At 60.9% G+C, this 115343-nt stretch carries 81 protein-coding genes and 9 tRNA genes (2 of these 90 cut by a window edge); 23 read left to right on the top strand and 67 right to left on the bottom strand.

Going from position 1 to position 115343, the window contains the following annotated elements:
- The 3 genes from HV782_RS10845 to HV782_RS10835 form a co-directional block, all read left to right on the top strand.
- Window positions 1–125 carry the final stretch of an asparaginase gene (locus HV782_RS10845; protein ID WP_123463374.1) on the top strand. 964 nt of this gene lie to the left of the window's left edge, so only the last 125 of its 1089 coding nucleotides appear in the window; its start codon lies off the left edge, out of view; its stop codon occupies window positions 123–125.
- A 200-nt stretch (window positions 126–325) separates the two neighbouring features.
- Entirely contained in the window at window positions 326–595 is a 270-nt protein-coding gene (locus HV782_RS10840; protein WP_186747754.1) for a DUF1654 domain-containing protein, read from the top strand.
- A gap of 4 nt (window positions 596–599) precedes the next feature.
- Window positions 600–1289 carry an endonuclease gene (locus HV782_RS10835; protein WP_186747752.1) on the top strand — a complete coding sequence of 230 codons (690 nt, stop codon included), beginning with the start codon at window positions 600–602 and terminating at the stop codon, window positions 1287–1289.
- Between the two features lie 59 nt (window positions 1290–1348).
- On the opposite strand, the gene HV782_RS10830 is transcribed toward HV782_RS10835, so the two are convergent.
- Window positions 1349–1717 carry an SPOR domain-containing protein gene (locus HV782_RS10830; RefSeq protein WP_186747749.1) on the bottom strand — a complete coding sequence of 123 codons (369 nt, stop codon included), beginning with the start codon at window positions 1715–1717 and terminating at the stop codon, window positions 1349–1351.
- Window positions 1718–1967: 250 nt separating this feature from the next.
- Here HV782_RS10830 and csrA point away from each other — a divergent pair, with 250 nt between their 5' ends.
- Complete coding sequence (csrA, locus tag HV782_RS10825) at window positions 1968–2162, top strand: carbon storage regulator CsrA (RefSeq protein ID WP_003179932.1); 195 nt, start codon at window positions 1968–1970, stop codon at window positions 2160–2162.
- 236 nt (window positions 2163–2398) lie between these two features.
- Here the strand turns inward: csrA and HV782_RS10820 are convergent, their stop codons facing one another.
- Both HV782_RS10820 and HV782_RS10815 read right to left on the bottom strand, forming a co-directional pair.
- Window positions 2399–2854 (bottom strand): DUF2214 family protein, encoded by a 456-nt coding sequence (locus tag HV782_RS10820; RefSeq protein WP_128615695.1) that lies wholly within the window; start codon window positions 2852–2854, stop codon window positions 2399–2401.
- A 437-nt stretch (window positions 2855–3291) separates the two neighbouring features.
- A tRNA-Val gene (locus HV782_RS10815) sits at window positions 3292–3368 on the bottom strand.
- 184 nt (window positions 3369–3552) lie between these two features.
- On the opposite strand from HV782_RS10815, the gene HV782_RS10810 reads away from it, so the two are divergent.
- Window positions 3553–4836, top strand: a complete 1284-nt coding sequence (locus tag HV782_RS10810; protein WP_123463391.1) for an NAD(P)/FAD-dependent oxidoreductase — start codon at window positions 3553–3555, stop codon at window positions 4834–4836.
- 149 nt (window positions 4837–4985) lie between these two features.
- Here the strand turns inward: HV782_RS10810 and HV782_RS10805 are convergent, their stop codons facing one another.
- The 23 genes from HV782_RS10805 to leuC all read right to left on the bottom strand — a co-directional run bounded on the left by HV782_RS10805 (window position 4986) and on the right by leuC (window position 30069).
- Window positions 4986–5957 (bottom strand): XdhC family protein, encoded by a 972-nt coding sequence (locus tag HV782_RS10805; protein ID WP_186744674.1) that lies wholly within the window; start codon window positions 5955–5957, stop codon window positions 4986–4988.
- A gap of 1 nt (window position 5958) precedes the next feature.
- Window positions 5959–7194 (bottom strand): c-type cytochrome, encoded by a 1236-nt coding sequence (locus HV782_RS10800; RefSeq protein ID WP_186744676.1) that lies wholly within the window; start codon window positions 7192–7194, stop codon window positions 5959–5961.
- A 2-nt stretch (window positions 7195–7196) separates the two neighbouring features.
- Entirely contained in the window at window positions 7197–7736 is a 540-nt protein-coding gene (locus tag HV782_RS10795; protein ID WP_025111196.1) for a (2Fe-2S)-binding protein, read from the bottom strand.
- Window positions 7729–10560, bottom strand: a complete 2832-nt coding sequence (locus tag HV782_RS10790) for a xanthine dehydrogenase family protein molybdopterin-binding subunit (RefSeq protein WP_186744678.1) — start codon at window positions 10558–10560, stop codon at window positions 7729–7731. The genes HV782_RS10795 and HV782_RS10790 overlap by 8 nt, the downstream gene beginning before the upstream one ends.
- 416 nt (window positions 10561–10976) lie before the next feature.
- Window positions 10977–11053, bottom strand: a tRNA-Asp gene (locus HV782_RS10785).
- 94 nt (window positions 11054–11147) lie between these two features.
- A tRNA-Asp gene (locus tag HV782_RS10780) sits at window positions 11148–11224 on the bottom strand.
- Window positions 11225–11279: 55 nt separating this feature from the next.
- A tRNA-Val gene (locus HV782_RS10775) sits at window positions 11280–11355 on the bottom strand.
- Window positions 11356–11523: 168 nt separating this feature from the next.
- Window positions 11524–12300 (bottom strand): SDR family oxidoreductase, encoded by a 777-nt coding sequence (locus HV782_RS10770; RefSeq protein WP_123463399.1) that lies wholly within the window; start codon window positions 12298–12300, stop codon window positions 11524–11526.
- Window positions 12297–13508, bottom strand: a complete 1212-nt coding sequence (locus tag HV782_RS10765; RefSeq protein ID WP_123463401.1) for an O-succinylhomoserine sulfhydrylase — start codon at window positions 13506–13508, stop codon at window positions 12297–12299. Before HV782_RS10765 ends, HV782_RS10770 begins: the two co-directional genes overlap by 4 nt.
- 73 nt (window positions 13509–13581) lie before the next feature.
- A complete protein-coding gene (purF, locus tag HV782_RS10760) occupies window positions 13582–15087 on the bottom strand; it encodes an amidophosphoribosyltransferase (RefSeq protein ID WP_016773943.1) in 1506 nt (501 codons plus the stop codon).
- Window positions 15088–15128: 41 nt separating this feature from the next.
- Window positions 15129–15689, bottom strand: coding sequence for a CvpA family protein (locus HV782_RS10755; protein ID WP_007913461.1), 561 nt, complete (start codon window positions 15687–15689; stop codon window positions 15129–15131).
- Window positions 15690–15787: 98 nt separating this feature from the next.
- Window positions 15788–16447 carry an SPOR domain-containing protein gene (locus HV782_RS10750; protein WP_186744680.1) on the bottom strand — a complete coding sequence of 220 codons (660 nt, stop codon included), beginning with the start codon at window positions 16445–16447 and terminating at the stop codon, window positions 15788–15790.
- The gene (gene folC, locus HV782_RS10745) at window positions 16431–17738 is read right to left on the bottom strand and encodes a bifunctional tetrahydrofolate synthase/dihydrofolate synthase (RefSeq protein WP_186744682.1); all 1308 of its coding nucleotides are present in this window, start codon (window positions 17736–17738) and stop codon (window positions 16431–16433) included. The genes HV782_RS10750 and folC overlap by 17 nt, the downstream gene beginning before the upstream one ends.
- On the bottom strand, window positions 17735–18655 hold the full coding sequence (gene accD / locus HV782_RS10740; protein WP_123463406.1) for an acetyl-CoA carboxylase, carboxyltransferase subunit beta: 921 nt from the start codon (window positions 18653–18655) through the stop codon (window positions 17735–17737). Before accD ends, folC begins: the two co-directional genes overlap by 4 nt.
- A gap of 204 nt (window positions 18656–18859) precedes the next feature.
- Entirely contained in the window at window positions 18860–19486 is a 627-nt protein-coding gene (locus HV782_RS10735; protein WP_128614842.1) for a phosphoribosylanthranilate isomerase, read from the bottom strand.
- Window positions 19487–19551: 65 nt separating this feature from the next.
- Window positions 19552–20376: a tRNA pseudouridine(38-40) synthase TruA gene (gene truA, locus HV782_RS10730; protein ID WP_186744823.1), complete on the bottom strand. Its 825-nt coding sequence runs from the start codon at window positions 20374–20376 to the stop codon at window positions 19552–19554.
- Between the two features lie 277 nt (window positions 20377–20653).
- The gene (locus HV782_RS10725) at window positions 20654–23296 is read right to left on the bottom strand and encodes a motility hub landmark protein FimV (protein WP_186744684.1); all 2643 of its coding nucleotides are present in this window, start codon (window positions 23294–23296) and stop codon (window positions 20654–20656) included.
- Window positions 23297–23505: 209 nt separating this feature from the next.
- Window positions 23506–24516: an aspartate-semialdehyde dehydrogenase gene (locus HV782_RS10720; protein WP_123463414.1), complete on the bottom strand. Its 1011-nt coding sequence runs from the start codon at window positions 24514–24516 to the stop codon at window positions 23506–23508.
- Between the two features lie 246 nt (window positions 24517–24762).
- A complete protein-coding gene (asd, locus tag HV782_RS10715) occupies window positions 24763–25875 on the bottom strand; it encodes an aspartate-semialdehyde dehydrogenase (RefSeq protein WP_064363920.1) in 1113 nt (370 codons plus the stop codon).
- A 66-nt stretch (window positions 25876–25941) separates the two neighbouring features.
- The gene (leuB, locus tag HV782_RS10710; protein ID WP_123463416.1) at window positions 25942–27024 is read right to left on the bottom strand and encodes a 3-isopropylmalate dehydrogenase; all 1083 of its coding nucleotides are present in this window, start codon (window positions 27022–27024) and stop codon (window positions 25942–25944) included.
- 55 nt (window positions 27025–27079) lie between these two features.
- The gene (locus HV782_RS10705) at window positions 27080–27847 is read right to left on the bottom strand and encodes a class I SAM-dependent methyltransferase (protein WP_186744687.1); all 768 of its coding nucleotides are present in this window, start codon (window positions 27845–27847) and stop codon (window positions 27080–27082) included.
- A 145-nt stretch (window positions 27848–27992) separates the two neighbouring features.
- A complete protein-coding gene (gene leuD, locus HV782_RS10700) occupies window positions 27993–28637 on the bottom strand; it encodes a 3-isopropylmalate dehydratase small subunit (RefSeq protein WP_123463419.1) in 645 nt (214 codons plus the stop codon).
- A 13-nt stretch (window positions 28638–28650) separates the two neighbouring features.
- On the bottom strand, window positions 28651–30069 hold the full coding sequence (gene leuC / locus HV782_RS10695) for a 3-isopropylmalate dehydratase large subunit (protein ID WP_123463421.1): 1419 nt from the start codon (window positions 30067–30069) through the stop codon (window positions 28651–28653).
- 141 nt (window positions 30070–30210) lie between these two features.
- On the opposite strand from leuC, the gene HV782_RS10690 reads away from it, so the two are divergent.
- The 3 genes from HV782_RS10690 to HV782_RS10680 all read left to right on the top strand — a co-directional run bounded on the left by HV782_RS10690 (window position 30211) and on the right by HV782_RS10680 (window position 36235).
- Window positions 30211–31095 (top strand): LysR family transcriptional regulator, encoded by an 885-nt coding sequence (locus HV782_RS10690; protein ID WP_123463423.1) that lies wholly within the window; start codon window positions 30211–30213, stop codon window positions 31093–31095.
- Window positions 31096–31169: 74 nt separating this feature from the next.
- Window positions 31170–34448 carry a sensor domain-containing protein gene (locus tag HV782_RS10685; RefSeq protein ID WP_186744689.1) on the top strand — a complete coding sequence of 1093 codons (3279 nt, stop codon included), beginning with the start codon at window positions 31170–31172 and terminating at the stop codon, window positions 34446–34448.
- 95 nt (window positions 34449–34543) lie between these two features.
- Window positions 34544–36235 carry a molecular chaperone HscC gene (locus HV782_RS10680; RefSeq protein WP_186744691.1) on the top strand — a complete coding sequence of 564 codons (1692 nt, stop codon included), beginning with the start codon at window positions 34544–34546 and terminating at the stop codon, window positions 36233–36235.
- Here the strand turns inward: HV782_RS10680 and HV782_RS10675 are convergent.
- The 12 genes from HV782_RS10675 to gltX form a co-directional block, all read right to left on the bottom strand.
- The gene (locus tag HV782_RS10675) at window positions 36232–38925 is read right to left on the bottom strand and encodes a DUF805 domain-containing protein (protein ID WP_186744693.1); all 2694 of its coding nucleotides are present in this window, start codon (window positions 38923–38925) and stop codon (window positions 36232–36234) included. The genes HV782_RS10680 and HV782_RS10675 overlap by 4 nt on opposite strands.
- Entirely contained in the window at window positions 38922–39617 is a 696-nt protein-coding gene (locus tag HV782_RS10670; protein ID WP_186744696.1) for a DUF1266 domain-containing protein, read from the bottom strand. The genes HV782_RS10675 and HV782_RS10670 overlap by 4 nt, the downstream gene beginning before the upstream one ends.
- Before the next feature lie 185 nt (window positions 39618–39802).
- Window positions 39803–40249 carry an Hsp20 family protein gene (locus HV782_RS10665; protein ID WP_123463433.1) on the bottom strand — a complete coding sequence of 149 codons (447 nt, stop codon included), beginning with the start codon at window positions 40247–40249 and terminating at the stop codon, window positions 39803–39805.
- 120 nt (window positions 40250–40369) lie between these two features.
- The gene (locus HV782_RS10660; RefSeq protein WP_128613521.1) at window positions 40370–41329 is read right to left on the bottom strand and encodes a tRNA dihydrouridine synthase; all 960 of its coding nucleotides are present in this window, start codon (window positions 41327–41329) and stop codon (window positions 40370–40372) included.
- Between the two features lie 158 nt (window positions 41330–41487).
- Complete coding sequence (locus HV782_RS10655) at window positions 41488–41937, bottom strand: acyl-CoA thioesterase (RefSeq protein WP_016985250.1); 450 nt, start codon at window positions 41935–41937, stop codon at window positions 41488–41490.
- Window positions 41938–41983: 46 nt separating this feature from the next.
- A complete protein-coding gene (locus tag HV782_RS10650) occupies window positions 41984–42817 on the bottom strand; it encodes an alpha/beta fold hydrolase (RefSeq protein WP_128613519.1) in 834 nt (277 codons plus the stop codon).
- 30 nt (window positions 42818–42847) lie between these two features.
- Window positions 42848–43387: a TetR/AcrR family transcriptional regulator gene (locus HV782_RS10645; RefSeq protein ID WP_123463439.1), complete on the bottom strand. Its 540-nt coding sequence runs from the start codon at window positions 43385–43387 to the stop codon at window positions 42848–42850.
- 181 nt (window positions 43388–43568) lie between these two features.
- Window positions 43569–43644 (bottom strand) — tRNA-Glu (locus tag HV782_RS10640).
- A 78-nt stretch (window positions 43645–43722) separates the two neighbouring features.
- A tRNA-Ala gene (locus tag HV782_RS10635) sits at window positions 43723–43798 on the bottom strand.
- A 53-nt stretch (window positions 43799–43851) separates the two neighbouring features.
- Window positions 43852–43927: transfer RNA gene (locus HV782_RS10630), tRNA-Glu, on the bottom strand.
- Window positions 43928–44006: 79 nt separating this feature from the next.
- Window positions 44007–44082 (bottom strand) — tRNA-Ala (locus tag HV782_RS10625).
- Between the two features lie 203 nt (window positions 44083–44285).
- Entirely contained in the window at window positions 44286–45767 is a 1482-nt protein-coding gene (gltX, locus tag HV782_RS10620; protein ID WP_123463440.1) for a glutamate--tRNA ligase, read from the bottom strand.
- Between the two features lie 228 nt (window positions 45768–45995).
- Between gltX and HV782_RS10615 the strand changes: the two genes are divergently transcribed.
- Entirely contained in the window at window positions 45996–47045 is a 1050-nt protein-coding gene (locus tag HV782_RS10615; RefSeq protein WP_123588460.1) for an HlyD family secretion protein, read from the top strand.
- Complete coding sequence (locus HV782_RS10610) at window positions 47035–48585, top strand: MDR family MFS transporter (RefSeq protein WP_189655765.1); 1551 nt, start codon at window positions 47035–47037, stop codon at window positions 48583–48585. The genes HV782_RS10615 and HV782_RS10610 overlap by 11 nt, the downstream gene beginning before the upstream one ends.
- 113 nt (window positions 48586–48698) lie before the next feature.
- Here the strand turns inward: HV782_RS10610 and uvrB are convergent, their stop codons facing one another.
- Window positions 48699–50714, bottom strand: a complete 2016-nt coding sequence (uvrB, locus tag HV782_RS10605) for an excinuclease ABC subunit UvrB (RefSeq protein WP_123463446.1) — start codon at window positions 50712–50714, stop codon at window positions 48699–48701.
- A gap of 337 nt (window positions 50715–51051) precedes the next feature.
- Between uvrB and HV782_RS10600 the strand changes: the two genes are divergently transcribed.
- Window positions 51052–52248 carry an amino acid aminotransferase gene (locus HV782_RS10600; RefSeq protein WP_186744698.1) on the top strand — a complete coding sequence of 399 codons (1197 nt, stop codon included), beginning with the start codon at window positions 51052–51054 and terminating at the stop codon, window positions 52246–52248.
- A gap of 224 nt (window positions 52249–52472) precedes the next feature.
- Window positions 52473–52673: a hypothetical protein gene (locus tag HV782_RS10595; RefSeq protein ID WP_093432044.1), complete on the top strand. Its 201-nt coding sequence runs from the start codon at window positions 52473–52475 to the stop codon at window positions 52671–52673.
- Here HV782_RS10595 and HV782_RS10590 read toward each other — a convergent pair.
- Window positions 52670–52900, bottom strand: coding sequence for a hypothetical protein (locus HV782_RS10590; RefSeq protein WP_123463450.1), 231 nt, complete (start codon window positions 52898–52900; stop codon window positions 52670–52672). The two genes, HV782_RS10595 and HV782_RS10590, sit on opposite strands and share 4 nt — an antisense overlap.
- Before the next feature lie 220 nt (window positions 52901–53120).
- Between HV782_RS10590 and HV782_RS10585 the strand changes: the two genes are divergently transcribed.
- Window positions 53121–53196, top strand: a tRNA-Asn gene (locus HV782_RS10585).
- 119 nt (window positions 53197–53315) lie between these two features.
- Here HV782_RS10585 and HV782_RS10580 read toward each other — a convergent pair.
- From HV782_RS10580 to xth, 3 genes are all read right to left on the bottom strand, one after another.
- The gene (locus HV782_RS10580) at window positions 53316–54839 is read right to left on the bottom strand and encodes a nucleobase:cation symporter-2 family protein (protein WP_123463452.1); all 1524 of its coding nucleotides are present in this window, start codon (window positions 54837–54839) and stop codon (window positions 53316–53318) included.
- A gap of 210 nt (window positions 54840–55049) precedes the next feature.
- Window positions 55050–55877 (bottom strand): arylamine N-acetyltransferase family protein, encoded by an 828-nt coding sequence (locus HV782_RS10575; protein WP_186744700.1) that lies wholly within the window; start codon window positions 55875–55877, stop codon window positions 55050–55052.
- A 100-nt stretch (window positions 55878–55977) separates the two neighbouring features.
- Window positions 55978–56772 (bottom strand): exodeoxyribonuclease III, encoded by a 795-nt coding sequence (gene xth / locus HV782_RS10570; protein WP_123463455.1) that lies wholly within the window; start codon window positions 56770–56772, stop codon window positions 55978–55980.
- 128 nt (window positions 56773–56900) lie between these two features.
- Between xth and HV782_RS10565 the strand changes: the two genes are divergently transcribed.
- Complete coding sequence (locus tag HV782_RS10565) at window positions 56901–57482, top strand: GNAT family N-acetyltransferase (protein ID WP_128614575.1); 582 nt, start codon at window positions 56901–56903, stop codon at window positions 57480–57482.
- 10 nt (window positions 57483–57492) lie between these two features.
- Here the strand turns inward: HV782_RS10565 and HV782_RS10560 are convergent, their stop codons facing one another.
- Window positions 57493–58935: a mechanosensitive ion channel domain-containing protein gene (locus tag HV782_RS10560; RefSeq protein WP_186744702.1), complete on the bottom strand. Its 1443-nt coding sequence runs from the start codon at window positions 58933–58935 to the stop codon at window positions 57493–57495.
- Window positions 58936–59069: 134 nt separating this feature from the next.
- Window positions 59070–59936 carry a pirin family protein gene (locus HV782_RS10555; RefSeq protein ID WP_186744704.1) on the bottom strand — a complete coding sequence of 289 codons (867 nt, stop codon included), beginning with the start codon at window positions 59934–59936 and terminating at the stop codon, window positions 59070–59072.
- A gap of 263 nt (window positions 59937–60199) precedes the next feature.
- Here HV782_RS10555 and dkgB point away from each other — a divergent pair, with 263 nt between their 5' ends.
- On the top strand, window positions 60200–61003 hold the full coding sequence (gene dkgB / locus HV782_RS10550) for a 2,5-didehydrogluconate reductase DkgB (RefSeq protein ID WP_128614573.1): 804 nt from the start codon (window positions 60200–60202) through the stop codon (window positions 61001–61003).
- A gap of 4 nt (window positions 61004–61007) precedes the next feature.
- Here dkgB and HV782_RS10545 read toward each other — a convergent pair whose 3' ends face one another.
- The 19 genes from HV782_RS10545 to HV782_RS10455 all read right to left on the bottom strand — a co-directional run bounded on the left by HV782_RS10545 (window position 61008) and on the right by HV782_RS10455 (window position 88199).
- A complete protein-coding gene (locus HV782_RS10545) occupies window positions 61008–64226 on the bottom strand; it encodes an ATP-binding protein (RefSeq protein ID WP_186744707.1) in 3219 nt (1072 codons plus the stop codon).
- A 9-nt stretch (window positions 64227–64235) separates the two neighbouring features.
- Window positions 64236–64862: a response regulator transcription factor gene (locus HV782_RS10540; protein WP_128614571.1), complete on the bottom strand. Its 627-nt coding sequence runs from the start codon at window positions 64860–64862 to the stop codon at window positions 64236–64238.
- A gap of 135 nt (window positions 64863–64997) precedes the next feature.
- Complete coding sequence (locus HV782_RS10535) at window positions 64998–65441, bottom strand: chemotaxis protein CheY (RefSeq protein ID WP_128614570.1); 444 nt, start codon at window positions 65439–65441, stop codon at window positions 64998–65000.
- 90 nt (window positions 65442–65531) lie between these two features.
- Complete coding sequence (locus tag HV782_RS10530) at window positions 65532–66752, bottom strand: EAL domain-containing response regulator (protein ID WP_186744709.1); 1221 nt, start codon at window positions 66750–66752, stop codon at window positions 65532–65534.
- Window positions 66745–67134, bottom strand: a complete 390-nt coding sequence (locus tag HV782_RS10525) for a hypothetical protein (protein WP_123463473.1) — start codon at window positions 67132–67134, stop codon at window positions 66745–66747. The genes HV782_RS10530 and HV782_RS10525 overlap by 8 nt, the downstream gene beginning before the upstream one ends.
- A gap of 171 nt (window positions 67135–67305) precedes the next feature.
- Complete coding sequence (locus HV782_RS10520) at window positions 67306–69483, bottom strand: autotransporter outer membrane beta-barrel domain-containing protein (protein ID WP_186744711.1); 2178 nt, start codon at window positions 69481–69483, stop codon at window positions 67306–67308.
- Between the two features lie 229 nt (window positions 69484–69712).
- Window positions 69713–70486: an OmpA family protein gene (locus HV782_RS10515; protein WP_123463477.1), complete on the bottom strand. Its 774-nt coding sequence runs from the start codon at window positions 70484–70486 to the stop codon at window positions 69713–69715.
- A gap of 10 nt (window positions 70487–70496) precedes the next feature.
- The gene (locus tag HV782_RS10510; protein WP_186744713.1) at window positions 70497–70910 is read right to left on the bottom strand and encodes a DUF4398 domain-containing protein; all 414 of its coding nucleotides are present in this window, start codon (window positions 70908–70910) and stop codon (window positions 70497–70499) included.
- 129 nt (window positions 70911–71039) lie between these two features.
- Window positions 71040–74675, bottom strand: a complete 3636-nt coding sequence (locus HV782_RS10505) for a transporter substrate-binding domain-containing protein (protein WP_186744716.1) — start codon at window positions 74673–74675, stop codon at window positions 71040–71042.
- Entirely contained in the window at window positions 74676–75302 is a 627-nt protein-coding gene (locus HV782_RS10500) for a response regulator transcription factor (RefSeq protein WP_128614968.1), read from the bottom strand. It lies immediately after the preceding gene.
- A gap of 154 nt (window positions 75303–75456) precedes the next feature.
- Window positions 75457–76644 carry an EAL domain-containing response regulator gene (locus HV782_RS10495; RefSeq protein ID WP_225931067.1) on the bottom strand — a complete coding sequence of 396 codons (1188 nt, stop codon included), beginning with the start codon at window positions 76642–76644 and terminating at the stop codon, window positions 75457–75459.
- Between the two features lie 114 nt (window positions 76645–76758).
- Window positions 76759–77781 carry a fimbrial protein gene (locus tag HV782_RS10490; protein ID WP_225931066.1) on the bottom strand — a complete coding sequence of 341 codons (1023 nt, stop codon included), beginning with the start codon at window positions 77779–77781 and terminating at the stop codon, window positions 76759–76761.
- A complete protein-coding gene (locus HV782_RS10485; RefSeq protein ID WP_186744720.1) occupies window positions 77778–78524 on the bottom strand; it encodes a fimbrial biogenesis chaperone in 747 nt (248 codons plus the stop codon). The genes HV782_RS10490 and HV782_RS10485 overlap by 4 nt, the downstream gene beginning before the upstream one ends.
- 29 nt (window positions 78525–78553) lie before the next feature.
- Window positions 78554–80935, bottom strand: a complete 2382-nt coding sequence (locus HV782_RS10480; protein ID WP_225931086.1) for a fimbria/pilus outer membrane usher protein — start codon at window positions 80933–80935, stop codon at window positions 78554–78556.
- A 147-nt stretch (window positions 80936–81082) separates the two neighbouring features.
- Complete coding sequence (locus HV782_RS10475) at window positions 81083–81616, bottom strand: fimbrial protein (RefSeq protein WP_095047684.1); 534 nt, start codon at window positions 81614–81616, stop codon at window positions 81083–81085.
- Window positions 81617–81929: 313 nt separating this feature from the next.
- A complete protein-coding gene (locus HV782_RS10470; RefSeq protein ID WP_008084043.1) occupies window positions 81930–82646 on the bottom strand; it encodes an MgtC/SapB family protein in 717 nt (238 codons plus the stop codon).
- A gap of 138 nt (window positions 82647–82784) precedes the next feature.
- The gene (mgtA, locus tag HV782_RS10465; RefSeq protein WP_186744722.1) at window positions 82785–85484 is read right to left on the bottom strand and encodes a magnesium-translocating P-type ATPase; all 2700 of its coding nucleotides are present in this window, start codon (window positions 85482–85484) and stop codon (window positions 82785–82787) included.
- 766 nt (window positions 85485–86250) lie between these two features.
- Window positions 86251–87585: a lysine N(6)-hydroxylase/L-ornithine N(5)-oxygenase family protein gene (locus HV782_RS10460; protein ID WP_186744724.1), complete on the bottom strand. Its 1335-nt coding sequence runs from the start codon at window positions 87583–87585 to the stop codon at window positions 86251–86253.
- Between the two features lie 131 nt (window positions 87586–87716).
- Window positions 87717–88199: a sigma-70 family RNA polymerase sigma factor gene (locus HV782_RS10455; protein ID WP_123463494.1), complete on the bottom strand. Its 483-nt coding sequence runs from the start codon at window positions 88197–88199 to the stop codon at window positions 87717–87719.
- Window positions 88200–88522: 323 nt separating this feature from the next.
- Here HV782_RS10455 and HV782_RS10450 point away from each other — a divergent pair, with 323 nt between their 5' ends.
- From HV782_RS10450 to HV782_RS10440, 3 genes are read left to right on the top strand one after another with little or no spacing between them, the layout of a single operon-like run.
- Entirely contained in the window at window positions 88523–89686 is a 1164-nt protein-coding gene (locus HV782_RS10450; RefSeq protein ID WP_123463496.1) for an efflux RND transporter periplasmic adaptor subunit, read from the top strand.
- Window positions 89687–91660: a MacB family efflux pump subunit gene (locus HV782_RS10445; protein ID WP_186744726.1), complete on the top strand. Its 1974-nt coding sequence runs from the start codon at window positions 89687–89689 to the stop codon at window positions 91658–91660. It abuts the gene before it with no gap.
- Window positions 91661–91667: 7 nt separating this feature from the next.
- Window positions 91668–93062 carry an efflux transporter outer membrane subunit gene (locus tag HV782_RS10440; RefSeq protein WP_186744728.1) on the top strand — a complete coding sequence of 465 codons (1395 nt, stop codon included), beginning with the start codon at window positions 91668–91670 and terminating at the stop codon, window positions 93060–93062.
- Between the two features lie 175 nt (window positions 93063–93237).
- Here the strand turns inward: HV782_RS10440 and pvdP are convergent, their stop codons facing one another.
- Window positions 93238–94863 carry a pyoverdine maturation tyrosinase PvdP gene (gene pvdP / locus HV782_RS10435; RefSeq protein ID WP_186744730.1) on the bottom strand — a complete coding sequence of 542 codons (1626 nt, stop codon included), beginning with the start codon at window positions 94861–94863 and terminating at the stop codon, window positions 93238–93240.
- A gap of 207 nt (window positions 94864–95070) precedes the next feature.
- Between pvdP and pvdM the strand changes: the two genes are divergently transcribed.
- The 5 genes from pvdM (at window position 95071) to HV782_RS10410 (ending at window position 102996) form a co-directional block, all read left to right on the top strand.
- Window positions 95071–96441, top strand: a complete 1371-nt coding sequence (pvdM, locus tag HV782_RS10430; RefSeq protein WP_123463504.1) for a pyoverdine-tailoring dipeptidase-like protein PvdM — start codon at window positions 95071–95073, stop codon at window positions 96439–96441.
- Window positions 96438–97718 carry a pyoverdine-tailoring periplasmic protein PvdN gene (pvdN, locus tag HV782_RS10425; RefSeq protein WP_186744733.1) on the top strand — a complete coding sequence of 427 codons (1281 nt, stop codon included), beginning with the start codon at window positions 96438–96440 and terminating at the stop codon, window positions 97716–97718. The genes pvdM and pvdN overlap by 4 nt, the downstream gene beginning before the upstream one ends.
- Before the next feature lie 37 nt (window positions 97719–97755).
- The gene (gene pvdO / locus HV782_RS10420) at window positions 97756–98643 is read left to right on the top strand and encodes a dihydropyoverdine dehydrogenase (RefSeq protein ID WP_186744738.1); all 888 of its coding nucleotides are present in this window, start codon (window positions 97756–97758) and stop codon (window positions 98641–98643) included.
- A gap of 108 nt (window positions 98644–98751) precedes the next feature.
- Window positions 98752–100401 carry a cyclic peptide export ABC transporter gene (locus HV782_RS10415; protein WP_123463510.1) on the top strand — a complete coding sequence of 550 codons (1650 nt, stop codon included), beginning with the start codon at window positions 98752–98754 and terminating at the stop codon, window positions 100399–100401.
- A gap of 114 nt (window positions 100402–100515) precedes the next feature.
- Window positions 100516–102996, top strand: coding sequence for a TonB-dependent siderophore receptor (locus HV782_RS10410; protein ID WP_186744740.1), 2481 nt, complete (start codon window positions 100516–100518; stop codon window positions 102994–102996).
- 958 nt (window positions 102997–103954) lie between these two features.
- On the opposite strand, the gene HV782_RS10405 is transcribed toward HV782_RS10410, so the two are convergent.
- The gene (locus HV782_RS10405; protein ID WP_186744742.1) at window positions 103955–104911 is read right to left on the bottom strand and encodes an alpha/beta hydrolase; all 957 of its coding nucleotides are present in this window, start codon (window positions 104909–104911) and stop codon (window positions 103955–103957) included.
- Between the two features lie 75 nt (window positions 104912–104986).
- Window positions 104987–115343: the 3' portion of a non-ribosomal peptide synthase/polyketide synthase gene (locus HV782_RS10400; RefSeq protein WP_186744744.1), read on the bottom strand. The gene runs 1964 nt beyond the window's last position; only the last 10357 of its 12321 coding nucleotides appear in the window; the start codon falls outside the window, past its right edge; the stop codon is at window positions 104987–104989.

The following is a 115343-nucleotide window of genomic DNA, read 5'->3' as shown; positions in this document are numbered from 1 at the left end:
ACGACAAGTACGACTGGGTGGTTGCGCATGACTTGAACCCACAGAAAGCGCGCATCCTGGCAATGGTCGCCCTGACCAAAACCAACGACAGCAAAGAGCTGCAACGGATGTTCTGGGAATACTGATTGACCTTCGCCCGATCCGTTCGTGATCGGGCTCTTTGCTCACCCTTCACCGACCAGGTGGAGGGGGGGCATGCGCGGCAGCTCTCCTGCATTTTCCACACAAATATTTCGGCACACCTCACACCAAAATCGGAAAACGGCTGTCAGAGGATTTTCTTGAATTTTAAGCAGTTGCGAAATTGCCTACAGTTAAATACTGTATGCACGTACAGCCTAATAAGGATAACCTCGTGGCCACCTCTCCTGATGCTCCTGACGCCTACGAACGCATGGGTATGCGCGTTCAGAAAATCATCAATTCTCCGACTGCACAAAAAGCCAAAGCCGCACTGATCTTCCGCCTGCCGGATGAGCCAACGGATGAGTGGGAGCGCCTGCTCGAGGAAATCGACGAGAACGATAACGTCACCCTTGCCTATCGCGATGATGGCGGCGTGCAGATTTTTTGGGTTGTACCGAAGGAAGATTGATTCAATGAGTGTCCGCTGTTTTGCTTTGCTGTTGTTGTTCATCACCATGGGCGCGCAGGCTGGCGCCCCTCGCACATTCACCGAAGCCAAGAAGGTCGCCTGGAAGCTCTATGCGCCGCAATCCACCGAGTTTTATTGCGGGTGTAAATACACCGGCAACAAAGTCGATCTGAAGGCTTGCGGCTACGTACCGCGCAAAAACGCCAAGCGCGCTTCACGTATCGAGTGGGAACACATTGTCCCGGCCTGGGAGTTCGGCCATCAACGCCAATGCTGGCAGGAAGGCGGACGCAAGAACTGTACGCGTTACGACCCTGGCTATCAGAAGGCTGAAGCGGACCTGCACAACCTGGTGCCGAGCATCGGCGAGGTCAATGGCGATCGCAGCAATTTCAGCTACGGCTGGCTGCCAGTGCAGTCTGGCCAGTACGGCTCCTGCCTGACCCAGGTCGACTTCAAGGCGAAGAAGGTCATGCCCCGCCCTTCGATTCGCGGCATGATCGCCCGGACCTACTTCTACATGAGCAAGCAGTACGGCTTGCGCCTGTCGAAACAGGACCGGCAATTGTATGAAGCATGGGACAAGACATATCCGGTGCAAGACTGGGAGCGTCAACGCAACCAGAGCGTGGCCTGCGTGATGGGACGCGGCAACGAATTCGTCGGCCCGGTGAATCTGAAAGCCTGTGGCTGACGGGATGCGCAAATTAAAAAAGGCCGTGAGCATAACGCTCACGGCCTTTTTATTTACGCCTACGGCGCGATCGGGTGCTCGATCACCACCGATTCAATGTTCTGTTTTTTCGCCTTCACCAATGCCGCGTCCACTTGCACCTTACGAGCTTCAGCATCGGCCTGGGAGTTGAACGGACCGATCAGAATTCGCGTTTTACCACTGCCGTCCTTGATCACCGTCGGAACGAATGCGTGCTCGATCAACCAGCCACTCAGATCACTGACAGCCTGAGGCGTTTCGCCGCGCACCTCCAGATCCCACTGCGGTGCAGAAGCCGCCGCAGGTGACGCCGCCACTGCCGCTTTCGGCTTCTGTACGTCTACACTCTTGCCTTCACCACATCCTGCCAATGCCAGTGCCGCGATGACCCAGACCAATTTGCGCACAACACTTTCCTCGGAATTCTCAAAGCGGCGATCTTATCATTCAAAAATACTTCGCGAGCCCCGCAAAATGGGCACAAAACAACGAGATTGATGATTGCAGCCTCTGTATAGTTACGCCCTGGGAATTAATGCCGCATCTGCGCGTCAGAAAGAGGCACCCAAACCGTGAGACTTCGCACTAATCTATACGTACCACCGACCTCTGCACTGTCTGAATCAGGTGCCCTACAAAGCAATCAAGGAGAAGACCATGCTGATACTCACCCGCAAAGTCGGTGAAAGCATAAATATTGGTGATGACATTACGATCACCATCCTCGGTGTTAGCGGCCAACAGGTTCGCATTGGCATCAACGCCCCGAAAAACGTTGCCGTACACCGCGAAGAGATTTATCAGCGCATTCAGGCAGGCCTGACCGCCCCGGACAAGCCACAAACGCCCTGAGCCGCATCGCAAACCCTAGCCAGTTCGTTTACCCGCGCGTAATGACTGGCTAAAGATTCACGCGCCGTATTGCCACCCGCTTCCCACTCCGCTGGGCACGGCGCCTGAAACACAGCACAGCTTCGCCCCGCATCGCCTCGATCTCCCCGCCCTTCTTTCTTTCCGGTCGATACTACCTGTCATTACCAGAACTGACTGTCGGACATTTCCGATAGAGAGCAGGGAATTGCGCCGTCCTAAGCAAATGTCACACCGCGAGCCATGCCAGTGGCCGCAATCACCATCAGCACCATCAGCAGTGCTTCGACGTGACTGATTCGCGCAAACAACTTCGCCCGGCCGGTATCGAGCTCTGCGCCTCGCCCCAAGGCAATACGCCATTTGATCAGGGTGATCATTGGTGCGAGCTCTATCAGCAGAATCAGCACAAACAGCGTCATCTTCAAATGAAACAGCGGCTGATGAAGATAATAGTCAGCGCCCTTTTCGAACCCGCCGAATGCACGCATCCCGCCCGTGATCAGCAAAACCAGCGCAGAAATCCCCCAGAGGCTGTCAGCCAGCAAAACCCGCTTGACCTCCCCCGCGCCCGAACCCAGGCGCATGAACGCCGTGCCGCGCGTCAGCACCGCCCAGAAGCCCAGAGCAAACGCCAATAGATGAACAGCGGCAAGCAACCAGTGAATCAGCATCGAAACACTCCCGTGACAAGAGTCGGAAATCGGCCAGTCAGTAGTAGTCGAAAAAGCAGGGACCTGCTTGTCGAAGATCGCTACGGGTTGAATAGAGAGGAACAGGAGGAGCGGACGCCAAATCGCAGGCAAAAAAAATCCCAAGCAGCTGATGGAAGCTTGGGATTTAAAAATGCATAAACCGTGGTGGTGAACGCGGGGCGAATATTACTGAATTCAAAGAGGGGCAACAACGTTTTTTTGATAACCGGTTGGTTAAATAAAATCGTAACCCCTTCAATATCCACACAATTTTCAAGGATGACGGCGACCGACGGTGAGCTATCAGCCGAACACCAGACCCAAACCTTTTCCGTGCCCCTGCAAATCGCAGACAACAAAAAAGGGCCCACCTTTCGGTGAGCCCTTCTAGACCGCCCAGCAGAGCGGATTTTGTTTGGTAGGCGCGATTGGACTCGAACCAACGACCCCCACCATGTCAAGGTGGTGCTCTAACCAACTGAGCTACGTGCCTGCTGTGAGGCGGCATTCTACGGAATTCCGGAGGGGTGTCAACACCTTTTTTTCACCTAACCCTATGAATATGCAAAATATTTAATTTCAGGCCGGTGAAGAAGATTATTCCGGTGGCTGGCGGAGGTTTTTCAACTCGGGTAGGATCGGCACACTCGTAAAATATATTAAACAGAGGCTGCAGGATGGCGAACACCCCTTACCCAGAGTCTTATTACGCTGCGTCGGCCAATGCCGTACCGCCCCGCCCGTCTCTGCAAGCTGATGTGGAGACGGACGTCTGTGTGATCGGCGCCGGGTACACCGGATTGTCTTCAGCCCTGTTCCTGCTGGAAAACGGTTTTCGCGTGACCGTGCTGGAAGCCGCCAAGGTCGGTTTCGGTGCGTCGGGTCGTAATGGCGGGCAGATCGTCAACAGCTATAGCCGCGACATCGACGTGATCGAACGCAGTGTCGGCCCCAAACAAGCACAACTGCTCGGGCAGATGGCCTTCGAAGGCGGCCGGATCATTCGCGAACGGGTCGCCAGGTACAACATCCAGTGCGACTTGAAGGACGGCGGCGTGTTCGCAGCCCTCTCCGCCAAGCAGATGGGCCACCTGGAATCGCAGAAGCGCCTGTGGGAGCGCTTCGGCCATACCCAGCTTGAGCTGCTCGATGAGCGTCGCATTCGCGAAGTGGTGGCGTGCGATCAGTACGTCGGCGGCATGCTCGACATGAGCGGTGGGCACATCCATCCGCTGAACCTGGCGCTGGGTGAGGCCGCAGCAGTGGAATCCCTCGGCGGGACCATTTACGAACAATCCCCCGCCGTACGCATCGAGCGCGGTGCCAACCCGGTGGTGCACACGCCACAGGGCAAGGTCAGGGCCAAGTTCATCATCGTTGCCGGCAACGCCTACCTCGGTAATCTGGTACCGGAACTGGCAGCCAAGTCCATGCCCTGCGGCACACAGGTGATTACCACCGAACCGCTGGGCGAAGAACTGGCGAAATCCCTGCTGCCCCAGGATTACTGCGTCGAAGACTGCAATTACCTGCTCGACTATTACCGCCTGACCGGTGACAAGCGCCTGATCTTCGGCGGTGGCGTGGTGTATGGCGCGCGGGACCCCGCAAACATCGAAGCGATCATTCGCCCGAAAATGCTCAAGGCGTTTCCTCAGCTCAAAGACGTGAAGATCGACTACGCCTGGACGGGCAACTTCCTGCTGACCCTGTCGCGTTTGCCACAGGTCGGGCGCCTTGGCGACAACATCTATTACTCGCAGGGCTGCAGCGGCCACGGAGTGACCTACACACACCTGGCCGGCAAGGTGCTGGCCGAAGCATTGCGCGGGCAAGCTGAACGGTTCGATGCGTTTGCGGACTTGCCGCACTATCCGTTCCCGGGCGGGCAGTTGCTGCGTACGCCGTTTGCGGCATTGGGCGCCTGGTATTACGGCTTGCGCGACAAACTGGGTTTCTGATCAGTTTTCTTGACTGGCAAAAAACTGTGGCGAGGGAGCTTGCTCCCGCCTGGCCTGCGCAGCAGCCCCTCTTTTTGGATAAAAGAGGGGCAGCTTCGCGACCCGGCGGGAGCAAGCTCCCTCGCCACAATTCGATGGACAAGCTCGTATCAGAGTTGGTCTCGGGCAATCCCGCTACGAATGCGCAAAATATCCGCCAGCACCGCCAAGGCAATCTCCGCCGGGGTCTTGCTGCCCAGGTTCAAGCCGATCGGCGCATGAATCCGCGCCAATTCAACCTCCCCCAATCCGCCAATCCTGCGCAGGCGCTCGAAGCGCTTCTGTGAGGTCTGCTGCGAGCCCATGACGCCGATGTAAAACGCCTCGGTACGCACCGCCTCCATCATCGCCAGATCGTCGATACGCGGATCGTGAGTCAACGCCACCACTGCGGTATCGCGATGACAGCCGCCGTCGGCAATGAACACCGACGGCAACTGCCGACGAATCTCCACGCCATCCAGTATCACGCCGTCGAGCACTTCATCACGCGGATCACAGAGAATCACTTCGAAACCGAGACCCACCGCAAACTCGGCGCATGCCTGCGCAACACTGGAATAGCCGGCGAGCAACAAACGCTGCGCGGCGCCGACTCGAATGCGCACCCGATCAATCTCACGTTCGATGCGCGCCCCCTGTTCGCGATCTGCAAACAACGCGCGCGCACCGCTGGCCAGATCGACCTCACGAATCAAGCGGCGCTGACCGAGCAGCGCCGATTCGAGCTCTCGCAGATGCGCCTGCACCTCGCAGTCGGCGTCAAATTTCTCTACCAGTACGTCGAGAATGCCGCCACAGGGCAGGCTGACCCGCGAGCGCGGATCATCGCCTTCGCCGTAGCGCACCACGTTGATCGCATCGAGAAACGCACCTTCCGCCACGCGCTCGAGAAAGTCTTCCTCGACGCAGCCACCGGACAGCGAGCCGATCCACTGCCCGTCGTCGTTCACTGCCAGCAACGACCCCGGAGCACGCGGTGCCGAACCATAGGTGGTCAACACGGTGCACAGCCAGATGCGCTGCCCCGCCACCGACCACGCCAGCGCCCGGCGTACCACTTGTAGATCGAGATGCTGCATGTCAGTGCGCCTTGTGTTCGACGGCCGGGACTTGCGCTTGTAGCTTCTGCACGTCACTGACCGCCAGTTCAGCCGATTGACCGCCCCAGCCTTGACGCAGGTAGTTCAGCAGATCGGTCAGTTGCGCAGCGCTGAGCTTGTCGGCAAACCCAGGCATGGGCTGCATATGCTCGAACCCGGCAAATTTCTGCTCGCCGATGCCGTCTTCGATCACCCGCACCAGGTTGCGCGGATCTTCCAGCCGCAGCGTGGTATTGCCGCGCATGGCCACGGCGATGTGCGGCTTGCCCTCACCCCCGGCAGCGTGACAACCGGCGCAGACGTTCAAATATTCCTGACGGCCGCGCTGCGCGCTCGGGCCGAGCTTGTCCACGGGTACTTCAACGAGCGCTGCGGCTGCAGGCGGCTTGTCGCCGAGCAGGAACGTCGCCATCGCTTTCAGATCCTGATCGCTCAGGCCCTGGGTGCTGTTGTGGAACACCGGGAACATCTCGTTGAACATCGTGCCCTGGGCGCTCATGCCGTGCTTGAGGAACGCGCTCAGGTCTTGCTGATTCCAACCGCGCGCCGCCAGATCGGTGGCCAGCAGGCCAGGCGCCAGATAACCGTTGAGGACGCCGCCAGTCAGACGCTTGTCCATCTGCATCGCACCCGGCAAGCCGCGCGGGGTATGGCACTCGCCGCAGTGACCAAGCACCTCGACCATGTACTGGCCGCGCTTCCAGTCCTCGCTCTTGCCTTCGGCCGGCTCTAGCTTCAAGGCCTTGCCGTACAACATGTTCCAGCCCATCAGGCCCAGGCGCACATTGAACGGAAAGCTCAGGCTGGTGACCGGCGCGGCGCGCTCGATCGGCTCGATGGTTTTCAGGTATGCGTGGATCGCGTCGGAATCTTCCCGCGGCATCAGGTGGTACGAGGTGTACGGCATCGCCGGGTACAGATTCGCCCCGTCGCGGCGCTTGCCTTCGGTCAGCGCAGCGAAGAACTCGTCATCGCTGTACAGGCCGATGCCGTGCTCTTTGCTCGGGGTAATGTTGGTGCCGTAGATCGTGCCGAACGGCGACACGATCGGTAGCCCGCCAGCAAACGGCGCGCCGCCCGGTGCGGTGTGGCACGCCATGCAGTCGGCAGCGCGGGCGAGGTATTCGCCGCGCTTGACCTGGTCGTCGGCGTGGGCAAACAGCACCGGCGCAGCCAGTCCGACCGCCAGGGTCAGACGGGTCAATAGATGCTTCATGCTCAACCCTCCTTGACCAGGCCGAGATCGGTCAGCACGTTGCGGGTCGCGTTGTAGTAACGCACGTACCCGGTGCAACGGCAGACGTGATGGCCGAGACTGTCTTCGATGACCTGCTCCAGCTTGCTCTTGGCGATCGGTTGGCGCTGCAGCTTCTCCACCAGCACGGTCGCAGCATTGACGAAGCCCGGCGCGCAGTAGCTGCACTGGAAGGCAAATTCGTCGACGAAGCGTTGCTGAATCGGGTTCAGCTCAGTGACCTGACCCTGCTCGTCACGCTTGGCGTGAGCTTCGATGGTGCGCACTTTCTTGCCTTCGAAGTAATGCGCACCGGTGATGCAGGTGCGCACTTCTTCGCTGGTGCCGTCCGGGTTATCGACAATCACCACGCAGGCGTGGCAGATGCCCTGGCCGCAGCCCAGGCGCGAACCGGTGAGGTTCTTGTATTCGTGCAGGTAGTCGATCATCGGCAGGTCATCAGGGATGTCCACCGGGCCGACGGATTGACCGTTGAGGGTCAGTTGAAGCGGACGGTTAGCCATTGATGGCCTCCTTGATGCGCGCAGCAGTGATTGGCAGATCGCGAACACGTTTACCGATGGCGTGCGCCACGGCGTTACCGATGGCACCCACCACCGGGATCATCACCACCTCGGCGATGCCTTTGGACGGATCGCTTGGCGACAGCGGCGGCAGAATCTCCGCGGTCTGCTTCCACACCGCCACGTGGCGGGCCATCGGCAGGCGATAACGGTTGAAGTTCCAGTCACCCTCCCCCGGCCCGCCTTCATACAGCGGCATCTCTTCCATCAGCGCGTGACCGATGCCCATGGCGATGCCGCCTTCGAGCTGGCCCTTGACCAGTTCTTCGACCAGCACCCGACCGCACTCGACCCACGAATGGTGGTTGAGCACTTCGACTTCCGCCGAACCTTTGTTGACCTTCAGCTCCACCAGCGTGGCCACCGGGCTGTAGTAAGTCACCGCAGCGTTGTTCAACTGAACCACCGGGTAGTTGATGTTCTGGCGATCCAGCAGGTGGAAACCGGCGCTGTTCATCTGCGCTTTCTTCGCTTGCGGCGCACCATCGCCGTACTTCACCGCCAGACCATCGAGCGGCAGACGCTCGCGCACGCCGTCGATGCTGTACTCGGCCTCGGCCCAGCTCCAGCGATTGAATCCGTGGACGGTGGCAGCGGTGACCAGACCCCGCTCGTGAGCGCGCTTGGCCAGCTCTTCAAAGCTCAGCGGCTGCATGCCGTTAGCTGTGAGTTTGCCATCGACCCAATGCGCATCTTCGCGACGCACCACATAGGGGTTGGCCTGCCCGCCATACGGGCCCTGACGCCAGATCTCCAGCGCCGCCGGCCACAAACCGTGGTTGAACAGCACGCGCGCCGCTTCACGGGTGGCGTGGCTGAAGTAGTAAGCCGAGTTGGTCGCCGACGACGCCGAGGCCAGCTTGCCGACCCAGCGCGGGTTGCGCAGCAGGTTGTCCTGCTCGGCCTGACTCATGATGTAAGGATTGCCGCTGGTGATCAGCTGCATTTCCTTCCATTCGGTCTCACCGGTCTTCACCTCATGCGCCGGGCTGCCGAGGAAGTCGGCCACCACCAGCGCTTGCGAAGTGGACATGCCGGTGCCGATTTCGATACCGATGTGACGCAGGCTGATGCGACCTTCAGCGGTGAATTCGATGCTGGCCATCGGCGCTTCCGAGCCGGTGCCGAAGTCTTTCTGGCAAATGGCAAAACCCACGCCATACCAGTTGTCCGGGTCGGCGGCTTCACGCTGCTGCTTGATCGCGTCGCGGTTTTTCCAGACTTCGTGCACCGACGCCTTGTCGAGAATCTCGTGCAGGCGCAAGGCACCGGCCGGGATCGCGCCCTGAGTGTTTTTCATGCCGGACCGCAGGGCGTTCTTGCGACGCAGGTCGATCGCGTCGACACCGAGGCGATTGGCGATTTCGTCGACCATCATTTCGGTCGAGGCCATGCTTTGCAGGGTGCCGTAGCCACGCATCGAACCGGCTTCAACACCACGCGAGTGGTAAGCGGTGACCTGCAGATCGTTCTGCGGCATGTAGTAGATCGACTGCGCCGCCGTGGCGCCCACTGCTGCTACCGACGGGCTGTAGTTGATCCGACCGCCGCCGTCGACGCTCATTTCGGCGCGGAAAATCTTGAAGCTGTAGTCGTTCTTGTCCACCGCCAGTTGGTAGCGGATGTCGAACGGGTGACGCTTGATCCCGCTCTGGAACTGCTCGTAGCGGTCGTTGGCCAGACGAATCGGCACACCGGCGCCGTACAGCGCAGCGAGGGCGGCGTAGTAGACGAAGATATTGTGGTCTTTGGAACCGTAACCCACGGTGTAACCCGGGTGCATGTTCAGGTTGGCCAGGCCGAAACGAGACGGCGCGATCATTTTCGCAGTCTCGGTTGCAGCTTCCAGCGGGCACTGGGTGGCCACCACGAAGTGCAGGGTCTTGGTTTTCGGGTCGTACCAGCCGTTGCCGTTGTCCGGCTCCATCGCGGCCGGCTCGATCGACGGGGTCTTGTAGCGCTCGTCGAACACCAGCCAGTTGTCCGGCGGCGTGTCGATCTGCTGCTTCATGCGGTCGGCGTAGAACAGCCCACGCTCGGTCAGGTTACCGTGCAGGTTCGGCTGGGAATTCCACACCGGGCGACGGTTTTTCAGCATCGGGAACAGGATCGAGTCCTTGAGGCTGGCGAACTCGTCTTCATCGGCCGAGGTCGGACCGCCCACGCGCACGTAGCGGAAGCTGCCATAGGGGTCGCCTTCGTAGTACGGCACTTGCGCACCGTAACGAATCGCCTTGTCATTGAATTTGAGTTTGTTCTTGGCCTGGCGGAAACGTTCGAAATCGTTCCAGATCAGGATCGCTACCGGATGACCGATGAACATCGGTACCTTGCCTTCAGGCAGCAAGGGATCCGGCGCGTGCTCTTCGGGGAACACGATGCCGTCCTTGTCCAGGTCGGCAGCGGTGACGATACGGTCAGGTTGCAAGTCGGCGCCGAGCCACGACAGATCATAGCCGTCGTAGATACGGTCAGCCTTGATGGTTTTCAGCAGCATGGCGTGGCCTTGTTGCTCAGGCCAGCCCGGCATGTCCCTGGAGCGAATGTCGCGGGCAAATACCTTGCTGCCGCAGACCTTGGACAGGGCATCGTTACGCTGGCGCGCCTTGCCGTTGTTGCCGAGCCACTTCTCGGACGGCACGGTAACGCTGTTTTCCATCAAGGCAGCCAGCGCCTGACTGCTGAGCGGCGTGAGCGTGACGCTCACACCCGCCACCAGCCCGCCCTGGAGGAACGAGCGCCGGGATATATCACGGTTGGACATGGATCATCCTCTGGGCGGTTATGTGTCCGCCCTTCTGGTTATCTACTGGGAATCTCGAGTCTTGCAGAAGCCCTTCTTGGCTAAACAAAGGGCGTGTTGACAGTGCAAAGCTGACCGAAAGGTTAACTTTAAAGGTTTCCGGGCTCGCAGCAAACAACGAGTTACAAAAATTTGACTAAAGAATCAGAAAATCAATGCGACGTGGTACCGCAGCAGGCGGGCAGGCACTTGCAGTGCTCGCTCCTACAGGGATTTGTCTTGGCTTCAGGAGTTGGAGCAGGAGGAAAAGAGAGGAATAGCCAAATTTCAGACACAAAAAACCCCGGTCTTTCGACCAGGGTCTTTGCTATCGAATCCGAATCAACCCAAGGTTGCTTTCGGTGCTTCAAGGCGTTCAGTGGTCCTTGAAACAGATATGGCGCAGCGGACGGGACTCGAACCCGCGACCCCCGGCGTGACAGGCCGGTATTCTAACCGACTGAACTACCGCTGCGTATTGCTTTGAGCTTGCGCTCAAGTAACTCGTTTTGATTGAAAGCTTCGGTGCTTTGCAATCGCGAACCAGGCATCGCCTGACTCGTAAAATATGGCGCAGCGGACGGGACTCGAACCCGCGACCCCCGGCGTGACAGGCCGGTATTCTAACCGACTGAACTACCGCTGCGCGTCGGTGCAGGCACTTTCAGCCTACCTTCTTGCTTTCGCAAGTCACTCGGAAGTGGTGGGTGATGACGGGATCGAACCGCCGACATTCTGCTTGTAAGGCAGACGCTCTCCCAGCTGAGCTAATCACCCGTTTGCATCTCCGAGGCCGCGAAATTTACGCAGGTAGCGAACCTAAGTCAATAGCAGGATTGAAGTTTTTCTGAAAAAGACAAAATTGAGTCAATCCCGGAAAAAAGTATCAACCTTGAAACCGCTATCGCAAGCAGGCTCACTCCTACAGGATCGCGGCTTCGCCTCTTAGTCCGTGTAAATCATCTTTTTCGTCATGCCGCCATCGACGACGAATTCCTGCCCGGTGACAAACCCGGCATTTCTCGACAGCAGCCACGCCACCATCGCCGCGACATCCTCGACCGTCCCCACCCTGCCCGCCGGATGCTGGGCATGATCGGTATCAGCCAGAGGTTCGGCCCGCCGCGCCGACGGATCACGCGCATCAATCCAGCCCGGACTGACCGCGTTCACACGAATTTCCGGCCCGAGGCTGATCGCCAGCGCATGCGTCAGCGCCAACAGCCCGCCCTTGCTCGCCGCATAGGCCTCGGTATCCGGCTCGGACTGCCCCGCCCGGGTCGAGGCCAGATTGACGATCGAGCCGTTATGCGCACGCAGATAGGGCGCGCAATGCTTGGCCAGCAGCATCGGCCCACTGAGGTTCACCGCCAGCACCCGATTCCAGTAAGCCAGGTCGAGGCTTTCCAGGGTGATGTTGTGCGGATCAGCCACCGCCGCGTTGCACACCAGCGCGTCGAGACGACCAAACTGCCCCAGCACCTCAGCCACGCCGAGTGCGACCTGACTCTCCTCCGCGACATCCATGGCGATAAACCAGGCGTTCTCGCCAAGCACCTTCGCCACTTTCGAACCGCGCACCCGATCCAGGTCGGTCAGCACCACTTGCCAGCCTTCGCTGATCAGCCAGGCCGCAATGCCCAGGCCAATCCCGCGCGCAGCACCGGTGACCAGCGCCACGCGACCATGAGTACCCGCTGTCGGCGTGGACAACTCGATCACAGCGCCGCCAGACCGCGCGCCAGGTCGGCCTGCAGGTCGGCGACATCTTCCAGACCGACCGCAATGCGGATCAGGCTGTCACGAATCCCCGCGGCTTCGCGCTCCTGCGGCGCCAGACGGCCGTGAGAGGTCGTGCTCGGATGAGTAATGGTGGTTTTGCTGTCGCCGAGGTTGGCCGTGATCGAAATCAATCGGGTCGCGTCGATAAAGCGCCAGGCACCCTCTTTGCCACCCTTGACCTCGAAACTCACCACCGCACCAAAGCCCTTCTGCTGACGCTGGGCCAGTTCGTGCTGCGGATGGCTCTTGAGCCCGGCGTAATGGACTTTCTCGACACCCTCCTGTTGCTCCAGCCATTCAGCCAGTTGCTGGGCGTTGGCGCAGTGCGCCTTCATCCGCAGATTCAGGGTTTCCAGGCCTTTGAGGAAGATCCACGCGTTGAACGGGCTCAGGGTCGGCCCGGCGGTGCGCAGGAAGCCAACCACCTCTTTCATTTGCTCGCTGCGACCGGCCACCACCCCGCCCATGCAACGGCCCTGGCCGTCGATGAACTTGGTCGCCGAGTGCACGACAATGTCCGCCCCCATTTTCAGCGGCTGCTGCAGCGCAGGCGTGCAGAAGCAGTTGTCGACCACCAGCATTGCGCCTTTGGCGTGCGCGATTTCCGCCAGCGCGGGGATGTCGACCAACTCGGCCAACGGGTTGGAGGGCGACTCGACAAAGAGCAGTCTGGTGTTGGACTTGATCGCCGCATCCCAGGCCGACAGGTCAGCCAAAGGCACGTAATCGACTTCCACACCGAAACGCTTGAAGTACTTCTCGAACAGGCTGATGGTCGAACCGAACACACTGCGCGAAACCAGCACATGATCACCGGCACTGCACAGGCTCATCACCACCGCCATGATCGCGGCCATGCCGGTTGCGGTCGCAACGGCCTGCTCAGCGCTTTCCAGCGCGGCAATGCGCTCTTCGAACGCGCGCACGGTCGGGTTGGTGTAACGCGAGTAAACGTTGCCCGGCACTTCCCCGGCAAACCGCGCGGCCGCGTCGGCGGCGGTGCGGAACACGTAGCTGGACGTGAAGAACATCGGATCACCGTGTTCGCCTTCCGGCGTGCGGTGCTGACCGGCACGTACGGCCAGGGTGTCGAACGCTACGCCTTCGAGGTCGCTGTCCAGCCGACCGGCATCCCATTCCTGACTCATGCTGTCACTCCTTGCCCTGTTCTTGAAAATTGAAAGTCAGATACAAAACCGGCCCCTCAGGGCCGGTAGAAACTCAGTTGTTGTACAGATCAATGATCGCACTGACTGCCTGGGTCTTGACCTTGGAGGCATCGTTGCGCGCCTGCTCGATCTTGTTCAGGTAAGCCTCGTCGACGTCGCCGGTGACGTACTTGCCGTCGAACACCGCGCAATCGAAGTGCTCGATCTTGATCTTGCCGCCGCCGACCGCTTCGATCAAGTCAGGCAGGTCCTGATAGATCAGCCAGTCAGCGCCGATCAGATCCGCCACGTCCTGGGTCGAACGGTTGTGGGCGATCAGCTCGTGAGCGCTTGGCATGTCGATGCCATACACGTTCGGGAAGCGTACTGCCGGCGCCGCCGAGCAGAAGTAGACGTTTTTCGCGCCGGCTTCACGGGCCATCTGGATGATCTGCTTGCAGGTGGTGCCGCGCACGATCGAGTCGTCGACCAGCATCACATTCTTGCCGCGGAATTCCAGCTCGATGGCGTTGAGCTTTTGACGAACCGACTTCTTGCGAGCCGCCTGGCCCGGCATGATGAAGGTGCGACCGATGTAACGGTTCTTGACGAAACCTTCGCGGAATTTCACGCCCAGGTGGTTGGCCAGCTCCAGCGCAGCAGTACGGCTGGTGTCCGGAATCGGGATGACCACGTCGATGTCGTGCTCTGGACGCTCGCGCAGGATCTTCTCGGCAAGCTTCTCGCCCATGCGCAGACGGGCCTTGTACACAGATACGCCGTCGATGATCGAGTCCGGGCGCGCCAGGTAGACGTGTTCGAAGATGCACGGGGTCAGGGACGGGTTGGTCGCACATTGACGGGTGTGCAGCTTGCCGTCTTCAGTGATGTAGACCGCTTCGCCCGGGGCCAGGTCGCGAATCAGGGTGAAACCGAGCACGTCCAGCGAAACGCTTTCGGACGCGATCATGTACTCGACGCCTTCGTCGGTGTGACGCTGGCCGAACACGATCGGGCGAATGCCGTGCGGATCGCGGAAACCGACGATGCCGTAACCGGTCACCATTGCCACGACGGCGTAACCACCCACGCAACGGTTATGCACGTCGGTCACGGCGGCAAACACGTCTTCTTCGGTCGGCTGCAGCTTGCCGCGCTGGGCCAACTCGTGGGCGAACACGTTCAGCAGCACTTCCGAGTCGGAACTGGTGTTGACGTGACGCAGGTCGGATTCGTAGATCTCTTTGGCCAACTGCTCAACGTTGGTCAGGTTACCGTTATGCGCCAGGGTAATGCCGTAAGGCGAGTTGACGTAAAACGGTTGGGCTTCGGCCGAAGTCGAGCTGCCCGCAGTCGGGTAGCGGACGTGGCCGATACCCATATGGCCGACCAGACGCTGCATGTGACGTTGTTGAAACACGTCACGCACCAGGCCATTGTCCTTGCGCAGGAACAACCGGCCATCATGGCTGGTCACGATACCGGCAGCGTCCTGGCCGCGGTGCTGGAGCACGGTTAGCGCGTCATACAGCGCCTGATTGACGTTCGACTTACCGACGATACCGACGATGCCACACATGCGACGCAACCCCTACTTAATGGATCTGAACTGAACAACACTCACTGTGGCGTTTTGGCCGACGGCAAGAGTTGCTCCTTGAACGGAATATCAGCGGGTACGCTGATTCCGCTGGCAAGCCACTGACTGCTCCACCCGAGAATCAGGTTTTTGGACCAGTCGGCGACCAATAGAAACTTTGGCACGAGCTGTGATTCTTTCCACCACCCGTCCTGCTGTACCGGCCCCAGGCTCAACAGCCCGACTGCCACGACCACCAGCAACACGCCACGCGCTGCACCGAAGGCCATGCCGAGGAATCGATCGGTCCCGGACAACCCGGTGACGCGAACCAACTCGCCGATAAGATAATTGATCATTGCGCCCACGATCAGTGTGGCGACAAACATGATGGCACAGCCCGCGATCACGCGAGCCGATGGGGTTTCGATGTATCCGGCGAGGTACTCGGACAGTGAGCCACCGAACATCCAGGCAACGACTCCTGCGATGATCCAGGTCACCAGCGATAATGCTTCCTTGACGAAGCCGCGGCTCAAACTGATCAAAGCGGAGATGGCGATGATTGCAACGATCGCCCAGTCAACCCAGGTAAATGGCACAGTGCAGCCTACAGACGGATAAGGCGGCGCATTTTAGCAGAGCGCATGCCTCTCGGTAAGCTGCGATTATCAGTGCATTTCAATCGAGGCGATAGTTTTTAACCGCGCTCGGGCTGGAAGCGCACGACAAAACCCTTGAGGTTCTGCTGACGACTCAACAGATCGCGCAGACGATCGGCTTCGGCACGTTCGATCAGCGGCCCGACAAACACCCGATTCTTGCCATCGGCAGAGCGGATGTAGGCGTTATAGCCTTGGCTGCGCAGGGTTTTCTGCAGGCTCTCGGCGCTGGCGCGGCTCGACAGACTGGCCAGTTGCACCGACCAGCTCACCGACAGACCATTGGCATCGACGCGGCTTTGCGTGGTGTCAGGCTTGGCTGCAGGCGCAGCGATAGGCTGGGCAGGTGCCGGAATCGGCTTGGCCACCGCTGGCGGCGCAGCCGGTTTGGCGATGGCTATGGGAGCCGCCGGTACCGATGCAGCCGGGGCAATCGGAGCTGCAGGCGCAGTCTCTTCTGCAACTTCTTCATCGGTTGGCACCGGTTCTTGCGGCAAGGTCTGCGGCTCCGGCACCGCCACCTGCTCCATTTGCACCTGCGGCATGGCAGATGCTTGCGGAGCGGCCGGCGCCTCGACGACCACCTGGCGCTGCTCATCCTGACGGGAAAACAGCATCGGCAGGAAAATCACCGCCAGCGCCACCAGCACCAGGGCGCCGACCATGCGCTGCTTGTACGCTTTATCCAGCAAAGCCATTTGCCGCTTCCTCCGTGGAGCGCCGGGCCAGCCATTCAAGGGCCTCGGCGACACAATAAAATGATCCGAACAACAGAATCTCGTCGTCGCCGGTTGCCACTGCACATTGCCCTTCCAGGGCGGCGGCGACACTGTCGTAAGACGTGACGGATGCGCCAAGGTTCTGCAAGGCAGCGTGTAATTCAGCCACCGGGCGAGCACGCGGCGAATCCAGCGGCGCAACCGCCCAGTGCTCGACACTAGCACTCAATTCGCCGACAACACCATCCAGATCCTTGTCCGCCAGCAGCCCGAACACCGCCAGACGCTTGCCGACCGGCGGCCGGGAGGCCAGACGACGAGCCAGATACTCGGCGGCATGGGGATTGTGCCCCACATCCAGCAATACATTCAGGCGCTTGCCATTCCATTCGAACGAGCGGCGATCCAGACGGCCAACCACACGAGTCGCCTGCAAGGCAGCCACGATCTGCCCGGCATCCCACGGCAGCCCGAGCAGCAGATACGCCTGCAACGCCAACGCTGCGTTTTCCATCGGCAGATCGAGCAAGGGCAAATCGCGCAACTCAACGACCCGGCCTTGCGCGTCGGTACCGCGCCACTGCCAGTGCTGATCGGTAACGCCAAGATCGAAGTCTCGCCCGCGCAGGAAGAACGGGCACGCCAGTTCGCGCGCCTTGTCGAGCAGCGGTTGCGGAGGATTGAGGTCGCCACACAGGGCAGGTTTGCCCTGACGGAAAATTCCGGCCTTTTCGAAGGCCACGGACTCGCGGGTATCACCCAGATAATCGGCGTGGTCGACGCCGATACTGGTCACCAGCGCCATATCGGCGTCCACCACGTTGACCGTGTCCAGACGCCCGCCCAGCCCTACTTCCAGGACCACCGCATTCAGCCCGGCCTGCTGAAACAGCCAGAACGCCGCCAGGGTGCCCATTTCGAAATAAGTCAGGGAAGTGTCGCCACGCCCCGCCTCAACGGCCGCGAAGGCTTCGCAGAGCTGGGCGTCAGTGGCTTCGACGCCATTGAGCTGCACCCGCTCGTTGTAACGCAGCAGGTGCGGGGAATTGTAGACACCAACGCTCAGACCCTGCGCCCGCAGCAATGAAGCCACGAACGCGCAGGTCGAACCCTTGCCGTTGGTGCCGGTGACCGTAATCACCCGAGGCGCCGGCTGGCCCAGCCCCATGCGGGACGCTACCTGTTGCGAACGTTCCAGCCCCATGTCGATGGCTGACGGATGCAACTGCTCAAGGTAGGCGAGCCACTCGCCAAGGGTGCGCTCGGTCATACGTTGGCAGGCACCGGCGGAACCACGATTGGCTCGACTGGTGCGGCGACGTAGGTCGGTGTCGGCTGGCCGGTCAGTTGCGCCAGCAGATTGCCCAGACGCGGACGCAGCTCACGACGATCAATGATCAGGTCGATGGCGCCGTGCTCCAGCAGGAACTCGCTGCGCTGGAAGCCTTCCGGCAGTTTTTCACGCACGGTCTGTTCGATCACACGCGGACCGGCGAAGCCGATCAGGGCTTTCGGCTCACCGACGATAACGTCGCCAAGCATTGCCAGACTGGCGGAAACCCCACCGTAGACCGGGTCGGTCAGTACCGAGATGAACGGAATGCCTTCTTCGCGCAGACGTGCCAGCACGGCCGAGGTCTTCGCCATCTGCATCAGCGAGATCAGCGCTTCCTGCATGCGCGCACCACCGGAAGCGGCGAAGCAGATCATCGGGCAACGGTGTTCCAAGGCGTAGTTGGCAGCGCGCACGAAGCGCTCACCGACGATGGCACCCATCGAGCCGCCCATGAAGCTGAATTCAAACGCCGAAACCACCACCGGCATACCCAGCAGGGTGCCGCTGACGGAGATCAACGCGTCTTTCTCGCCGGTCTGCTTCTGTGCAGCGACCAGACGGTCCTTGTACTTTTTGCCGTCGCGGAATTTCAGACGGTCAACCGGCTCCAGATCGGCGCCCAGTTCGTTGCGACCTTCGGCATCGAGGAAGATGTCGATGCGCGCACGTGCGCCGATGCGCATGTGATGGTTGCATTTCGGGCAAACGTCCAGGGTCTTTTCCAGCTCCGGACGATACAGCACAGCCTCGCAAGACGGGCATTTGTGCCACAGACCTTCCGGCACCGAGCTCTTCTTGACCTCGGAACGCATGATCGAAGGGATCAGTTTGTCTACTAACCAGTTGCTCATGCTTTCTTTCTCCAGTACCGGCGGCCCGAACGCTCTGGTTCGCAGCCCCGCGTATGCCCTTCAGCTAAATTCATGTGTGTGGCGATGGTTGGTGGACCGCCACGGTCAGCGCGAAACATGACCTGCGTGCAACCCATAAACCCTCAGCCTCGCCTGCTTTGTGCAAGTGCATTGATGGACGGCGGCAGACTGCCAGCCGTCACATCAATATGGCGCTTTGCGTGCAGCGGCGATGAACGCCCGGATCTTCGCATGATCCTTGATACCCTTGCTCGCCTCTACCCCACCGCTGACGTCGACCGCGTAGGGCCTCACCCGGGCCACGGCGTCGGCGACGTTTTCCGGCGTCAGGCCACCCGCCAGAATCAGTGGTTTGCTCAAATCCGGCGGAATCAGAGACCAGTCGAAGGCCTCACCGGTTCCGCCGGGCACACCCTCGACATAAGTGTCGAGCAGTACGCCACTGGCACCCGGGTAAGCAGCAACGGCTGCAGCAATGTCATCGCCGGCCTTGACCCGCAACGCCTTGATATAAGGCCGACGCCATTCTTCGCAGGCTTCAGCGCTTTCATCGCCATGGAACTGCAACAGGTCCAGCGGTACGGCGTCGAGGATTTCCCCCAGCTCGCAGCGACTGGCGTTGACGAACAGGCCGACAGTGGTCACGAATGGCGGCAGGGCACGGATGATCGCCCTCGCCTGCTGCACGTTCACCGCTCGCGGACTCTTGGCATAAAACACGAAACCAATGGCGTCAGCCCCGGCTTCGACCGCTGCCAACGCATCCTCTATGCGGGTAATCCCGCAGATCTTGCTGCGAACGGCTGACATATCGAGAAAAACTCCGAGGCAAAATCCGGGAAAGTCCCGGATGGTAACAAAAGCGTTCGAGGGCGTCAGCCGTCAAGTTCGGAGAAACCCGTAAGGAAATGTGGCCCGACAAAACGCTCGGGCAACGGGAATTCGTCGTGGTACTCGACCTGCACCAGATAGAGGCCATACGGATGCGCAGTGACGCCGCCGGAACGGCGCTCGCGACTTTCCAGCACTTCCTTCATCCACTCCACCGGCCGCTCGCCGGCACCAATGGTCATCAAGACCCCGGCAATGTTGCGCACCATGTGATGGAGAAACGCATTGGCGCGGATGTCGAGCACGATCATCTTGCCGTGACGGGTGACGCGCAGGTGATGCATCTTCTTGATGGGCGACTTGGCCTGACACTGGCCGGCGCGGAACGCACTGAAATCATGAGTACCGATCAGGTACTGCGCGGCCTCGGCCATGCGCTCGACGTCGAGCGGACGGTGGTTCCAGGTGATTTCTTCGTTCAGATGCGCCGGGCGGATCTGATCGTTGTAGATCACATAGCGGTAACGCCGGGCGATGGCCTTGAAGCGCGCATGGAAATGCGCCGGCATGACTTTGGCCCAGCTGACACTGATGTCATGGGGCAAATTGATGTTGGCCCCCATGACCCAGGCCTTCAGTGAACGCTCGACCGGCGTGTCGAAATGCACCACTTGCCCGCAGGCATGCACGCCAGCATCGGTGCGCCCGGCGCATTGCAGCGAAATCGGTGAGTTGGCGACTTTCGACAGCGCTTTTTCGAGTTCTTCCTGAACCGTTGCCACACCTGTCAACTGACGCTGCCAGCCGCTGTAGCGCGAGCCTTTGTACTCAACGCCCAGCGCGACGCGGTAAAAGCCGGCGGGGGCCATTTCGGCGACCGGGTTATCTATGTTTGCCAAGGTGGGACAGCCTGCTGTTTGTGCAAAGGCGGGCATTATAAGGCTGTGGTTCAGGGATGCCAGAAGGTTCTCTGTCGCCTCATCGGCCTCCATCGCTGGCAAGCCGGCTCCCACAGTTTCTCTGGCGTACGCAGAACCTGTGGGAGCCGGCTTGCCAGCGATGACAATAGCCAGGAGAACACAGATTCCGGCCCAAACAAAAACGGCAGCCTCACTGGGCTGCCGTTTTTTTTGTTTACCGCTGAACTTACGCCAGGTTCGAGAGCATTTCCTTGGCCTCGCCACGCTGCTTCTCGTCACCCTCGGTCAACACTTCATTGAGGATGTCGCGCGCGCCGTCGTTGTCGCCCATGTCGATGTAGGCCTGAGCCAGATCGAGTTTGGTGGCCGCTTCGTCAGTGCCGGCGAGGAAGTCGAAGTCATCTTCGCCCAGATCGTCACCGATCGCCGCATCGGCTTCGGTGAAGGTCGGTTCGGCGATGCTTTGCGACAGGCGATCCAGCTCGGCGTTGACGTCGTCCAGCTCGGTTGCGAACGCATCGGGTTCGGCGGGCGGGTTGGTGTCCATTTCGTCGGCCAGCGACAGGTCGAAATCGGCAGGCAACTCCAGATCATCCTGCGGCACGTCGGCAACGACTGGCGGCTCGACCGGCGCAAGATCTTTCACGCCTTCGTCCAGATCCAGCAAGAAATCGTCATCAGCCAGAGCCGCCGGCGCCGGCTCGGCACCAAGGTCCAGATCAAGGTCGAAGTCCGACAGATCGTCCAGATTGTCTTTGATCTCGGTCTGCTGTTGCAGCACCGACTCAAAGCTCAGATCGTCGTCCGCCGGGAATTCGTCCAGCTCCACCGGCGCTTGCGGCTCAACCACTGGGGCTGGTGCTACCGGAGTGATGTTGTCGAGATCGTCCAGGCTCAGGTCGAACGCGCTGTCCAGATCGTCTTCCTGCGGTGCCGCGGCCGGCGCCTCAGGCTCATCCAGCAACAGGTCTTTGACGTATTGCGCGTCCAGCTCGGCGGCAACTGCCGCTGCCGCCAGACCGCTCGCCGCCACCACGGCCATTGCCGGGAAGCGGCTTTTCAGCTCTTCGACTTTGGCAAAGTTGTCGCCATTGGCCACCAGCTGTCGTTCTTGACCGACGAACGCATCGCGATCGCCCTGCTGACCGTAGACTTCCATCAGCTTCAGGCGCAAGTCACTGCGTTGCGGTTCGAGGCTGACACCCTCTTCCAGCAGTGCGGCTGCCTGATTCAGGCGACCGGCATTGATGTGCGACTGCGCCTTGTCCAGCACGTCATCCGAGCGTTCGGCGGCAGGGGCCACCAGCGGCGCGGCAATCGGCTCAGCCATCACCACTGGCGCCACCACCGGCGCCGGAGCTGGAGCTGGAGCCGGAGTGTTGAGCTTGACGCTTGCCGCCGGCACTTCCAGGCCTTCGAAGCTGCTCTCCGGCAGATCCTGCTCGGCGGAGAATTCCTGCTCTTCAGACAGCGCACGCGCCATGCGCATATGCTTTTCGGCTTCCTGCTGCGCTTTGCGACGACGCGCCAGCAGCAACAGCAAGAGCAACAGAACAACCGCACCACCGCCGACCAGACCCAACAGAATCGGATTAGTCAGCAGCTCGTTGAAGGTTTTCTCATCATCGACAACCGCAGGCTTGGGTTCGACAACCGGCTCAATCGGGGTCTCGACCGGTGGCGCAATGGCCGATTCCGGTGTAGGAGAAGCCGCCGCTTCTGCCGGCGTCGCTGGCGGCGTCGCGGCCAGTTCGGCGGTGATCGCCGGGACGGCAGGTGCTGCAGGATTCGCGGCGGGCGCAGCGCCTGGCCCTTCGGCCTGCATCTTCGCCAGTTGATTGTTCTTCAGCTCGATCAGCTTTTGCAGCTTGTCCAGCTGACTTTGCAGATCGGTCATGCGGCTTTTCAGTTCTTCGTTGTCACGACGGGTCGTGTCGAGGCTTTCCTGAGTCACCGCCAGTTTGTTGCTCAGCGCCTTGGCATCGCCTGCCGGGCCTTTGCCGCGCCCCTTGGCGTTTTCGGCGGAGACCAGGCTCAGGTTGTCCTGAGCATTCTGAGCGGTGCCGGCATTGCCGCGACCACGCCTGGTGGCATCGAGCTGCTGCTGACCGGTGCCTGGCTTGGCCACATAACGACGGCCCTGACGCCAGGCTTCGTTCTGCGCGGCAACTTCAGCAATCGCCTTCGACTGTGGCAGCGCGGTGCTTTGCACCGAGTCCGGCAAACGCAGCACCTGACCGGTTTTCAGCCGGTTGATGTTGCCGTCGATAAACGCGTTCGGGTTGAGCGCCTGAATCGCCAGCATGGTCTGCTGCACTGAACCGCCAGTGCGCGCCTTTGCAGCAATTTCCCACAGGGTGTCGCGCGGCGTGGTGGTGTACTGAGTCGGATGGGTGGCACCGGTGGTCGGCGCAGTGATGGTCTGCGTCGGCGCCGGTTGCGAGGCGGCGTCAGCGGTCTGCGGCGAGAACTTCGATGGATCCAGCAGCACGCTGTAATCGCGCAGCAGACGGCCGTTCGGCCACATCACCTGCACGAGGAATTTCACCATCGGTTCCGACAACGGCTTGCTCGAGGTCACGCGCAGCACGCTTTTGCCGCTGGCGTTGAGCACCGGGGTGAACGTCAGGTCATTGAGGAAGGCCTGACGGTCAACGCCGGCCTTGGCGAAGTCTTCAGGAGACGCCAGGCTCGGCACCACTTCGGCAGCGGTGAGATCCTTGACGTCGAGCAACTCGATCTCGGCCACCAGCGGCTGGTTCAGGGTCGACTTCAGGGTCAGCTCCCCGAGCCCGAGGGCATGCGCCATACCGGAGGACAGCGCCGAGGCGGCCGCTATTGCTAACACCAGTTTGCGAACTTGAACCATAGCCTCATCCTTTGTTTGAACGTTCCTCGGCCAGCGAGAAGATGTTGATTGCCGCTGCCGTAAGGCATTGCGCGCGACGACGACAGACTGCCGCGCGCGATCATTTCTTTGATGCCCCGGAAAGTCCCGGAGGGTGACACGTTATCAAGTGCTCCGGGCAAGCATAGCGCTCACCTAGAATCAGTCGACAAATTGTTGCCAAGTATCTTTTACAGCAGGTCTTTTATCAACAATTCAGCGACCTGCACAGCATTCAGGGCGGCCCCTTTGCGTACGTTATCTGACGTCAGCCACAGATTAAGTTCCGCCGGGTCATCGACGCCAGTACGCACGCGACCGACATAGACAACATCCTGCCCCACCGCGTCACCCACTGCGGTCGGATAATCGCCGGCTTCGACAAGCTCAATACCCGGTGCGTCTTCCAGTGCCGCGTTGACCTTTTCCAGGTCGACCGCGCTCGCTGACTGCAAGGTCACGCTATAGCTATCGCCAAAAAACACCGGGGCTTGAACGCAAGTTGCGGAAATCTTTAATAAAGGCTGCGCCAGCACCTGACGCAATTCGCGCACCAGACGTTTTTCCAGCAGCGTATGGCCTTGAGCATCGGGGGTGCCGACCTGGGCCAGCAGGTTGAAGGCCATTTGCCGGTCGAAGAAAGTCGGCTCCAGCGGACGCATGTTCAATAGCTCAGCGGTCTGCCGGGCCAGCTCGGTGACAGCTTCGCGACCTTGCGCGGAAACGGCCAGATTGGCGGTGACGTTGACGTATTGCAGGTCGAGCAGGTCGAGCAGCGGCGCCAGCACCACGGCCAGCGTCGTCGCCGACGGGCTTGGGCTGCTGACCTGGAACGGCGCTTTCAGACCGGCGATCACCTCGGCGTTGGCTTCCGGCACCACTTGCGGCGCCTGCTCGGCCGGCAATGCGCCGGACAGGTCGATCAGCGAGCAACCAGCCGCGTGGGCACGTGCCACGTAGCTCAGGGAGATGGCCGGGCCGGCGGCGAAGAACACCAGTTTGACCTTGCTGAAATCGAACTCGTCGACTTCACGCACGCGCACGTTCTTGTTGCGGAACAGCACCGAGCTGCCGGCGGATTCGCTGCTGGCCAGCAAGTGCAGGTTGCCGACCGGGAAGTCGCGCTCTTCGAGAATCTGTACGAGGGTTTCGCCGACAGTACCGGTGGCGCCGACGACGGCAATATCAAGGGTCTGGGTCATGGTTCTACCTCTGGCGAAACGGGGGGAGCGGCACTTTACCGGGTGACTGGCGCACAGGCAATTTCTGCCGGATTTGTGGCGACTGCGCCTGCCCCTTCGCGAGCAAGCTCGCTCCCACAGGGGAATGCATTTCAAGGTGGGAGCGAGCTTGCTCGCGAAGACGACAGAACATACACCCGAGAGACCTCAGGTATAAAAAAACCCGCACCTCTCACAAGGCACGGGTTCTTTCATTGCTTCAAGCGATCAACGCTCCAGCAGGATCCGCAGCATGCGACGCAGCGGTTCGGCCGCGCCCCACAGCAGCTGGTCGCCGACGGTGAAGGCACCGACGAATTGCGAACCCATGTTCAGCTTGCGCAGACGCCCCACCGGCACATTCAGGGTGCCGGTAACCTTGGTCGGGCTCAGCTCCTGCATGCTGATCTCACGCTGGTTCGGCACCAGTTTGACCCAAGGGTTGTGCTGGCTGATCAGCCCTTCGATGTCGGCGATCGGCACGTCTTTGTTCAGTTTGATGGTCAGCGCCTGGCTGTGGCAACGCATGGCGCCGATGCGCACGCAGATGCCATCGACCGGGATCGGGCTCTTGAAGCGGCCGAGGATCTTGTTGGTCTCGGCCTGGGCCTTCCACTCTTCGCGGCTCTGGCCGTTCGGCAGTTCCTTGTCGATCCACGGGATCAGGCTGCCGGCCAGCGGTACGCCGAAGTTTTCGGTCGGGTACGCGTCGCTGCGCATGGCTTCGGCCACACGACGGTCGATGTCGAGGATCGCGCTGGCCGGATCGGCCAGTTGATCGGCCACCGCCGCGTGGGTTGCGCCCATCTGCTTGATCAGTTCACGCATGTTCTGCGCGCCGGCCCCAGAGGCCGCCTGATAAGTCATGGCGCTCATCCACTCGACCAGACCGGCTTCGAACAGACCGCCCAGACCCATCAGCATCAGACTGACGGTGCAGTTGCCGCCAATGTAGTTCTTGGTGCCCGCGTCCAGTTGCTGGTCGATGACCTTGCGGTTGACCGGATCGAGAATGATCACGGCGTCATCGTTCATGCGCAGGCTCGAGGCCGCGTCGATCCAGTAACCCTGCCAGCCGGCTTCGCGCAGCTTCGGGAACACTTCGCTGGTGTAGTCGCCGCCCTGGCAGGTCAGGATCACGTCGAGGGTCTTCAGCTCGTCAATGCTGTAAGCGTCCTTGAGCGGAGCAATGTCCTTGCCCACGGACGGGCCTTGGCCACCGACGTTGGAAGTGGTGAAAAACACCGGCTCGATTAGATCGAAATCCTGCTCTTCCAGCATCCGCTGCATGAGCACGGAACCGACCATCCCGCGCCAACCGATCAGACCTACACGTTTCATCGCAACTACACCTTCTTGAAAAGTGGGCCGCTGCTTTGTATTGAATTTCGCAGCGGGCCCGAGAGATTACAGATTCCGCAGCGCGGCGACTACTGCGTCGCCCATTTCCTGCGTACCGACTTTGGTGCAACCGGCCGAATAGATGTCGCCAGTGCGCAGGCCTTGATCCAGCACCACGCTGACGGCTTTCTCGATGGCATCGGCCGCGTCATGCAGATTGAAGCTGTAACGCAGCATCATCGACACCGACAGAATGGTCGCCAGCGGGTTGGCGATACCTTTGCCGGCGATGTCCGGGGCCGAACCGTGGCAAGGCTCGTACATGCCCTTGTTGTTCGAATCCAGCGAGGCCGACGGCAGCATGCCGATCGAACCGGTGAGCATCGACGCTTCGTCGGACAGGATGTCGCCGAACATGTTGTCGGTGACGATCACGTCGAACTGCTTCGGTGCGCGCACCAGTTGCATGGCGGCGTTGTCGACGTACATGTGGCTCAGTTCGACTTCCGGGTAATCCTTGGCGACTTGCTCGACCACTTCGCGCCACAGTTGGCTGGACGCCAGTACGTTGGCCTTGTCCACCGAGCACAGTTTTTTGCCGCGCACCATGGCCATGTCGAAACCGACACGGGCGATGCGGCGGATTTCGCTTTCGCTGTACGGCAGGGTGTCGTAGGACTGACGCTCGCCGTTTTCCAGGGTACGGGTGCCGCGCGGCGCGCCGAAGTAGATACCGCCGGTCAGTTCACGGACGATCAGGATGTCCAGACCGGCAACGATTTCCGGCTTCAGGCTCGAAGCGTCGGCCAGTTGCGGGTACAGAATCGCCGGACGCAGGTTGCCGAACAAACCCAGTTGCGCACGGATTTTCAGCAGGCCGCGCTCCGGGCGGATGTCACGCTCGATGGTGTCCCATTTCGGGCCGCCCACCGCGCCCAGCAGCACGGCGTCGGCAGCGCGGGCACGATCGAGGGTTTCGTCGGCCAGCGGCACGCCGTGCTGGTCGATGGCGGCGCCACCGATCACGTCATGGCTCAGCTCGAAGCCCAGGCTGTACTTGTCGTTGGCCAATTCCAGAACCTTGACCGCTTCGGCCATGATTTCCGGACCAATACCGTCACCTGGGAGAATCAGAATCTGCTTGCTCATGCTTTCCTCGTGTCTTCAGTCGGTGCGCCTCTAACTGACGCGCCCGGAAAAATTCTTAACGCTCGGCGATCAGCACAATCACATCTGTACTGAACGAGCCGTCGGCATCAATCTCAAAATATTCGCGTACTTCACTGCCCATCGACTGCTGCAACTGGCGGATCGCCGCGCGCATCACGTCGGGTGTGCGCATGCGCTCGACCCAACTGCTGTACTCCAGACGCAGGCGCTGACGGGTGGTGCTGCGGGTATGCAGCCGCGCCTCGCTGACCTGCCGCAACCACTCGCCGGCGGAATAATCGCGCACATGGCTGGTGTCGCGCAGCACTTCGACGCTTTGCAGGTAAGTGTCGAACAACGGGCTGCCCGGTGACAACACGTCAACGAATGCCGCCACACCGCCCGGCTTCAGTACCCGACGCACTTCACGCAGGGCCACGCCGAGGTCGCTCCAATGGTGCGCCGAATAACGGCTGAACACGAAGTCGAACTCGCCATCGGCAAACGGCAGACGCTCGGCGGCGCCGTTGACCGTGGCAATGTTGGCGAAACCGCGATCCACAGCCGCAGCGGCGACCACGTCGAGCATCTGCTGCGACAGGTCGTAGGCCACCACTTCTTTCACCAGTGGTGCCACATGAAAACTCACATGACCGGCGCCGCACCCCAGATCCAGCACCCGCGCCTCGCCCTGCCCCACCAGCTCAGCCTGTAGCAGCGCGAATTCGGTGCCTTGCGCGTGAACGGCGCTGCTCAGGTAGGCGGCGGCCTGTTCACCGAATTGCTTCTGTACGACCTGAGAGTGTTGGGCGGTGCTGGTCATGGGGACTTTCCTTGAATCCTATGGTGCTTGTTCCGGCCTCATCGCTGGCAAGCCAGCTCCCACAGATTTTGTAAACACCGCAATCCCTGTGGGAGCTGGCTTGCCAGCGATGGGGCCGGCCCTGACTACATCAATCTCGAATCAATTATGCGTCGCGGAACAACCACGGCTGACTAACCCGATGCTTGGCTTCGAATGCCGCAATCGCATCACCGTCCTGCAAGGTCAAACCGATATCGTCCAGACCGTTCAACAGGCAATGCTTGCGAAACGCGTCGATCTCAAAGTTGTAAACCTTGCCGTCCGGACGGGTTACGGTCTGCGCCTGCAGGTCGATCTGCAATTGATAGCCCGGCTCGGCCTCCACCTGCTTGAACAATTCATCGACTTCAGCGTCGCTCAAGATGATCGGCAGCAAGCCGTTCTTGAAACTGTTGTTGAAGAAGATGTCGGCGTAGCTCGGCGCAATGATGCTGCGGAAACCGTATTCTTCCAGCGCCCACGGCGCGTGTTCACGGCTGGAGCCGCAACCGAAGTTCTCGCGGGCCAGCAACACGCTGGCGCCTTGATAACGCTCGGCGTTGAGCACGAACTCCTTGTTCAACGGGCGCTTGGAGTTGTCCTGATACGGCTGGCCGACATCCAGGTAACGCCACTCGTCGAACAGGTTCGGCCCGAAACCGGTGCGCTTGATCGACTTCAGAAACTGCTTGGGGATGATCTGGTCGGTGTCGACGTTGGCACGATCCAGAGGCGCGACAAGACCAGTGTGCTGGGTAAAAGCTTTCATGCTGCGCTCTCCTTCAGATCAATTCACGAACGTCGATGAAACGACCGTTCACCGCCGCCGCAGCGGCCATGGCCGGGCTCACGAGGTGGGTACGACCACCGGCGCCCTGACGGCCTTCGAAGTTGCGGTTGGAGGTCGAGGCGCAATGCTCGCCGGATTCCAGACGGTCCGGGTTCATTGCCAGGCACATCGAGCAACCCGGCTCGCGCCATTCGAAACCGGCCTCGAGGAAAATCTTGTCCAGACCTTCGGCCTCAGCCTGGGCCTTCACCAGACCCGAGCCCGGCACCACGATCGCCTGCTTGATGGTCGATGCCACTTTGCGGCCCTTGGCAATCACGGCAGCAGCGCGCAAATCTTCGATTCGCGAGTTGGTGCAGGAGCCGATGAATACGCGATCCAGTTGAATGTCGGTGATCGCCTGATTGGCGCTCAACCCCATGTACTTCAAGGCGCGGACGATCGAGTCACGCTTGACCAGATCCATCTCCTTGGCAGGATCCGGCACGTTCTGGTCAACCGCCAAAACCATCTCAGGCGAAGTGCCCCAGCTGACTTGCGGCTTGATTTGCGCGGCGTCCAGCTCAACCACGGTGTCGAATTTGGCGTCAGCATCGGACACCAGATCTTTCCAGGCTTCGACCGCCATGTCCCATTCGGCGCCTTTCGGGGCGAAGGGACGACCTTTCACGTAATCGACGGTCTTTTGATCCGCCGCCACCAGGCCCACACGGGCGCCGGCTTCGATGGACATGTTGCAGATGGTCATGCGGCCTTCGACAGACAGGTCGCGGATCGCGCTGCCGGCAAATTCGATGGCATGGCCGTTACCGCCGGCGGTGCCGATCTTGCCGATCACCGCGAGGACGATGTCCTTGGCGGTCACGCCGAACGGCAATTGCCCTTCGACGCGTACCAGCATGTTCTTCATTTTCTTGGCGACCAGGCACTGGGTGGCGAGCACGTGCTCAACTTCGGAGGTGCCGATGCCGTGGGCCAGCGCGCCGAACGCACCGTGGGTCGAGGTGTGCGAATCGCCGCAGACCACGGTCATGCCCGGCAAGGTCGCGCCCTGCTCCGGGCTGATCACGTGGACGATGCCTTGGCGCACGTCGTTCATCTTGAACTCGACGATGCCGTATTCATCACAGTTGTCATCGAGGGTCTGCACCTGCAAACGCGAGACCTGATCGGCAATCGCTTCAATCCCGCCCTTGCGTTCCGGGGTCGTCGGTACGTTGTGGTCCGGGGTCGCGATGTTGGCATCAATGCGCCAAGGCTTGCGCCCGGCCAGACGCAGGCCTTCGAAAGCTTGCGGCGAAGTCACTTCGTGGATGATGTGACGATCTATATAGATCAACGCCGAGCCATCGTCGCGCTGCTTGACCAAATGCGAATCCCAGAGCTTGTCGTAGAGCGTTTTGCCGGCCATCAGACGGTTCCTCATCAGCTTGTTTCTATGCCTTGGGCTTATCAATAACCCTTTGGCTTGTGAGGCCGATCCTATGGGGTTACATTAAATAACTCAAATTCATATTTTTTATGCTTTGGATAACCAACTGGAATACGAACCATGGATCTGGCCAACCTCAATGCTTTTATCGCGATCGCCGAGACGGGCAGCTTCTCTGGCGCCGGCGAACGCCTGCATCTGACGCAGCCGGCGATCAGTAAACGCATCGCCGGCCTGGAGCAGCAATTGAAGGTGCGCCTGTTCGACCGCCTGGGCCGCGAAGTAGGCCTGACTGAGGCCGGCCGGGCCCTGCTGCCACGGGCTTATCAGATTCTCAACGTGCTGGACGACACCCGCCGCGCCCTGACCAACCTCACCGGCGAAGTCAGCGGGCGCCTGACCCTGGCCACCAGTCACCACATCGGTTTGCACCGTTTGCCGCCGCTTTTGCGGGAATTTACTCGTCGCTACCCACAGGTGGCGCTGGATATTCAGTTCCTCGATTCGGAAGTGGCCTACGAAGAAATTCTCCATGGCCGTGCAGAACTGGCGGTCATCACCCTGGCGCCGGAACCGCACGCGCTGGTCAAAGCCACGCCGGTGTGGGACGACCCGCTGGATTTCGTGGTCGCCCCGGAGCATTCATTGATCGGCAACGGCCCGGTCAGCCTGGCCGACATTGCCGGTCATCCGGCGGTTTTCCCCGGCGGCAACACCTTTACTCACCATATTGTCCAACGCTTGTTCGAAGCCCAGGGACTGACGCCGAATATCGCCATGAGCACCAACTATCTGGAAACCATCAAAATGATGGTCTCGATCGGCCTGGCGTGGAGTGTTTTGCCGCGCACCATGCTCGATGAGCAGGTGGCGAGCATCGCTTTGCCGGGCATACAGCTCAGTCGCCAGCTAGGCTATATCCTGCACACCGAACGGACGCTATCGAATGCAGCAAGAGCCTTTATGGCCTTGCTGGATGCTCAAGTCGATCTGCCAGGGACTTAAGGCCAACTTGTGTTACTCCGAGAGAGCCGCTGCCCCTGTGCCTAACGCCAACATCAGCTCAAGGCCCGTTAACAATGCCGAAATCTGTTGACCGAATTCCGCCGATGCCGCGCATTCAAGCGATTGACCCGCGTCATTCCGAGCAGAGCTGGGAGAGTGCGCCGCAATTGCTCGCTGCCCTCAACGGCGCGCGGCTCGGTGCCTGGTACTGGGACATCGAGCGCGGGCAGATCAGTTGGTCGCGGGGCACTCAGGCATTGTTCGGCTTCGATCCACGGCAACCGCTGCCGGAAGATCTGGAATACCTCGATCTGCTGCCTCCGGAAGACCGCGCGAAAACCGTGCGCGCCTTCCACGCGGTGATTGCCGGCGCACCACTGGAACAGGCGATGCACCACCGCATTCGCTGGCCGGACGGCAGCCTGCACTGGCTGGAGATCAGTGGCAGCCTGCTGCCGGACAAACACGGCCGCCCCCGAATGATCGGGGTGATTCGCGAAATCACCCACCAGCGTCAACGCGAACAGGCTTTGAGCAGCTCGGAGAAACGTTTCGCCACACTCTTTCACCTGTGCCCGAACATGGTGTTGCTGACGCGCCAGGAAGACGGCCTGATCAGTGAAGCCAACCAGTATTTCGAAAGCCTGTTCGGCTGGCCGGTGCAGACCGCCATCGGCCGCACCACCCTGGAACTGGGCCTGTGGGTGCACCCTGAACAACGCGCCGAACTGGTGAAGAAAACCAAGGCCAAGGGCGAACTGATCAGCATGGAAGTGCAGTTTCGCGCCAGCAACGGTCAGGTGCATGACGGCATTCTCAGTGCGCAAAAGGTCGAACTCGAAGGCCAGCCCTATCTGCTCAGCACGTTCCTCGACACCACCGAGCGCAAAGCCGCCGAACTGGCACTGAAGGACAGTCAGGAACGCCTCGATCTGGCGCTGGATTCCGCGCAGCTCGGTACCTGGGACTGGCACATCCCCAGCGGCATGCTTTACGGCTCGGCGCGTGCCGCGCAGCTGCACGGGCTGGAGCCAAAACCGTTCCATGAATCATTCGACGAGTTTTTCGAAGGCGTGCCCGGCCAAGAGCGCGACAGCATGCGCAATGCGTATCGCAGCCTGCGCGAAGGTCCGGCGGGCAACTATCAACTGACTTATCGCGTGCAACTGCCGGACGGCAGCTCGCGATATCTGGAAAGCCGCGCCCGCCTCTACCGCGACGACAACGGCGCGCCGTTGCGCATGGCCGGGACGTTGCTGGACATCACCGATCAAGTCGAACGCGAACAGCGACTGGTGGCCTCGGAAGAGAAATTCGCCACGCTGTTCCAGGTCAGTCCCGACCCGATCTGTGTCACCCGCCAGGACAGTGGCGAATTCATCGAAATCAATAACAGTTTTACCCAGACTTTCGGCTGGAGCGCCGCCGACGTGATCGGCCACACCGCCGAAGAAATCGGCCTGTGGGACGCATCGGCGAAAAGCCTGCAGCGCATCGAGCGCGTGATTCGCGAGCAGGGGCTGAGCAATGTCGCGATCATCGTCCAGCACAAGGACGGCCAGTCGCTGACCTGCGTGATTTCCAGCCGGCAGATCAGCGTTGGTGATCAGCCATGCATCGTCACCACGTTGCGCGACATCACCCAGCAACAGCGTTCGGAAGCCGCACTCAAGGCCAGCGAAGAGAAATTCGCCAAAGCGTTCCACTCCAGCCCCGACGCGATCACCATCACCGAGCGCGACACCGGGCGTTATCTGGAGGTCAACGACGGTTTCTGCCGCCTGACCGGCTATCGCGCGGACGAAGTGGTGGGCAAGACCGTGTATCAGGTCGGCATCTGGGCCGAGGAGAAACAGCGCTCGGCGTTGCTCGCCGAGCTGCAGATCAAGGGCCGCGTGCATCATCAGGAAATGCTCGGGCGCAACAAGCGCGGTGAGTTGCTCACCGTCGAGGTTTCAGTCGAGCCGATCACCCTGAATGAAACCGCGTGCCTGCTGCTGACAGCCCGCGACGTCAGCTTGCTGAAAAACGCCGAGGCCCAGATTCGTCATCTGGCGTATCACGATCCGCTGACCAACCTGCCCAACCGCGCTCTGTTGATGGATCGCCTGAGCCAGCAGATTGCCCTGCTCAAACGCCACAACCTGCGCGGCGCACTGCTTTTTCTCGACCTCGATCACTTCAAGCACATCAACGATTCCCTCGGCCACCCGGTCGGCGACACGGTGCTGAAGATCATCACCGCGCGACTCGAAGCCAGCGTGCGCATGGAAGATACCGTCGCGCGTCTGGGCGGTGATGAGTTCGTGGTGCTGCTCAGTGGTCTGGAGGGCACACGCAACGAGGTCAGCACCCAGGTGCGGGAACTGGCCGACACCATCCGCGAGCTGCTGTCGGAACCGATGTTCCTCGACGGCCAGCGCCTGCAAGTGACGCCGAGTATCGGCGTGGCGTTGATTCCCGACCACGGTTCGACCCCGACCGACTTGCTCAAACGCGCCGACATCGCGCTGTACCGGGCCAAGGATTCCGGGCGCAACACCACGCAGATGTATCACAACACCATGCAGAAAGCCGCCAGCGAACGGTTGCGCATGGAGACCGACTTGCGCCTGGCGCTGTCGCGCGGCGAATTCAACGTGCACTTCCAGCCGCAGGTCGACGCCCGGGACAACCGCATCATCGGCGCTGAAGCGCTGGTGCGCTGGCACCACCCGGAGCTGGGCACACAATCGCCGACCGAGTTCATCAAAGTGCTGGAGGACAGCGGCCTGATTCTCGAAGTCGGCACCTGGATCCTCGACGAAGCCTGTGACGCGTTCAAAGAGCTGATCGCGCTGAAACTGGTCGACCCGCTGAATTTCAGCCTGTGCGTGAACATCAGCCCGCGACAGTTCCGCCAGAACGATTTCGTCGAACGCATCGAACACAGCATGTCCAGTCATGGCCTGCCGTGCTCGCTGTTGAAACTGGAGATCACCGAAGGCATCGTCATCCAGAATCTGGAAGACACCATCAGCAAGATGCGCCGGCTGAAAAAACTCGGGGTGAGCTTCGCCATGGACGATTTCGGCACCGGCTATTCGTCGCTGACCTACCTCAAGCGCTTGCCGGTGGACACGCTGAAAATCGATCAGTCGTTTATTCGCGATGCGACCACCGACCCGAACGACGCCGAGATCATTCGCGCGATCGTCGCTATGGCGCGCAGCCTGGAGCTGGAGGTGATCGCCGAAGGCGTGGAAACTCCGGAGCAACTGGCGTTCCTGCAAGGTCTGGGTTGCCATTTGTATCAAGGCTATCTGCACAGTCGGCCGATGGCGCTGGAGGCGCTGAAAGGGCTGCTGCCCTGAAGCAGGCAACGGCGCAGGCTGCAACAGAACCCTGATTGCCACGGTTTGCGGCAACCTGTAGGGTCGCGTTTTTTTGCGCCGTTTCGAGAACGATCATGCAGGATGCAACCCTCCCCCGCCCGGCCCTGCTGGGCATTGACCTTGGCACCACCAACAGTCTGATCGCCGTCTGGCAGGACGGTCAGGCCCGGTTGATTCCCAACGCCCTCGGTGACGTGCTGACCCCGTCGGTGGTCAGCCTCGATGAAGATGACACCATTCTGGTCGGCAAAGCCGCCCGCGCCCGCCTGACCACCCACCCTGACCGCACGGCCGCTGCCTTCAAGCGCTTCATGGGCAGCGACAGGCAGATCGAGCTCGGCAGCCGCCATTTCAGTCCGGAAGAGTTGTCGGCGCTGGTGCTCGGCTCACTCAAGCAGGACGCCGAGGCCTTCCTCGGCCACCCGGTCTCTGAAGCGGTGATTTCCGTGCCGGCGTACTTCAGCGACGAGCAACGCAAGCGCACCCTGTTCGCCGCCGAGCTGGCCGGTCTTGCCGTCACGCGCCTGATCAACGAACCGACCGCCGCCGCCATGGCCTACGGGCTGCACGAGCAAAAGTTCGAACGCACACTGATTTTCGATCTGGGTGGCGGTACGTTCGACGTCACGGTGCTGGAATACGCGCTCCCGCTGATTGAAGTGCATGCGTCCACCGGCGACAACTTCCTCGGTGGCGAAGACTTCACCGCCGCGCTGTTGCAGGCGTGCCTGAAAAACTGGCAACTGAACCCGTCAATGGTTGATGCGCAGGGCATGGCCAGCCTTGGCGATGCGCTGGAACAACTCAAGTGCAAACTCGGCGAAGGGACACAGCAGCTGAGCTGGCGTCACGGCGACACGACGTTCGAATGGTCACTGGACGAAGCCGCTGCCGTGAAGATCTGGGAGCCGCTACTCGCCCGACTGCGCGCACCGATCGAACAGGCCCTGCGCGATGCGCGGCTCAAACCCCGCGATCTCGACAGCCTGGTATTGGTCGGTGGCGCCACGCGGATGCCGGCGGTGCAGCAAATGGTCGCCACGCTGTTCGGGCGCCTGCCGTACCGGCATCTCGACCCGGACACCATCGTTGCGCTCGGGGCGGCCACGCAAGCCGCGTGCAAGGCGCGCGATGGCGCGGTGGAAGAGCTGATTCTGACCGATGTCTGCCCTTACACGCTGGGCATCGCGACCATGCGCGGCAACGGCATCGACGGTGCTTTTTCGCCGATTATCGAACGCAACACCATCATCCCGACGTCACGGGTGGAGCGTTATCACACCACCCACCCCCGTCAGGAACAGATCCGTATTGCTGTCTATCAGGGTGAACGACCGTGGGTACGCGACAACATCCTGATTGAGGCTTTCGATGTCGATTTGACGCCCTGCGATCACATTCAGGAACTGGATGTACGCTTCAGCTATGACATCAATGGTTTGCTCGAAGTCGACGTCACGTTGCTCGAGACCGGTGATCGCCACAGCCACAGTATCGACCGCAGTCCTACAGGGCTGGATGAGCAGGCGCGCCGGGACAGCCATAACCGGCTGTCCACATTGAAGGTCCATCCACGCGACGCATTGCCCAACCGCACCTTGCTGGCCCGTCTGGAACGGGCATGGATGCAGAGCCTCGGAACGCAACGCGAACGCATTGCCGAATGGCTGCACAGCTTCACCGCGATCCTCGGTGGCCAGCAATCATCCGAGATCGCGAGCCACCGCTCAGAGCTCAACAAGGCACTGGACCAACTGCGCCTCTAGCCATTGAGGCGGCGCAATGCGGCCTGCAGGCCGCCGGACAGTGTTTCGCCACCCCCGCTGTCCGGCGGCACGCCATAGCGGTTGGGCAACTTGTCCCCTGGAAAGCCGAACAGCACCAACGGCAAAAATGGCAGCACCGGTGACAGCGCCATGAATATCAGCAACGTGGGAATGCCCCGCCCCATGTCATGCAAGCGGCGCAGAATGGCGCCGAGCAACACCAGAACAGCGAGCAACAGGATAAGAATGCCAGCGGCCGTGGTGCCACTGATCAGACCCGCCACCGGTGCGATCACCAAACACCCCAGGACCTGAGCGATAAAAGCCTTGCGCCCCAGTCGCGACCCGAGGCGCCAGATCGCACCTGCCGGTACCGGTTGAATATCACTGTTGGCCAGTAGTAAACGCTCCGACCAGGACAGCAACGCACACAGCGCCAGCCGCAAGCCGACGCTGTTCTGCACGTCATCCTTGCCCTGCTGCAATTGGCGCAGTACTCGCGTTTTCGGCACACCGGCAGCGCCATAACGAATCAGGCCCTTGAGGGCATCGAGCGCCTCATACGCCAGCAGTTTGTCGACGCCAAAATCCGTCAACACCTTGCGCGGTGGCCACACCGGCTCGCCTTTGATCAATCCGTCGCGAAAACCTTCGAACCAGTCGTCTTCGCAACTGACCGCCGCGATGGATTGCAACAAGGCCCGGTGCTGCTCGGCGCTCAGGCTCGGGTCGTGATAGAGCACGCCCCAGAACATCAACAACCCCAGCAGATCGTCGCCGCAGGCATCCCGGTCGCTTTCGACGCAAGTGTAAAGCAAGGTATTGGCAGGCAATCTGGCGCTGTCGAGGGCCTGTTGTACGCTGAACAATTGTTGCACCAACAAACCGTGAACCGGGTCATCGCCTTGCAGCCATCCCAGTAAGCCATCGCAGTTGCCTTGCTCACGCTGCAAACGCTGCAACAATGGCTGCAGCCGAGCCAAGGGATGAGCAGGGTTGAACGACAGACGCTCCAGGCACCGCGCATCAATCAATTGCAACCAGCGTTCCGGCTGCTCCAGCAACGCCAGCAAAAACAGGCTCTGGGCATGCCACTCCCATGCAGCTGCGCCCAGGCCGACCGGCGGCAACTCAATTGCGCGACGACTCAACTGCAGAAGCAAATCGAGTTCGGACAAGTCACAGTCATCTTTGACAGCACTCAGTCTGAACGCTTCGGCCATTCGCTCCAGCGCTGCGTGGCTGTAAGGCCGCAAGCGTCGCAGCCACAAACGACAGACCTTGTGCGGCTCGCCTTGTGTCAGCACCTCCGGCAACTGCCGCGAGTTCGAATCCGCCTCGCAGAAAGCGTCCATCGCCTGCGCAATCGGCGCCCTGCTCAACCAGCGCAGATGCTGCCCGGCCTGATATTTGAAGCCGCTCAAGACCAGGCTTTCGAGCGCATCGACCGGCAGCGGTGCATCCAGAATCTGCTGCAGCAACAGCGAGTCGCCCCGATGCAACGCCCAGGCGTGCCGGTAAAGCTGCAGCAATCGGCTGTCGGCATTCTCACCCAACAGTTGTGCGAGCAATGGAAGCTCATCACCCGTCATGCGCCAGTCGACAAAACTCTGGGCCAGACTCTCCAGCTGCAGCCGCCCGACACCCAGCCAACGATTCAGCGTCTCAGGGCGTTGCGACGGGCTGCCAGACACCTGGCATTCATCCCCGAGATCCTCTGACCAGTCAGCACAGTCCTGCAGACGATCGAACGCCTGAATCAGCAGCGGCAGAAAGGTCGGCTGGCGCTTGGCACACAATTCCAGCAGACGACTTTCCGCCATCGGATGACGATGTTCGTTCCAGAGCCGGATCCAGCAAGGCAGTGCCTGATCGTCCCGCCCCAACAAGCTGCTCTGACACGCCAACAGGTACAACCAGTCCAGATCATCCGGTGCTGCACGTTGCTGTTCGACGCAGCACTGCAAAAATGTCGACACTCCGATGCCCGCCTGCGTGAACTGCACCAGCAGACGCTTGATGAACGCAGCATCATCCGGCAACGGCAGGCACGTGTGCTGACTGGCGAAGTCGGCGAACTCATGGAGCGGGCGCTGGGTGAAAATGAAGTCCAGGCTCCGCGCGTACCACAGCGATTCAGTCTGCGCGGCCTCCGACCAGGCGCTCATCAGATCCGTGTCGAACGGGTCGGGGCCCTCGATTCGCCGCAGAAAGGCTTCAACCCGCTGGGCGTCGTTGAACTCCAGATCCAGCAACTGTTGATCCCAGGCCATACGCTTGGCCAACAGGTTTGCGCAACGGTAGGACAACGGACCGGCGTCGGCCATCCGGCGGTACAGCCCCCAGCCGAGTTCATCCAGTGCATCCAGCGACAGTTCATCCAGTGCCTGGACAAAGGCCTGCCACGCCGCGAAATTGAAGCGTCGCGCAGGATCGTCAAGCAGTTCGCAGAAATCCACGAACGTCTGCGGGACCTCCTTGACCTTCGGCTCTGCCGCTTCGGGCTCTGGCTCGGATTCCTCCTCGTCTGCACGGGCCAGACGCAGGGCGTTTTCGTAGGCCATACGCAGTGCCTGAAAGCCTTCCGGGTCAGTCTCCGGATGATGCGCCGGCAGGCGTGCGCGGTAGGCATTGCGAATCAGGGTTTCGTCAGTCGTAGGCTCGATGCCCAGTCGGATCCAGCAACTCATGACCAGTCGAACTCCTTGAGCGATATCGGACGTGGCGGCGGATCAATGTCCATGTGCCAAGGCAAATCGGCTAGAAAGTGCGGAATGTTCTGCGCAAGACCGCGACTGATCCGCAGGTTATGAGCGCTGTTGCCTTGCCGGTCCAGCGCGCCAGCGAGCTCGTCATCGCTGGCGCTCAAGCAGCACCAAAAAGTCCGCCCCACCACAAAGCCATTGAAATATGCCATCCAGCTGCCGTAGTGAAATTGCGCCCTGATGGCCAGGCGACTGTGCAGCCAGTTGCTCTCGAGCAGATCGATCCACTGATTGCGCACCGCGCAACGCAAGAGGAAGCCCATGCGCCCATAATCCCAAGACAAAATCCCCCCGGGACCGCAGCTGCCGAATGTACGGCTGGCGAATTCATGCAAGACACGTTGGCGGGGACTCAGGTCTGCAAGCAAGGCCTGCCATTCGCTCGGCAGACAACGCTGCCAGGCCATATAGGCCGCGCTGAGGTGCCTGGCATGGCCATCATCGGTCATCCCTTCGAGCATCTCGAACAATTGTCGCCGATCATCGATCCCCCAACTGTCTCGCAGATCAATGTAGCGGTCGTCGCAGAAAGCGGGGTCGGCATACCCGGCGCCGGTATTGAGCGCTGCCATCGGCGCAGAAAGGGCGCACAGCCAACGCTGCTGAATATCGTCCATGAAAAAGGCTCCAGGCCGACCGCCAGGGAGTGGGGTCGGCAAAACTGCGGCGGATTGTAGAGAAACCGTTGTCGGCGGCAAAGTCGCACAACGCTTTTCTTACGCCCATAAAAAAGGCCCCGACGTATCGGGGCCTTCATTCAGCGGCTCAGCGCCTGCTCAGACATTTTGTGTCTGCAAGTGAATCAATGTTGCAGAGCCGGCTTCTGCGCCCCGTTGATCGGGATGCGCTTGGCCTTCGCTTCTTCCGGGATCACCCGCAACAGGTCGATGCTCAACAGACCGTTGCTCAGATCGGCGGCCTTGATCTCGATGTGATCGGCCAGCCGGAAGGACAGCTTGAAGGCTCGCTGGGCAATGCCCTGATGCAGGAAGGTCACGCCTTCGTTGGCATCACGCTTGCCGCCACTGATGGTCAGCACACCTTTCTCGACTTGCAGCTCCAGGTCTTCTTCCTGGAAACCGGCTGCGGCCACGACGATGCGGTATTGGTCATCACCGTGCTTTTCGACGTTGTAAGGTGGGTAGCTGCTGCCTGGCTCGTTGCGCAGCGCGGTTTCGAACAGGTCGTTGAAGCGGTCGAAACCCACCGAGGAACGGAACAGTGGTGCGAGGGAAAATGCAGTACTCATGGTTCAAATCTCCTGAAAACAATCAGCAAGTTTTTGTGTCTCCGCGACCCGAATTCGGCATCGCGTACCCCTTAGATAGGGACCGCTGAAATGATTTCAAGAGAGTATTTGCAGATTTTTTCAGGCCGCTTCGGCGACCGGCAGGCCGAGCAAACGCGAGACCTGGTCCGGCTCGGTTTCACGACGGAGCACGGTAAACAGCTCGGTGGCTTCAGGATAATTGCGTGTCAGCATTGCCAGCCATTGCTTCAAACGGCCCGGCGACTGACGCGCGGTCATCTGCGCCTTGGCTTGCAGCCAGAAGTCCTGGATCAGCGGCATCAGCTCGGCCCAGGTCATCTCGACCACGTCCTCTCCAGCACGGGCAGCCGCGATTTGCCTGGCCAGATCCGGCCGCGACACCAGGCCTCGACCGAGCATGATGTCCTCGACACCACTGATCTCGCGACAACGCCGCCAGTCCTCGACGCTCCAGATATCACCGTTGGCAAACACCGGCACCTTGACCACATCCTGCACCCGCGGAATCCACTCCCAGTGTGCCGGCGGCTTGTAGCCATCGACTTTGGTCCGGGCGTGAACCACGATGTGCTCGGCACCGCCTTCGGCCAGCGCAGTGGCACAGACCAGCGAGCCGTCCGGGCTGTCGAAGCCGAGACGCATTTTGGCGGTGACCGGGATGTGCGCCGGCACGGCGCGGCGCACGTGCTCGACAATGGTATTGAGCAGTTCCGGCTCCTTGAGCAGCACCGCCCCGCCCCGGGATTTGTTGACGGTCTTGGCCGGGCAGCCGAAGTTGAGGTCAATCACTTCAGAACCGAGCTCGCAGGCCAGCGCCGCGTTTTCCGCGAGGCATACCGGGTCAGAGCCGAGCAACTGCACGCGCAGCGGGACACCAGATCGGGTACGGGCACCATTGAGCAATTCCGGACCGAACTTGTGGAAATAGGCCGGTGTGAGCAACTGATCGTTGATCCGAATGAATTCGGTGACGCACCAGTCGATGCCGCCAACACGGGTCAGCACGTCGCGCAGGATGTCGTCGACCAACCCCTCCATGGGCGCCAGAGCAATTTGCATGGGGAAAACACTACTTGAAGAAAACGTGCGGCAGTTTACTGGATTACGAGAAAAACCGCAGATCCCCTGTAGGAGTAAGCCCGCACGCGATGGTGGAGTGTCAGTCGATGCATATGTGACTGAGACACAGCCATCGCGAGCAGGCTCACTCCTACAGATTAGATTTGCGCAGATTCTGAGGCCTGAATTGCGGGACCGTAGCCCTCGATAAACTCCGCCGGCATGCGCTTGGGCTTGCCGGTGGACAGCTCGATGCAGACGAACGTGGTTTGCGCGCGCAGCAGAGTGGTGTTATCGCTCGGGCGTTTCAGCTGGAAATGCCGGGTCATTTTCAGGCGTTGATCCCAATCGACGATCCAGGTCGCCAACTGCAGCTCATCGCCTTCGTAAGCGGCGGCCAGATAATCGATCTCGTGACGCACCACGGCCATCGCCCGATCCAGCCGACGGTACTCGACCAGATCCAGCCCCAGACGCTGCGAGTGGCGCCAGGCACAGCGTTCCAGCCAGGTCACGTACACCGCGTTATTCGCGTGGCCCAGCCCGTCGATGTCCTCGGCGCCGACTTGCAGATCAATGGTAAACGGCGTTGCCCGATCCCAACCCATGCCCCACTCCCGGTCAATTGATTCAACCGGGGCAGTGTAACGGAGCTCAGGCCGATTGGCGCGCCTGAAGGCTGCGCCCGGCCAACAGTGATAACACGCCATCCACCACCCGAGGGTCAGCCAGCACGCGCTGGTGGCCGCCGCTTTCCAGGCGCAGCAGACGGCTGTCGAACCATGCTTCGTGAATCAGCTGCGATTCCTTGACCGAAACGAAGGTGTCGTCCTCGGCATGCACGATCAGCCCCGGCATATCCAGTTGATAGTGCGCGACATCCAGAGTGGCGGCGCGCATGCCGACGTCCTGCTCGACCTGCCGGATAAAGGCGGAACGCGCTCTGGGCGGCAAGCCGACATAGCGCGCGAAACCGCGTAACACGCCGAGAATTCGGGCCGGCGCGGCAATGCTGACGAGGGTTTCGGTGCGCAACCCCAATTGCACGGCGAGCATCGCGCTGGCGCCGCCCATGGAGTGGCCGATGACCGCTTGCAACGGTGGCAGCTCGGCAGCGGCTTCGAGCATGGCACGGGCGAACAGCACGACATTGGCCTCTCGCCCCGGCGAACGACCGTGGGCCGGACCATCGAGGGCCACAACCGTGTAACCGGCCTCGACCAATGCCGTGATCAGCGCGGCAAACTGGGTTGGCCGCCCTTCCCAGCCATGCATCAGCAGCACGGTCGGGCCTTGGCCCCAGCGCAACGCTGAGAGACCAAAGCGCAAAGTGATTCGTTCGGAATTGGCCAGCAGCGGCAATTCCCAATCACGCAAAGGCAGCGTGCGTGGCGTCATGAACGCCAGGCGCATTTTGCTCGCTACCCGTTTCGGTGCAATCCAGCCCAAGGTGCCATTAACGCCACGAATCCACTTCAACGTGTTCATCGTTCTCTCCTCAGGCGAATTGCCTTCAGGTCAACGCACCGCCGACTTGGCCGCGCGCAGCAATCGATCGGATAAATCTCCTGGCCCCAGGGCCCTTGCGAGCGCCAGCCCGCCCACCATCAAGGCCACGTCGGCCAGGGCTTTGTCGGTGTCCTCGGGGCTGGACGCCAACTGCGCAATCATCAACTCCAGATGCTCGTTCAGTGCCACGCGGAACGACTCCGGCAAACGGCCCAGTTCGCCGATGGAGGCTGGAATCGGGCACGCCGCGTCGCTGGAATCACGGTGCTTGCGTGACAGATAGAAAGCCGCGACCAAGGCGCGACGCTCTTCCCCGGTCAGGTCGGCGTCCATGTCGGCAATCAGGTCGCGTCGGCGACCCAGGAGCTGCTTGAACGCTTCGAGCATCATCGCGTCCTTGCTTTCGAAGTGCGCATAGAAGCCGCCGACGGTCAGGCCGGCCGCGCCCATCACTTCGCCCACGCTTGGGTCTGCCGGGCCACGCTGAATCAATGCGGCGCTGGCAGCCTTGAGGATGCGTTCGCGGGTTTGAGCTTTTTTATCGTTCATCGTTGCCTCCGAATATTACGACTAGAATATTATTCGCATAATAATATTCTGCAAGTCAAGGATATGACCGCTGGTCTGAAGCACAGTGTAAGGAAAAAGGAGAATTGGCCAAACGCCAGACAAACAAAAGGGCCATTCAATAATTGAATGACCCTTATAAATCCCGCAGAGCGGGTAATCGTGGCGTCCCCTAGGGGACTCGAACCCCTGTTACCGCCGTGAAAGGGCGGTGTCCTAGGCCACTAGACGAAGGGGACACAAACCTTCTATACAACTGATCAGCGCTGAGAACTGATCGTTTCAAGGCCGGTGTGGCCAGACCTTGAACTGTAAATTGGTGGAGCTAAGCGGGATCGAACCGCTGACCTCCTGCATGCCATGCAGGCGCTCTCCCAGCTGAGCTATAGCCCCGGATTTTTCGCCTCGCGGCGGAGCAACGTTTTGCAACATCACTTCTGTAAAACTGGCGTCCCCTAGGGGACTCGAACCCCTGTTACCGCCGTGAAAGGGCGGTGTCCTAGGCCACTAGACGAAGGGGACGCAAACCCTTCTATACAACTGATCAACGCTGAGTGTTGATCGCTTCGAAGCCGGTGTGGCCAGGCTTCGAAGTGTAAATTGGTGGAGCTAGACGGGATCGAACCGTCGACCTCTTGCATGCCATGCAAGCGCTCTCCCAGCTGAGCTATAGCCCCTCATCGTTGATGTCATCGCTGAGGACGGGGCGAATCTTAAGGGCGTATCGAAAGCCTGTCAAACTTATTTTTGAAAAATTTCAAAGTTTTTTGTCGGCATAACAATCACTTACCGCCCTCCCCCCGAAAATCCGGGGGGAAAACGCCGAAGGCCGGAATCAAAAGATCCCGGCCTTCGGCGGTTCCCGCAGAGTCAGACGTGCTTAAGCAATCGCGCCCAGCAGCTTTTCCCACTCTTTGTTTTCTTTCTTCGACACACCGCCCAGCAGGTCGATCGCCTGGCGCAGACGGAAACGGGTCAGGTCCGGGCCGAGGATTTCCATCGCATCGAGCACCGACACCGAACTCGCCTGCCCGGTGATCGCGGCAAACATCAGCGGCATCGCGTCACGCAGTTTCAGCTCAAGGGATTCGACCACCGCCTGAATCGTCGCGGTGATGTTGTCCTTCTCCCACTGACGCAGGCTTTCGAGTTTCCACAGGATCAACTGCATCAACTGGCGAACCTGATCACCGGAAAGCTTTTTCGATTCGAACAACTTGGCATCAGGGTTCACGCCACCGGCGAAGAAGAACCCGCCCAGCGGTGCAACCTGACTGAAGGTTTCCACACGACCCTGAACCAGCGGCGCGATCTTCATCATGTACTCAGAGTTGAACGCCCATTTCTGTACGCGTGCGGCGAACTCTTCCACCGGCAGATCGCGCAGCCACTGGCCGTTGAGCCATGACAGCTTCTCGATGTCGAAGATCGGCCCGCCGAGGGACACACGCTTGAGGTCGAAGTTGTCGACCATTTCCTGCAGCGAGAACTTCTCACGCTCATCCGGCATCGACCAACCCATGCGGCCCAGATAGTTGAGCATCGCTTCCGGCATGAAGCCCATGCGCTCGTAGAACGTCACCGAGGTCGGGTTCTTGCGCTTGGACAGCTTGCTCTTATCCGGGTTACGCAGCAGCGGCATGTAGCACAGTTCCGGCTGTTCCCAGCCGAAGTACTCGTACAGCAGAATCAGTTTCGGCGCCGACGGCAGCCACTCTTCGCCACGCAGCACGTGGGTGATGCCCATCAGGTGGTCGTCGACCACGTTGGCGAGGAAGTACGTCGGCAGGCCGTCGGTCTTCATCAGCACTTGCATGTCCATGCGATCCCACGGGATCTCGACATCACCACGGAGCATGTCCGGCACTACGCAAACGCCTTCGCTCGGCACCTTCATGCGGATCACGTGGGGTTCGCCAGCGGCCAGGCGGGCGGCGACTTCTTCCTTGGACAGCAGCAGCGCGCGGCCGTCGTAACGCGGGGTTTCGCCGCGTGCCATTTGCTCGGCGCGCATCTGATCCAGTTCTTCAGCGGTGCAGAAGCACGGGAACGCGTGGCCCATGTCGACCAGTTGCTGGCAATACTTCTGATAGATATCGCCGCGCTCGCTCTGCCGGTACGGACCGTGTGGGCCGCCAACGTCCGGGCCTTCGCTCCAGTCGATACCCAGCCAGCGCAGGGCGTCGAAGATCTGCTGTTCGGACTCGCGGGTCGAACGCAACTGGTCGGTGTCTTCGATGCGCAGGATGAACTCACCGCCATGCTGCTTGGCAAAGCAGTAGTTGAACAATGCGATGTAAGCGGTACCTACGTGGGGGTCCCCGGTAGGCGATGGCGCGATGCGAGTGCGGACGGTGGTCATGGCATGTCTCGAAAAGAATGAAAAGCAAAACAATCAAGCGGCGAATGGTAACAGGCGACACCCGCCCCGCTCCAGCGGGCAGGGCATTTAAGCCAAGTTTGCGGCTGGAACGCCCATACAGCGCGGTGAATGGCCGAATATCGGCGGATGGCATTTACCGTTTATCGGCTTCGTGCCAGATTCGCGTACTGATACCTTTCCTTACAATTCCTCGACTACAGTTTGCCCATGCCTGCCCAACTCAAGCGTCGCCTGTTTATTTTCCTGCTGCTGGTTCTGTTGATTGCCGGGGGTTTCTTCGCCCATTGGTTTTTCAAGGGGCGCTTTTATGAAAGCACCGATAACGCCTATGTCCAGGGCGAAATCACTCGCGTCTCCAGCCAATTGAGCGCGCGCATCGACGAAGTGCTGGTGCAGGACAATCAACACGTGGAAAAAGGCCAGTTACTGGTGCGCCTTGAGCCCAATGACTTTCGCCTCGCTGTCGATCGCGCCAATGCGGCTCTCGCTACCCGCGAGGCCGAGCGCTTGCAGGCGCAGAGCAAACTGACCCAGCAATCGAGCCTGATCGCCGCCAGCGACGCGCAAGTGGCGACCACCCAAGCCACCCTCGGCCGTTCGCAGATGGATCTGTCGCGTGCGGAAACCTTGCGCAAACCCGGCTACGTTTCCGAAGAACGGGTAACCACCCTTTCCGCCGATGCCCACATCGCCCGCTCGCAGGTGGCCAAAGCCCAGGCCGATGCGCAGAGTCAACGCCAGCAAGTCAACGCACTGACCGCCGAGATCAAGCGCCTCGACGCACAGATCGCCAACGCCCGCGCCGATCTCGCCCAGGCCGAACTCAACCTGACCCGCAGCGAAATCCATGCGCCGATCAGTGGCTTGGTCGGCCAGCGCGCCGCACGCAACGGCCAGGTCGTACAGGCCGGCGCCTATCTGTTGTCGATCGTCCCCGATGAAGACATCTGGGTTCAGGCCAACTTCAAGGAAACCCAGATCGGCCACATGCAGCCCGGACAGAAAGCCGAGCTGACCTTCGACGCCTACAGCGACACCCCCATCGAAGCACGGGTCGACAGCCTGTTCGCCGCCTCCGGTGCGCAGTTCAGCCTGTTGCCACCGGACAACGCCACCGGCAACTTCACCAAGGTCGTACAGCGGATTCCGGTGAAACTGACCTTCAAGGCCGACAACCCGCTGCACGGCAAGATCCGCCCGGGCATGTCGGTCACCGCCACCGTGAACATCAAAGACGCCCCGGACAATGGCCGGTGATTCGCTGATCCGCCCGGTCGGTGAACCGACCCGGCGCGACTGGATCGCGGTGATGAGCGTGATGCTCGGCGCCTTTATGGCGGTACTCGACATCCAGATCACCAACTCCTCGCTGAAAGATATTCAGGGCGCACTCTCGGCGACGCTGGAAGAAGGCTCGTGGATTTCCACCTCGTACCTGGTCGCGGAAATCATCATGATCCCGCTGACCGCGTGGCTGGTGCAGTTGCTCTCGGCGCGGCGGCTGGCAGTGTGGGTGTCGCTGGGTTTTCTGGTTTCGTCGCTGCTGTGCTCGATGGCCTGGAGCCTGGAAAGCATGATCGTGTTTCGTGCCATGCAAGGTTTCACCGGCGGCGCGCTGATCCCGCTGGCGTTCACCCTGACCCTGATCAAACTCCCCGAGCACCACCGCGCCAAAGGCATGGCGATGTTCGCCATGACCGCGACGTTCGCCCCGTCCATCGGCCCGACACTGGGCGGCTGGCTCACGGAAAACTGGGGCTGGGAGTACATCTTCTACATCAACATTCCGCCGGGGCTGATCATGATCGCCGGGCTGATGTACGGGTTGGAGAAGAAGGAAGCGCACTGGGAACTGCTGAAAAGCACCGACTACACCGGCATCCTCACCCTTGGTGTCGGCCTCGGTTGTCTGCAGGTATTTCTCGAAGAAGGCCACCGCAAGGACTGGCTCGAATCGAACCTGATCGTGACTCTGGGCAGCATCGCCCTCATCAGCCTGATCACCTTTGTGATCGTGCAGATTTCCAGGCCCAATCCGCTGATCAACCTCGGCATCCTGCGCAATCGCAACTTCGGCCTTTCGAGTATTTCCAGCCTCGGCATGGGCGTCGGGCTATACGGTTCGATTTATCTGCTGCCGCTGTATCTGGCGCAGATCCAGAACTACAACGCCCTGCAGATCGGCGAAGTGATCATGTGGATGGGCGTGCCGCAGCTGTTTCTGATTCCACTGGTGCCGAAGCTGATGAAGTTCGTGTCGCCGAAATGGCTGTGCACGCTGGGCTTCGGACTGTTCGGGCTGGCGAGTTTTTCGTCGGGGGTGCTCAACCCGGACTTTGCCGGGCCGCAGTTCAATCAGATCCAGATCATCCGCGCCCTCGGCCAGCCGCTGATCATGGTGACCATTTCCCTGATCGCTACGGCGTACATCCTGCCGCAGGACGCGGGGTCGGCGTCGAGCCTGTTCAATATCCTGCGTAACCTTGGCGGTGCGATTGGCATTGCTCTGCTCGCGACGCTGCTGGATGCGCGGACCAAGACCTACTTCGATTATTTGCGCGAGGCGGTGGTGCCGACCAATCCGCAGGTGGCTGAGCGCCTGGCGTCAATGACCGACAGGTTTGGCAGCGACACGGCGGCGTTGGGCAAGTTGAGTGAGATCGTCCATCAGCAGGCGGCGATCATGGCCTACAACGATGCGTTTCACTTTGTCGGGATTGCGCTGGGGATCAGCATGCTGGCCATTCTGTTGACCAAGAAATTGCCGCAAGGGCTGAAGGCTGGGGAGTCTCATTAAGACCGCGTCGCCCCATTCGCGAGCAAGCTCGCTCCCACAGGGGATTTGTGAACGACACAACTCTTGTGTGGGAGCGAGCCTGCTCGCGAAGAGGCCCGCTCAGGCGATGAAGATCAAACAGCCAAAAGCCGCTCGCGCAATTTGGCAATCTCATCACGCATCTGCGCCGCCGCTTCAAACTCCAGATCCCGCGCCAGCTGATACATCTTCTCTTCCAGTGCGCGAATACGTTTGGCGATCTCGCTCGGCGAGCGCAATTCGGCCTCGTACTTGGCGCTTTCTTCGGCCGCCTTGGCCATGCCCTTGCGCTTCTTGCTGCGCGAACCCGGCACGGTGGCGCCTTCCATGATGTCGGCAACGTCCTTGAACACGCCTTTGGGCGTGATGCCGTTAGCAAGGTTGAAAGCGATCTGCTTGTCGCGACGACGTTCGGTTTCACCGATCGCCCGCTCCATCGAACCGGTCATGCGATCGGCGTAGAGAATCGCCCTGCCGTTGAGGTTACGTGCCGCACGGCCAATGGTCTGGATCAGCGAGCGTTCAGAACGCAGGAAGCCTTCCTTGTCCGCATCGAGGATCGCCACCAGCGACACTTCCGGCATGTCCAGGCCTTCGCGCAGCAAGTTGATCCCCACAAGCACATCAAACGTGCCCAGGCGCAGATCGCGGATGATCTCGACCCGCTCGACGGTGTCGATGTCCGAGTGCAGATAACGCACGCGCACGCCGTGGTCGGCGAGGTAGTCGGTCAAGTCTTCGGCCATGCGTTTGGTCAGCGTGGTGACCAGCACCCGCTCCTCGACCGCCACGCGCTTGGTGATTTCCGAGAGCAGGTCATCGACCTGAGTCAGCGCCGGACGCACCTCGACTTGCGGGTCGACCAGACCGGTCGGCCGCACCACTTGCTCAACCACCCGCCCGGCGTGCTCGGCTTCGTAGTTGCCCGGTGTCGCCGAGACGAAAATGGTCTGCGGGCTGACCCCTTCCCACTCATCAAAGCGCATCGGCCGGTTGTCTAGCGCCGACGGCAGGCGGAAGCCGTATTCCACCAGCGTCTCTTTACGTGAGCGGTCGCCCTTATACATTGCGCCGACCTGCGGCACGCTGACGTGGGATTCGTCGATCACCAGCAAGGCGTCGGCCGGCAGGTAATCGTAGAGCGTTGGTGGTGCAGCACCGGCCGGACGTCCGGACAGATAGCGCGAGTAGTTTTCGATGCCGTTGCAGTAGCCCAGCTCGAGGATCATTTCCAGGTCAAAACGGGTGCGTTGCTCCAGACGCTGAGCCTCGACCAGTTTGTTGTTGCTGCGCAGGTATTCAAGGCGTTCCTGCAATTCGACTTTGATGTGTTCGATCGCGTCGAGCAGGGTTTCCCGTGGCGTCACGTAGTGACTCTTCGGGTAGAAGGTGAAGCGCGGCATCTTGCGGATGACTTCGCCCGTCAGCGGGTCGAATGCGGAAATGCTTTCGACCTCGTCATCGAACAGCTCGATGCGGATCGCTTCCAGATCGGATTCCGCCGGGTAGATGTCGATCACATCGCCGCGCACCCGGAAGGTTGCCCGGGCGAAATCCATGTCATTGCGGGTGTATTGCAGATCGGCCAGACGCCGCAGCAGTGCGCGCTGGTCGAGTTTGTCGCCGCGATCGACGTGCAGCACCATCTTCAAATAGGTTTCCGGACTGCCCAGACCGTAAATGCACGACACCGTGGTGACGATGATCGCGTCCTTGCGTTCCAGCAACGCTTTGGTCGCAGACAAGCGCATCTGCTCGATGTGGTCGTTGATCGACGCGTCCTTCTCGATAAAGGTGTCGGACGACGGCACATAGGCTTCGGGCTGGTAATAGTCGTAGTACGAAACGAAGTATTCGACGGCGTTGTTCGGAAAGAACGCCTTGAACTCGCCGTACAGTTGCGCAGCGAGGGTCTTGTTCGGCGCCAGCACCAGCGTCGGACGCTGTACCTGAGAGATGACATTGGCGATGCTGAACGTCTTGCCCGAGCCGGTCACACCGAGCAGCGTCTGGTGCGCCAGCCCGGCTTCGATGCCCTCCACCAATTGGCGGATGGCTTGCGGCTGATCGCCGGCGGGCTCGAAGCGGGTGACTAGCTGGAATTCGGACATACACACCTCTGGGATCGCAGCGTTCCGAGCAAAGCGGAACACCACGGGGACGACCGCAAACGACCGATGTCGCGCAAGAAAAAACCTGGATTGTGCTCAATATGGAGTCGATTGCCTCGGCTTTCAAGGTAAACGTCCTACATCCAGCAAAGTCTCTGACAGGGTCAATCGACTAACGGTCAAGAAATAATCGGAAAAACTTACCCGAAATGCCGATTCCGCTGTCGCCATTGCTCAGTGATGGCCTCTATACTAGCTCCCCGTTTGTGCACCGCTCTAGTGCATTCGGCTGGAGCGCTACACGTCCCTCCACTCTCCATTCAGAGCCGCCGTAATAATGAGCCTGTTCTCCGCTGTCGAAATGGCACCCCGCGATCCAATCCTGGGCCTTAACGAAGCTTTCAACGCCGATACCCGGACCACCAAGGTCAACCTGGGCGTTGGCGTTTACTGCAACGAAGAGGGGCGAATTCCACTTCTGCGCGCCGTGATCGAAGCCGAAACCGTTCGAGCTGCTCAACACGCTTCGCGCGGTTACCTGCCAATCGATGGCATCGCTGCCTACGACCAGGCCGTACAGAAGCTGCTGTTCGGTAACGACTCGCCGCTGATCAGCGCCGGTCGCGTCATCACCACTCAGGCCGTCGGCGGAACCGGCGCACTGAAAATCGGTGCTGACTTCCTCAAGCAACTGCTGCCGAACGCTGTTGTGGCAATCAGTGACCCGAGCTGGGAAAACCACCGCGCGCTGTTCGAAACCGCCGGCTTCCCGGTGCAGAACTACCGTTACTACGACGCCGCCACCCACGACGTGAACCGTGCCGGCATGCTCGACGACCTCAACGCCCTGCCGAACGGCTCGATCATTGTCCTGCACGCCTGCTGCCACAACCCGACCGGCGTCGACCTGACCCCGACCGACTGGAACAACGTGCTGGACGTGGTCAAGGCCAAAGGTCACGTGCCGTTCCTCGACATGGCCTACCAGGGCTTTGGTGACGGCATCGACGAAGACGCCGCCGCTGTGCGCCTGTTCGCCGAGTCCGGTCTGACCTTCTTCGTCTCGAGCTCGTTCTCCAAGTCGTTCTCGCTGTACGGCGAACGCGTTGGCGCCCTGTCGATCATCAGCGAATCGAAAGAAGAAAGCGCGCGTGTGCTGTCGCAGGTCAAGCGCGTGATCCGCACCAACTACTCCAACCCGCCGACCCACGGTGCAAGCATCGTCGCCGCTGTGCTGAACAGCCCGGAACTGCGCGCCCAGTGGGAAGCCGAACTGGCGGAAATGCGTCTGCGCATTCGTGGCATGCGCGAGCAGATGGTTGCCCTGCTGGCGGAAAAAGCCCCGGGCCGCGACTTCAGCTTCGTCGGTCGTCAGCGCGGCATGTTCTCCTACTCCGGCCTGACCACTGAACAAGTGCATCGCCTGCGTAACGAGTTCGGCATCTACGCCCTGGACACCGGCCGCATCTGCGTGGCGGCACTGAACCAGAGCAACATCAAGGCCGTGACGGATGCTATCGTTCAGGTCATCTGATTACGCTTTGCGATGAAAAACGGGAAGCCTTGCGGCTTCCCGTTTTTTATTGTCACGAAACAATCCCTATCCCCTCTAAACTGCACACATGTCCAAATGTGGGAGCGAGCTTGCTCGCGAAAGCGATCTGTCATTCAACATCGTTGTCGACTGACATGACGCCTTCGCGAGCAAGCTCGCTCCCACAGGTGATGAGTACATTCCAGAATTTTGTGAGATCAGATATGAAAAACGACAACCTGCGCGCCGACCGTGACGATCTGGATGATTTCATCCCCCGCGCATCGGCAAAACGCCAAAAGAGCCTAGTGCTGCAAGTCGCCGCCGGGGTGTTCCTGGGCGGCCTGGTCCTGTGGCTGGTGCAACTCGCAGCCACTGCGGCTTACGCCAAACTGATGATGGGCACCATCACCTTCGGCAGTTAAGCCAGTTCGGTCGCACGCTGACTCGCGGCGTCGTCATAAACGACGTACAGCGATTCGGCGATCTGGCTTTTGATCGCCTTGGTGCTTTCAAGGCCCAGGACAAACCCTTCGGCCTTGCCACCGGCGCGGTTCAATTCCTCGGCGGTGCTGGCCTGGGTGATTGCATCGAAGAGTTTTTCGGCGTGGGGACCGACGCCCTTGGGCAGGCTGATTTGCGCGATGCTCATGCGAACACCTCGCTGTTGCGGGACAAATGGTTCATGGCGCGGACCTTTTTCGGCGAATGGCCGGCAGCGCGTGTGACCACTTCCGGGCGGCCATGGTAGACCTCTGCTGCAGTTCTGGTAACCGCCAATCGCTGACAAGTCACCGCCCATCCAGAAGATTCAGTGTTTTTTATAACCGATGCTTGACTTCTCTTTTTGAATCAGTAACATACGCACCAATTCCGCAATAGCTCAGTTGGTAGAGCAAATGACTGTTAATCATTGGGTCCCTGGTTCGAGTCCAGGTTGTGGAGCCAAATAGCAAAGCCCCTGAATCGAAAGATTCAGGGGCTTTTTTGTGGGCGCTCGAAAAGATCAAACAAAAAGGGCCGATCTGCGCTTAACAGATCGGCCCTTTTCTATTCACAGGCAGCCGTCAGACATGCTCACCGCTTTTGGCATGCACCTTCGGCGCACCTTGCCCATGATCGTGATCATCAGGCTCGATCACCGGCACTTCCTTGCCATCGCAATCATGCAGCTTGCCGTCGCTGAAGTAATCGCCTTCACGCAGCGCTGCCAGATCACGATAACGCAGGGTCCGCTCTTCCGCCGCGGCAAACACCGACTGCTGGTCCGAGTTGCCGGCGGTGAAGTGGTTGAACGCCAGGTTGAGCAGGATCGCCATGATCGCCGACGAGCTGATGCCCGAATGGAAAATGGTCGCGAACCAGCTCGGGAAGTGATCGTAGAAGTTCGGCGCGGCAATCGGGATCATGCCGAAGCCGATCGAGGTGGCAACGATGATCAGGTTGACGTTGTTGCGGTAATCCACCTTCGACAGCGTGCGAATACCGCTTGCCGCCACCGTACCGAACAGCACGATACCGGCACCACCGAGTACCGAAGTCGGCACTGCGGCAATCACCCGGCCCATGAACGGCAGCAGACCGAGAATCACCAGGAAGATACCGCCAGTGGCGACTACGTAACGGCTCTTGATCCCGGTCACCGCCACCAGCCCGACGTTCTGGGCGAAAGCACTTTGAGTGAAGGAACCGAAGATCGGCGCAAACATGCTCGACAGCATGTCCGCCCGCAGACCATTGCCCAGACGCTTGGAATCGACCTTGGTGCCGATGATTTCACCGACCGCGAGAATGTCCGCCGAAGTCTCTACCAGAGTCACCATCACCACGATGCACATCGACAGGATCGCGGCGAAGTGGAAAGTCGGCATACCGAAGTGGAACGGCGTCGGGAAGCCGAACATCGGCCCCGTGGTGACGCTGGAGAAATCCGCCATGCCAAGGAACACCGCCAGCACCGTGCCGATCACCATGGCCAACAGGATCGACAGACGCGAGATGGTCGAACTGCCGACCTTGCTCAGCAGCAACACCAGCACCAGCGTGACCGCCGCCAGACCGATGTTCTGCATGCTGCCGAAGTCCGGGGCATGGCTGTTACCGCCCATGGCCCAGCGTGCGGCCACCGGCATCAGCGTCAGGCCGATGGTGGTGATCACGATGCCGGTGACCAACGGCGGGAAGAACTTGGTGATGCGCGAGAACACCGGCGTGATCAACAAACCGATCAAGGACGCCGCAATCACCGCGCCGAGCACCGACTGGAAGCCGCCCTCGCCGCCACTGCTGACGATCGCGACCATGGTCGCCACGCCGGAGAACGACACGCCCTGTACCAGCGGCAACTGACAACCAAAAAACGGCAGACCCAGGGTTTGCAGCAGTGTCGCCAGCCCCCCCGCAAACAATGAAGCAGCAATCAACAAACCAATGTCCGCCGGCGACAGCCCGGCAGCCTGACCGATGATCAGTGGCACCGCGACGATACCGCCATACATGGTCAGAACATGTTGCAGGCCGTAAGCCATATTCGCGCCGACCCCGAGATTTTCGTCCTCGGGCCGTTGGTGTGAAACATGGGGCGTTTTCATGGTGGGGGGTTCCCTGGTTTTTGTTATGCGCACACTGTATTCAATACTCGTGACAAATGTCCATAGAGTTGTATACAACTTATTGGTCACATAATGGCCAGGTAGCCACCCATCCTGCTAGCCCGCTGCTGCCAGCGCCCACAAATCCGGCAACACATTCCCTCCTGTCACTGTGGATGTGAGCACTCGTGTGAAGTGTTCACGGCGACCTCAGGCCGGGACGATCATCCGTTCAAGGGCATGCCGCACATGCGGAAGATCAGGCAGGCGCAGATCAAATTCGCCAGCCAGCAACGCGATCAACTCATCGACATCCGCCACTTCCCGGCGCTCACTCTCGGCGTCCACGCGATGAAGCGCGAAGCTGCCGTTGTTCAACGTCTTGCGCCAGCCGTCACCGGTGCGCGCAACCATCAGGCGCTGGGTGAACGGTGATTGCGGATGGGTCGAGACGTACCAGTTGCCGATGGTGTAGTCGATGTCTTCCTGGCGTTGCAGATCGAACAGGTACATCGACCGCCACTCACCCGCCACCCTGGCGCGCAGCATGTAGCCATCGGTCTGTTTTTCGATGCGGTAGGGTTCGTGCGGCGTGGACTGCTCGTGTTCGCTGTCGAGGACCAGCGGTGCGGTTGGCACCATGCCGCCGAAGCCGACGTCGGTGATGTAACGCACGCCGTCGAGGGTCACCAGGCTCAAGCGGTGAGTACGGGCGGTCCAGCTGCCTTCGGGTTGATTCATCACCACCCGGCCGCTGATGGCGCGAGCATCGAAGCCCAGTTCAAGCAACAGGGCGAAAAACAGGTGATTGAGTTCGTAACAGTACCCGCCACGGCCATGGTCGAATACCTTCTGTTCAATAGAGGCGAGATCAATCAGCACCGGCGCCCCAGTGATCGTGGCCAGGTTCTCGAAGGGAAAGGCGCCGGTGTGACGTAATTGCAGCTGACGCAGGGTGTCCAGGGTCGGTGCAGGCGGCGTATCGAAACCCAGGCGTTGCAGGTACAGCTTCAGATTCGTCAGGCGTGGTTCGCTCATTGCTCAGTCCTTTTGCATGGGCCGCAGATCACTGCGTTAATGGTCGCCATGTATACGGGATCGGGCACTGTTTTCGACAATTGATTTCGCCAATCGCCTGCTAGCGTTTCTTGCGCGAACCGATGCGAATCCACGTCGGCGCATGGTCACTGGCGTGCGGTTCGTTGCGCACCCAGGCGTCTACGCCAGCCTCGTGCAGATACGGACTCAGCGCCGGGTTGAGCAAGAGATGATCAATGCGCAGCCCTGAGTTGGTTTGCCAGTGCTGGCGGAAGTAATCCCAGAACGTGTACAGCCGATCTTCGGGGTACAGATGTCGCAGTGAATCGGTCCAGCCCTGATCGAGCAAGCGCTGATAGCACTCACGGCTTTGCGGTTGCAGCAACGCGTCCTTGAGCCATGAACGGGTGTTGTAGATGTCCATGTCGGTGGGCACGACGTTGTAGTCGCCGGCCAGCACCACCGGGTGGTCGCTGCTTTGCAGGTCCTTGGCGTAACGGATCAGGCGCTCGAACCAGGCCAGTTTGTAGTCGAACTTCGGCCCCGGCTGCGGGTTGCCGTTTGGCAAGTACAGGCACCCGACGAGCACTCCATGCACTGCGGCTTCCAGATAGCGGCTGTGCTTGTCATCGGGGTCGCCGGGCAACCCACGGCGGCTCTCCAGCGGCTGCGCATCGCGGGCAAGAATCGCCACGCCGTTCCACGACGCCTGACCCTGCCAGATTGCGCCATACCCGGCGGCTTCCAGCTCGGCGACAGGAAACGCGCTGTCGACGGATTTAAGTTCCTGCAGGCACGCGATGTCCGGCTGTTCGCGCTTGAGCCAGTCCAGCAGGTTCGGCAGCCGTGCGCGCAGGCCGTTGACGTTGTAGGTGGCGATCCGCAGGTTTTTCATCGGCTGAGGCTCCTGCCCAAGGCATGTAAAAATTGTGACCGTGTGCCCCTCGCGCAGGTTGCATCGGATCACTGCGCTGCGGCGTAATAGGCGCTCGCCCTTCGCCCGCACTGCCGAGACCTGAATCCATGCAAACCACGCTGCGAGGTCAGCGCATCCTTCTGCGCCCGCTGCAATATTCCGACGCCGCCGCCCTGCTCGATGCCGCCGCTGACGGCGAACTGTGGAACCTCACCGTCACCGTGGTGCCTTCGGCGTCGACCATCGACAGTTATCTGAAAAAGGCCCTCGATGGCCGCGAAGCCGGTACGGTCATGCCATTTGTCATCGTATTGAAAGACACCGGCGAGGTGATCGGCTCGACCCGCTTCTGGAAGATCGACCGAGTCAATCGCAAGCTGGAAATCGGCAGCAGCTGGATCGCGGCGCGCTGGCAGAAGTCGTTCGTCAACACCGAAGCCAAATACCTGATGCTGTGCCACGCCTTCGACCTGCTCGACTGCGTGCGCGTGCAATTCACCACCGACGAAAACAACCAGAAGTCACGCAACGCGATCCTGCGTCTGGGTGCGCAGCAGGAAGGCATCGTCCGCCATGAACGGATCATGCCCGACGGGCGCAAGCGCAACTCGGTGCGTTTCAGCATCATTGATGACGAGTGGCCACAGGTGCGCCTGCACCTGGAACAGAAACTCGCCGCTTACGCCTGAGGCCCGTCGTTCACACGCGATGGCGCAGCCACTGCAGAAAGCCTTTTTTCGCCACGACCACGGGCTCGTCCTGCGTCAGGGTCTGCGCTTTGTGCAGGCGATAATCGAGCAGGGTTTTCATCGCTTCACTGATGTCGTGACGAGCGTCCAGGCACGGTTTCAAATAGGACTTTTCGATACGGTACATGGCGCAGAACGTTTTCGCGGCGAAGGTGGCCGGCACCGATGAATCGGAAAGAATACCGGCCTCGCCAATCACTTCCCCCGGCCCCATGCGTCCGGATTCGAACGGTTTGCCATGACGGATCAAGGTCACCGTGACCACACCGGATTCGATGATGAACAGATGATCGCTGACCTCGCCCGCCCCCAGAATCTGCTCGCCGGCGCGGAAGGTTTGCAGGGTCATGTTCTGGCTGAAGGTGTCTTTTTCTTCCTGACGCAAGGTCGAGAAAATCGGTGAACTGTCGAGCAACGCCCGTGGCCGCGAAAGGTTCGTCGGCGCGTTGCTTTCATCGCTGGACAGCAGGTTCACCCCGGACGCCTGCAAATGCCGATAGGCCAGATCGAACAGTTGATTGCGCACCACACGTTTCTCGCCCATCGAGGCGACGAACCCGCTGATCTCGTATTCCGCGCCGCTGCTGCCGGAGCTTTTCAACGCGACGCTCGGCGCCGGCGTGTCGAGCAACTGGCGACAGCCCTGCATCGCCCGCTCCAGTGCGTCGATCACCGAGTTGGGCCGGGCATGAGGGCTGACCTGCACACTGACTGCCACACCGAACATGTTGCTCGGTCGACTGAAGTTGATGATCTTGGCCTTGGCCGCCAGTGAGTTGGGGATTACCGCCATGCTGCCCTGACTGGTTTGCAGACGCGTGGCGCGCCAGTCGATGTCGGTGACCCGGCCTTCGGTGCCGTCGATGGAGATCCAGTCATCCAGCTGATAGGGCTTGGTGGTGTTGAGGACGATCCCGGAGAACACGTCGCTGAGCGTGCTCTGCAAGGCCAGACCGACGATGATCGCCAGCGCGCCGGACGTTGCCAGCACGCCTTTGACCGGCAGATCCAGCACATAAGCCAGCGCTGCGATAATCGCGATCAGGAAAATCACCGCGCCGAGCAAGTCCTGCAACAAGCGCCCGGTGTGCCCGACCCGCTGCATCATTACCGCGCCGATCAACACCGTCAGGGTGCGAGCGCCGAACAACCACCAGCCGATCTGCAAACCAGTCGCCGCCAGGTGCAGCGGCACGTTGTCGGCCCACGGCGCCGGCTCCATCGGGTTGAGGCCTTCGTTGAACAGTACGGCGCTGAACAGGCTGAAAATCAGCACCCGCACCAGCAGCTTCCACTCGCTGCCGCGGGAGCTGATCAGGCGCCACAGCCCCAGATCGAGGAGGATCAGGATCAACGCGCAAAACAACGGATGTTCGCTCAGCAGAGACAGCATCAAACAACTCCGACGGGGGCCAATCGCGAGAAGATCGCACAGATTGGGCAAGTGTAGGAGCAATTGATTTCAGCGGATGAACACGATCTCACTGGGAACAAAAAAACCTGCCGCTGCCCCTACACAGCTTTAGGCTAGGAATGCATCTGGCCGAAACGTCCGGACTGGAAGTCGGCGAAGGCCTGGTGGATTTCCTGCTCGGTGTTCATCACGAACGGGCCGTGACCGACGATCGGTTCGTCGATCGGCTCGCCGCTGAGCAGCAACACCACGGCGTCTTCGCTGGCTTCGAGGGTCAACTGATGGCCGTTACGCTCGAACAGCGCCAACTGCCCTTCGCGCACCGACTCCAGGCCGTTGACCTGCAGCGAACCTTTCAACACCACCAGCGCGGTGTTACGGCCTTCATGCAGATCCAGCGTCAGCAACTTGCCGGCATTCAGGCGCAGGTCCCAGACGTCGATAGGGGTGAAGGTGCGCGACGGCCCTTTGCGGCCATCGAATTCGCCAGCGATCAGGCGCAGATGGCCGGCGTCGTCCTTGAGGGCGATGCTCGGGATGGCGCCATCGAGAATCGTCTGGTAACCCGGCGCGGCCATTTTGTCCTTGGCCGGCAGGTTGACCCACAACTGGACCATCTCCAGGTTGCCGCCGGTTCTGGCGAAGCGATCCGAGTGGAACTCCTCGTGCAGGATCCCGGAAGCGGCGGTCATCCATTGCACATCGCCCGGGCCGATGGTGCCGCCACTGCCGGTGGAGTCGCGGTGCTGCACCTCGCCCTCGTACACGATCGTCACGGTTTCAAAACCACGGTGCGGATGCTGACCCACGCCACGTCGCTCGGTGGTCGGGGTGAAATGCGCGGGACCGGCATGGTCGAGCAGCAGGAACGGGCTGATGTGTTTGCCCAGGTTGTCGTAGGAAAACAGCGTGCGAACCGGGAAACCATCGCCGACCCAGTGGCCGCGCGGGCTGGTGTAGATGCCGATGATGTTTTTCATGGTTATCTCCAATTTGATGAATGACGCATTGAATTGAGCTTATATTCATGAACATTCATGCACTAGACGGCAAAAAACAGTTTTTGCGTTCCATAAACAGGACAATTCGCGAGCCTGCTCGCGAAGGGGTCAGCCCGGACGACACAACTCCCGAAAAAGATTCGTGCCTCGCAGTCAACAGTGCTTTGCCTCAGCGGCGGTTTTTCTCAAGGAAGTCGACGCGGATACTCCGGCCCATTCCCACTGCAACCCTGGAGTCATCAATGTCTGTTCCCGCTTTTGGTCTGGGTACGTTTCGCCTGCAAGGTCAGGTGGTCATCGATTCGGTGAGCACCGCGCTTGAGCTCGGTTACCGGGCCATCGACACCGCACAGATTTACGAGAATGAGGCCGAGGTCGGCCAGGCCATCGCCGCCAGCGGCATTGCGCGTGATGAGTTATTCATCACCAGCAAGATCTGGATCGCCAATTTCGCCGGGGATCGCCTGATCGAAAGCCTCAAGGAAAGCCTGCAAAAACTGCAGACCGACTACCTCGATCTGACACTGATCCACTGGCCATCGCCTGACGATCAGGTGCCGGTCGCCGAATTCATGGGGGCATTGCTGGAAGCCAAGCGTCTGGGCCTGACCCGGCAGATCGGTGTCTCCAACTTCACCATCGAACTGATGCAACAGGCGATTGAAGCCGTGGGCGCCGACAACATTGCCACCCTCCAGATCGAACTGCACCCGTACCTGCAAAACCGCAAAGTCGTCGGGTTTGCCAAAAGCCAGGGCATCCACATCACCTCGTACATGACCCTCGCGTATGGCGAAGTCCTGAAAGACCCGCTGATCCAGCAAATCGCCGAACGCCTGCACGCCACACCGGCACAAGTCACCCTGGCCTGGGCCATGCAATCGGGGTATGCGGTGATTCCATCGTCAACCCGACGCGCCAACCTGCAGAGCAATATGGGGGCCGTTGCGCTGACCCTGAGTGACGCGGACATGGCGCAGATCGCCACGCTGGAACGCGGTCATCGCCTGACCAGCCCGAAAGGCATTGCGCCGGTCTGGGATTGATCGCTCAGGCCTGAAGACGCTGCGCGAGAGCGTTCATGGCCTCGCGCAACACATGGACCGCACTGACTACAGGTTCGGTATCGGCGCCGCGACTGACCTGCTCAAGTTCGTCGCACGCCGCCACCAGCCGCGCCGCGCCGACCATGCGGGCGGCGCCCTTGATGTGATGCGCCAGCTCGCGCAGCCCTTCCGGATCCCGCCCGGGCCTCAGCCGCTCAAGGCGTTGCAGGTCGTGATGCAGGCTGTTCAACACTTCTTCGCGCAGACGCGCAATCAGCGCGTGATCCTCGCCGGCCATCTGCTCCAGCGTACTCAGATCAATGTCTACCGGAACAATGTCCTCGGTGGGTTCAAGCTGTCCGCCGTCATGACTGGCGCCCTCGAGCGCCTGTGCCAGATCGTGCAAGCGAATCGGTTTGAACAGGCATTCGTCCATACCCGCCGCAAGGCAGCGACGCTTCTCCTCGACCTGGGCATTGGCGGTAAACCCGAGGATCAGGCAGGGCCGGCGCCCCGTCGTAGTCTCTTCGGCACGGATGGCCCGGGCGAGTTCATAGCCATTGCGCCGCGGCATGTTGCAATCGGTGATCACCACATCGAATGACTGCGCCCGCCAGCGTTCCAGACCTTCATGACCATCCTCGGTGTCGACCGTGCGGTGCCCCAGTTCACTCAGTTGCCAACACAACAACAGCCGATTCACCGGATGATCGTCGACTACCAGCACCTGCAGCGAGCACGATGCCACGCGCAGAGTTTCAGGCGTCGCGGGGCGCTGCTCCAGTGCCGTCAATACTGGCAGCTCAAGGCTGACCTCCACCTGCGTCCCCTGGCCCGGCTCGCTGTCGAGGCGCAACGTACCGCCCATCATTTCGCACAGCGTGCGACTGATCACCAGGCCCAGTCCGGAGCCGCTGCGCGCCGACTGGGGACTATTGCGCGCCTGGACGAACGGGTTGAACAGCCGCTGCCGATCCTGCGCTGCGATGCCGATGCCGCTGTCTTGAATGACCACGTTCACCGCCAGTCGCTCGGCCGTCGAGGGCCTTACCGCCAGCCACAAGCTCACCTCGCCGGTGTCGGTGAACTTGATCGCGTTACTCAGCAGATTCGACAGCACTTGCTTGAAACGCGTCGGGTCGATCAACACCTCAACGTCGCTGTGTGCATCGAGTTCGATGTGCCACAGCAAGCGTTTCTGCCGGGCTAGGCCTTCGAATACCCGACAGACCGACACCACCAGTTCACGCAGATTGGCCCGTTCCGGGGCGATGGACAAATGCCCGCTCTCAATGCGGGCAATGTCGAGAATATCGCCGATCAGCGCCAGCAATTGCTGCCCGGCATTGGAGGCCACCTGAATCGCCAGGCGATCGGTCACGCCCTCTTCGGCCCGCTTCAGGGCCAGTTCGAGCATGCCGATCAACGCGTTCATCGGTGTACGGATTTCATGGCTCATGGTTGCCAGAAACGTGGTCTTGGCCCGATTGGCGTCGTCGGCGATGTCCTTGGCATCCTGCAATTGCTGCAACCATTGCTGGCGCTGGCGAATCTGCCAGCGCTGAAAACCGATCCAGCCCAGCGCCAGCACCAACAGACCCGCCGCACCGGCAAAACCCAGCACAATGGTGCGACGATGACGCAGCCAGTAACTGTCCTCCACCACCACATCATTGCCCCAGCGTTCGACCAGTTCGTCCATCTGTTGCGGGGCGATGCTCAGCAGGGCCTTGTTCAGGATCGAATGCAGCAGCGGCGCCTGCGGAGCAGTGGCCAGGGCAATGCGGGCCGGCTGGTCGCCGACGGTGCCAATGATGCGCAGGCGCTCGCGGTACTGGTGGGCAATCAGAAAACGCGCAACCAGCAATGAACTCACCGTCGCATCGACCTGGCCCCTGGCAATCCACTCCATGCCTTCGGCAGGGCTTCTGACGTCGACCAGACGAATGCGCGGTACCCGTTCCAGCAGATAGTTGCGTAACGGGTGACCGCGATAAATCGCCACGCGTTTGCCCACCAGATCGTCGAGGGTGCGCGGACTCTGCGCCGCTACCGCACTGACCAGCACAAACGGATTGTTCAGGTAGGCGCGGGTGAATTGCAGCTCGTTTTCGCGCTCGCTGCTGGGCGTCACCACAGGCAACACATCGAGGTCGCCGGCCTTCAGTTGCTCGATCTGGCGATCCAGCGAAGCACCGCGCACGATCGCGAATTGCAACCCGCTGCGCTGGCTGATCAGGCTCAGCAGTTGCGCGCCCAACCCGCTGAAACGGCCGTCGGCATCAAAAAAAGTCAGCGGCGCGAAATCTTCGATGGCGCCGACCCGCACCAGCGGATGCTGATCCAGCCATTGCTGCTCGGTCGCACTGAGCTGAACCCGGGACTGCCCCGCCATCTCTGCAGGACCGGCGCTCCAGCGCAGCTCAATGCGTTGCCGCTGCTCGCCGGGAATCGCCGCCAGTGCCTTGTCGACGATGCGTTTGAGGCGCACATCGCTGCGCAACAAGGCAAAACCGAAGGGGTTGGCGTCAAGCCCCGCCGGCCCGGCCAGGTGCAGGTCGTTGCGGTAATTGGTATTGATCAAGTAGTTGGCGCTGATCAGATCGCCCAGATAAACGTTTTCTGCGCCAAACGCCACGGCCCCCAGCGCATCCATCGCCGAGGCATAACGCTGTATCCGTGCGCGTGGGTATAACGCCTGTACATTCGCCAGCGGCAAATAGTCTTCGACCATGGCGACGCGTTTGTCTTCGAGGCCCATCGTTAACAGTTCGTCGAACCGGGTGACCAGCATGGGCTGATCTTCGGCATAGGCGCGGGACAGAACGATGTCCGGGTCGGCAGTTTCAAACGAATTGGAGGTGCCCAACAGATCGAGATCCGCGCGTTTGAGCGCGCTCATCAGCGCCTCCCGGTCGGCGTACCGGCGCACTTCGATCCGCACACCGAGCAGTTGCGCCAACAGGTCAGCGTAGTCAGCCGTGAGCCCCTCCAGCTCATGTTGATTGCGGCTGATCTCGAACGGCGGGTAGTCGGGCCCGGAAATCCCCATGCGCAAAACGGGATGCTCGCGCAGCCATTGCCGGTCCTGTTCGTCCAGGGGCAGCTGGACATGCTCCAGACCGCTGCGGGTGAGGATGTCCAGTACCGGTGGCGCCTCGCTCGCCCAGCAGGCCCCCGCCACCATCAGCCACAGCCAGACAACACCACCTGCGAGCTTCATGTGTCTGGCTCAGATCAAATGATTGCGCTTGGCGAAGTCACGCAAGTGCACCGCCGAGCTGATCCCGAGCTTTTTCATCAGCCGGGTTTTATAGGTGCTGACGGTTTTATGGCTCAGGTGCATGTCCTCGGCAATCGTCTTGTTCGGCTTGCCCTGCCCCAATTGCTCGAAAATGTTCAGCTCACGGTCGGAGAGCTGATCGATCATCTGCTTTTCGGTGATTTGCACGGCATTCAATGTGCTGGCGCTGTCCGGCAGTGCGGAAAAATAGGTGTAGCCGGACATGACGGCCTGGATGGCCTTGTGCAGCTGTTGCAATTGATTGGTCTTGGTGACATAGGCCATCGCCCCGGCCCGCAGGCAACGCTCCTGATAAAACAACGGATCGTGGGTACTGAACACCAATACCCGGCAATCAAGATCGTTGGCCCTGATCCGCGTCATCACCTCCAGCCCGTCGAGTGCCGGCAAACGCAGGTCCAGCACGACCAGTTTCGGCTGATGCTCGCGGATCAGCGCCACCACCTCGTTGCCATTGGACGCTTCGTGAATCTCCTTGAAACCTTCGGCTTGCAGCACGATCCGGATGGCGGCCCGTACGACCGGATGATCGTCGACGATCAGCGCTGACTTCATGTCCACTCCCGATGACAAACCTGGCGAAAAGACCAACGGCGTCAGTGGATCCGGACGCAGTGGCTGCGCAAGGACTGTTACACGAATCAGCGAGTGAATCACCTGTCAGGTCTGACAGTTGCCGCCAGCGACATTCTATGCATAAGCCCGACGCCGAGCGCCCGACTCCAGCTGCCAGACCGGCGCATCCCGCGACCTGTCGGGGGCATCGACCAGCGCCATCAACTGTTTGATCGCCGAGGCGCCGGGCGACGCCGCATGACTGATCTGTACGTTGTCCTGGGCAAAACCCAGGGCCGTCTGCAACGGCGCCGAAGCCTCGTTGTAGATCAACGCATGACGAACCTGCGGGTTATTCAGGAAAAACCCCGGCAGGTCCAGCGCTCCGGTCGCCAGGTCGGCGTTGATCACTACGGCGTCGAAGGGTTCGCAGCCGTAATCGACCAGGGTCAGCAACTCCGCGAGGGTCTGCACCGGCGCAACCCGGTAGTAACCGAGGTTATTGAAAAGTCGCTCGGTGTTCATCCGGTAAAAATGCTGCGGGTCGGCGATGAGGATGCGCAGGGCTTTGTTGATCATGGTCAATCTCCCGGTGAAGTCGGTTTCTGGGTCGGGCAAGGCTACGTAGGCCTTCCGCCCGGATCTGTAGGAACTTTCCTAAAAACCCGGTCATTCATCCTTGGCCTGATGCTCGTTGCGCTGCTGCAGCCAGCCCAGCAAGTCGACCCCGGACATCGGGCGCGCATACCAGTAGCCCTGCCCCTGCGTGCAACCCAGCGCCAACAGTTCCCGGCGCTGCGCATCGGTCTCGATACCTTCGATCACGACGCTCATGCCGAGGGTTTCGCCCAGTGCCAGGGTGCTGCTGATCGCCGCCCGGCAACGGGGCTCATGCTCAAGGTTGCGAATGAAATCAGCGTCCAGCTTGATTTCGTTGAACGGCAACTGACACAGGCGCTGCAACGAGGAAAACCCTGCGCCGAAGTCATCAATCGACAGGCGACATCCCATCATGCGCAGGCGTACCAGGGTTTCTAGGCTGGTGGCCGGCGCTTCGAGCAAGCCGCTTTCGGTCAGCTCGAAGGTCAGGCTTGCACCCGTACTGGCGTGGCGCGCCAGCAGGCTGAGCAGGGTGGACGTCAGCTCACCACTGGCCAACTGCGTCGCTTGCAGATTGAACGCGATGTTCAAGGCAAAACCTTGCTCGCGGGCACTGCTCTGCACCAGCAGCGCTTGCTCCAACTGAGTAAACAACAGCGCGTCGAGCAACCCACAACGCTCCAGCACCGGCATGAACAGCGCCGGCGAAATAATTCCACGGGTCGGGTGCAGCCAGCGACACAGCACCTCGACGCCACAGACCTCACCCGTGTGCAAATTGAATTTGGGCTGATACCAGGCATGCAATTGCTGCTCGGCCAGCGCCTGGCGCACCGCCGCTTCACTGGCCAGCGTGACGGCTGTGGCAGCTGGCAATGGCGTGACAGGACGGTTGACCGCCTTGTCGAGCAAATCCGCCAGCACTTGCGCATGCAAGGGTTTGCCGACATCGCCGAGCAAATCCATGCCCAGCAGCGCCACCATTTGATGCACCGCCCGACGCAAGTCTGCCGACAGCGAACTACTGATGATCACTGACTTGACCTGCCCTGACGCGCCCACACGCTGCAGAAACTCAAGCCCGTCCATGCCGTCCATTTGCAGATCGCACAGGGCCACGTCGACCGTGCCAACAGACTCCAGCAGCGCCAGCGCCTCGGCACCGTCACTGGCTTCAAGCACCTCGCGGCAACCGAGCGCACGCAGCATGTTGACCGCCACCGAGCGTTGGAAAGCATGGTCTTCCAGTACCAGCACACGCAGTGGCCGTTCGCAAAAACGCTCAAACATCGAATTGCTCCAGCAGAGGACCCAGGGTTTGTCGATCCGGCGTACGGATCAGGCTCAGTTGCCGCCGTTGACTGGCGTAGATCATCGCTGCCCGGGCCTGGCCGCGTTGTCCGTCGTAGATCACACCGTGGCGAATCTGCGCGTTGCTCTGGAAAAATCGCAGCGCATCAATCCCGGTAGCGGCCAGCACGTTCGCGTTGATCAGCATCAGGTCAAAGCGCTCGAAAGGCTCGTGTGAGTATTGGGTCACGCTCAGCAGTTCGCGGAACGAACGTACCGGCGTGAGCGCCCGACAGCCCAGTTCATTGAGCGTTCTGCTGATTCGCGAATGCAGTGAGCACTGCTCTTCGACAATAAGGATGCGCCAGCACTTGTAGGACATTGATTTCGACAGTGTTAGGAAAAGGAATTGTTGCTGGTAGTACCAATGCCGACACGCTAATCAAAAAGAACTGCGCGGCATGTAGGACAAGTCTGAAAAAAACACCGGAATGTTCTGGCCATCGCAAGAGAAAAAGCCACGGCGGAATAACCCGACGTGGCGTCTGTTTGCTTACCAGAGGTAGCGATAACCCAGGCTCACACCGAAGGGTTGCTCGATGCCATTGCCTTTGGCGTATTCGGCATCCAGCGAGATCTTGCTCTTTTCACTGACCTGCAACACGCCGCCAAACCCGAGTTCGACCCGGTTACCCGGCAGCTCGGCGTCGAACTTGTGGCCATTGACGTTGACCTTGCTGCTGCCGGCATGCTCGGTGATGTACGACGCTTTGACATACGGTTGGGCCTTCATGCCGTTGCTCAGCTCAAGGCTGCGACCGAACAGTGAACCCACACGGCTCTGCAAGGAGTCGAGGTCATCGGACTTGACACGCAAGCCGTTGCTGGCGGTGTAACTGGCGCCCTGGGTACGCGTCGCGGTGATTTCCAGTTGTGGCTCCACGAACCAGCCATCCTTCAAATTGATGCGCTTGCCGACCTCGATATCCGCACCGACGCCGTTGGTGCTGTAGGAACCTTTGACCGACTCGCCCAGATTGCTCGGGGTCTTGATCTCGTTATCGAAACGGCTGTACTTCAACACGCTATCGACGTACACACCGTTGTCGTTCAAGTAGGTGGCGTAGACGCCGAACATACGGCTGTCGATTTCACCGGAAGCGCCCTCGCCGAAATCCAGGTCCGATCGGGCGGTACCGACCATCGCACCGACATAGACTTTGCCGCTGTCCACCGCGAAGGCTTTGTCGGCACCGATTTCCAGCCCCGTGACGTCTTGGGTGTAGGCGCGACTGGAGTGTTCACTGACGTCGAATCGCTTACCGATCGCGCGGGTCCAGAGACCACCGTCATCCTCGCCCATGCGTAATTCGCCGAGGCGTTTGACCAAGGCGTTCATCTGCGCATTCCACAGGCCCGCTCCGGCGGTGCGGGCAGCGATGGCGGCGTTGGCACCTTTGGACAGGTTTTGCGGCGCCGGGTCGACCGGGCGCGGCGGTGGTGTTACAGGGGACACCGGCTTGACAGGATCAACCGGCGCCACGGGGTCTACTGGATTGACGGGGACTACTGGCTTTCCCGGGTCGACCGGATTGACCGGGTCCACTGGCTTCACCGGGTCGACCGGAATCGCGCCCCCGCTTGCCAGTCCCCAGTCATCGCCCTGTTGCTGCAAGGTGTAACGAAATGCACCGGCATCGACATGGCCTCCATACAAGGCGAATTTCGCATCGCCCCCGTGGGTGTCCACCAACAACAGTCGGCCGTCAGAAGCGCTCGGTTCATGCCCGGAATCGCCGACGATCAACGTGTGATCTCCGCTCGCCAGTCCGGCGCCCTGCACCACCAGCAAATCATGCTGCTGGTTGGCGATGTCGGTGTTCATCAGGATGTTGCCGCTGCCGGACAGGGCGTTGACCGTGAAGGTTTTGAAGCTGCCATCGGTGCTCGGGACGAACGCCAGGCGGCCACCGTTGAGTGTCAGCGAGTCGACGGTTTTCACGCCATTCTCCATAACATTGACGGTACCGCCCGCCTCTGCGACCACCCCATTGGCCTGAGCGCCGCGGTACAGATTGACCTGACCACCATTGCTGACTGTGCTGTTATTGGCGGTGCCGGTGTTGTACACACTTTGCGTGCCGCCTTGAATGTTCGTGTCATTGGCCACTGCGCCACCCAGTATGCCTTGGCGAATCGTCTGCTCGCCTCCGGCCTCAATGACGCTGCCATTGGCCACCGCCCGATTGATCAGGTTTTGCGTACCGCCATTACCGACCCGGGTGTCGTTGGCGATGGCCAGGATATCCAGGGTCTGTACGCTGCCTGCGTTGATCAGGGTGCGATTGACCGTGGAGCGCGTGACGGTCTGCTGACTGGCGTTGAGCACGGTGTCATTGGCAATGCCGCTGGTGCCGACCAATTGCGTGCCGCCGTTGTTGACCACCGTGCCATGGCTGATGCCACTGGCCACGTTCTGCATCGCGCCGTCTACCACCGTGTCGTAGGTCACGCCATTACTGAACACGCTTTGCGAACCACTGCCACTGACAGTGGTGCGATGCGCCGTGCCTTGGGTGCCAATCGACTGCACGCCACTGGTCACGCTCTCGTCATAGACCACCGCACCGCTGTCGACCGAAGCGGTATAGGCGTTGGCGTACATCGGCAGCAGCAATGCAACGGCGATGGCAACGGGCGTGCGCTGGAACAAAGGGAAACGGTTTTTCATCAACTGATCCTCACGTGCACCCCTTCGGGCGACGGCGTAAATCGGGTTGAGTTCGAACCTTTGATGGAGCCGGCTCGCACTCGGGAAGCCGGTAATTTAGAGAAGCAGCGGGATTTTCTGAGTAGGACTTTTCTTTTAGCGTGTAGGAAATTTCCTAAGCACACCCACCGGTCTCGTCCGGGTCCTTGACGAAAAAAGCGAGCCCGTTGCAGGCTCGCTTCGTCGATCGTCAGTTTCGAGCGCCGACCATGGTCGATCCGTAGGAGATGATCACCTCCACCCGGCGATTGAGCTGACGGGAGCGCGCATCAGCGTTACCGGCCACCGGAAATTGCTTGCCGTAGCCCTTGGTGATCAGACGATCAGCGCTGATGCCCATTTGCTGGAGGGCGAAGGCCACCGCATCCGCACGACGCTCTGACAGACGCTGGTTGAAATCCTCGCTGCCCACATCGTCGGTAAAACCCTCGATGCGCACTTTGCGTTCCGGATTGGCCGTCAGGTACTGCGCCAGTTGTTCGAAGTTGCGCTGGCTGCCGTGCTTGAGATCGGCCTTGCCGGTGTCGAACAGCACGTCACCGAAGGTGACGACTTCCCCGCGCTGGGTTTTCTGCGCCTTCATCGCTTGCAGCGCCTTGAGCTGCTGGGTGCGCACGTCTAGCTGCACCTGAGTGCGCTCGGCGTCGATTTTCTTCAGCCCGGCTTCGGCCTGACGCCCGACGATGGTCTGCTCGGCAAGCGCGATTTTCTGCCTGGCAAGGTACGCCAACTGATCGACGTCCGCCGCCTGGCGATCCTTGATCGAAGCCTGATCAGCCTTGTACAGCGCACTGAACGCATCCTTGGTTTCGATCGCCGCCAGGGTGTTGGACTCGGGCTTTTGCTGCAACGCGGCAAACTGTGCGCGAGCCTGTAGCAATTGCGGGTTTTCCGGGGGGGTGGCGCAACCGGCGAGTATCAAAGCAGATAGCGATACAGCTGGCAGTAATTTGAAAGTCGGCATGTATCGCTCCTTATTGGGCACTGGCGGGCGGATTGAAACCGGTAACCGGGTCTTGCAACATTTCCTGCTTGAGCACCTGAATGCCACTGCGGGCGTCGGTCAGCTGTTTTTGCCATTTCACCGCACGCGATTTGCGTTCGGCGAGGTTGGCATCGGCTTCGATCTGTTCAGCCAGCAGCCTGGCTTGCGGATAGTCTTTTTCGCCCAAGGCGCGTTCCATCAGGAACATTTTGTCCTGCGCGGCCTTCATTTCCAGCGGCGCATATTGCGTCGCTTCTGCCGAGACCGCTCGATTGACCGCGTCACGTGACAGCGAGACCTGCTGCTCGGGAATGGGCGTACTGGCGCAGCCACTCAACACCGCAGCGACGGCCAGTCCACAGGCGACCAGTCGTGCCCGGGAAGACATAGAGGAAAGGGTCATCAACAACTCCAAACGTTAGCCAGTGAAGTGAGCTCGGCGGTACGCCGAGCACACCGCACGTTAGCGACGTAAGGTCAGTGACGAATGTAGGAAAATTCTCAAGGACAGCAGGGAAAATGGAATATTTTGTCAGGCCAGACGCTCGTCCAACTGCGCAGCCAACTGCTCCATCGACTGCTGCAAGGCATCCACCGCGGCGGTCAGGACTTGCGTGTCGAGCCCTTCACTGGCGACCTCCAGCGCCTCACACGCCTGAATCAGCGAGTGCGCCTTGATAATGCGCGCACCGCCCTTGACCCGGTGAGCCAGATTAGCGAGCCCGACCATGTCGTGCTGGGTAAACAGGCGCATCAGTTTGGCCATGTCCTGCGCGTTGCTCGTGGCCAGATCGCTCAACAGACTGTTGATCGAAGCGCGATCGCCACGAGTCAGTTGTTCGAGGCTGGCCAGATCGATGTCACCTGGCCTGCAATCACCGGGCAATTCGTCAGTCGCTGAACGCGGCCGTGGGACGACAGCGGCCAGGCGCAGATTGAGGTCCTTGAGGCTGATCGGCTTGAACAGGCAATCGTCCATTCCGGCCTCGGCGCAACGATCCTTCTCTTCGGCCAGCGCATTGGCGGTGAACCCCAATACCAGACTGCGCGGCAACTCTCGTGCAGTTTCCTCATCACGGATCGCCCGGGCCAGTTCGTAGCCATTCATGATCGGCATATTGCAGTCGGTAATGACCACGTCGAAGGTCTGGTTGCGCCAGGCACGCAGGCCATGGGCGCCGTCCTCTGCATCCGTCACCCGATGCCCCAGATAACTCAACTGTTGCGACAACAGCAGACGGTTGGCCGGGTAATCGTCGATCACCAGAATATTCAGGCTGTGGCTGGCCCGCAGTGTCTCGACGTCCTCGTCGGGCGCCGCGTCCAGCGGTTCAAGGGTCGACAGATTCAACAGCACCTCGATCTGCGTGCCCCGCCCCAGCTCACTGGTCAGCGTGAGGCTGCCGCCCATCATTTCGCACAGCGTACGACTGATCACCAGCCCAAGCCCGGAGCCGCCCTGCGCCGACTGACCATGATTACCGGCCTGGGCAAACGGACTGAACAATTGGGCCTGATCCGCAGGCGAGATCCCGCGGCCAGTGTCCTTGACGCGCAGGCAAAGACTCAGCCGCTCATCGCTGCCGCTCTCGACTTGCACACTCAACACCACCTGCCCCGCCTCCGTGAACTTGATGGCATTGCTCAACAGATTCGACAGCACTTGTTTGAAACGTAGCGGATCGATCAACACATCGACATTACTCAGGGCGTCCAGATCCAGTTGCAGACGCAACTGTTTCTGCCGCGCCAGGCCCTCGAAAATGCGCGCGACCGACTCAACCAGCTCTCGCAGATTGGCGCGTTCCGGCGCCAGCGACAGGCGGCCGGATTCGATCCGTGCAATGTCGAGAATGTCGCCAATCAGATCCAGCAACCCACGCGCCGCGCCCGAAGCCACCTCGACCGCGAAACGGTCCAGTACACCCTGATCGGCCTTTTTCAGCGCCAGTTCGAGCATGCCGATGATTGCGTTCATCGGCGTGCGGATTTCGTGGCTCATGGTCGCCAGGAACGTGGTCTTGGCGCGGTTGGCGTCATCGGCGACATCCTTGGCGATTTGCAGCTCCTGCAACAAATGCTGGCGCTCGCTGACATCGATCCAGCCCGCGATCATGCCGGTGACGGCACCGTCGCTGCCACGGTAAGGCAACATCCAGTGGTAGATCGTCAGCGCGCGGCCGTCCGCCAGATTCAGGCTACGGTCCTGAATGCTCGGCAAGCCCTCCTCCATCACCCGTAGATAGTCATCCTGAAAAACCTGTGCCTGCTGCACATCGCTGAGCACGCCGTCCGTCACCAACTTGCCGATCACCGCTTCGCGCTCGGTGCCGAATACCTGCAGGTAACCGCTGTTGCAGATCACCAGGCGGCCTTCGCGATCGCGCACATAGATCGGATGCGGCGTGCCATCAATGAGCACGCGCATGAACTCCATTTGATCGTTCAGAGCGATTTCCGCCTGGCGCCGCTTGCGCATCAACAGACGCAGATAAGCAATCCAGCCAAACGCCACGAGCAGCAACGCGCCGGCGATCACGAAGCCCTGGAGGATGATGTCGCGATTGCGCAGCCAATAACTGTCATCCACCACCACTTCGCTGCGCCAGCGGTTGGTCAGCTCGTCCATTTCTTCCGGGCTGATGCTCAACAGGGCCTTGTCGAGAATCGAGTACAGTTCCAGCGCACCGCGATTGGTCGCCAGTGCAATGCGTGCAGGCTGGGTGCCGACGGTACTGCTGACCTGCAATGTGTCGCGGTACTGACGCGAGATCATATAGCGGGCACTGACCAGCGAATTGATCGCGCCCTCGACCTTGCCCTGGGCGACCATCTCCATGGCTTCGGCGGCATTGTCTGCGGCGACCAGTTGCACAGAGGGATATTGCTCGACAAGGTATTCGCGCAAGACGTTGCCGCGGATCAGCGCCAGACGCTTGCCGGCCAACTGATCGAGGGTCTTCGGCTCACCGCCGCGGCGCATGACCAGCACGAACGGATTGATCAGGTACGGACGGGTGAAACGCAATTCGCCTTCGCGCTCGGTGCTTGGCGTAAACGCCGCCAGCATGTCGGCCCTGCCACTGGTCACTTCACCGATCAGGTCATCGACCGAATCCACGCGCTGCATATCGAATTGCAGCCCCGTGCGCAGACTGATCTTGGCCAGCACGTCAGCACTGATCCCGCGAAAGTTGCCGGCGTCGTCGACAAAGGTCAGCGGCAGGAAGTTCTCGTTGATCGCGACTTTGATGCGCGGATGACGATCCAGCCAGCGTTGCTCCTTGACACTGAAATGCAGCCGGTGCTGGCCGGGAATGGCCACTCCGCCGACACTCCAGCGCCGCCGGATACTCATGCGTTCTTCAACAGGAATGACCTTCAACGCAGCATCGAGAATCTGCAACAACCGAGTGTTGTCCCGGGTCACGGCAAAACTGAAGGGCTGGGTTTCCATGCGCGAAAAATCGCTGAGCTGAACGTTGTTAAGGTAATTCTTCTTGATCAGGTAATTGGAGCTGAGCAAGTCGCCCAGATAAACGTCAGCCTGACCAAACGCCACGGCACCGATCGCCGTCAGTGTCGAGGGATACAGTTGCACATTGGCGTTGGGGTAAAACGCCTGGACCGTTTCCGGAGGCAGGTAGTGATAGAGCATCGCCACACGTTTGCCTGCCAGGTCTTCCGGCAGGTTGTGACTCTCATCGATGCGCGTCACCAGGGTCGGATTATCGTCAGCGTAAGGCAAGGAGATCGCCAATTGCGGATCCGCCGCTTCAAAGCCGTTGGCGGTGCCGATCATATCGATCTGGCCGCTTTTCAGCGCAGCCAGCAGATCGCCGCGCGAGGCGTAACGCCGGACCTCGACGTTGACGTGCAGGAGTTGTTCGATCAGTTGCGCGTAATCGGCCGTCAGACCTTCGTAGTCATTGCCGTTGCCGGTAATCGCAAAAGGCGCGTAATCGGGGCTGCTGTCGCCGAGCAACAGGCGCCCCTTGCTCCGCAACCAGCTCCAGTCCGGCTCATCCAGTGGCACGGCGTACCCCTGGACATCCGAGCGACCGAGCAGCTGCAATGTATCGGGCTGCGCAGCGGCCATTGCCTGCTGCAGCGACAGGGAGCCAAACAGCGCAAGACCGGCAAGGCAATTTCTGACGAAAATAATCATTTAGAGCAGGTTGTTGCGCTTGGCGAAATCAGCGAGATACACCACCGACTTGACGTTGAGTTTCTCGATCAGACGCGTCTTGTAGGTACTGACCGTTTTGTTGCTCAACAACATCGCGTCGCCGATCTCCTTGTTGCTCAGCCCCTTGGCCAACTGCTGCAAAATGGTCAGCTCGCGGTCTGACAGGCTCTGGATGAGTTCCAGATCCGTGGCCTGGGCATCGCTGCGCCGGACCGAGCTACTGGCCAGATTGGGGAAAAAGGTATAACCGTCCATCACTACTTTGATGGCTTTGACCAATTCGTCCAGATCGTTGGTTTTGGAGATATAGCCCGCCGCGCCTGCCTTCATGGAGCGCATGGAATAGAACTGCGCTGATTGCGAGGTCAGCACCAGAATCTTGCAGTGCAGGTTCAGCGCACTGATACGCGAGATCACCTCCAGGCCGTCGAGCTTGGGCATGGCGATATCCAGAATGATCAGATCGGGAGTGTGTTCGCGGGCCTGTTGCACAGCGTCGGCGCCATTATCCGCTTCGGCCACAACGTCGAAATGTTCCTGTTTCAACAGCATCTTGACCGCAGAGCGAATGAACGGATGATCGTCCACGATGATCGCTTTGAGCATAAAAACCCCTGTAGGACACGTCGATCAACAACATCGGCAACATCACGAATAATGATGGGACAGCAGACCAGGCGATCCTCATGTCGAAAAATACACGAGCATCACTGGAGTGTAGGAAAAATCTTGAAAATAACTGCACAAAGTCACGCAAGGGTCAGCGCCCGCCTTCAGGCTTTTCCAGCCACTGCAGCAGGTCATGCCCGGTCATGGGCCGGGCCAGGTAATAACCCTGACCCAATTCACATTCGAGCTCGCGCAAACGCTCGAGCACCTTTGGACCGCTGACGCCTTCGATCACCAGATCCATCCCCAGCGAACGGGCCAGTGCCCGCGTGCTGGAGACCATCGCCCGATTGCGCTGACGATCGAGGTGCTGGACAAAGCGGCCATCGAGCTTGATCTGAGTGAACGGTAACTGACACATCAACTTCAGCGACGAAAAGCCTACGCCAAAATCGTCAATCGACAGCCCGCAACCGAGCAGGCGCAAGCGCAGCAGGTTCTCCTGCGTGCCCGGCGGGCAATCGAGCAAGCCGTTTTCCGCCAGTTCGAGCATCAGCACCGCCCCTTTGAACCCATGACGCTCCAATGCCAGTTTGATGTGTTCGACCAGTGCACTGTCCATCAACTGTGAGGCATGCAGGTTGAACGCCAACTGCAAGGTCACGCCGCGATGGCGCAAAATGCCCAGCAGGTTCAGACCCTGTTCGAGCAGTTGCTTGAACATCTGGTCGGTCAGGTCATAAGCCAGCACGGCGGCGAGAAAGTCACAGGGCAACAGGGTGCCGCGCGCCGGATGCTGCCAACGGGCCAGCGCTTCGACACCAATCACCGCACCGCCCTGCAGCTGAAATTGCGGCTGGAACCACGCCCGGAATTCGCCCAGTGCCAGCCCGCGACGCACTTCATCCTCGCCCGGCAGCTCCTTGCTCAACGGCGCCAACACGGGAGATACCCGCACGCGTTTGTAGCGATACAACAGGCGATTCAACGAACGCAGTTGAACCGGCCGGTTCAGTACCCCGAGCAATTGCAAACCTGCCAGCGAGGCCATTTGCCCAAGCGTGCGGCTCAACTCCGGCGGCAGCTCACTGCACAGCAACACCGCGCGTACCATGCCGCTCTGGCTGGCAACCCGCAAAAATTCAAGGCAATCGAGGCCACGATCGGTCAAGTCACAGATCACGATATCGACCCCGCCTCGCAGGTGCATCTGCACCATGGCCTGTTCGGCATCCGCTGCTTGCAGCACGTCACGCACGCTCAGGCGATGCAACATCCTGACCAGCACGTTGCAGGCAAACTCATGATTTTCCAGCACCAGAATACGTGGGGAGGTCATCGTCCTTTAATCACTCAATAGACCCGGGAGAGGGAATAGTGGTCTGCGGAAGCCACGCTGAACGCAGGATTTATCCCGCGGTCGTGTAGGAATTTTCCCAAGAGACGCCAATCGTCAGTAGTAAACAATCTGCACCACCATAATGGCCTCGAACGGCCCGACTTCGGGGTCACCCAACGACACCACCGTGGCACTGAACGGCACGTCGATATGGCTCACCTGAGCCGGGAAATTCGCCAAGGGAAAAGGTTCGTTGACCTGCACCAGATTGTTGTGTGCATCACGCACCTGAATGCCCAACTGGCTGCCGGCGGCCGGCAGGATGTTGTACAGACCCTGTTGGTTGCTGGTAACGAACGTCGCACCGACGTTGATTGCGCTGCTGCATTTTTTCTCCAGGGCCAGGCTGAAGGGTCGGGTCGGATTGGGCGGTGAAAAACCGGTGGTGGTTTTCTGGATCACACCAAAGTCGACAATTCCCGGCTCCGGCGTCACCTTGACATCGACCGTACACGCAGTACCGACAATGTTCTGTAAGCCGGAGAGTTGAAAACGGAAGTTGCCCGCCGGGTTGCTCGGCCCGCCATTGAGTCCATAGAGACCGTCGAACTGGAACACGTCGTAGGTATCTTGCGAGGGGCGCTGCAACGGCAATAGCCCGCGCTTGCGGATCACCACCTGAAACGCAATGCTCGGGCTCACCCGCGAACAGGCAAGCATGTCGGCGCCGCTGGTTGCATCCGGGCAACCGCGGGAAATGAAGCCGCTGTTGACGCCCTGGGTCGGGTTGGAACTCCAGTCGCCGTCCCAGGATGTCACGCCGCGATACACCAGACCGAATTCAATGCCCCACGGGGTGGCATTGAGCCCGGCCGGATTGCCGTAAAAATAGATCGGGTCATCTTCTTTGTAATGGATGTCGAACAGCTTCCAGCAGTCGGCCGGGACCACATGGGTTTTCGAGCGCCAGATAATCGTGCCGTCCGGCACTGTGTCCGGGACCGACACCGGACCGATGTACTCGCTCAGGTAGCTCCCGCCGTTCAGCGACTTGCAGACCATCGCCGACGCGAACTGCGACGCCCCCATCAACACCGCCGCCAGGGCCAGCCGCGTCAGCGCAGTGAACAGGTTCACGGTTTCACACCCTTGCACACATTCGCCACGCAATTGAACAGTGTGTCGGACTGACCGCCGAAGTCATTCATGTTCGACACCCGCAAGGTGGTGAACGCGGTATTCGTCAGGGCAAACCGCGCATGGCCGCGTGGCGCGATCATCACGGTTTCGATCGGCATTCTGGTTTTTTCCGGGCCGGCCAGCAGACCGACGACCGTGATGTGAAACGGCGTCGGGTTATCGACCAGCAACTGTCGGGTGGCCGGGTCGATTTTCAGCTCAAGGCCCAGTGCCAGGTCCTCGCCCCGCTCGCGCTTTACAGCGGCCGGCCGGTAGAACAACTTGATCTTCGACTGCAAGGCAATCTGCATCGAGTTGACCGCCTGGGTTTTCGGCGGAATCTCGCGAATGTTCAAATAGAACACCGACTCCCGGTCAGCAGGGAGTGCCAGCTGCGGCAACTTCACAATGCGCAGGACACTGCTTTCGTTCGGCTCGATGCGCTGCAACGGTGGCAGGACCATGAACGGTGACGTGACTTTCTGGCCACTCTCGTTCTCGATCCACGACTGCACGATAAACGGCAATTGCGGGTTCTTGTTGCTGACCGTGACGCTGACTGACGGCGCACTTTCCTCGAACACCAGACGGGTGCGATCCGGCACCACAGCGGCGCTGGCCAGCACGGGAACACAGAGCCCGATTGCCAGGCTCAGACGGTTGAAAAAACGACCCACAGAAAACACAACATAACGTGACATGGTGACTCCGGATTAATGAACAGGCGCGATTACAGACACTGGGCAGGCTTGGCGACGTTGGTCACCACGTCCTCCTCAGGGAGTTCGGCCAGACTGCATTGGCCGGCGTCATCCCAACGCGCTACCAGTTCAGCCCCGGCCTTGATGCCCAACAGATAAGTGACGCCGGCCTCGCCGACGATGCCCACTTCCTTATTGGTGTTTTTGTCTTGCACCGATGCGCCGAAAGGCACCGGTTTACCGCCGAGACGGGTCAACACGACAAACGCGTTGCGGCCCTGCCCCGTGGCGAAATTGACGTAGCCGATGGCCCCCTCAGTCAGCGCCAATCGCTGGATCGGATTGGATACTTCGGTGTTGAGTGGCAACTTTTCCACGTTGACCCGCGCTTCGTAGGCCTGGAAGGAAGGCAAGCCGTCCATCACCGCATAACCGTTACGGTTGGTGCGGGTCTGGCCGGTGAATGCCACGTCCGCAACGCCGTCGGTGGACACCAGCAGACGTGTATCGCCATTGGTGCCATTGCCATGGGCCGATACGCCATAACGGGTCGCGACCAGTGAACTGTCGAGCTCGCCGGTGAGCGAGCGATAGGTGCTGCCATCGGTTGAGACAGACGCATTCGCGCGGTAACTCGACGCCCGTTGACCGACATACGCGTTGACATAGCGGTTGTCGCCAACGCCGCCATACACCTGATAATTCACCCCTTCACCGTCATCATGGCTGTACCCGACACTGGCCGACGAACCTGCGGAGCCCGAGCGCTGCAGGTTGCTCGACATCATCGAGTTGCCACCCAGTGGCACGGTCACGCCGAGATAGATTTGCGCGTCGTTCTGCCGGCTATTCTGGGTCTGGTACGCCGATACGTTGACGTTGATGTTCTTGACGTTGCCAAGGGAAAAACTGCGCGCCACCGTCAGCCCGAAACGATCGGCGGCGGGGGCATCCCAGTAGGTCGAATGGTCGTAGGAGAAACTCGTCGACAACCAGGGAAAATGCTTGGCCACGGTCACCGAATAACGTTGTTTGCCCGAGTTCAGCGAATAGGCATCCGCATCGCCGACAAACTGCGAGAAGTTGGTGAACGTCTTGTCAGAAAAGCGATAACCCAAAAAACGCAGGTCAGTACCAATGGCGTCAAATCGCTTGGAATAGTTGATCCGGTAAGAATTGCCGACCACGGTTTCACCGTTCCAGCGCAACGTGGCCCGGGAGGTGGTGACATCCCCCGACACGGCACCGAGTACGCCGAGATCCTTGCCGATGCCCACAGCGCTCGACTGGTACCCGGAGGCGGCAAGCCAGCCGCCATAGACGGTCCAGTCCTTGGCCAGGCCGTAGGCCGCCTCCGTGGCCACGAACCCGGGCTCGCTGCCGCCCTGGCCGGTCAGGCGCGGCTGGCCGGCGGAAACCTTGTAGCGCAACTCGCCCTCACGGGACAGAAACGGCACAGCGGCAGTGGCGACGGTGAACGTCTGTTCGGTACCGTCTTCTTCCCGCACGGTCACGTCCAGCGTGCCTTGCACGCTGCTGTTGAGATCCTGAATGCTGAACGCGCCCGGCGTCACCGTGGTCGAGTACAACACGCGCCCCTGCTGGGACACCGTGACCGTTGCGTTGGTGCGCGCCAGGCCACTGATCAGCGGCGCATAACCGCGCAGGTTCGGCGGCAGCATGCGGTCATCACTGCTCAGAGTCGCACCGCGCAAAGCAAAGGTGTCGAACACGTCAGAGTTCAGATAGTCCTCACCGAGCGACAGCTTCGAACGAATCGTTGGCAACGCACGATAGGCATACAAACGGTTCAACTGAGCCGCTTCGCCGTGGGGATTATCACCTTGGCTGGCGGATTCCAGCCGCGCCTGATAATCGGCGCGCACGCGCCACGCATCCAGGTTAATCCCGGCAGTGCCGTAGCTCTGCAGCGAGCGCGAATCCCCGGACGAACCCTGGGTCTGGCGACTGTTGGCGATCACTCGATAATCGAGCAACGCGCCGTTGAGCCCGTCGCTCCAGGCGGCGGGCGGAATGTAATCGGGGTCGTCGTACTCGAAGGTCGCCTGCGGCAAGCTGATCGACAGACGCCCAAGATTCTTCATGTACTTGATCGAGGCATTTTCGATGCCACGCAAATCCACACATTGACCGTCAGCCAGACGCGGCAGGCTTTTCAGCAAAGACGGTTTGAGACCAAAGGTCAGTACCAGGTCTTCGGGCAGACAAGCGTAACTTTCATCCGGGTTGGCGCCGCTCTTGAACTCGATCGAACGCGAACCGAAATAACGCTGATTGACAGTAATATCCAACAAGTAGCGACCGGGCACAGTGTATTGCGCATGGGCAAACTGTCCGAGACTGATATCGTCGTTTTTGTCGATATTCAGAAACTCCGAATTAAACTCCACGGCACTTGAATAACGCGCACAGGAGATCAACACGCAAGACACGAAAAGTTTTCGGCCGTACACGGGAAATAGCCTTTATCAGAACTTTGACGGAAAAGAAAAAAGGGGTTTTCACCCCTTTTTCTTACACCTGGCGATACGCGGGTATCAGTTGTAGGCCACGGTGAAGTTAGCCACGCTGTCGGCTTCACCAGTGGTGACGGTCGCAGCAGTGGCTTCATACATGGCGGCGAAGGTCACGGTGTTGTTGCCGTTTTGCAGCACAACCGGAGCGACCTGCTCAGTGCCATTGTCGAGCATTTCGCCGGCACTGGCCTGCAGACGGATACCGACGTTCTGTGCCAGACCGGTGGTGGCGAACAAGCCTGGAACGGCTGGATCCTGGACACCGCTGAAGGTGAAGCGCGCGTTCTTCTGAGTGGTGGTGTCGCAGTCGGTCAGGATGATGTCGAACTTGGTCGGGGTCGAACGATCACCGATCGCTTTGAACTGGTTAGATGGCACTTGCCCCAGGGAAACGGTCTGGTCCAGGGAGCTGGCGTCGATACCGCAGGCGCCGGAAACGATTTCACCGATGAAGCGCACGGTGCCAGGGTTGCCGGAAGCCGGCGTCGCAGCGTTAGCGAAGGAAGCGAGACCCATAACAACGGTAGCGGCGGTAACAGCGACGATTTTTTTCATTTTTTACATCTCTTGGGATAGTTATTTATTTGGCCCAGCGGCCTGGCTTCCCAAATCACTCGTGAACGGCAACAGGTTTATTTGCAATGACAAACAAACCTCATCACGGCGTTTGCAACTGATGATCCCCCCATTATTTCCGGCCATTCCTTGCCGAACTTTCCAGGTATCAATTGCACAGCCGTAATACCGTACCGAGTAATCAGGACGCCGGGCATCTCTGCTCCGGAACCAATAGTGATCGAGCCCCAAGGTCGAAAATGTAAGTTCTTTCCTGTCGCCGTGTAGGACAATTCCCAGCAACCGAGAAATGTTACTCGGTGGTACTCGGACTCCAGAACGCCTGCACCACCAGCGCCGAGGTCGAAATCCGCGCCACCAGCGCATCCAGCTCATCACCATCGACCGAGGTGGTCGCCAGCGTCGCTTCAATTTCTATTTCATCGGCACCGAAGGCATGCACATCGACATCGCTGGCGGGGTAGTTGCTGCGCTCCAGTTCCGCCTCGAGCAAGGCGAATACGGCTTTCTGCTGTGACCGCCGGGCGATGACGTAAACGATGTTGGTGACTTCCGCCGAGACCACGTCCAGTGGCTGACGGTTGATGTTGTTGACGATCGGCCGCAACAAGGTGTTGGCGGCGAGGATGAACAGGGTGCCGAGCACCGCTTCGGCGAGCAGGTCGGCACCGGCGCAGGCGCCGACGGCAGCGGATGTCCACAGGGTGGCGGCGGTATTGAGACCGCGCACGTTGCCCTCTTCGCGCATGATCACCCCGGCACCGAGAAAGCCGATGCCGGAGACCACGTAGGCAACCACGCGCACCGCGCCTTCGGCGCCGGCGAGACGATTGGCCATGTCGACGAAAATCGCCGCACCGACCGCCACCAGCACATTGGTGCGCAGGCCGGCGGTGCGTTGCCGGTACTGGCGTTCGAAACCGATCAGGCCACCGAGGATGAAGGCGGCGCTGAGGCTGACGAGGGTGTCGAGCAGCGAATCGAGGTTGAGGTTGTTGATGGCTTGCATAGTCTTGTCCTTGAAACACATAACCTTTGCAGGAGTGAGCCTGCTCGCGATAGCGGTGTGTCAGTCACTGCAATGTTGACTGACACACCGCTATCGCGCGCAGGCTCACTCCTACAGGGGAACAGCGTTGTTCTGCGGTTATTGCCAGCCGAACCGACGGATGTAGAAGCCTTTCACCGCCTGGGTCAGCGCCATATACGCCAGCAGGATCATCGGCAGGAACACGAAGTACATCGACGGCAGCGCCTGCAGTTTGAAGTAGTGCGCCAGCGGCCCCATCGGCAGGAAGATGCCGACCGCCATGATGATCCCGGTCATCACCAGCAGCGGCATGGCTGCACGGCTTTGCAGGAACGGAATCTTCGGCGTACGGATCATGTGCACGATCAGCGTCTGGGTCAGCAACCCCACCACGAACCAGCCGGACTGGAACAGGGTCTGGTGGTCCGGGGTGTTGGCATCGAATACGTACCACATCAAGGCGAAGGTGGTGATGTCAAAGATCGAACTGATCGGCCCGAAGAACAGCATGAACCGACCGACATCCCCCGGCTGCCAGCGCTGCGGTTTTTTCAGCATCTCCTCATCGACGTTGTCGAACGGAATCGCAATCTGCGAAATGTCGTAGAGCAGGTTCTGCACCAGCAGATGCATCGGCAGCATCGGCAGGAACGGAATGAACGCACTGGCCACCAGCACCGAGAACACGTTGCCGAAGTTCGAACTGGCAGTCATCTTGATGTACTTGAGCATGTTGGCGAAGGTGCGGCGTCCTTCGAGCACGCCCTCCTCCAGCACCATCAGGCTCTTCTCCAGCAGGATAATGTCGGCGGCTTCCTTGGCGATGTCCACCGCGCTGTCCACGGAAATGCCGATGTCAGCGGTGCGCAGCGCTGGCGCGTCGTTGATCCCGTCTCCCATGAAACCGACCACATGGCCGTTACCTTTGAGGATGCGCACGATGCGCTCCTTGTGCGTCGGCGTCAGCTTGGCGAAGACGTTGGTGTTCTCCACTGCCACGGCCAGTTGGGCATCGCTCATGCGCTCGATGTCATTGCCCATCAGCAAGCCCTGCTGCGCCAGACCGACTTCGCGGCAGATCTTCGCGGTGACCAGCTCGTTGTCGCCGGTCAGCACTTTCACCGCCACACCATGCTCGGCCAAGGCCTTGAGTGCCGGCGCGGTGCTTTCCTTCGGTGGATCGAGGAATGCCACGTAACCGATCAGCGTCAGTTGCTGTTCATCGGCCAGGCTATAAGTGTCGCGCCCCTCGGGCAGCGACCGGGCAGCGACTGCCACCACGCGCAAGCCTTCAGCGTTGAATGCTGCGGTGACCTGACGAATCCGGGTCAGCAATTCATCGCTCAAGGCTTCATCGACCTCGCCATGCCGCACGCGGCTGCACACTGCCAGCACCTCTTCCACCGCGCCCTTGCAGATCAGCAGATGTGGCTCGCCACGCCCTTCGACCACCACCGACATGCGCCGACGATTGAAGTCGAACGGGATCTCGTCGACCTTGCGAAACGCTGTGCCGACTTTCAATTCACGGTGGACTTCCACGTGCTCCAGCACTGCCACGTCGAGCAGGTTTTTCAGCCCGGTCTGGTAGTAGCTGTTGAGGTAGGCCATTTCCAGTACGTCGTCGGAGTCATCACCCCAGACATCGACATTGCGTGCCAGGAAGATCTTGTCCTGGGTCAGGGTGCCGGTCTTGTCGGTGCACAGCACGTCCATCGCACCGAAGTTCTGGATCGCGTCCAGACGCTTGACGATGACTTTCTTGCGCGACAGGAACACCGCACCTTTGGCCAGCGTCGAGGTGACGATCATCGGCAGCATTTCCGGGGTCAGACCCACAGCGATCGACAATGCGAACAGCAGCGCTTCGGTCCAGTCGCCCTTGGTGAAACCGTTGATGAACAACACCAGCGGCGCCATGACGAACATGAAGCGGATCAGCAGCCAGCTGACTTTGTTGACGCCCGTCTGGAACGACGTCACGGCCCGGTCAGTCGCCCCGACCCGTTGTGCCAGCGCCCCGAAATAGGTGCTGTTGCCGGTGGTGAGAATCACCGCCACCGCCGTGCCGGACACCACGTTGGTGCCCATGAACAGGATGTTTTCCAGCTCCAGCGGATTGCGCGTGTCGCGGTCGGCCTGACGCGGGAATTTCTCCACCGGCATAGACTCGCCGGTCATCGCCGCCTGGCTGACGAACAAGTCCTTGGCGCTCAGCACCCGGCAGTCGGCGGGAATCATGTCGCCGGCCGACAGTACGATCAGATCGCCCGGCACCAGTTGCTTGATCGGCAGTTCGCTGCGCGGCGCGTCACGGCGCATCACCGTGGCGGTGTTGCTGACCATCGCTTTGAGCGCATCGGCGGCCTGGTTGGATTTGCTTTCCTGCCAGAAGCGCAGCAGCGTCGACAACACCACCATCGAGAAAATCACGGTGGCGGCCTTGAGGTCTTCGGTCAGCCAGGAAATCACCGCCAACAAGGTCAGCAGCAGGTTGAACGGGTTTTTGTAGCAGTGCCAAAGGTGCGTCCACCACGGCAGCGGCTGCTCGTGTTCGACCTCGTTGAGACCGTACTGCGCGCGCAGTGCGTCGACTTCAAAATCGGTCAGGCCATCGGTGTGGGTACCCAGCGACGTCAGCAGTTCGCCGCTGTCGCGATGGGCTGCATCGACCAGCGTGTTGGCCAGGGTGGGGGGCACTTCACGGCTGACCGTGGTGTCTTTGATTGATTCCAGCAGCGCCAGGCGACGGAAGTGCCGGGCGATGTGGCGTGTACGCAGGAAGCCTGCGAAAAATTCCTTGAGCGTAAGTTTCATGGCTGTTGCCCCTATGGTCAGCCGGGAAACCGTCAAGCAGGTACGACCGCGCCTCGTGCGCCGGAAAAACCGGCACGGCAAGGCTTGGCGCGCCGGTCAGAAAAGACAGGCGTGTCGATAAAGTTGCGATGACGACCGTGCAGGTCGAAAGCACACTTTTTCAGTGTCGATGAGAAGGACGTCGGGACATGGTCTCAACAGACCATGATCGGGATGCCGCTGCTCGCTTTACGGCGAGACAACGGCAGAGAAAGGCTGCGCGTTATCTTGCCGAGAATCTGCCGGTTACCGAGACCGGCCGACAACTGTCACTCGAACAAGTACCCACTGTGGGTCTCCGCTATTGATGAAAACGCGCGAAGCTTACGCCCCGATGATTGGAGAGTAAACCCGTGTAAGGAAGTGTGTCGGGAAATGTTGGGGATGTTCAGGAAGGGTTCAGAAATCAGATTTTTCTTAGCCATAAGGGCGCCATCGCTGGCAAGCCAGCTCCCACAGGGATCTCCAGTGAACACAAAATTTGTGTCCAGCACAGATCCTGTGGGAGCTGGCTTGCCAGCGATGGCGGTGTATCAGGAAATACTGAGTCAGCTGGCAGTCGCCAACAACAGATCCGCCATCGACCGATGCCCTCGGTGCTTGCCATGCTCATACAACGAGCCGGCGATCTCCCACAGGGAGCTCCAGTGAACACAAATTTTGTGTCCAACACAGATCCTGTGGGAGCTGGCTTGCCAGCGATGGCGGTGTATCAGGAAATACTGAGTCAGCTGGCGGTCGCCAACAACAGATCCGCCATCGACCGATGTCCTCGGTGCTTGCCATGCTCATACAACGAGCCGGCGATCTCGTCGGCGCGAATCGGCAACACCGACAGCAATGTGTCGCTCAGACCATGGCTGGCCTGGCAGAAGCCCTGCATGTACAGACCGGCCTTGCAGCGCTCGTCGGTGATCAGTTTGTAGTTGCGATCGACCTCGAAGTCACCCAGGTATTCTTCCAGCGGTGCCAGCAGTTTGCGGTGCATCTGCCGTTCGTAACCGGTGGCCAACACCACGGCATCGTAGATCCGCACAGTGACTTCGCCGGTGGCGTTGTTGCGCACCGCCAGTTCGATACCGTTTTCGCTGGCGGTGGCGCTCTCGACGGTGGTCAGGGTGCGGAACGCATGACGGGCGATCCCGGAGACCTTCTGGCGATAGAAGATGCCGTAGATGCGCTCGATCAGATCAATGTCCACCACCGAATAGTTGGTGTTGTGGTACTCGTTGACCAGACGCTCGCGCTCGGCGCTGCTCTGCTGGAACACCAGGTCGGTGAATTCCGGCGAGAACACTTCGTTGACAAACGGGCTGTCGTCCGCCGGTTTGAGCGCCGAGCCGCGCAGGATCATATCGACCTGCACCGACGGGAACGAATCGTTCAGGTCGATAAAGGCTTCCGCCGCGCTCTGCCCGCCGCCGATGATGGCGATGCTCATCGGCTGATTGTTCACGCACGGCTGGTTGGCCATTTGCGACAGGTACTGCGAGTGATGGAACACGCGGCTGTCACCCTTGAGTGCCTTGAACGCCTCCGGAATCCGCGGCGTGCCGCCGGCGCTGACCACCACCGAGCGGGTGGTGCGCACATGTTGCAGGCCCTGGCTGTCGCGGGAAATCACCCGCAGCGCTTCAACCTGATGGTTGTGCAAAACCGGTTCGATGGTCAGCACCTCTTCGCCGTACCGGCTTTGCTCGGTGAACTGCCCGGCCACCCAGCGCAGGTAATCGTTGTATTCCATGCGGCACGGATAAAAGGTGCCGAGGTTGATGAAGTCCACCAGACGCCCGTGTTGCTTGAGGTAGTTGACGAAGGAGTACGGGCTGGTCGGATTGCGCAGGGTCACCAGATCCTTGAGGAAGGAAATCTGCAGTTCGCTCTGGGTCGACAGGGTATTGCCGTGCCAGCTGTAGTTGGCCTGCTTGTCGAGAAACAGCACATCCAGTTCGCCCTGGGTCGGGCCGCGCTCTTGCAGAGCGATGGCCAGCGCCAGGTTCGAAGGGCCGAAACCGACGCCGATCAGGTCGTGAACGATGGGCGATGCAATTGCCTGTGTCATTTCCAGTGTCCTCTGGATGAACCCCTCAACACGGGGATAAAGCCTGGGTGGCCTGACCGGCCTGAAACAGGTCAGCAGGTCGTCTGTTGAGTAGGAACGAGGACGATGAAAAGAAATTTAACGAGGACGGCTCAATGGGCGTCCCATTGCTTGATGCGCAACCGGCAGTGCTTCATGGCGTTGACGATATGTTTCTCCACCAGTGCCTTGGAAATGCCGAGGGTCGCGGCGATTTCCGGATGGGACAGGCCTTCGATCTTGCGCAGCAAAAAGCTGTCGCGGCACAGCGGCGGCAATTCTGCCAATGCGCGCTGAAGCATTTCCAGGCGCTGGCCGTGATCGAGGGTGCCGTGGGGCGACGGGGTGAAATAGCGTTCTTCGCTGTCGAGTACGTCGAGCGATTCGACCTGACGCAGGGCATTGCGCCGATGGTCGTCGATGACCAGGTTCAGCGCCGTGCGATAGAGAAACGCCCGGGGTTGCTCGATCGGTGTATCACTGGAACGCTCCAGCACCCGCACATAAGCGTCATGCACCACATCTTCGGCAACCTGACGGTTGCCCAGCCTGGCGTTCAGGAAACACACCAGCTCGCGATAGTAGTTTTCCAACATGACTCCCGACCGTATCAATGCAATTCCTGTCCTTGAGCACACGGTTCCAGCCGCGGGCGATCCGCAGTAGCAAGAGGGTGGCAACTTGAGGTGCGTAATTTATAGTAATTCTCATATAGATTTAAAGCGCTGTTTCCACATCCTGGCCAAATAGTCCGCTGCAGCTAGCGGTTACTTGATGTATGCGGGCTTAAATTCCCTCGTGCATGCATCGTTTACAGGACAGCTCCCCGTATCTGTCGCGCCTTGCGACAGCGTTCAGCCTACGCGCACCGCGCTGCCTGCGCTGAATGACGGGCCGAATTCACTGGCCGGAACCCTGCATGAAACGTCCCCGCCCCGCCCGACGCGCCCTGTTCGCCGCCCTTTGTCTGATTCCCGTGATTGCCGTTGCCGCATGGCAGGTGCTGCCGCCCGGACGGGATGCCCTCGCCACCGTGCAGGTGACCCGCAGCAACATCGAAAACAGCGTGACCGCACTCGGCACCTTGCAGCCGCGTCGTTATGTCGATGTCGGTGCGCAGGCGTCCGGGCAAATCCAGAAGATCCATGTCGAGGCAGGCGATACGGTCAAGGAAGGCCAGTTGCTGGTGGAGATCGACCCGTCCACGCAAAAAGCCAAACTCGACGCCGGGCGCTTCTCCATTGAAAACCTCAAGGCGCAACTGCAGGAACAGCGTGCGCAGCACGACCTCGCACGGCAGAAATACCAGCGCCAGCAGCAACTCGCCGCCGGCGGCGCCACCCGTGAAGAAGATGTGCAGACCGCCCGCGCCGAAGTGCGCGCGACCCAGGCACGCATCGACATGTTCCAGGCACAGATCCGTCAGGCCCAGGCGAGCCTGCGCAGCGACGAAGCGGAGCTCGGCTACACACGCATTTTTGCGCCAATGAGCGGCACCGTGGTCGCGGTAGGTGCCCGGGAAGGCCAGACGCTCAATGCACAACAGCAAACCCCGCTGATCCTGCGCATCGCCCGGCTCTCGCCCATGACCGTGTGGGCCGAGGTTTCCGAAGCGGACATCGGCCACGTCAAACCCGGCATGACCGCCTACTTCACCACCCTCAGCGGTGGCAGCCGACGCTGGAGCAGCACCGTACGGCAGATTCTGCCGGTGCCGCCGCGCCCGCTCGAGCAGAACCAGGGCGGCAGCCCCACCAGCGGGCGCAGTGGCAGCGAACGCGTGGTGCTCTATACCGTGCTGCTCGACGTCGACAACGCCGACAACAGCCTGATGACCGACATGACCGCGCAAGTGTTCTTCGTCGCCCAGCAGGCACAGAACACCCTGACTGTGCCGAGCGCCGCCCTGCAACCGGGCACGCGTGCGCAGTGGCAACGCGTACAGATCGTCGCCGCCAACGGCGACATCCAGTCCCGCGACGTGCGCACCGGCATCAGCGACCGCCTGCGCACACAAGTGCTCGAAGGTCTGGCCGAGGGCGATCACATCCTCAGCACGCCAGCCACCGGCAGCGGAGGCTGAATGCAAACGCCCCTGATTGACCTGCGGCAGATCCGCAAATCCTACGGCGGCGACGACAGTCCGCAGGTGCAGGTGTTGCGCGGCATCGACCTGTCGATTCATGCCGGCGAGTTTGTCGCCATTGTCGGCGCGTCCGGCTCCGGCAAATCGACACTGATGAACATCCTCGGCTGCCTCGACCGCCCCACCAGCGGCGAATATCGCTTCGCCGGTGAGGACGTCGCGCAACTGGACAGCGACGAACTGGCCTGGCTGCGCCGCGAGGCGTTCGGTTTTGTGTTCCAGGGCTATCACCTGATTCCGTCCGGCTCCGCTCAGGAAAACGTCGAGATGCCGGCCATCTACGCCGGCACCCCGGCGGCGGAACGCCATGCGCGAGCCCGTGCGTTACTGGAACGTCTCGGTCTGGGCACGCGCACCGGCAACCGTCCGCATCAGCTTTCCGGTGGTCAGCAACAACGGGTGTCGATTGCCCGGGCGCTGATGAACGGCGGCCACATCATTCTCGCCGACGAACCCACCGGCGCCCTCGACAGCCACAGCGGCGCCGAAGTCATGGCCCTGCTCGACGAACTCGCCGGCCAGGGTCACGTGGTGATTCTGATCACCCACGACCGCGAAGTGGCGCAACGGGCCCAACGCATCATCGAAATCCGCGATGGCCTGATCATCAGCGATACCGCCAAACATCCGTCAGCCGCCGTCCGCCGTGCCAACCCCGGTGCCCTGCAAGCGGTCGATCTGCGCCAGCGCCTGAGCACCGGCAGCAGCCAGACCAGCGCCTGGAAAGGTGAACTGGTGGACGCCGTGCAAGCCGCGTGGCGGGTCATGTGGATCAATCGTTTTCGCACCGCGCTGACCCTGCTCGGCATCGTCATCGGCGTGGCCTCGGTGGTGGTGATGCTGGCCGTGGGCGAAGGCAGCAAGCGTCAGGTGATGGCGCAGATGGGCGCCTTCGGGTCCAACATCATTTACCTCAGCGGCGCCGCCCCCAACCCGCGCACGCCGCCGGGCATCATCACCCTCGACGACGTCGCCGAGCTGGCTGCCCTGCCCCAGGTCGAACGCATCATGCCGGTCAACGGCTCGACCGCCGGCGTGCGTTTCGGCAATGCCGACCACAGCAGCTACGTCGGCGGCAACGACACCAACTTCCCAAGCATCTTCAACTGGCCGGTGGTTCAGGGCAGTTACTTCACCCAGGCCGACGAAGACAGCGCCGCCGCCGTGGCGGTGATCGGCACCAAGGTGCGTGACAAGTTGCTCAAGGATGTCGCCGACCCGATCGGCCAGTACATCCTGATCGAAAACGTACCGTTTCAGGTGCTCGGGGTTCTGGCTGAAAAAGGCTCAAGCTCCGGCGACTCCGACAGCGACAACCGCATCGCCGTGCCCTATTCCGCCGCCAGCATGCGCCTGTTCGGCAGCCGCAATCCGGAATACGTGGTGATCGCCGCCAAGGACGCACGCAAGGTCAAGGACGCCGAACAGGCCATCGAACAGGCGATGCTGCGTCGGCACCACGGCAAAAAGGACTTCGAACTGACCAACAACGCCGCGATGATCCAGGCCGAGGCGCGCACCCAGGGCACGCTGTCGCTGATGCTCGGCGCGATTGCCGCCATCTCCTTGCTGGTGGGCGGTATCGGCGTGATGAACATCATGCTCATGACCGTGCGCGAACGTACCCGCGAAATCGGCATTCGCATGGCCACCGGCGCCCGCCAGCGCGACATCCTGCGCCAATTCCTCACCGAAGCGGTGATGCTCTCGGTGGTCGGCGGCATTGCCGGCATCAGCCTGGCGATGCTGGTCGGTGGCGTGCTCGTGTTCAGTGGTGTGGCGATCGCGTTTCAATGGCTGGCGGTGCTCGGGGCCTTCACCTGCGCGCTGATCACCGGCGTCCTCTTCGGCTTCATGCCTGCCCGCAAGGCTGCCCGGCTCGACCCGGTCACGGCCCTTACCAGTGAATGATCGTTCTATGAAAGCGCCACTGACACTCCTTGCCGCCAGCCTGATGCTGGCGGCCTGCAACAGCCCTGCGCCGCGCCCCGACAGCGGCGTGCAGCCACCGCCCGCCTGGCAATCGCCTGACCATCCCGACGCGGTGCAGAGCAATCGCCAGTGGTGGACGCAGTTCGGCAGCCGCGAACTCGATCGACTGATCGAACAGGCGCGCCTGGGCAGCCACGACCTCGGCGCCGCCGTTGCCCGGGTCCGGCAGGCACAGGCCAGCGCGACAATTGCCGGCGCCCCGCTGCTCCCGGAAATCAAGGCCGGACTGAATGCCAACCGGCAGAAACTGTTGCACGGCAAGGGCTACAGCCAGCTCGACGTCAAACCGGACAATCGCTCTCTGGATTACTACGACGCCGAGTTGAGCGCCAGTTACGAAATCGACTTCTGGGGCGGTAAACGCGCGGCGCGCGACAGTGCCGTGTTCGGCGTACAGGCCAGCGAATTCGACCGTGCCACCGTGGAGCTGACCTTGCAAAGCGGCGTCGCTAACAGTTACACCCAGGCCTTGGCGTTGCGTGAGCAGGCGCGGATTGCCGCGCTCAATCTGGCCAACGCGCAAAGCGTCCTGCACCTGGTGCAAACCCGGTTTGATGCCGGCAGCGCCACCGCGCTGGAACTGGCCCAGCAGAAAAGCCTGGTCGCCGAGCAACAGCGCAAATTGCCGCTGGTGCAGCAACAGGCCCGCGAAGCGCTGATCACCCTCGCCGCCCTGCTCGGCCAACCGGTGCAGGCGCTGTCGGCACCGCAACAGTCATTCGAACAACTGCAGTGGCCGAACATCGCCAGTGGCGTGCCCAGCGACCTGCTGAGCCGGCGCCCGGACATCGCCAGCGCCGAAGCCAAACTGGCGGCCGCTCAGGCTGACGTCAGCGTCGCCCGCGCCGCGATGTTGCCAAAAATCACCCTCACCGCCAGTCTCGGCACTGGCGCCGATCTGGCCGCAGACCTGTTGCGCACGACGTTCTATAACCTGTCATCCGGGCTGACTGCGCCGATCTTCAACAACGGGCGCCTGAGCGCCGAACGCGACAAGGCCAAGGCCCGTCAGGACGAGCTGCTGGAAACCTATCGCGGGGCGATCATCAATGGCTTCGCCGACGTGGAAAAAGCCCTCAGCAGCATTCGCGGCCTTGATGAACAACGGCAATGGCAAAGCGAAGAACTGAGCCAGGCGCAAACCGCGTTTGACATTGCCCAGAGCCGCTATCAGGCCGGCGCCGAAGACCTGCTGACGGTGCTGCAAACCCAGCGCACCTTGTATGCGGCGCAGGATATGAATGTGCAACTGCGCTTGTCGCGACTGCAAGCGAGCATTGCCTTGTACAAAGCGTTGGGCGGTGGCTGGCAAGTGATCTGAGCGCAAATTAGCGACTGGCCCGACGCCTTCGCGAGCAAGCTCGCTCCCACATTGGTTCTACGTCGTTTACAAAGTCCCCTGTGGGAGCGAGCCTGCTCGCGAAAGCGCCGGATCAGGCGAACCAACATCCCCAGGCAAAAAAAATCGCAGCACCAGGCTGCGATTTTTTTTGCGCTTAGAGTTGCCGCCCTTTGACTTTCAGATGCCGCGCATACCACGGCCGCTGCGGCACTTTGCGAAACAGGTCGGCCATGTGGTCTTCGTCGCCGAAAGTGATGCGCAGCGCCAGCTTCATGGTTTCCGGGTCCATCTCCACCGAGCGCCCGACTTGCAGACCGGGCACCGTGCTGCAGCCGTGGGTGTCCGGGCCCAGCCAGGGATCGTCGACCTCAACCCAGCGTCCGGGCGCAAACCACGGTACGCCGTTGACCTCGAGACGACTGACTTCCCCCGGATGAAAGCGCTCGTGGGCCCGGAACCAGTCCTCGATGCGATCGTCGATCCAGCCGTGAAAACGCCAGAACACCGGGTTCACATGGGAGGAAAACGGGTCACCGAGAAAGTCGTTTTCCGGGACGTACCAGCGCGCGGCAAAATCGGCCTGATCGCGTGCCATCGGCACCGGAATGTCATTGGACGGATCACGCGCCACTGACGCCCAGCGCATGTGCAACCAGTCGTGCAGGCCCAGTTCGACTTCCGAACCGAACTGGCCGAGGGTGAGCTTCGACAAGTACCGCGGGTCGCGATACTGCGACTCCCAGACCTGGAAATTGCTGTGATAGGTCTCGGCGGCTTTGATGTCGCTGACCCATTTTGTGTATTCGTCGTCGCCTTCGGTCAGCCAGGTCGGCGGCAAGGCATTGCCGTCATGGTTGTCGAAGTAGCGGGCGAAACCCTGGCGGTCGCGTTCCAGTTCCGGTTGCGGCAGGGGAAACGCCGGCCAGGACGGCAAATCCTGCAACGAACGGGCCTTGCCGAGCATGTGCCGGTGCATGAAGAAAAAGTCGATGCCCGAGCCGTTGCGATCCTTGCGTGGCCCACGGGCGTCGCGCTCCTTGTCACGCGGGCCGGGCTGCCAGCCGATGCCACGCAAGGCTTCGCGCTTTTTCTCCGACAGTTTGTGCCACTTGTCCCGCGTGGCGTGCCAGAGCTGGTGGAACAAACGATGTTCCGGCGCCACCAGCCAGGCCAATAGCGTCGGGTTCAATCCGGCACGTTCACGGGCCTCGGGGAAACGTCGCTTGATCGCGATGAAATGATTGTCGAGTTCGGGCAAACCCAACGGCCGGTCCAGATGCAAGACCTGCCCGGTGAAGGTGCCGCTGCCAGCATTGCCGAACGCCGCCCAGACTTCGTCCAGTTTGACTTTGAACTCGTACACCGGTGGTGCTTGCGGCGCATCGGTGCGCAGCAACCGCCAGTACATCTCGGCGCCATTGCCCGGTGCCAGATTGCCGATCACCTGATAACGCGCCGGTGCATCAGCGCGCAGGTTGGCACCGGTATCGAGATAGCCACGCAAGCCGCGGCCACGCTGGGCAATGTCGAGAAACAATTCCAGCCCTTCGTCGGGCAGGCCGTCCAGCCCCGCAGCAGACCCGGTAAAGCGGATATCCCAGACGCCGCGCAGGCTGTCCGCCAGTTGTTGACCGGCCGTGTCGGCCAGATCGACCGTGGCCTCTCCCGGGGTGACCGGAAATTCCTCACGGGTCAGCTCACGATGTGCATAAAAAGCGGCAGGCAGCGCGGCGCCCGTGAGTGCCATGCCCGCCATGAACCAGCGTCGAGAGATCGTCATTGCCCTACCTGTGTCAGCCATGAAGCAGGCTTTATCCAAGCTAGAACGTTTGCTCGCCGAACAAATTTATGGCCTCGGTAAAAGATCACCACGCGCCGGCAGCGCTTTTCTCGCGCCTCACTAAATTACCCGCCCGACCACTCGTTCCTCCCAGATAGCGAAGGCCCCTGCGCCTGCACCTCGACGGCGAACCTGAATGAGATGGCAATGACAAAACCGCGTTCGAAAAAGGCTCTATTTATCGGCCTGCCGCTGGCCTTGGCGATCAGCGCCGGCGCAGGGTTTCTGGCTTGGGATTACTGGTTTCGGGACAACCCCGGCTACCCGGTGAAAGTGATGAAGCAGGCGACCGAATTGCAGGATCGGCTCCTCTCGTTCGACAGCCACATCACCGTGCCGCTGAGTTTTGGCGCCCACGGCAACGAAGCCGACAAGGACGGTTCCGGGCAGTTCGACCTGATCAAGGCCAATCGCGGCCGCCTGTCCGGCGCGGCGCTGACCGTGTTCGGCTGGCCGGAGATGTGGAACGGCCCGAATGCCCCGCATCGCCCGACCGAAGGCTTTGTCGAGGAAGCACGCAATCAGCAGGAAGTGCGCTACAAAATCATTTCCGGGATGGTCCGCGACTTTCCCAATCAGGTCGGTATCGCCTACACCCCCGACGATTTCCGCCGCCTGCATGGCGAAGGCAAGTTTGCGATTTTCATCAGCATGCTCAACGCCTACCCGCTGGGCAACGACCTGAGCAAGCTCGACCTGTGGGCCGGGCGCGGCATGCGCATGTTCGGCTTCAGCTACATCGGCAACAACAGCTGGGCTGACTCGTCGCGACCGCTGCCGTTTTTCAATGACTCCCCGGACGCCCTCGACGGCCTCTCCGACATCGGCAAGCAAGCGGTGCAGCGCCTGAATGATCTGGGCGTGATCATTGACGTCTCGCAGATGTCGACCAAGGCGCTGGAGCAAGTCGCGCAACTGAGCCGCACGCCGATCGTGGCCTCGCACTCGGCGCCACGGGCCGCGGTGGATATTCCGCGCAACCTCAGCGACAAGGAATTGCAACTGATCAAGAACAGCGGCGGCGTGGTCCAGGTGGTCGGGTTCTCGCAATACCTCAAACCGCTGACCCAGGGTACCCAGGACAAACTCAACGCCCTGCGCGCACGCTTCGACTTGCCGCCACTGCCCAACCTGGCCATGGCCCTGATGCCGGGCGACCCGATCATCACCGCCTGGTCCGAGCAGAAACTCGGCCAGTACGCCAGCGGCCTCTACGCGATTCTTGAAGAAGAGCCGAAAGCGACCCTCAAGGACCTCGGCGACGCCATCGACTACACCGTGCGCAAAATCGGCATCGACCATGTCGGCATCGCCTCGGACTTCAACGATGGCGGCGGCATCAAGGGCTGGGAAAACGTCGGCGAGATCCGCAACGTCACCGCCGAGCTGATCCAGCGCGGCTACTCCGAAGCAGACATCGCCAAGCTGTGGGGCGGCAACTTCATGCGCGTCTGGGAGCAAGTACAGAACGCCGCCAAACCGGCGCTGGCCTCCCGTCAGGACGCAGCCAGACCATGACTGATCGCCGTACTTTTCTGAAACAGGCGGGCGTGATCGCAGCAGCCCTGCCAATGGGCGCAAGCCTGACATCGCCGGCGATGGCGTCCACTGCGCCGGCGGGTGACAAATGGGCCCGGCTGCGTCAGTTGTTTGATCAGGACCCGCAGGCGATTCACTTCGCCAATTTTCTGATCACCTCCCATCCCAGGCCCGTGCGCGAGGCCATCGAGCGTCATCGTGCAGCACTGGACCAGAACCCCGGCCTGGCCATGGACTGGGACTTCGGTGTCACCGAAAAGCGCGAAGCAAACGTGCGGGTCTGGGCCGGCAAATACCTGCAGGCCCAGCCCGGCCAGATCGCCCTCACCGGCAGCACCACCGAAGGCCTGGCGATGATTTACGGCAGTGTGCAGGTGCGCCCGGATCAGGAAATCCTCACCACCGAACACGAGCACTATTCGACCCGCAACATTCTCGCTTTCCGCAGCCGCCGCGATGGCACACGGGTGCGCAAACTCAACCTGTTCGAAACGCCGCAAAGCATTTCGCTGGATCAGGTGCTCGACACAATCAACCGCAACATCCGTCCCGAAACCCGCGTGCTGGGCATGACCTGGGTGCACTCGGGCAGTGGCGTGAAGTTGCCGATCGCCGAAATATCGCGACTGGTCGATGCACACAACCGGCAACGCGACGACAAGGACCGGCTGATCTACGTGGTCGACGGCGTGCACGGCTTCGGTGTCGATGACCTGAGTTTCCCGCAGATGAACTGCGACTTTTTCATTGCCGGCACCCACAAATGGATGTTCGGCCCGCGCGGCACCGGCATCGTGTGCAGCCGCAGCGAAGAGGTGAAGTACGTCAGCCCCAGCGTGCCGACGTTCTCCGAAGCCACAACGTTTGGCACCACCATGACCCCGGGCGGTTACCACGCTTTCGAACATCGCTGGGCGGTGGACGAAGCCTTCAAGTTGCACCTGCAATTGGGCAAGGCCGATGTTCAGGCGCGCATCCATCAGCTCAACAGCTACCTGAAGCAGCGCCTGCGCGAACACGCCAACATCGAGCTGGTGACCCCGCTCGATCCGCAATTCTCTGCCGGTTTCACCTTCTTCCGGGTCAAGGGGCAGGACAGCGATGAAGTCGCCGCCTACCTGATGAACAACCGGGTGATCTGCGATGCCGTCAGCCGCGACGTCGGCCCGGTGATCCGCACCGCGCCCGGTCTGCTCAACGACGAAACCGAAGTGGACCGGTTCATGGCCATTCTCGGTAAAAGACTGCGCGCCTGATCCCTCGACTCCAGTTTTCCTTTCACAGAGACGACTCATGAAAAAGCCTCACGCCTCATTCCCTTTCAAGGCCCTGCCCGCCCTGGCCCTGACCGCGCTGTGCGCCGGTCTGTTGCCCGCGGCCGCACAAGCGGCGACACCGCCGGCGCCGGGCAAAGTGTTCAAGGACTGCAAGGACTGCCCGGAAATGGTCGTGCTGCCGACCGGCACCTTCACCATGGGCACCCCGGAGGACGAAGTCGGGCGCGAGCCGGACGAGGGCCCGCGCCACGAAGTGACCTTCAGCAAACCGTTCGCCATTAGCCGCTTCCAGGTGCTGGTGGGCGAATGGGACGCGTACGTGCGCGAAACCGGCAACAAACCGTACGACTTCGACGACCGCCCCGGCCGCCGCTGCACCGCCGGCAAACCGCAATTCAAACAGACCGCGCGCGACCCGGCGGTGTGCATGAACGTCGCCGAAGCCCAGGGCTACATCGACTGGCTGTCGAAAAAGACCGGCCAGGCCTATCGCCTGCAAAGCGAATCGATCCGCGAGTACGCCGCCCGTGGCGGCAGCACCGGACCTTTCCCGTTCCCGTTCGATGAAGGCAACAACTACCAGATTTCCAAACACGCCAACACCTATGGCGCTGCCGACGGCTACAACTTCACCTCGCCGGCCGGCACCTTCCCGGCCAACGCCTTCGGCGTTTACGACGCCCACGGCAACGTCTACGAATGGACCGCCGACTGTTATCACAAGGACTACGCCGGGGTGCCCAACGACGGTCGTCCCTGGACCCAGGAAAACTGCGAACGCCAGGTCATGCGCGGCAACGACTGGGGCGAAGCGCCAGTGTTTTCGCGCTCCGGCAACCGCAACAGCAGCTGGCCGACCAGCAAGGGCGACTGGCTCGGCTTCCGGGTCGTGCGCGACCTCTGAGCCTGCCCGCCACGACCGCAGCCCGTCTGCGGTCGTTTAAAGAAACTGCGTGACCATTCGTTTTCCTTAAGTACCGGCACTCCCTCCGCACCGAAGCAGGAATCCTCCATGACCAAGCCTACGCGTGGGGCGATCAACGAATTGTTCGCCCTGCTCAAGCCCTTCCGCCTGATCGTCTCTGCGTCCATCGTGCTCGGCATGATCGGCGGCCTGAGCGTCACCGTGCTGCTGGCCACCATCAACAATGCCCTGCACTCCGATGACGGCCTGACCCGTACCGTGGTGATGATCTTCGCCGGGCTCTGTGCACTGGCGCTGCTGACGACGATTCTGTCGGACATCGGCACCAACTACGTCGGCCAGCACATCATCGCCAAATTGCGCAAAGAACTGGGGGAAAAGGTCCTGTCGGCGCCGATCGACCAGATCGAGCGCTATCGCAGCCACCGGCTGATCCCGGTGCTGACCCATGACGTCGACACCATCAGCGACTTCGCCTTCGCCTTTGCGCCACTGGCGATCTCCATGACCGTCACCCTCGGCTGCCTCGGTTACCTGGCGATGCTGTCGTGGCCGATGTTCCTGATGATGCTGGTGGCGATTGCGATCGGCACCACGATTCAAGCGATTGCCCGGGCCAGGGGCATGCGCGGTTTCTACGCCGCACGCGACTGCGAAGATGAACTGCAAAAGCACTACAACGCAATTGCCGAAGGCGCCAAGGAACTGCGCATTCACCGTCCGCGTCGCCAGCGCATGTTCGTCGCCGGCATTCAGAAAACTGCCGAGAAGATCTGCGACACCCAGATCAAATCCATCAACACGTTCGTCATCGCCAAATCCTTCGGTTCCATGTTGTTCTTCGTGGTCATCGGCATGGCGCTGGCCCTGCAATCCTTCTGGCCCAGCGGCGACAAAGCGGTGATGAGCGGGTTCGTGCTGGTGCTGCTGTACATGAAGGGGCCGCTGGAGCATCTGGTCAGCACCTTGCCGATCATCAGCCGCGCGCAGATCGCCTTCCGCCGGATCGCCGAGCTGAGCGAGCAATTCTCCTCGCCCGAACCGCACCTGTTGCTGGAAGACCAGGGCCAGAAGCCCGGGGCCGTCAACAGTCTGGAACTGAACAATGTGCGCTACGCCTTCCCGCCGGTGGCTGGCAGCGAACCGTTCCGTCTGGGGCCAGTCAACCTGCGCATCGAACAAGGCGAGATCGTGTTTATCGTCGGCGAAAACGGTTGCGGCAAAACCACGCTGATCAAATTGCTGCTCGGCCTGTACGCCCCGACCGAAGGCGAAATCCGCGTCAACGATCAGCCGATCACCGCGCTCAACCGCGATGACTACCGGCAGAACTTCACGACGATCTTTGCCGACTACTACCTGTTCGATGATCTGATTCAAGGCGACCGCCAGGTCCCACAGGACGCCACCCGCTACCTCGAACGTCTGGAGATTGCGCACAAGGTCAGCGTGCGCGACGGTGCCTTCAGCACCACCGATTTGTCCACCGGCCAGCGCAAGCGCCTGGCGCTGGTCAACGCCTGGCTCGAAGAGCGTCCGGTGCTGGTGTTCGATGAATGGGCGGCGGATCAGGACCCGACCTTCCGGCGGATTTTCTACACCGAGTTGCTGCCCGACCTTAAGCGCCTGGGCAAAACCATCATCGTGATTTCCCACGATGACCGTTACTTCGACGTCGCCGACCAACTGGTGCGCATGGAGGCCGGCAAGGTCAAAAGCGAACTGCAGACTGCTTGAAACACGGGGCCGCAGCCAGGCCGGAAAAATAGTTTTCCGGTTTGCCGCGGCTTCCTCGTCTTAATGAGATGAATAAGAACCATTAACAACTATACCTGCCAAGGTCTTAACCTCATGTCCGCATCCCGTTTCATGCTTCGCCCTCTGACTCGAGCCCTGCTGATGCAGGGCGCCACACGTTCCCGCCTGGCCGGCACCGGCCTGGGTCTGGCCCTGTCCGTCGCTGTCACGCCATATGTGCAGGCGCAGGAATGGACCCTGAACATTCCGGCCCAGCCACTGGCGCAGGCGCTGCAGACGCTTGGTCAACAGACCAGTCTGCAAATCGTCTACAGCCCGGAAAGCCTGCAAGGCCTGCGCTCCAGTGCGCTCAACGGGCGCTATCAGGGCGATGATTCGCTGAACGCGATGCTCAAGGGCACCGGCATCCGCTATCAGCGTGACGGCAACACCGTGACGGTGCTCGGCCCGGCCACCGGCGACACGATGGAACTGGCTCCGACCAACGTCAACGCGCAAAGCATGGGCGCCACCACCGAAGGCAGCAACTCCTACACCACCGGTGGCGTGACCATTGGCAAAGGCGTGCACTCGCTGAAAGACACACCGCAGTCGGTCACGGTCATGACGCGCAAAATGCTTGATGACCAGAACCTCAACACCATCGAACAGGTGATGGAAAAGACCCCGGGCATCACCGTGTACGACTCGCCCATGGGCGGTAAGTATTTCTACTCGCGCGGCTTTCGCATGACCGGTCAATACCAGTACGACGGCGTGCCACTGGACATCGGCAGCAGCTACGTACAGGCCGACAGCTTCAACAGCGACATGGCCATCTATGACCGCGTGGAAGTGCTGCGCGGCGCCGCCGGCATGATGAAAGGCGCTGGCGGCACCGCCGGTGGCGTCAACTTCGTGCGCAAGCGCGGCGGCGATACTGCCCACACGCAACTGTCGCTGTCGGCAGGCACCTGGGACAACTACCGTGGCCAGGTCGATACCGGCGGCCCGCTGAACGACGCCGGCACCATCCGTGGCCGTGCCGTGGTCACCGAGCAGACCCGTCAGTACTTCTACGACGTGGCCAGCCGCAAGGACCAGATCTACTACGGCGCCCTCGACTTCGACCTCAGCCCCGACACCACGCTGGGCGTGGGTTTCGCCTGGGAAGACGTTGACGCCACGCCATGCTGGGGCGGTCTGCCGCGTTATGCCGACGGCTCCGACCTGCACCTCAAGCGCTCCACCTGCCTGAACACCGCATGGAACAACCAGCGCAGCAAACGCGCCACCTACTTCGCCGACCTGAAACACCAGTTCAACGACGACTGGTCGCTGAAGGTCGCGGGCGTCTATTCGCGCAACACCCAGGACATGGAATACGCCTTCCCGAGTGGCGCAGTGCCGGTCGGTGCCACCGCTTCGAACACACTGATGCTGGGCAGCATCTACGACTACGATCAACGCGACTACGGCTTCGATGCCTACGTGGACGGTAAATTCGACGCCTTCGGCCAGCAACACGAACTGATCGTCGGCGCCAACGCGAGCCGGTCGCACAAGGATGACTTCTACGCCGTCGCCGCCCTGCCCCAACGGCAGAACGTGCTCGACCCGAATCATCACATCCCGCAACCGGACGAAAGCTATTACCTGGCCAACGCCTCCCGTGGCGGCCCGGTGGACATGCACATCAAGCAATACGGCGCTTACTCCATCGCCCGCCTGAAACTGGCCGATCCGCTGACCCTCGTCCTGGGCAGCCGTGTCAGCTGGTACAAGTCCGACACCGACTCGGTGCAGTACTTCCGTGGCGAAGGCACCCAGGTCGACACCAAGTCCACCGAAACCGGGCAAGTCACGCCGTTCGCCGGTGTGCTGTTCGACCTCAACGAAAACCTGACCGCCTACGCCAGCTACACCGACATCTTCACCCCGCAAGGCGCGTACAAGACCATTGATGGCAGCACGCTCAAGCCATTGGTCGGGCAGAGCTACGAGTTGGGGATCAAGGGTGAGTGGTTCGACGGGCGTCTGAACAGCACCTTCAACCTGTTCCGCACCATCCAGAAAGATGCCGCTCAGGATGACCTGCGCTGCGAAGACAGTTCGTGCTCGATCAACTCCGGCAAGGTTCGCGCCCAGGGCTTCGAAGCGGAAGTCAGCGGTGAGGTGATTGATCGTCTGCAATTGTTGGCTGGCTATACCTATACCCAGACCAAGGTGCTGGAAGATGCCGACGCCACGCAGGATGGCGTGGTCTACAACTCCTACGTGCCGCGTCACTTATTGCGCGTCTGGGGTGACTACAGCCTGAGCGGGCCGCTGGATCGTGTGACGATCGGTGCAGGGGTTAATGCCCAGACGGGCAACTACCGCACTTCGCCTCTGGGCGGTGACAACATTGACGGTGCTGGTTATGCGGTGTGGAACGGTCGCATCGGTTATCGCATTGACGATACCTGGTCGGTGGCGTTGAACGGGAACAACCTGTTTGACAAGCGTTACTACTCGACCATTGGTACCGAAGGGTTCGGTAACTTCTATGGTGATCCGCGTAACTTCGTGATGTCGGTCAAGGCTGATTTCTGATTGGGTGTGATGTGAGAGAGCCCCGCTTTGGCGGGGCTTTTTTTCGCCTGTTGGTCTTGGCGGCGTTCGGGCCGACCATGCTCTTTGGGTTTTGGGAGCATATCCGTTGCTGCGGGTGTTGCCGCTGGCGGTTTCGCTCTTACAGCGAGTCACCTTTTCCAAACGCCGAAAAGGTAACCCAAAAGGCTTTGCCCCGGCGTACGGCACTTCGCTGAGGCTCAGTGTTCCCTCGCTACGGTGTCCATCCGGGGGCATCGCCTACGGTTTGCTTCGCTGCACCTCCTCTCGATGTATGCGGCTACGCCGCACGGCGCTGCGCGCCTAACCCCCGGATGAACACCTCCGCTCGGCCTGCCGAAGGGGCAAAAGATCAAAAGCCAAAGCCAAAGCCAAAGCCAAAGCAAGATTACAAGCCAGATCAAGAGCCCCTCACCCTAGCCCTCTCCCAGAGGGAGAGGGGACTGGCGGTGGTGTTTGGAAGAGTTACGCCGACGTGCGATACCGCGGTGAACTCAGGCTTTGAAAAGCCCACAGATCGGCTCCCTCTCCCTCGGGAGAGGGCTGGGGTGAGGGGCAGCTCCACCACAAATCCAAAGCCGAGCACGCTGTGGCTCTTCACCACTCAACAGGATGAGCGTTAGCTCGGCTGCAGCTCTTGATCTGTAAGGCGACATCGGAAGGCTGAGTGGAGGGATTGATCCGGGGGTGGGAGCGCAGCGACCGTTTGGCGAAGCCAAACACAGCGAGAGGAGGTGCAGCGAAGCAAACCGGAGGCGCTGCGCCCGGATCAATCCCGGAGCGAAGGAACCCCGAGCCCCAGCGAGCGGGCCGCACGTAGGAGCAAGCCTTTTTGGTTACTTTTTCGGCGTCTGGAAAAAGTGACCCGCCGTAAGGGCGGACCCCTAAGAAGCCATTACCGCAGCAACGGATATTCACCCAAAAACCAACCAATACCCAATCACCCCAACATCAAAGCCAACGCCCGGCTGAGGCGTTCATGCACCCGCAAAACATCAGGCATCACCGAAGCCATCCGCAGCAAATCATGCGTCAGCCCCGGACAATGCTCAACCTCGACACTCACCCCCTGCCCCCGCAACTTATCAGCATAAGCCTGCCCCTCATCAAGCAACGGATCAAAACCCGCCAACAACACAATCGCCGGCGCCACCCCGCGCAGATCCTCCGCCAACAACGGCGAAAAGCGCCAATCCAGATAGTCTTGCGGACTGCGAGCGTAATGCTGATAAAACCAGTCAAGCGTATCGTTCTCCAACAGACACCCCTCACTGAACAACAACCGCGAATCGTGCGTACGCGAAGCATCAGTAACCGGATAGCACAACAACTGTGCCTTCGGCGCGATAGCCACAGTATGCGGTTGCACCACCGCTTGAATCGCCAGCACCGTGGCCAGGGTCGCACCAGCACTATCACCGCCAAACGCCACGCGCGAGGTATCAAGGCCAAAGCTGACGGCATTTTCCGCCAGCCACGACAAAGCATCTTCGCCATCCTCCAGCGCCGTCGGAAAACGATGCTCCGGGGCCAGTCGATAACCCACCGACAACACCGCACACGGCGTGCGCTGGCAAAACTCGCGGCACACACCGTCGTGGGAATCGAGGCTGCCGACGACAAATCCGCCACCGTGGAAATACACCAGCACCGGCATCGACGTGCCGGCGCCGTTCGGCCGATACAGTCGCAACGCCAAAGGCGCGCCGTCTCGGGCCGCCGTGTCGATCGGCGTCACCGACAGATCTTCAGGCGCAGCCCAGCGCAGTTGCGCCGTGGTCTGTTCGAAGGTGGCGCGGGCCTCGTTCGGAGTCATCTGGTGCATGGCCGGCAGGCCGGCGTCCTGGCTGTCTTGGGCCAGGTCGAGAAAGGCTTCCAGATCAGGGTGTAACGACATCGCTAGGATCCTTGTATCAGCAAAATAGGGGCGCGCCCTGGCAACGCCCCTTGGAAATGACTCACCGTTCGACGATCAGCCCACACGTACCATGCAGTGTTCGACCAACGCCTCCAGCTCACGCTGGTAATCGCTCATCAAGGCATCCATGGTGCCGGCGCGATAACGCTGGCTGCTGTAGATGCAGCGCATGGCCAACTGACCGTCATAGACCTGGCCGACAATTTCCAGCCAGTTACCCAGATTGGCCTTGAGGCTGTAGTTGTCACCGGTTTCTTCCAGCGCCGGCACCAGCAGGGCTTGCTCGTCGAAGCTCTGGTCGAACTGCCCCAGGTAGTTGAAGGTGACCCGCGCTTGCGGCAGCTCGGCCAATTGTCGCGACACCTCGGCGCCGGCCAGATGCCGCAGCACGCCATAGCCGATGCCTTTCTGCGGCACCGCTGCCAACTGTGCCTGCACATTGACGATCGACTGGCCGATGTCGTCGCTGTCCGGACGCAACCGCACCGGGAACATGCTGGTGAACCAACCGAGGCTGCGGCTCAGGTCGATGGACTCGAACAGGTCTTCGCGACCATGCCCTTCGAGCAGAATCAGTGCCGACGGCTGTTGGCTCCAGCGGCACAGCGCACGGCTGAGCGCCGACAACAACAAGTCGTTGATCTGCGTGCCGTACACCGCCGGGGCCTGTTTGAGCAGTTGTTCGGTGTGTTCGCGGGACAGTTTGAGCCGCGCCTGCGCCTGCTGACGCACGAGGTTTTTGCCGCGTGGGTTGTCGCACGGCAAGTCGACGCCCGGCTGATCCAGTTGCTCCAGCCAATACCCCAGTTCCTGCTCGGCAATCACTGGCGCCTGCGCCTGCAAGGCCTCGGCGAACGATCGGTAACTGCTGGTGCGAATCGGCAATTTCGGCTGCAACCCCTGCACGCACGCCTCGTACGCCACTTTCAAATCGTCGAGCAGAATCCGCCACGAAACGGTGTCGACCACCAAGTGGTGAATCACCACCAGCAGGCGCGCCTGGCCATCCGGCAAGGAGACGTGCATCACCCGCCAGACCGGCCCGTCGTCGAGGTTCAGGCTGCGCTGGGCAAGGTTGGCCAAGGCTTCGACCTGCTCACTGTTTTCCGCCTCGCGGCGCCAGAGCAACGCTTCACCCTGTTCACTGAGGTCGCAGTAACGCTGCATCCAGCGCCCGCCTTCGTGGGAGAAACGCAGACGCAACGAATCGTGATGTTGCTCGATCCAGCCCAGTGCCTGCTCCAGTGCATCGAGGTCCAGCGGCTGACGCGCGCTCAGCAACAGCGACTGGTTGTAGTGATGCGCTTCGGCCATGCCTTCGGCAAAAAACCACTCCTGAATCGGCAAGAGATTGAACAAGCCCTCGGCGGCCACGTGCGTGACGTCCGCCTGCGGTGGTGCGGTGCCCTCCTTCGCCACGTCCTGCTCGACAATGCCGGCGATGGTCTGATAACGCATCAGGTCGCGCAGCTTGAGATCCATCTGCAACGTCGGGTGGTTTCTGACGCGGGAGATCACCTGCAGGCTCAGGATCGAGTCGCCGCCCAGTTCGAAGAAGTTGTCGCTGATGCCCACTTGTTCGACCTGCAGCACCTGCGCCCAGATGTCCGCGAGCAGGCTTTCCTGCTCGTTGCGCGGGGCGACGTATTCTTCGGTTTTGAACTCGGGTTCCGGCAGCGCCTTGCGATCGAGTTTGCCGTTCGGCGTCACCGGGAAAGCCTCGAGGCAGACGATCTGCGCCGGCACCATGTATTCCGGCAACGAGGTGCGCAGGCCCGCCTTGAGTTCATCGCCGATGTCCTCGCCGCTCGCAGTGACCACGTAACCGATCAGTTGCTTGCCCGACGCATTGTCGCGAGCAATCACCAGCGCATCACTGACCCCAGGCAATTGGCGCAGGCGGGCCTCGACTTCGCCGAGTTCGATACGGAAGCCACGCACCTTGACCTGGTGGTCGATGCGGCCGACGTAATCGACTACCCCGTCGCCACGCAAACGCACCAGATCGCCGCTGCGATACAGGCGCTCGCCCGCCGCGAACGGGTTCGGCACGAAACGCTCGCCCGTCAGCTCGGGACGCCCGTGGTAACCCCGGGCCACGCCATAACCACCGATGTACAACTCACCGGCAAGGCCTGGCGGCAACGGGTTCAGATCCTCGTCCAGCACGTACAGCGAACGCGCGCCCACGGCACGGCCGATCGGCGCATAGGCCGCTTCGCAGTGCTGGCTGACCGGGACTTTCCAGAGCATTGGCGTGACCACGGTTTCGGTCGGGCCATAGCCGTTGGTGAAGGACTCGGGACGCAGCGCTGCCTTGACCTGCTCAAAGGTCTGATCCGGCACCGCGTCACCGCCGAAGCAATAGATGCGCACCGGTGGCGGCGCGATGCCGCTGGCCGCCGCGTATTCGGCCAGTTGTTTGAGGTAGGCCGGCGGGAAGCAGGCAATGGTGATGCCGTACTCGTGCAGCGCCTGATAAGTCTGCTCTGGCGTCCACAGGCAACCGTCGCGAATCACCAGACGACCGCCGCTGTACAGGGAGCTCAGCCAGCGTTCATGGGCACCGTCGAAGGCGAACGACATAAAGTGCAGCTCGCAACTGCGGGCGTCCATTTCGTACAGCTCGGCAATCGCCTGACAGTGCATGCTCAGCGGACCTTGGGTCACCGCGACGCCTTTTGGTCGCCCGGTCGAACCGGAGGTGTAGACCAGATACGCCAGGCTTTGCTCGTGAACGCGGCAGTCAGGGGCATAGTCGGCATAGCGGCTTTCGTCGAGGTGATCGACTTCCAGGCGCAGCAGGCCCTGCGGCGCCGGCAACGTGGCCCGCAGGCTGCTTTGGGTCAGCAACAGCGCCATGCCCGAATCTTCGATCATGTACGCCAGACGCTCCGGCGGATACTCAATGTCCAGCGGCACGTAGGCGGCACCGCTCTTGAGCACGGCGAGGAAGCTCACCACCATCTCCAGCGACCGCGGCAAGGCCACGCCGATCACCACCTCCGGCCCCGCGCCGTGTTCGATCAGGCAATGCGCCAGACGGTTGGCACGCAGTTCGAGTTCGGCGTAGCTCAGGCTCATCCCCGCGCACTGCAGAGCAATAGCCTGTGGCTGTTGTTGCGCGTGACGGCTGATCAGTTCCGGCAACAGCGCCGCTTGATGGCTGTGCACCGGTTCGGCGCTCCAGGCCTGCGCGGCGTGCCATTGTTCGCTGCTCAGACGCTGCAGATTGCCGAGGCGTTCGTACGGCGCCGCCAGCATCGCGGCGAGGGTGTTTTCCATGGTCTGGCGAATACCGACCACCGCCTCGGCGCTGAAGTGGCTGCGCAGGTACAGGTATTCGATCGACAACTCGTCACCGAGCATCACCGCCAGGTCCATCGGCACGTTGGTCACGCCGTGGCCGATGGATTTGCCGAAGGTCAGGTCGGTGTCGTTTTCTTCCTGCAAGCGATCGTCGATCGGGAAGTTTTCGAACACCACGATGCTGTCGAACAGCGCCTGCCCACCGAGGTTGGACCAGCGCTGCACATCGGCCAGTGGCGCCTGGGAATAATCACGAATGTCGAGGTTGTAGGCCTGCACTTCGCCGAGCCAGTCGGCCAGGCGCTGATCCGCACGCGGCGTTTGAATGATCGGCAAGGTGTTGATGAACAGGCCGAGCATGTTGCCGACATTCGCCAGACCTTCCGGACGGCCCGACACCGTGGCGCCAAAAGTCACCGTCTGCTGTCCGGTGTAACGCTGCAACAGCAGCAACCATGCACCTTGAATCAAGGTGTTGGGGGTGATGCGCAGGTCGCGGCAGAACTGCAACAGATCCGCGGTTTGCGTTTTGTCCCAGTTGGAGTAGATCGCATCGTGACCGGCGACATCGGCGCTGTGGCGCGGATGCATCGCCTGGCTAAGCGCCGTCGGCTCGTTGACCTCCGCCAGACGCGCCTTCCAGAACAGCTCCTGAGCGTCCTGATCCTGCGCCTGCAGCCAGGCGATGAAGTCGCGGTAACGACCGTTCTCGCCGATGATCTCGCCCTTGGCGTAATACTGCAGGACTTCGCCGAACAGCCGCGAACTGCTCCAGCCGTCCATCAGAATGTGGTGGCTGGTCCAGATCATCTGGTACTGATCGTCGCTCAGGCGCAACAGGGTAACACGTTGCAAACGAGCGTCGGCCAGATTGAAACCGAGCGCACGGTCAGCGCTGGCAAACTCGGCAATCAGTTCTTCACTGGTTTCGCGCTCACGCCAGTCGAGCACCTGCATCTGCAACGGCGCATGACGATGCACCACCTGCAACGGTTTGCTCAGGCCATCCTGCCAATGGAAACTGGTGCGCAGAATCGCCTGACGGACGATGACGAACTCCCACGCCTGGCGGAAGCGCTCCACGTCCAGGCCCGTGATCGGCAGGCTGACCTGTTGCACGTAAAGGCTGCTGCCGTTATCCGACAGCGTGTGGAAGAGCATGCCTTCCTGCATCGGCGACAGCGGGTAAACGTCTTCGATCATGTCCGCCGGCACCGGCAGCGCATCGAGTTGCGCCTGATCCAGTTGAGCCAGCGGATAATCCGCCGGCGCCTCGTCGGTCGACGAATCGAGCGTAACCACAGCGGCGAGTTTCTGCACGGTCTGCTGCTGGAACAGGTCTTTGGGGGTGAAACGGATCCCCTGCTGACGCGCACGGCTGACCAGTTGAATCGAGATGATCGAGTCGCCGCCCAGGGCGAAGAAGTTGTCGGTCACGCCGACGCGCTCAATCTTCAGAATGTCCTGCCAGACCTCTGCCAGTTGTTGCTCCAGCGGCGTCGACGGCGCCACGTAATCGCGCTGCGACTGACTGGCATCCGGTGCCGGCAGGGCCTTGCGATCAAGTTTGCCGTTGGGGGTCAGCGGCAACTGTTCGAGAAACAGCCACTGCGCCGGCACCATGTAATCCGGCAGTTGCGTCTTCAGCGCAGTCTGTAGCGTTTCGCTCAGCGCGTCCTGCTCCTCAAGGCTCAGGCTGCTGTCGTTCGGCACCACATACGCCACCAGTTGCTGACCGCTCTGGCCATCCACCGCCAGCACCACGCCTTCGCGCACGCTGTCCTGCGCCAGCAGACGCGCTTCGATTTCACCCAGCTCGATGCGGAAACCGCGCACCTTGACCTGATGGTCGATACGCCCGACGTATTCGATGCGGCCGTCATCGCCGAAACGGGTCAGGTCGCCGGTGCGGTACATGCGTTCGCCGGTGTTCGACAGCGGGTTGGGCACGAAGCGTTCGGCGGTCAGGCCCGGACGGAACAGGTAGCCACGGGTGATGCCATCCCCGGCCAGATACAGCTCGGCCGCCACGCCAATCGGCGCCTCCTGCAACTGGCCGTCGAGCATATACGCCGTGGTGTTGACCAGCGGCCGGCCGATGTTCGCCTGACCACCGGGTTCGCGGCGGGTCCAGGTCGAATAGGTGGTGTCTTCCGATGGCCCATACAGGTCGTAGACGTGAGCCACCGACGTTTCACGGTAGAGGGTATCGACCAGGCTCTGCTTCAACGGCTCGCCAGCGAGGTTGATGATGCGCACGCCTTGGGGAATCTGCCCGATGCGTTGCAGCGCAGCGATGGCCGACGGCACGGTGTTGATCAGGCGCACCTGATCGCGCTCCGGCAAGTCCGGCAGCTCCAGGGCGTTGCGCGCCATGACGAGCGAACCGCCGCGCGCGAGGGTGACGAAAATCTCCCACACCGACAGGTCGAAGCACACCGACGTCGAGGCCAGCACGCCTTGCAGGTCTTCTTCGCTGTAGACCTCGGCGGACCAGTGAATCAGCGCCTGCACGTTGCGATGGGCAATGGCCACGCCTTTCGGTTTGCCGGTGGAGCCGGAGGTGTAGATCACGTAGGCCAGATTCGCCGAATCGCCCTGCGCCGGCAGATTGTCCGCAGGCTGCGCGGCAAACGCCTGTCCGCCCGCCTCGACCAGCACCACTTCGGCATCGGTCTGCGGCAATTGCGCCAGCAGCGACTGCTGCGTCAGCAAGACTTTTGCCTGACTGTCGTCGAGCATGTAAGCCACGCGGTCGGCCGGGTAGTCCGGATCCAGCGGCACATAGGTGCCACCAGCCTTGAGCACCGCCATCAACGCGATCACCAGTTCCGCCGAACGCGGCATCGCCACGCCCACGCGGATTTCCGGGCCGACCCCAAGCGCCAGCAGATGACGGGCCAACTGGTTGGCCCGTCGGTTGAGTTCGGCATAGCTCAGGGCGAAGCCAGCGTGACTCAGGGCCTGCGCTTGCGGATGCGCTGCGACCCGCGCTTCGAAGCCCTGCGCAATCAGGCGTTCAGCCGGATAGGCCGCGTGGTGGTCGTTCCACTGCGCCAGGGTCTGACGCTCGGCCAGCGGCAACAGGCCAATCTCACCCAGGCACCGCTGCGGCGCCTCAAGGAACTGGCGCAGCACTTCCTGCAGATGCGCAGCCAGGCCCAGCACGCTGCGCTCGGCGAAGTGTTCGGTGAGGTAGTTGAAGTCCAGATTCAACACGTCACTGGCCCCGGCGATCAGGGTCAGGCCGTAGTTGGTTTGCTCGCGGTGTTCCAGACCGGCGAAACGCAGCCCGCCCGGATTGGCTTCCAGTGCTTCGGACACCGGATAGTTCTCGAACACCAGCAAGGTGTCGAACAGTGCTTCGCCGCTCAGTTCGGCCAGACGCTGAATGTCCTGCAGCGGGGTCTGCTCGTAGTCCCGCAGCAGCAGGTTCTTGTCCTGCACGCTGCGCACCCAGTCGCCGACGCTGACCGTCGCCTGCGGGCTGGCGATCACCGGCAAGGTGTTGATGAACAGCCCCAATTGCTGCTCGATGCCTGGCAAATCCACCGGCCGCCCCGACACGGTCGCGCCGAAGGCCACCGTGGCCTGCCCGGTGTAACGCTGCAACACCAGCAGCCACGCAGCTTGCACCAGACTGTTCAGGGTCACTTGTTGCTGACGGGAGAAGGCATTCAGGCGCTGGGTGAACGCTGCATCGAAATGCAGGCGATGCATCTGTTTGCCGGGGCCCGGCACCGTCGCCCCGTGGCAGGCCGAAGCCAGTCGCGTCGGCTCGTGCAAAGCGGCCAGTTGTCCGCGCCAGAAATCCTGGGCGGCGGCTTTGTCCTGACCTTGCAGCCAGACCAGGAAGTCGCGGTAACGACCCTGCGCGCCCGGCACCGGGTGGCCGGCGTAATCCTGCAACACCTCGCCGAACATCCGCGAGTTGCTCCAGCCATCCATGAGAATGTGGTGGCAGGTAAAAATCAGCCGATGGCGATCATCCGCCGTGCGCAACAGGCACAGGCGCAGCAACGGCGGATTCTGCAGATCGAAGCCGCGTTCGCGGTCAGCCTGCGCCCGCGCTTCGAGCACGGCCGGCAGATCCGCCACCCCGCGCACATCGACTTCCGGCATTTCCAGGGTCAACTGGCGATTGATCACTTGCAGCGGCGCATCGAGGCCATCGCGGCCCCAAATAAAACCGGCGCGCAGCACTTCATGACGATCCACCACCCGCTGCCAGGCTTGCTGGAAGCGCGCCACGTCGAGCCCGTCGATGTCCAGCAGCATTTGATAGACATAGGCGCTGGCATCGGCGTCGTACAGGCTGTGGAACAGAATGCCCTGCTGCATGGGCGCCAGCGGATAGATGTCCTCGATGCGCTGGGCGGTGATCGGCAAGCTGTCCAGATGCGCCTGCGACAATCCGGCCAACGGCACATCGGACGGCGTCAAGGCACCGCTCGGATGGCTCAGGCAATGGTCGATCAACTCGCCCAGCGCCACTTCATAGGCGCGGGCCAAGGCATTGATAGTCGCCGCTTCGAAAACATCGCCGCTGTAGGTCCAGGTCAGGCTCAACTGGCCCTGATAGACCCGGCCGTCGATGGTCAGCCAGTTGGCCATCGGCGCGTTTTCGTCCTGGCCGGCGCCCTTGTCTTCAGTGGCCGGCACCCACAGGGCGTCGGCGTCGAAGTTGTTGTCGAACTGGCCAAGGTAGTTGAACGTCACCTTCGGTTGCGCCAGATCGCTCAGTGCAGCTTGCGCCTCGGCGCTGCCCAGATGCCGCAGCAAGCCGTAGCCGAGGCCTTTGTTCGGGATCGCGCGCAGTTGCTCCTTGATGCCTTTGATCGACGCTTCGAGACTGGCGCCGGGCATCAGACGTACCGGGAACATGCTGGTGAACCAGCCGACCGTGCGGCTCAGGTCGACGTCGTCGAACAGGTCTTCACGACCGTGACCTTCGAGCTGGACCAGCGCGCTGTCAGTGTTCGTCCACTGACACAACACCCGGGCCAGCGCCGTGAGCAGCAGATCGTTGACCTGGGTGCGGTAGACCGCCGGCGCCTGCTGCAACAGCTGACGGGTGCGTTCGGCGTCCAGACGCGTATCGACGCTGCGCTCGAACCGGTTGCTCAACTGGCCCTGCGGATTATCCAGCGGCAGTTCGACCGACACGTCGCGCAACTGGCCACGCCAGTAATCCAGCTCGCTTTCCAGCTCGCCACTGCGGGCATGCTCCTGCAGACGCTGGCCCCACGCCTTGAACGCACTGGTCTTGGCCGGCAGGCTCACGGCTTGCCCGCGGCTCAGCTGTTGATAGGCACTTTGCAGATCTTCCAGCAGGATCCGCCACGACACGCCATCGACCACCAGGTGATGGATCACCAGCAGCAGGCGCTGACTGGCGTCCGGCAACTCGACCAGCGCTGCGCGTATCAGCGGGCCGTCGTGCAGATCGAGGCTGCGTTGCAAGTCCAGGCACAGCGCCGGCAATGCCGCACTGTCGTCCAGCACAAAGGTGCGCAGCAAGGCGTGCGCCTGTTCCGCCGGCGCATGCGTTTGCTGCCAGCCATTGCCTGCCTGGCGATAACGCAGACGCAAAGCGTCATGGTGCCGCTGCAGATGCTGCAACGCCTGCTCCAGCGCTGCCGCTTGCAGCGCGTGGGCCGGGGTCAGCAGGATCGACTGGTTCCAGTGATGCCGCGCCGGGATGTCACTGTTGAAAAAGTAATGCTGGATCGGTGTCAGCAGCGCCTCACCGAGCACATCGCCCTGTTGCATCTGCACCGCGTCGCTCTGTTGCGCGACGGTGGCCAGACGCTGCACGGTCTGGTGCTGGAAGATGTCTTTGGGAGTGAAGCGAATACCCGCCTGACGGGCGCGGCTGACCACCTGAATGGAAATGATCGAATCACCACCGAGCTCGAAGAAGTTGTCGTTGAGACCAACCCGCTCGACCTTCAACACGTCCTGCCAGATCTCGGTCAGACGCTGTTCCAGTTCGTTGCGTGGTGCCGCGTAGGCTTCCTGCACCTGAGCAACGTCTGGCTGCGGCAGTTGCTTGCGATCCAGCTTGCCGTTAGCGGTCAGCGGCAGGCGCTCAAGGAACGCCCAACTGACCGGCACCATGTAATCCGGCAGGGATTCCCGCAGATGCGCCTTGATCGAATCGCGCAGCGCAGCCTGGCCTTCAGCGTCCAGCACTTCGTTGCCGACGATCCAGGTCGCCAGTTGCTGGCCGCTGAGGCCATCGACCGCGAGCACCACCGCTTCGCGCACGTCGGGGTGTTGGAGCAGTTGCGCTTCGATTTCCCCCAGCTCGATTCGGAAGCCACGGATTTTCACTTGATGGTCGATACGGCCGATGTATTCGATCACACCGTCACCGCGCAGACGCGCCAGGTCGCCCGTGCGATAGAGACGCTCGCCCGCCTGCGGATTGAATGGATCGGGAACGAATCGCGTCGCGGTCATGCCGGCCTGATTCAGGTAACCCCGGGCCAGACCGGCACCGGCGATGTACAACTCACCGATGCAGCCTTGCGGCACCAGGTTCAGCGCGTTGTCGAGCAAGTACCACGACAGGTCGACAATCGGCTCGCCGATGGGGCTGCTGTGGTTCTGCTGCAAGTCGGCCAGCGACAACGGCCGGTAGGTCACGTGCACGGTGGTTTCGGTGATGCCGTACATGTTGATCAGCGTTGGCGCGCGGTCGCCGAAGCGTTCGAACCACGGGCGCAGGCTCTGCACTTCCAGGGCCTCGCCGCCGAACACCACGTAGCGCAAGGCGTTGTTGCGCGGCGACTCGCTGGCCACCTGCATCAATGGCTTGAACGCCGACGGTGTCTGGTTCAGCACGGTGACGTTTTCATCGCACAGCAGGGTGTAGAAATCCTCCGGGGAACGGCTGACATCGTGGGGCACCACCACCAGTTTGCCGCCGTAAAGCAGCGCACCGAAAATCTCCCACACCGAGAAGTCGAAGGCGTAGGAATGGAACAGCGTCCAGCTGTCCTGCGGACCAAAATCGAACCACTGTTCGGTGGCGCTGAACAGGCGCATGACGTTGCTGTGCGGCAGCAACGCGCCCTTCGGTTTGCCGGTGGAGCCG

This window comes from Pseudomonas monsensis (assembly GCF_014268495.2).
GTDB lineage: Bacteria > Pseudomonadota > Gammaproteobacteria > Pseudomonadales > Pseudomonadaceae > Aquipseudomonas > Aquipseudomonas monsensis.
The sequence above is the reverse complement of the archived record's forward strand: the minus strand, read 5'-3'. Positions and strand labels throughout refer to the sequence as shown.

Coding starts and splice junctions, on each gene's coding strand:
- HV782_RS10840 (WP_186747754.1), top strand. CDS start 326: ATGCACGTACAGCCTAATAAGGATAACCTCGTGGCCACCTCTCCTGAT.
- HV782_RS10835 (WP_186747752.1), top strand. CDS start 600: ATGAGTGTCCGCTGTTTTGCTTTGCTGTTGTTGTTCATCACCATGGGC.
- csrA (WP_003179932.1), top strand. CDS start 1,968: ATGCTGATACTCACCCGCAAAGTCGGTGAAAGCATAAATATTGGTGAT.
- HV782_RS10820 (WP_128615695.1), bottom strand. CDS start 2,854: ATGCTGATTCACTGGTTGCTTGCCGCTGTTCATCTATTGGCGTTTGCT.
- HV782_RS10810 (WP_123463391.1), top strand. CDS start 3,553: ATGGCGAACACCCCTTACCCAGAGTCTTATTACGCTGCGTCGGCCAAT.
- HV782_RS10805 (WP_186744674.1), bottom strand. CDS start 5,957: ATGCAGCATCTCGATCTACAAGTGGTACGCCGGGCGCTGGCGTGGTCG.
- HV782_RS10800 (WP_186744676.1), bottom strand. CDS start 7,194: ATGAAGCATCTATTGACCCGTCTGACCCTGGCGGTCGGACTGGCTGCG.
- HV782_RS10795 (WP_025111196.1), bottom strand. CDS start 7,736: ATGGCTAACCGTCCGCTTCAACTGACCCTCAACGGTCAATCCGTCGGC.
- HV782_RS10790 (WP_186744678.1), bottom strand. CDS start 10,560: ATGTCCAACCGTGATATATCCCGGCGCTCGTTCCTCCAGGGCGGGCTG.
- HV782_RS10765 (WP_123463401.1), bottom strand. CDS start 13,508: ATGAGTCAGGAATGGGATGCCGGTCGGCTGGACAGCGACCTCGAAGGC.
- purF (WP_016773943.1), bottom strand. CDS start 15,087: ATGTGTGGCATCGTCGGTATCGTCGGTAAGTCGAACGTCAATCAGGCG.
- HV782_RS10750 (WP_186744680.1), bottom strand. CDS start 16,447: ATGGCTTTGCTGGATAAAGCGTACAAGCAGCGCATGGTCGGCGCCCTG.
- folC (WP_186744682.1), bottom strand. CDS start 17,738: ATGACCGAGCGCACCCTTGGCGAGTGGCTCGCCTACCTTGAGCAGTTG.
- accD (WP_123463406.1), bottom strand. CDS start 18,655: ATGAGCAACTGGTTAGTAGACAAACTGATCCCTTCGATCATGCGTTCC.
- HV782_RS10735 (WP_128614842.1), bottom strand. CDS start 19,486: ATGTCAGCCGTTCGCAGCAAGATCTGCGGGATTACCCGCATAGAGGAT.
- truA (WP_186744823.1), bottom strand. CDS start 20,376: ATGGCCCCCGCCGGCTTTTACCGCGTCGCGCTGGGCGTTGAGTACAAA.
- HV782_RS10725 (WP_186744684.1), bottom strand. CDS start 23,296: ATGGTTCAAGTTCGCAAACTGGTGTTAGCAATAGCGGCCGCCTCGGCG.
- HV782_RS10720 (WP_123463414.1), bottom strand. CDS start 24,516: ATGACCCAGACCCTTGATATTGCCGTCGTCGGCGCCACCGGTACTGTC.
- asd (WP_064363920.1), bottom strand. CDS start 25,875: ATGAAACGTGTAGGTCTGATCGGTTGGCGCGGGATGGTCGGTTCCGTG.
- leuB (WP_123463416.1), bottom strand. CDS start 27,024: ATGAGCAAGCAGATTCTGATTCTCCCAGGTGACGGTATTGGTCCGGAA.
- HV782_RS10705 (WP_186744687.1), bottom strand. CDS start 27,847: ATGACCAGCACCGCCCAACACTCTCAGGTCGTACAGAAGCAATTCGGT.
- leuD (WP_123463419.1), bottom strand. CDS start 28,637: ATGAAAGCTTTTACCCAGCACACTGGTCTTGTCGCGCCTCTGGATCGT.
- leuC (WP_123463421.1), bottom strand. CDS start 30,069: ATGGCCGGCAAAACGCTCTACGACAAGCTCTGGGATTCGCATTTGGTC.
- HV782_RS10690 (WP_123463423.1), top strand. CDS start 30,211: ATGGATCTGGCCAACCTCAATGCTTTTATCGCGATCGCCGAGACGGGC.
- HV782_RS10685 (WP_186744689.1), top strand. CDS start 31,170: ATGCCGAAATCTGTTGACCGAATTCCGCCGATGCCGCGCATTCAAGCG.
- HV782_RS10680 (WP_186744691.1), top strand. CDS start 34,544: ATGCAGGATGCAACCCTCCCCCGCCCGGCCCTGCTGGGCATTGACCTT.
- HV782_RS10675 (WP_186744693.1), bottom strand. CDS start 38,925: ATGAGTTGCTGGATCCGACTGGGCATCGAGCCTACGACTGACGAAACC.
- HV782_RS10670 (WP_186744696.1), bottom strand. CDS start 39,617: ATGGACGATATTCAGCAGCGTTGGCTGTGCGCCCTTTCTGCGCCGATG.
- HV782_RS10665 (WP_123463433.1), bottom strand. CDS start 40,249: ATGAGTACTGCATTTTCCCTCGCACCACTGTTCCGTTCCTCGGTGGGT.
- HV782_RS10660 (WP_128613521.1), bottom strand. CDS start 41,329: ATGCAAATTGCTCTGGCGCCCATGGAGGGGTTGGTCGACGACATCCTG.
- HV782_RS10655 (WP_016985250.1), bottom strand. CDS start 41,937: ATGGGTTGGGATCGGGCAACGCCGTTTACCATTGATCTGCAAGTCGGC.
- HV782_RS10650 (WP_128613519.1), bottom strand. CDS start 42,817: ATGAACACGTTGAAGTGGATTCGTGGCGTTAATGGCACCTTGGGCTGG.
- HV782_RS10645 (WP_123463439.1), bottom strand. CDS start 43,387: ATGAACGATAAAAAAGCTCAAACCCGCGAACGCATCCTCAAGGCTGCC.
- gltX (WP_123463440.1), bottom strand. CDS start 45,767: ATGACCACCGTCCGCACTCGCATCGCGCCATCGCCTACCGGGGACCCC.
- HV782_RS10615 (WP_123588460.1), top strand. CDS start 45,996: ATGCCTGCCCAACTCAAGCGTCGCCTGTTTATTTTCCTGCTGCTGGTT.
- HV782_RS10610 (WP_189655765.1), top strand. CDS start 47,035: ATGGCCGGTGATTCGCTGATCCGCCCGGTCGGTGAACCGACCCGGCGC.
- uvrB (WP_123463446.1), bottom strand. CDS start 50,714: ATGTCCGAATTCCAGCTAGTCACCCGCTTCGAGCCCGCCGGCGATCAG.
- HV782_RS10600 (WP_186744698.1), top strand. CDS start 51,052: ATGAGCCTGTTCTCCGCTGTCGAAATGGCACCCCGCGATCCAATCCTG.
- HV782_RS10595 (WP_093432044.1), top strand. CDS start 52,473: ATGAAAAACGACAACCTGCGCGCCGACCGTGACGATCTGGATGATTTC.
- HV782_RS10590 (WP_123463450.1), bottom strand. CDS start 52,900: ATGAGCATCGCGCAAATCAGCCTGCCCAAGGGCGTCGGTCCCCACGCC.
- HV782_RS10580 (WP_123463452.1), bottom strand. CDS start 54,839: ATGAAAACGCCCCATGTTTCACACCAACGGCCCGAGGACGAAAATCTC.
- HV782_RS10575 (WP_186744700.1), bottom strand. CDS start 55,877: ATGAGCGAACCACGCCTGACGAATCTGAAGCTGTACCTGCAACGCCTG.
- xth (WP_123463455.1), bottom strand. CDS start 56,772: ATGAAAAACCTGCGGATCGCCACCTACAACGTCAACGGCCTGCGCGCA.
- HV782_RS10565 (WP_128614575.1), top strand. CDS start 56,901: ATGCAAACCACGCTGCGAGGTCAGCGCATCCTTCTGCGCCCGCTGCAA.
- HV782_RS10560 (WP_186744702.1), bottom strand. CDS start 58,935: ATGCTGTCTCTGCTGAGCGAACATCCGTTGTTTTGCGCGTTGATCCTG.
- HV782_RS10555 (WP_186744704.1), bottom strand. CDS start 59,936: ATGAAAAACATCATCGGCATCTACACCAGCCCGCGCGGCCACTGGGTC.
- dkgB (WP_128614573.1), top strand. CDS start 60,200: ATGTCTGTTCCCGCTTTTGGTCTGGGTACGTTTCGCCTGCAAGGTCAG.
- HV782_RS10545 (WP_186744707.1), bottom strand. CDS start 64,226: ATGAAGCTCGCAGGTGGTGTTGTCTGGCTGTGGCTGATGGTGGCGGGG.
- HV782_RS10540 (WP_128614571.1), bottom strand. CDS start 64,862: ATGAAGTCAGCGCTGATCGTCGACGATCATCCGGTCGTACGGGCCGCC.
- HV782_RS10535 (WP_128614570.1), bottom strand. CDS start 65,441: ATGATCAACAAAGCCCTGCGCATCCTCATCGCCGACCCGCAGCATTTT.
- HV782_RS10530 (WP_186744709.1), bottom strand. CDS start 66,752: ATGTTTGAGCGTTTTTGCGAACGGCCACTGCGTGTGCTGGTACTGGAA.
- HV782_RS10525 (WP_123463473.1), bottom strand. CDS start 67,134: ATGTCCTACAAGTGCTGGCGCATCCTTATTGTCGAAGAGCAGTGCTCA.
- HV782_RS10520 (WP_186744711.1), bottom strand. CDS start 69,483: ATGAAAAACCGTTTCCCTTTGTTCCAGCGCACGCCCGTTGCCATCGCC.
- HV782_RS10515 (WP_123463477.1), bottom strand. CDS start 70,486: ATGCCGACTTTCAAATTACTGCCAGCTGTATCGCTATCTGCTTTGATA.
- HV782_RS10510 (WP_186744713.1), bottom strand. CDS start 70,910: ATGACCCTTTCCTCTATGTCTTCCCGGGCACGACTGGTCGCCTGTGGA.
- HV782_RS10505 (WP_186744716.1), bottom strand. CDS start 74,675: ATGATTATTTTCGTCAGAAATTGCCTTGCCGGTCTTGCGCTGTTTGGC.
- HV782_RS10500 (WP_128614968.1), bottom strand. CDS start 75,302: ATGCTCAAAGCGATCATCGTGGACGATCATCCGTTCATTCGCTCTGCG.
- HV782_RS10495 (WP_225931067.1), bottom strand. CDS start 76,644: ATGACCTCCCCACGTATTCTGGTGCTGGAAAATCATGAGTTTGCCTGC.
- HV782_RS10485 (WP_186744720.1), bottom strand. CDS start 78,524: ATGTCACGTTATGTTGTGTTTTCTGTGGGTCGTTTTTTCAACCGTCTG.
- HV782_RS10475 (WP_095047684.1), bottom strand. CDS start 81,616: ATGAAAAAAATCGTCGCTGTTACCGCCGCTACCGTTGTTATGGGTCTC.
- HV782_RS10470 (WP_008084043.1), bottom strand. CDS start 82,646: ATGCAAGCCATCAACAACCTCAACCTCGATTCGCTGCTCGACACCCTC.
- mgtA (WP_186744722.1), bottom strand. CDS start 85,484: ATGAAACTTACGCTCAAGGAATTTTTCGCAGGCTTCCTGCGTACACGC.
- HV782_RS10460 (WP_186744724.1), bottom strand. CDS start 87,585: ATGACACAGGCAATTGCATCGCCCATCGTTCACGACCTGATCGGCGTC.
- HV782_RS10455 (WP_123463494.1), bottom strand. CDS start 88,199: ATGTTGGAAAACTACTATCGCGAGCTGGTGTGTTTCCTGAACGCCAGG.
- HV782_RS10450 (WP_123463496.1), top strand. CDS start 88,523: ATGAAACGTCCCCGCCCCGCCCGACGCGCCCTGTTCGCCGCCCTTTGT.
- HV782_RS10445 (WP_186744726.1), top strand. CDS start 89,687: ATGCAAACGCCCCTGATTGACCTGCGGCAGATCCGCAAATCCTACGGC.
- HV782_RS10440 (WP_186744728.1), top strand. CDS start 91,668: ATGAAAGCGCCACTGACACTCCTTGCCGCCAGCCTGATGCTGGCGGCC.
- pvdP (WP_186744730.1), bottom strand. CDS start 94,863: ATGACGATCTCTCGACGCTGGTTCATGGCGGGCATGGCACTCACGGGC.
- pvdM (WP_123463504.1), top strand. CDS start 95,071: ATGACAAAACCGCGTTCGAAAAAGGCTCTATTTATCGGCCTGCCGCTG.
- pvdN (WP_186744733.1), top strand. CDS start 96,438: ATGACTGATCGCCGTACTTTTCTGAAACAGGCGGGCGTGATCGCAGCA.
- pvdO (WP_186744738.1), top strand. CDS start 97,756: ATGAAAAAGCCTCACGCCTCATTCCCTTTCAAGGCCCTGCCCGCCCTG.
- HV782_RS10415 (WP_123463510.1), top strand. CDS start 98,752: ATGACCAAGCCTACGCGTGGGGCGATCAACGAATTGTTCGCCCTGCTC.
- HV782_RS10410 (WP_186744740.1), top strand. CDS start 100,516: ATGTCCGCATCCCGTTTCATGCTTCGCCCTCTGACTCGAGCCCTGCTG.
- HV782_RS10405 (WP_186744742.1), bottom strand. CDS start 104,911: ATGTCGTTACACCCTGATCTGGAAGCCTTTCTCGACCTGGCCCAAGAC.